This window comes from Pengzhenrongella phosphoraccumulans, from assembly GCF_045689905.1.
GTDB classification, from domain to species: Bacteria; Actinomycetota; Actinomycetes; order Actinomycetales; family Cellulomonadaceae; genus Pengzhenrongella; species Pengzhenrongella phosphoraccumulans.
Genome location: NZ_CP144210.1, coordinates 4,795,306 through 4,907,658, shown reverse-complemented (window position 1 = coordinate 4,907,658; position 112,353 = coordinate 4,795,306). Strand labels below are relative to the sequence as shown.

The window sequence follows — 112,353 nt, the reverse complement described above, 5'->3', positions numbered from 1 at the left end:
TAGAGCGATGCACGTGACACGTCGATGGCGGCTGAGGCCTGGGTCACGGTCGCGCCACTGGATATCAGCGCACGAGCGGCACGGAGCTTGATCGGGGTCATGACCGTCGGGCGGCCACCGACTCGGCCACGTGCGCGGGCGGCCTCGAGGCCGGCTAGCGTGCGCTCTCGAATCAGCTCGCGTTCGAACTCTGCCAGCGAGGCAAAGATGGCCAGCACCAACCGCCCGGATGGGGTGGACGTGTCGATGGCTTCTCGGAGAGAGCGGAAGATGACTCCCCGCGCGTTGAGTTCCGCGACGAGGGCAAGGAGATCGCGAAGGTCGCGGCCGAGCCGGTCGAGGCGCCAGACCGTGAGAACGTCGCCCGGAAGCAGAGTACCCAGCAATAAGTCGAGTTCCGGGCGAGACATGGTGCGTCCTGACGCATGATCGACCCAGATCCGCTCACACCCGGCTTCTGGCAGCGCATCGAGTTGGAGCGCTTCGTCTTGGGTTACGGTCGAGACTCGCGCATACCCAAGGGAGTGGCCGGAACTGCGAGTGCTGGATGTCGCCGTGGGTGCTCCGCCGGGCAGATCCTCCGTCATGCCATGAGCGTCGCACAAACGTGCTAAGTACAGATTCGTGAAGCGAGGTTTCGGACACGGGTTCTGAGACGCCCGCCCCGGGTGTGTCGCCGAGCGGCGGCGACGGTCTCAGAATCGATCGTTTTTCTGTCCTGTCTCGACGGGACGACGCTCGAAGCTCTCAGGGACGTGAGCCCAGTGTTCGGCTCCCGCAGCGGGCTGAGCACCGCGGAGGACTCGATGGCGGACATCGCCGTCAAGATCGCCGAGTTGGTCAGGGTGAAGGACCTCGTCTGCTGACGTTAGAAGGCGCCGCGGGTGGGACGTGGATCACGTTCCAGGGGGCGTGGCCGGCAGCTTCCCGGCCGGCCGGTGACCCGAAGTCGACTACCGATGTCGACGTAGGCGCCGACGCACTCGATGCTGAACGACCGCTGACCTGCCTCGTCGCTCTCGATGTGGCGAACTGTCACCAGTCACCTTCCCGAACACGAGGATCCATCAGGATGGCCCAGGGGCACGACGCGCCTTGAAGCCCTTTCAGTGCGACTGGACTTTTCGCGGGCATCAGGGCCAACGCGTTCACGAAGTTCGTCCGCGAGAGGTTCCGAACCGTTCTGCTTGTCCGAAGGTAGTTTCCAGGGACGGTGTAGGTGAACGGCAGACCCGTGATCGTTCGGAAGTTCTCTCCGGCGTGGCGTTCGATCCGACGCCAGACACGCTCGATGTCGATCATGATTCGATCATTGCGCACGATCAAGCTGTGCATTGCATGCTTGTCGTTGCGTGCCACGCAGCGCTACTCAGCCGGGCGACCCACTGCTTGACGACAGTCAGGGTGCGGATCGTCGAAGACGAGATCGCTGTCGCTGACCCGTGAGCAAAGCCTGCACAGCGCACCTTGCGACGACCGCGGATTCGTCGAGGGCGTGTCGATTCACGGCGCGGTGACGAGCACGAGGATGAGTGCAATCAGGCCGGCCGCGAGGACGAACGATGCGGTGAAAGCGAGCAATCCACCGGACGGGAGTTGCCCCTCCGGGCTCGCGCGGGATGTGAGAGCCGATAGGACGACACCGTGTCGTCGGTGCGCGAGGAAAGTGATCCATACAGCGGCGAGTACGCCGAATCCAGCAGTCATCGCCGCCCAGGTGCCGAAGAACTCTCCCAGCACCCTGACCGCCAACAACGACGCGGTCCCGAGCGCTAGGGAAGTACGGCGCCATGCAAGCGCGGTCCTCTCGGGTTGGAGTCCCGGGTCGAAGAGAGTCTGGTTGGTCAAGGCAGGACCAGTCCGAGGAAGATCAAGACGCCCACCACGACAACAGCGATGCCGATCGGCAGGGCGAACATTGCGGCTGGGAGCGCAGTCCCCAAGCGAAGTGCACGTTCTGTTCGGGACCATCCGATCCATGCTTGAAGTGGTGTGAGCATTCCAGTCAAGATCAGCACCACTGAAGCCGCGAGGCGGAATCCAGGATGCATGCCGAGGGCGAGGGACTCGAGGGCCACCCCTCCGCCCAAGAGTGCGAGAGAAGTGCGGATCCAGGCAAGGAATGTTCGCTCGTTCGCCAGACTGAAGCGGGCATCAGGCTCCGAACCGTGTCGATAAACTCGATCGGGAAATCGCCGCACTAAATCAGTCATGAGTCTCGCTTCGTAAATCAACTCGGAATCGAATGTGCTGTGCTGAGAGTCGGGAGTGCTCGGAAAAGCGAGCGTCCTACGGTAGTGGCCGGGGTGCAACTCTCGTCTGAGAAGTACTCGAGTGCGCGTTACTCAAACGTCCCCACTTCGTAGTTCGTTTTTCTCGGTCGATAGGAGATTGGCGCCCCACGTGACCTCGTGGTGCGTGCCGGGTGCGAGGTGGATCAGATGGTCTCCGGTCCGGAAAGCATTGGCAAGGCAGCTCATCGGCTCAGCCGCCAGCCCGGTGCGACGGGCCCTGACATTGGCGAGGGAGTCCCCGGTGCAGACTTGCCAGGTGTCCATCGTGGCGTCGATCCACACGGCGGCCGCCAAACCGTCCGGTGCGGCGAGCTGCAGCCAGGACAGGCCATCGTCGTCGCGGATAACATCGATGTAGGCGTCGTCGAGAGCGATGCCGTTGAGAAGTTGAGGGGTGCGGAAGTCGAAGTCGCCGGCGGCCTTTTCGGTTCCGGTCGGTAGCAGACGGTCGTCCGTGGTGACGCGGGTGGTCGCGTCCAGGCGCAGGGTGCATTCGTCGAGGGAGGCACCCGCGGGAGACAGCCATGGGTGGAACCCGACACCGTACGGCGCGGTGTTGGCTCCCTCGTTGGTGGCAACCGTGCGGACCTGCAGCCCGTCGTCCGAGAGTCTGTAGGTGATCTGTAGCCGGAGCGTGAACGGGTAGCCGGGCGTCGGGACGAGCGCGAGCTCGAGGGTCACAGCTGCGGCGTCGTGGTTGATCAGGGTCCACCGCTCCCAGCGACCCAGGCCGTGCAGCGCCGTACGGCGCCCGGGCTCAGTAAGCGGGAGCTGGTAGGTGGCGCCGTCATAGGTGTACTGGCCGTCTGCCAGGCGGTTCGGCCACGGGATGAGGACCGCGCCGTGGCAGGCCGGGGCAATCTCGTCCGCTCTGAACGGCGTGATCACGTCCCGCCCCCGACGGAGTACTCACGCAGGCTGGCACCGACCTCGGTGATCGTCGCGCGGTGTTCTCCATGGGCGAGGTGGAATTGGGAACCTGATGGCGCGCGTTCGGTGACGCTGACGAACTCGGCGAGAGGAGCCTGGGCCGCGGCCCTGTTCTCGATCGCGCCAATCGTCGCGTAAGCCGACTGGCTCATTGGATGCTCCTCGCGAGGTGGTGTGGTCCCGCTTGCTGACCAACTTCGCTTTCGCCCGGGCGATGCGCGGCACGTACTTCCGGACGCATGATCTCTGCGGGTGCGCGTCCTTTCCTGACCAACCGGGCCATGGCCACGAGGTCGGGCCGCATGTGGCCGAAGAATGCCTCGTACCCGGCGCAGAGGTAGTTCTGGCCGGGCTGCCCGTCGCGCGATGTGGCGAACCGGTCCTTCGGGCACCCGCCGTGGCAGAAGTTGCGCACGGGGCAGCGCACACACTGGTCGGTGAGCTCGCTGGCCTTCTTGAGGTTGAAATCTAGGTGTCGCGGCGTCTGGGTCAGCTCGGCGAAGTCGTGCTCGGCCAGGTTGCCGAGCAACCAGTCCGGTTCGACCCAGTGATCGCATGAGTACACGTCGCCGTTGTACTCGACGGCGAGCGCGTTGCCGCAGTCCGGGGAGTGCACACAGGTGGGGTACCGGCCGAACATCGCCGAGAGTGCACCGTCCACGTGCTGGATGTAGACCCGCCCGACGTCCCGAGCGATCCACTCGTCGTAGACCTCGATCATGAATTTCCCCCACTGCTCCGGGTCCACGGAGCGCGAGGTCACCAGGTCGCCCTGCTGCCGGTACAGCAGATGCTCGCTGGCGGTGCGCCAACCCTGCTCCAGCGTGGGCAGCTCGGTAATCGTGGCGCGCTCGACGATTGGGATGAACTGCAAGAACGTGGCGCCGAGCTCGTCGGTGAAGTAGCGGTAGACCTCCGCGCCATGGTCCTGGTTGGCTGCGTTCACCGTGCAAAGGAAGTTGGTTGACACGTCGTGCCGCTGCAGGATTCGCCATGCGGCGACGACCTGGTCGTGGGTCCCCCGCCCGGCCCGGTTGGTGCGAAAGGTGTCGTGCATCTGCGCGGGACCGTCCAGGCTGAGGCCGACGAGGAACTTCTCATGTGCGAGGAACGTCGCCCAGCGGTCGTCAATCAAGATCCCGTTGGTCTGGATCGTGTGCACGACCTGTTGCTCGGCACGGGCGTACTCGTGTCCCAGGCGCACCGCGAGCTCGAAGAACTCCAGGCCGCGCATGGTCGGCTCACCACCCTGCCATGCAAGGGTGACCTCGCCGTCGGGCTGGTTGGACAGGAAGGTGCGCACGTAGTCGCGGAGCACCTCCTCGGACATCCGCTGCCGCGCGTCGTCGTACAAGAGCTCTTTCGATAGGAAGAAGCAGTACGAGCAATCGAGATTGCACGCCGCACCGTTGGGCTTGGCCACCACGGAGAACGCCAGTTGGCGCGCGTTTTTCGGTTCGGGGATCATGCGCGTCACCTCTCGTCGTGCCGGCGGACCCCGAATATCGGGGGCCCGCCGGCTTTACCGTGTGGGCAATGTCGTCGGTCAGGTCGTGACCGGGGCGCCCGCGGATGGCTGGTAGGTGGCCTCATCGAGGCCCGACAGGGTCGGGTCGTAGTCGAGTTCGCCGACCGAGTACATCGACGACATCCAGTGGTAGAACTTGTCTCCACGTGCGCGGAGGCGGCGGTAGAGCTCGCCGGTGAGTCGGGCACGCACGTCGAGGAGTGCCGGGTCGTCGTGGCGGTTGTGCAGCTCGGACGGGTCCGACTGCAGGTCGTACAGCTCGTTGACGGACTCGGGGTTGCAGATGAGCTTGTACCGCTCGTCGCGTATCATGCGCTGAGCCACTGGGAAGTGGTGCCCATGGAACTCCGCGAGGATGTACCGGTCCCACGGCACGTCCTCGCCGCGCACCAGCGGCAGCAACGAGCGCGAGTCGACCGCCGGCGCCGGATCGAGCCCGGCCAACTCCATGAACGTCGCGGTGCAGTCGAGCAGCGAGACGAACTCGTCGTTGACCTGGCCCGCCGGCGCGCCGGGTACGACCATGACGCCGCCGGTCCGGTAGATGTCCTCGTACATGGCCGGGCCCTTGTCGTGCAGCCGGTGGGCGCCCGTGAACTCCCCGTGATCGGAGCTGAACACCCGGGCTGTCGAGTCGGTCAGCCCCAGCTCTTCGAGCACGGCGGTGATCCGACCCATCTCGCGGTCGATCATCGTCACGTAACCCCAGTAGATGGCGATGAGCTTGCGCGACTGCTCCGCCGTCATCGTGTCGAATCCCCAGTGCTCGGAGTAGTTGCGCTGCACCGGCGGCTTACCGTCAAACGTCTCGGTGACCGACTCGGGCAGTGTGACGTCGTCGGGGTCGTACATGTCGAAGATCTCGTCCGGCACGACGTACGGCAGGTGCGGACCGAAGAAGCTGACCTCCAGGAAGAATGGGCGCTCGGACGTGCGGAACTCCTCTGCGTACTGGCGCAGGTGCTCGATCGCCTTGTCGGCCAGGTAGTGCTCGAAGGTGGCCTCCACGGGCTGGTGGAGGCGGGCGGCCAGCAGGTTGCCCGGCTCGCCGTTGGGGAACGAACCGCGGATCCTGTCCGAGATCTCGTACGGCGGGTACGCGTTCTGGTCGAGGTACTTCAAGTAGTCCGGGTGGTCGATGGTGTTGTGCCACCCTCGGTAGTCGAGACCGTCGAACCCGAAGGACGCTGCCGTACGGTGCACGCCGGCATGCCACTTGCCGATCAGCCCGACGTTGTACCCGGCCTCGCGCAGCGCCAGCGGGAATGCCCACTGATCGTCCGGAAGGTCTTCGATGTAGCCGACGTTGCGCTCTTCGTTGGCAAGCAGCTTGTGCCGAAACGGCGCCCAGCCCGTGATCAGCGAGGCGCGGGCCGGGGTGCAGATCGCAGTGGGCGTGTACCAGCGGTCGAATCGGGTACCGGCGGCGGCGAGTGCGTCCAAGGTCGGCGTGCGGCATGTCTGGTTTCCGTAGCAACCGAGGCTGTCGGCCCGGTGCTGGTCGGTCATGAGCATGATGATGTTGGTGCGGGTGCTTGGCATCAGAAGGGTTCCTTTCAATTGACCGGGGTAAGCGCGGGGGTCGAGGTCTGCGGGGGTTGGGCCTCGAGGGCGTCCATCTCCTCCAGCTCGCGCCCCTTCGTCTCGGGTACCAGACGCAGGACGAACGGGATGCTGATCAGGGCGAAGACGGCGTACATGGCGTAGGTGGTGCCGATCGACCAGGCAGCTAACACGGGGAATGTCAGCGTGACCGCATAGTTGGCCGTCCATTCCGCGCTGCCCGCAATCGACGTCGCGGCGCCGCGAATCTGATTGGGGAACATCTCGCCAACCAGGACCCACATAATCGGCCCCCACGTGCCTGCGTACGCAAACACGTATGCGCACATGGCAACGAGGGCTAGTACCGCGAGGCCTTTCGAGTCGTGCAGATCAGGGTTCCCGGAAGCGCCGCGCGGCGCGGTCAGCATGATGAACGCTGTGACCACCAGGGCCGCGGACATCAGGATCGAGCCGGTCAGCAGCAGTGGGCGCCGGCCCACCCGATCGACGAGGAGGATGCCGCAAATGATCGCGACGACCTTCACGGCCGTGAGGATGAGCGTCTGCTGCAGTGCCTGTTGCTCGCCGAAACCGAGCGTGGCCCAGATGGTCGTCGAGTAGTAGAAGATCGCGTTGATTCCGACGAGTTGCTGCAGTGCGGCCAGGCCGATGCCCACCCAGACGATTCGTTTGATGTTCGTGCGTCGTGAGTTCAGTACATCGGAGAAGCGAGGCCGGCGTGCGTTCCGGAAGGATGCTGCGATCGCGACGATGCGCTCGTCCGCTGACACCGGGCCAAGTGTCCGAGTCAGCACAGCGCGCGCCTCGTTGATGCGGCCTCTGGACATGAGGTACCGCGGCGACTCGGGGATGAACAAGGCGGAAACCAGGTACAGCACGCCCCCAACGGCGACCGAAGCGAACGCCCACTGCCAGACCTCGAGGTGCACACCGAGAATGGTCAGGACGCCGGTGGATTGCGGAGCGTCGCCGCCGGGGGCCTTCGCTGCGCCGAGTAGGCCATCGCCGATGAGTCCAGCAGCGAATAGGCCCAGGATTAAGGGCTCTTCGAAGTTAGCCGGGCAGCGGGGTTTTCACGGCTGCCGCCCGTCGGTGCTGACGGGTGCATGCCCAGCGTATGCGGCGGCGTTGGTTGACCGGGTTTCTGAACCCGAAAGCGTCTCTTCCCACGTGTTTGGCCAGGCGGTTGTAGCCCTCCGACCGTGAATTCGAGTACCCCGTCTCGAGGCCCGCCAGCACGGCCGGCCACCACCGGTCGACGGTCGCGGCGAGTCGGTGGACCTCGGGTGCGCTCGACGCGGCGGCGTGCTCGTAGAACGTGGTCAGCCGCCGACAGATCACGGCCCGCTCGGGATGGGTCCCGGCCAGAGCGAGCAACGCACGAAGGTCCTCCTTGACGATGTAGGCGCCCAGGATCTCCACGCCCGCCTCGCCGGTGTCGAGCAGCGCGTTCCACATCGTGGCGAACTTCGCCGGACGCAGCCGCTCGTGTGCGGTGAGCAGCTGGCGCCGGACCTGCCAGGCCGGGTCGATCTTGCGGCCCCGACGCCCGGTGGCCTCCCGCACGGTGCGTTGACGGACCGCGGTCGTGGTGTCGTTGGCGAGCTGGACCAGGTGATACCTGTCGGCGACCTGGATGGCGCCCGGCAGGCCGTCGCGGGCACCCTTGGCGAACGACGCGGACAAGTCGATGGTCACGTGCGTGATCGCGGCCCGCCACGACGCCGGCTGAGCGAGCAACCACCCCGACACGCAGGCTGCTGAGCGGCCCTCGACCTGCGCGAGGAGCCCGCCGGTGCCGTCCGCGTCCACGAACCCGGTATGCCACCGGTCGCAGGCCAGCACCCACCGGCCGGTGTCGGGGTCGTGGGCCCAGACCGGTCTGCCACGTCGGGTCTCGTCGATGCCCAGTACCCGCACGAGGGGCAGGGGCTTCGCCAGGACCGGGTCGACGCGGGCGACGAACGCGTCGTGGACCGTGGACCACCCCACCTTGTAGAACTCCGCGGCCTCGGCCACGCACCGGTGCTGGACTGCGACCGCGTCGGCGAGCTCGGCCCGCAACCGCCGCGTCAGGCGCGCCCCGGGCCGCGCGGCGGGGACCTGTTCGGTGAACGAGCCCCGCGCGCACCGCTGGTCCACGCACCGCCACCGCTGCTTGTGCCACACCAGGCGCAGCGGCCTGGTCCCATACGGGATGTCCCGCGGCCTCGTGGTCACATGGCCCTTGAGTGCGGTGGAGAACTCCCCGCACGACGGGCACGCCGACGCCGCCAGGTCCGCCGTGACCACGTGCACGACCCGACCACCGCACCCGTCCGCCGTGATCTCCCGGACCGCCAACCCCTCCAGGTCCAACAACCGCGACACCCCCGAAACCACGACCGGAGGGACCCCCTGCACATGCGTACCCTGAACCAAGCCCGTGACCTCGCTCTATGACCATGTCCTGCTCGATACAGCCATGATCACCGAGGTCACGGGCCCACTACGTCCACGACCCACCCCACCGTTGCCCGGTTAACTTCGTAGAGCCGGATTAAGAAGGCCTGTCTTAGTGACACGAGGCGACCGCGGAGATCTGCTGGGGCGATCTCCGAGATGTACGCCGGGGCGATCGTCATTGACGCGCCCATCGCGATGCCGGACCAGAAGCGCCAGAACAGGAACAGAGGCATGCTCGATCCGACGAACACGGTGCCGACCGAGGCGACGAAGAAGATCACGGCCGAGAGCTGCATGATCAGACGGCGGCCGATGCGGTCAGACAGTCGGCCGGAGGCAAAGGCGCCAACCACGGCGGAGAGCACACCAAACGAGATCGCGAATCCGAGCGCACCATTGCTTGCCTCGGTATGAAAGACCAGCGCCTTCTTCACCACGTTCAGTGACATTGCGTCCCAGCCGAACATCAACCCGGAGATCGACGCGACCGCTGCGGCGCCGATTGCGCGGCGTCGAGCCGCCCGAACGATGGGGCTCATTGCGTGGGTAGGGGTGGACGTCGTCAGCCTTGACGAGTCGGACGGTTTCATGCGGATACCTTTCGGGAGTTCTGCCTGGGGGCGTGCATCACTGCATGGAGACCTCAGGCAGGGCGTAGTCGGACAAGAGGACCGACTGATGAATCACGACGAGGGCGGCGCCGCGGGCACCGTCTTCATCGCCAAGTGCTGCGGGTCGTACCGGGGCGGCCGTGAACCGGTCGCCGAGCAGGCTCGCGTAGGTACGGGCGGCCGCGTCGATGAGACGCGGTGCTGCCGCGACCAGGGGACCGCCGATGACGATCTCGGTTGGGTTGAGCAGGACCGCTGCCTGCGCCAGCACTTGGCCAACGGCCTGGCCGGCGCGGTCAACCACCTCGTCGAGCGGGCCGGGTCCGGTGGCGAGCACGGAAGCCAGGTCCTTGAGGTCTGCCACCTCGACTCCGACGCGTCGTGCCTCAGCCAGGACCGCCGGGACCGACGCGATGGTTTCTAGGCACCCGACCCGGCCGCAATCGCACACGACACCGTTGGGGTCAACGGTGAGGTGGCCGATCTCGGCCGCGAGCCCTTGCGCGCCGCGCAGCAGGCGACCCGAGGTCACCGCGGCACCCCCGACGCCGTCGGAGCAGCGGACGTAGAGGATGTCGTCGATGTGCCGGTCGCTTTGCGTCGCTGCTTCAGCGAGACCCGCATAGCGGGTGTTGTTGTCCACAAAGAGGGGCACCTGCAGTAGTTCGGAGAGCCTCGTCCGGACTACCCTCGCTCGCTCGGGCTCGTCCGGATGGGGGAGGGCCGGATCGGCGTCGAGAGAAATGAGCGGTCCGGGCACGCCAATACCGACCCCGCGGAGGGGACCCAGGTGCCGAGCGTCGAACCCCAGGGATTGGATCAGGCCCACTGCCAGCTCGGCACGGTCGGCCCAGGTGGAGTCCGTTCGATAGACGGCAACCCCGGAATGCACGACTTCTTCGACTGCATTTAGCGCCATCACCCAGACGCGAGCGTGGCCGAAGTCGACCCCCATGGCGTAGACGGCGGTCGGGTCCAAGCCAACGAGTCCGGTCGGTCGCCCACGCCTCAGCTGCGGTGCGCTGGCGATTTGCACAGCGACGCCCCTGGCCGTCAGCGCAGTCACGATCGCCGAAATCGTGCTTCGCCCCAGTTGCAGGGCGATAGACAACTCGGCCCGGGTCATGGGTCCGCGACGACCCAGCACCATCAGGAGGCGCTCCTCATGCAGTTTTTCGATCGAGTTCGTTGACGGCCTTGTCATGCGTATGAGCGTAGATCGGCAACCTTTTTCCGTGTGACCCTGACAATTATGAGTTTCGACGCGTGCAGCGACACTGGCGCAATTCGTGGATGTATCGCCCGGGATGGGCGGTTCACGGTAATCGCCACCGGGGGATCAGATCCGTCTGAACCGGCGTTGATGGGCCGAACCCCGCTCGGAGCGAGGAGCGCCAAGGCCTGCGCGCTTGGCCGCGCCGTGTCCGGGTTACACGTCCGGGCTGCGGGCGCCGTACTCGGCGCCGCAGATCGCGTCGGTCTCGGCACTCATCAACGTGTGACACACGACGGACCGTTCGGTGAGGTCGTGCAGGCGATGGATCCACGGAGCAATTCGGGAGAGGTAGCTCTCGCGCAGGAAGCCGATCGCCATACCTGGAGCCCCCTGGGGAGTCGATGCGGCCCGGCAGACCAGGACCGCATCGGAGGACCTCAAAGGCCCTCAACTGTGACCCGTCCGAGAAGATGACCAAAGATCGGAACTCAACTGGGAAAGTAGGGGAGTGGGCCACGTCGTCGACTCGCCCGAGTGTCGAACCACGGCTTGGATCGCGGTCAGTTCAACACGCTCAGCGCCGGACCGGAAGGATAGACATGCTTGTCGAAACCACCTTCGACTTCCGCACCGATGCGAGGACTGACGACCCAGACCAGAGCAGTCCGACGCTCCGCCGCTACCATCAACTGCTCTGGAGTAAGCCGCTACCGAGCGGCCACGCCTTTGACCTTGACGTCACCACCGCGTGGACCTACCTGCACCACAGCTCCGACATCGGCGAGTACTTCCTGAGCAGCGACTCTGTCATCGCCACATACAGCTACTGGCAGTCGACGGCTGAGTTGATGCACCAACTTCCAAAGAGCGATGTCGAACGGTTCGAAGCCATCGGGTACACGATCGGCGGGATGATGATCTTTCCAAGCAACCGGGTTGATGGGAAGCACACCATCAACATGGCACGCGGGATGAATCGCAGGATCGCCGATCGCATGGACATGACTCTCGAGTGCGTCCGCCGCTACTACTCGGGTGACATCCACACCCCGCTGGGCGCCACTCTGGCGCGTTACGATGACTTCTTCGCACTGTTCAATGACTTCCGCGGCTACGTGGACTTCTTCCTACTGCAGGACTTACTCATCGACGGCCGCGTCAAATTCTTCACTGACTTCGACAACTTCGCGACGGCGGCGGTACCTGGCGATCTCGCGACGTACACACGGTTCCGTGACGCCTCGATCGCGTTTGTCGTCGCTCGCAACGAGCGCATCGAATCGTGGGTGGCCGTCAACCTGAGCAGGTAGAGAAATGAGCTAGCGCCTGGCGCACCGGGTCCGGGGTCGGTCGAACTCGGGAGCGCTGCCAAGGAGCGACGCGGGCGGGAGTTAGGTGCCCTCGCCCTCGTCGGGGTCGTACCGGTTCAGTTGCTTGAGCGGGATCGACTGCATCCGTCCGCACTCCACATGGATTGACCGAGCGGCGACTCGTGCGACCCCGTGCCGGACTTTCACGATTTCCCAGACGTCATGACCCAGCCTGCCGACGACCACGAGATCGCCGATCCCGAGCGCTGGCACTTGAATCACCTCGGGTTGCATCGCGGAGATCATGCTCCGGGTGAACTGACCGCGCCGGTGATTGCATTGCTCATCCACGTAGCCGCCGCGGTTCGCAAGCCGCCCGCGTCAGTGACGACGACCCACATCAACAGCAGGCCGAGGGCCAGTGGCACGAGGTCCCAGAGTTGGCTGCGCATCGATCGGCTGCGCGTCGGCTGGCGGCTCATCAGAGACTCCCTTTCGTTGTCGGCTCGGCCCGTTGCCGCGTCGCTCATTGGGACCGTCGCAGCCGTCACCCACACGCGCCCACCGATCGGGCTAACGCCGTGCCGCACCAGGCGCCATATCCGTGGCCTTGAAGAAGTCCTGGTTTCAATCATTTGCGACCAGTAAGCGGTGAGTTCCCTGGCCATCGGCTGATTGGGGCCTCGGCCGCTGCGCGTAGGCGCCGGGCGGTATTGGCTGTGACGGTACGGGAACTAGAATCGCGCGCATGCGTCTGATTTCGTCTGTTCTCGGCTTCGTGCTGAGGAAGTTGGGTCTGTTTGGGGCGCTGTTGCTGTCCTTGTTTCTCGGCTATCTGCTCACTCAAGCCTTGATCCCAACTCTCCGGGAAGCCGTAGCAGAACGGGATCGACTGCAACAGGTGGCTGAGGAACGAGCAACTCTGGATGAGGACCTGGAGCAACTGAGGAGCACTGCCGCGGAAGGCCAGAGCCAAGCGATCGCGTCGCTGGAGGGCAAGATCGACGCTGAGATCGAGGAGGGGCGCCGCAATGTCACCGAGAAGAAGGCAGAGATCGAGCGTCTGGGTGACAAGGTCTGCGGCCCCGTTCCGGAGTTCATCGGATGGGTGTTCCGCAACGAAGCCTGCAAGTCCGCTGAGATGGCGGTCGAGAAGGCGGACGAAGCGCTGCACACCCTCGAACGAAACCTTGGCCAGGCCGGAGAGGACGCCGCTGTCCTTGGCGACCCCGCCCTGACCAAGCAGCAGAAGCTCGATCAACTCAACCAAGGCGGCGACCGGTCCCTCGTCGAAAGAGAGATCGACAACAAAGAGTCGGAGCTGGGCCAGAAGAAGGCCGAAGAGAAGAGCTTGGAGGAAGCCCAGGCATCCGGGGTGGGATGGGTCGTCAACCAGTGGGCCCAGTCGTGGAAGTGGTTGGCTGCCATCGCGCTGCTCGCACTCGTCCTGCCCGGAGCCCTGCGCATCGTCAGCTACTTCCTGCTGATGCCGATGGTGAGTCGGGCGCACAAGCCGATCCACCTGGCGGCTGGGTCTGAGAACGCGGCTCCCGACCTTCGCTTCACCGCTGCCCTGCGGACGATGACGATCCAGCTGGGCGCCGGTGAGGTGTTGACCGCGCGGTCGGAACACGTACGTCCCGTGCAAGGCAAGATTCGCAGCCGACTTCTCTACGACTGGACGTCGCCGTTCATCAGCTTCGCGGCTGGGCTCCACGGACTGAGTCGGATCACCGGAGATGAGGGCGGCAGCTCGGCGACGCTGGCAACGCCCGATGACCCCAACTCGTACCTGATGCGCATCGACTTCATCGACCACCCGGGCTTGGTTATGCAACCGAAGCACGTTGTGGGCGTCATCGGCATGCCGGAGTTGGAGACACGCTGGCGGTGGGGCATTCAATCCTTCGCGACGTGGCAGGTGCGTTACATCATGTTCGCTGGCAGCGGCAGCCTGATCGTCCAGGGCAGCGGCGATGTCGTGGCGACGAGCCCTCGAGGTACGTCTACGAGAATGGAACAGAACCTGGTGATGGGCTTCGACTCTCGCCTGACCGTGGGTGTCAATCGGACCGAGGTGTTCTGGCCGTACCTGTGGGGCAGAACCCCACTTGTCGACGACGAGTTCACAGGGCTCCATCCGTTCTTCTGGCAGAAATCCAGCCCCGACGGACCCAGCAACCCGATAGCCAAGACCTTCGACGCCATCTTCTCAGCGCTCGGCAAACTGTTCGGCTTCTGAGCTCGCCTGGAGTGCCGTCCGCTTGTTCCAGATGATTCACCACGTCGAGTGCGTGGCGCTTTTGGCGCCCACGCGCCGCTGAGTCAGGCGTCGCGCTGCAGTTCCCACGCGGCGGTCAGGGCACGGGCGTACGTCGTCGTCATCGGCCGCCGGCAGGTGCGCGAGCCCTACCCCGCCTGCGGGAGTCAACCGGGCGTCAGCGTGAGAACGAGAGATCTCCGAACTCCCGAGTGAGTGCCCTAGATGTGCTCCACACTCGACCCGAAGGGTCTATCGCCATGTCAACGATGGTCTTGGTCAGTACACCTGCTCCTCGGAAGCCTCGCTCGGCGGAAGGGGTGTCAGCATGTGCGCTGCCTCGAGGACCTTAATCGCTACGAGTGCCGGATTGTCGCGGTAGGTGGGACTTAGTGCGACTCGGCGAGCTGCCCTCGCCACTTCTTGCAGCCCGAACACCCGAACTGAGCCCGCGCCGATCGCCTGCGCTCCGCACCACGCCCGAATGCGACTCTCGTGCGAACCTGTCTTCTCCCCGGCGAATCTCCCAACGTAGAGGCGGAACTCGATCTGGTCGGGGGAGTAGCCGTATCGCCTCGAAGCGCCCTCAAGAACAGCGTCACGAACCACCGGATTGTTGAGCATCGCATAGCGCTTGCTCGCACGGGGCTCCGCTTCCCCGATCACATGCTCGGCGGCAACACCGCGTGAGCCGAGAAAGGACTTGACCGTGGCCAGCACGAGTCGCTTCGCCGAGGCGGCGACCAGGTCAACCTCGAAACCATGGGTCTGAGTCTCTACGTGCGAAACCTTGGCGGTCTGACGAGTAACGGGAAACTTGACCGCCTCGGACACCACGAGGCCTTCAGCCTCGAGCGCGAGGGTCACAAAAGACTCGAAAGCCTCCAATTCGTACCTCCGTAAGTACTGCGCCGACCAAGTGGGTGCCGATCAGTGTCGCGCTACTCCTTGTCGGGATAGGTCCACAGTGCGGCGTCCAGAACTCGGAGCATTTCGGTATCCAGGACGAGACGCCGGTCGCTCGCGGCATCGTGCGCAGCACTCACGGCGGCGTCACATGCGTGGACGACCTCGGCGTCACCAATCAGCGACCGGAAGACCTGGTAGTCGATCTGCCAGGAACCGCGGCGGAGTAGGCCAAGGTACTCGCACACGACTCGGTCGCGTACCGGGAAGAGCGAGGGGCGCTTGCGCGCGCAGATCTTGGCCGCAGTGACCCACCTGTTCGGGAACTTCGTGTCCGGTGCGGAGAGGTGGGATTTGATGGACTCCTGGAGCGCGCCCATCGCGGCGAGCGCCTCGGGCCCGGCCACCTGCAGGTCAGTGACCGGGACGTGGCGGAGCGCCTTGAGGATTTCGTTGCGTTCCGGGCCGTCGTTGAGCAATCGACGAGTGGCGCGCGGGCCGACGGTCACGCTGAGCAGGCTGACCGCGTGTAGGTCGGTCGCGGTCAAATCATTCGGATCGTTGGGGTACATGCTCGCGAAGGACGCACCGGCGTAGTTCCGGTCCCGGTCGTAGTAGTAGGCAAGCCTCGGGCCGACCGGCCGCGGCCCGCCGGTGTTGAGCGCAGCCATCGTCTGGCGCTTGGCATGCTCAAAGACGCCTGCCGGAACGTCCTTCCAGTCGTCGGGCTTGCTGTCCCACGGCGCTTTGCTCTCGCTCATGGAGGTCATTATGGCAGTCTGCATCTGGCGGTGGGTGGGATTTACTGTCAAGGTCCCGTGCCGCGTTTGCTGCCATTGTCTCGTTCTTCGGGACGAGAGGGAGGGTGATCGGAACCGCCCAATTATTCACCGACGGGGGTGGCGCCCGCGAATGTCCAACGTCGCGATCTGGCGGCTCCGACCCGGGTATCAAGATCGCGAATACTTTGCTGAGGGCAACTGCACCCTGGCCCTTGCCGACCGGGTAGTTCGCCCGTCGGCGCTACGCGACTTGCACCCCGACGCACGAGCTATCGGCCGAGACGGTCGCGTCGTTGCTGAGACTGCCCAGGTCGTTGCCGAGGGGCCTATAGGTGGATATCCGCTGGAGAGGGCGGCTGCGGCAGGTCCCACACGCGAGAGTAGGCATCGGCAAGCCGCGGCCAGACGAGTCGCTGTCCATCCTCGACGGAGCGGACCTCGACGGCGAGCGGCGGCTGTACGACGATGTCGTGGGGGATGACGCGGCCCGCCTCGTCGCAGCGACCGAGGGGGTCAGGGAAGCGCAGCGCCACATGCTTGCCGACGCGTCGGCATACTGTTTGCTGGCCCTCCGTTCCGGCGAACGCATGGTCATAGATCGCGAGTGGGTCGGGGTATCCACCGTCGAGGAGGAACCGGAAACCCCAGGATCGCCCGCGCGTAGCCCAGACGAGGCTCACTTGAGGCTTTTGACGAGGATGTGGTCCCTCACGCCCTGGACGAGTTGTAGCCGGAACTGGGTCAAAGTCGCCGTGAGGAAGTCCCGGTTCTTCCGCGCCTCGGCGTTGATCTCCCTTATCTTTGACTCGCTGAGCTTGACCGCCGCGACCATTGTGGGGAGGGCGAACTTGGCAAGGAACGGGCCGATTCTGGGCACTTTGTTCAATAACACTGCGAAGCGCTGCGCACCGATGAGGGCGGCCGCGATAGCGGCGGCGTTGTCGGCAAAGTAGTCCAGCCCCTTGCGCGGAATCTCGAATCTCTCGGCCCATTGGGCAAGCCGTTCCATGGGGAGTAGGCAAGCCACGGGAAGGAGTAGGTCGACACCGACTCGCTCGGTCACCTCGATCTTGCCCGGCTCGAACTTGGCCGACGAGAGCAGCATGAAATCCTCGCCCATCGACAACGCTTCGGGGATCTGCACCAACCCCTTGAGCACCTCGTGCAGCGATGTGATATCGCCGGCCGCCTTCTCGATGACGAGGTCCTGAAACCCGTGGACGTCGAGTTCCGGGTGAAGGTCCGCTTTCGACAGTGCGATTATCCAGATCCGCGGAAACTCGGCCAGCGGTTTGCCATCGTCGAGGAGGTCATCCTTGAGCCGGAGCAGGCCGTCGCGCAGACCCCAGAGCACTGACTTGAGGTACTGCTCCTCCTGACCCGCGTAGTCGAGGAGCTTCTGGCCATCGATAAGAACGAGGGCTACGTCCGACCGAAGCAACGATCGGAACGTCTTGATGCGACGTTCCGCTTCCTCTGCGCTGCTGGGTTCCTCCTCGAACCACTCGCCCGGGTAGTCGTGCCACACGAGCCGCAGCGCGTCGAAGGGCCTCGCCTTGGCGAATTTGGCGTCGCCCTGGTCCTGAAGCTTGATCGTAAAACCGTAGGGCGTCGCCGCAAAGCGGGTGATCTCGGGCGCCTGCGAGTTGTTCTTCATGCCCAGGTAATTCTGGCGCAGACGGCTCCCTTGGCCGGTGTCGTCGGCGATGATGTTAAACAGGCTCTCCTTGAGGAATGCCTGCTCCTGCGCGGCTCCGTAGAACGACGAGAGCAGCACTGTCTTGCCGCTGCCGCTCCCCCCGAACACGGCGATGTTCTGTTCCCGCACCCGCAGAATCGTTGCCACACCGAGACGCTAGCATCCGCGTTGTGGCAACGTCCTCGATGCTGATGGACGGGGGTCTCATGGGAAGGATCGTTGTGGATGCAATCGCGACGCCGCACTGACGAATCTGGCGGATATCGGTCGGTAACGGGAGAAACTGCAGACTCGTGCAGGGAAGGATTTCCCCGGGGATTGCTCCTGACCGGATCTGCGGATGACGGACACCTTCGCGCGGCTTGCAGTTGCGAACGACCTGGAACTGCGGGTTGGTTACCGCAGGACGGGCTGTTCGGCTGAAACCTGTCCGCTGTTCTATGTACGAGCGTGCAGGCGCAGAGCGCTGGTGCTCCTAGGTGGCTCGCGGGTTCGTTCCACGCGCAGCGAAGATCCCTGTCCCGGGGTGGCCGGACATCTTTGGGGTTGTTGATCTATTCCATGACGGCCAGTGACCAGCACCAGCCGGCGAGCTCGCGGGCGACCGCGACGTTGGCCACGGCGGGCTTCTTGTGTCGTTCGGTGAACACGACCCAGCGGTGGTGCAGGCGGTGGTTGCCCTGGTGGCCGCGGACCCGCGCGGCGGCGGGGGCTTTGTCCCAGCGGGCGCGCATGACCGCGCCGGGGCTGGTGTAGGTCGGGCGGTGGTGCCAGGCCGCCTCCACCAGCAGGCGGCGGACATGACCGTTGCCCGTCTTGGTGATCGACCCCAGCTGCCGGGACGTACCGGAGGAGGACTCGGTCGGGACCAGCCCGACGAAGGACGCGATGCTCGACCCGCTCAGGCGGTGCCAGTCACAGAACTCGACGGCCAGGGCGAACCCGGTCAGGGTGGAGATCCCGCGCAGGCAGCACAACCGGTTGACCACGTCGGTGTACTGGCTGCTGGCGGCCATCGCGTCGATCACGACGTCCAGCCGGTCGCGGCGGTCCTGGGTCAAGATGACCGCCTCGAGTGCGGCGTCGTAGGCGCCCTGACGGCCCGGCAGGTCGAATCGCTGCCGGTGCAGCCACGCCTCGTGCCTCACAGTCCACGCGTGGCCATCGGAGTAGACGATGCCTTGGCGCAGCAGCAGCTTGCTAAGCCGGTGCCGCATCAGGTCCGCGCGGGTCTCCTCTCGTGCCCGCTCGGGCGAGGCCGAACCCGGTCCGGACCGGCAACCCACGTCCACGCGCGTGTGAGGTCCCAGCTCATGCCTTGGCGACGGTGCCGGCGTGCGTCGAGCGACCTCCGGGGCAGGCCCTGGGTCTGTCCCCGCCTTCTGCACTGCGGGGCCGCGGAGGCTCGAGGGTCAAGGGCGGTCGCAGGCCGTCGCGCAGCGACCCTTGAGGCTGGAGATGCGGACCCGCAGCCTGCGCGGCGCACTCCCGGCCAAGGGCCAATCGGGAAGCCAGGTGCCGATGTCCCCACGATCCCTCCGAGGCGGACATGTCCGAAAGGAACTCACGATCCCCTTCCCACATACCCTCTATGTGATGATCCTTAACGTCAGCATGAGGCGCTTGGGTGTGCGCGATCTCATCGTCGCCCCGAGAGCAGGTGCGCTCAGGGGGAGAGCAAGCGACACGTCGGGATCGCCGACACTCGATCCGCGAGAAGCAGCTCTGGCGTGGCGGCCACCAGTCGGTACACTCGGTTAGGAACGAAGGGCGGATCGGCAGTCTGGTCCGCGCGGCGAGAAGGATTCACGGGGCATTTACGGGGCAAAAACCCTCGGTCCCGGCCGGTCTTCTTCAATCTCCGTCGGTTCGCCCGCAAAAACAAAAGCCCAGGTCATCGGCCCATTTCGGACGTACTCGGCCAGGGTTGGACCCATGCGAAATGGGACCGATCACTGCAGGGGGCCGCAGGTTCAAATCCTGTCAGCCCGACAAAAGCCCAGGTCAGAAGCAATTTCTGACCTGGGTCTTTTTGTGTCACGGGGCAAAAATGGGGCATAAACGGGGCGAAAGCTCTCATGCGTTTGCACCGTCGCTGGGACGTTTCCGCAGGTGAGCCGCTCGCGGTAGGACGCCGTGGGGCTCGGTCATCCGGTTATGGCGATAGGAATTCGCACGGTTCAAATCCGTGGTGCATGGGTGAACTGGCAGGTCAGTGCGTCGGGTTGGGCTCGGAAATTTGATCAGGGTGCGTCGTCGATGGGTCTTGTCGGTGTCTGTCGCTGATCAACGAGGTGGGCAGTCTCGTGTGATCACGGCCCTCACGGTTGTGGACGTGAACCGTCGCCCAGTGCCGAAACAATGAACGACGGACTGAACCTCCGTCTCATTGGCCTGGTAGGTGTTGTGGCATGCGAGGACAATCGGAACGCCGGAAGGGGGCCAGCATGCCTGTGACCAGGCGCTCGCACCGCAGAGGTCATGGTCCTCGGTGGCTCTGGGCCATGATCGGCGCAGGACTGGGCGCCGCGATCGGCTCGGCCATCTACCTGTTGGGCGTCCCCGTCTTGGAGAACAGTGCTGGCGTGATCCGGGAACTGCAGGGGTTCCTGTGGAACGCCGTGCCGCTACTCACGGTCGGTGGTGCGATTGCCGGTTGGGCCGGTTGGGCTCGGCTGCACCGCGCTGAGTCGGAGGAGACCGAGTAGCCTCCGTGCGCGCTTCGGAAAGCGCGAGAGCCGGACGAAGGGCTGTGTCGGACTTGTGTGGCGATTCGCTGGCTGAGCCGTAGCTGGTCGCACGGCGTGAGCCGCGGTTGACGGGACCCGCGCTACGGAGGTCGCGGTGGCGACTTGAGTTGGGCCGGCCCGGCGTATTACTGGTTTGGCGTTGGCGACGGGTGGGGGCGGCCTTCGAGATGCACGTGCCCCTGACCGATGAGGCGTAGAAGCGGATTCGTGGCCGACGGAATCCTGACTGCGAGGTCGAACGTGTGGTGCCCGGGCGCGGTACCTCCCGGTAGGACGATCTTCAGTGCCGCGATGGGGTGACGGCGGCGAGAGGGAAGGTGAGGGTGACTGTTGTCCCGTGTCCTTCGAGCGAGGTGAGAGTTGCTTTGCCGTCGTGCGCGAGGCAGATCTGTTCGACTAGGGCCAGGCCGAGTCCGTGTCCGCCTTGGGTGCGTGCTTGGTCGCCGCGCCAGAACCGGTCGAACGCGTGGTTGATCGCGTCGGCGCTCATGCCGGTGCCCGTGTCGGCGACCTGAACGGTGGCGCGGGAGGAGTCCGCCCGGACGCTGACGGTGATCGTCCCGTCGGGTGGGGTGAACTTCAGAGCGTTGTCCAGGACGTTGAGCAGCGCGCGGCTGAGCAGCTCGGGTGATCCCACGATCCGGGCGCCGGCGTAGGCGTCGACGCTGATGGACGGCGCGGGCCCGTCGGGAGTGCGTCGGGCGGCGCAGGTGCGGGCGATCTCGGCGAGGTCGACCTCTTCGAAGGTGTCCGCGAGGTCGGTCGCGGTGCCGCGCGCCAGCAGCAGGAGGGCGTCGGTGAGGCTGGTCAGGCCTTCGACGACGTCGAGGGAGCCGCCCAGGACGCGTTCGTACTGGGCGGGGGTTCGTGGCCGGCTCAGTGCGAGCTCGATCTCGCCTTGCAGGATGGCCAGGGGGGTGCGGAACTCGTGGGAGGCGTCGTCGACGAATCGTTGTTGGGCTTCGTAGCTGATCTTGACCGGGCGCAGGGTCGCGCGGGCCATCAGGTATCCGGTCAGGGGTGCGATGAGCATGAGGGCGCCGTAGCACCACAGGAGTCCGGTGCGCAGGGTGTCGAAGCCGCGTTCGGCGGCGTTGACCGCCGGGGCGCCGCCGTCGGCGATCGCGTCGAAGTCGAAGGTGCGGGTCACGAACGTGTAGATGGCTAGCGCGAACGCTCCGAGGAGCAGCAGTTGGATGAGGGTGTAGGTCAGGGTCAGGCGCCGGGTGGCGTGGGTGAAGATCATTGGTCGGCGGCGATCAGGTAGCCGTGGCCGCGGCGGGTCTGGATGACGTCGGGTAGGCCGGGTTGGGTGAGCTTGGCGCGTAGGTAGCGGATGTAGGTGGGCACGACGTTGGAGTAGCCCTCGAAGTTGGAGTCCCAGGCGTGGTCGATGAGCTGACTGGTGGTGACCACGGTGCCGGCGTTGCGCAGCAGGTACTCCAGCACGGCGTACTCCTTGGCGGTCAGGCCGATCGCGTGGCCGGCGCGTTCGGCGGTGCGGGTTGCCGGGTTCAGGGTGACGCCTTGGGCGTGCAGCAGGGGTGGGTCGGCGTGCGGGGCGCGCCGCAGCAGCGCCCGGACGCGGGCGAGGAGTTCGGTGAGGTGGAACGGTTTGACGAGGTAGTCGTCGGCGCCGGCGTCCAGGCCGTCGACCTTGCGTCGGGGGGAGTCCAGGGCGGTGAGCATCAAGATGGGCACGTTGGTGTTCGTGGCGCGCATGCGTTTGCAGACGTCCATGCCACCTCCGGGCAGGCCGGGCAGGAGCAGGTCGAGGATCACCAGGTCGTAGGTCTCGATGTCGAACGCGTACAGCGCGGCGGTGGTGTCGTGGGCGACGTCGACGGCGTAGCCGGCTTCGGCCAACGAGGCGCGCACCACCTCGGCGATGCGCACCTCGTCCTCGACGACCAGGACTTTCACGTCACAACCTTTGTCGGGGGTCAGGTCTGTGTGCGAGCCGCACGTCGTTCAGTCTGCCTTCTCACCGGTGGCGGAGCCCTTCTTCGCGGTGGCGGTGGCGATCTTCGAGCCGGGGGCGCTGACCTGGATGGTCATATCGACTTCGTTGGCTGAGCTGCGGTACAGGCTGAACGTGTTCTCGGGGTAGTGCCCCGGGCCGGTCTCGTTGTCGAAGTAGATCGTCGACTCGGCCCCCGGCGCGACGCTGAGGCCGTCGAGTGTGGAGTAGTACGCCTCTGTGGCGCCGGTGGTGACGTCGGTCATCTCGTAGTAGATCTCGAACCCGGTTAGCGCGGTCGTGCCGGTGTTCTTCAGCGTCACCTCGAGGCGGTCCTTGATGGCCTTGTTGGTGGCAGGGTCGACGTTGTCCTCGAGTGCGGCGTAGGTGATCTCGAGGGTGGGTGCGGTGGCGGTGTTGGTGATCGGGTTGGTGTTTACGGGAAGCACCGGCCCGGATGTGGTCGTGGTTTGCCCGGTGGGCGCGCTGCCCGCGGTGGTGGTGCTGGCCGCGGACTGGCACCCGGTCAGGGCGATGGTCGCCAGGATGGCGGCGATGGCGGTGGTGGTGATTTTGGTGGGTTTCATGATTGCCTCCTGAGCAAGGTCTTTCGGGTGGTGGAAAGGACGGCGAAGGTCACGGCTGCGAGGGTTCCTGCGGCCAGGGCTAGGGAGTTGTTGAGGGTTTTTGCCCCGACCAGGGCGAGGGGTGCTTGGTTGAAGGCGTCCTTGATGCCTAGGAACGCGAAGGTCGCGCGTTCGAAGTGCTTGGTGATTGAGGACAGCTCGAACAGGTTGCGCACGGTGTCGAAACCGGCGAAGTTCGCCAGGACCGCTTGTTCGTCGGGTTTGGCGATGGCGAGGGTCTTGAAAAGCCCGCCGGGGACCTGGTTGTCGGGGTCCATCGTGTCGCCGATCTGGGGGATGATCAGGACGATGACGAGCCAGGCAACTAGGGCGATGATCAGCCCGGTGCTGAGCTTTTTGCTCATCGAGGCCAGGCCCATCGCGAGCGTGCTCCAGAACAGCACGAACGCCCACGCCAGGGCGGCGCTCATGAGCAGCCGCCCGTAGTCGACGCCGGTCAGGGGTGCGTTGCCGACCAGGAGCAGGGTCGCGGTGGCGGCGGTGAAGATGACGCCGACGGCGATCAGCCAGGTGATCGCCAGGGCGCCGACCTTGCCCGCCGCCAGCGAGTACCGGCCCAGGGGGCGGCTGAACAGCAGTTCGATGGTGGCGCGTTGGCGTTCCTTGGCGACCATGCCGTACCCGGTGATGATGGCGAACAGGGCCCCGATCAGCTCGACGTACTCGATCCCGCTGCGCAGCAGTTGCAAAGGGAACAGCTGGGGTCGGGTGGGGGTGGTGGTGGAGCCGCTGGCTTGCAGGGCTCGGACGTAGGTGTTGTAGGCGTCGAGCTTGACTCGGAAGTCGGTGGAGGCCACCACGACCGACAACGTCACCGCGAGCACGACGAAGCCGAGTAGCAGGAGCAGGAACTTGTTGCGGCGAAGGTCGAGGAGTTCCTTGCGGGCGACGACCAGGGCGCTATTCATCGAGGTCCTTCCTGACTTGGTCGCGCCTGGTGGCCAGGAGCACCGCGATCCCGACGGTGATGGCCGCGAGGATCCACAGCAGGCTCGTGGTGAGGTTGCCGGTGATCTGGTCGTCGCGCAGCAGGATCCCGCTGGCGGTCTTGAACTGCTCGCTGATCGACAGGGGGCCGACGATCGACTGGATCAGCGGGAAGCTGCCGCCCTGGTTCGCGATGGCGGGTACGGGGTTGAGCAGGGAGACGGGGTGCGCGGCGGTGCCCAGCTGGGGCAGGACGAGTGTCACCACCGACCAGACCACGATGGGCACGAGCAGGGCCGTGGTCTCGCGGCGGGCGTACAGGGCGCTGACCATGCCCAGGAGCACGAACGCGACCACGAATGCCCACGCCAGGGCGAGGAACCCGACCAGTCGCGCCGAGTCGGCCCACGCCAGGGGGTGGCGGCCGATGATCGTCAGGCTGATCCAGCTGATCGCCCCGGCCGCGGCCACGACGGCGGCCAGCCAGGTCGCCATCCCGGTCAGGCGGGCCGCGAGGTAGGTGCGGGTGCTGATCGGCCGGCTCAGGATCAGGTCCACGGTGTGCGAGGCGCGCCCGCGCAGCACCGAGCTGACGCCGAGCACGATCGCGAGTAGGGACCCGATCATCACGATGTAGATGACGGTGTTGCGCGCGTAGTACAGCGCGGAGACGTCCGTGAACGGGTTCGGTGCGGTGGTCAGGCCCGCCGCGCGGGTCTTCTCCCACACCTGAGTCACCGTGTGGTTGGTGATCCACCCGATGCCGGCCGAGACGCTCACCATCGCCAGGAACACCACCAGCAGCACCTGGGGCAGCCGTTCGCGGCGCGAGCTGAGAAGTTCGTGGCGCACCGTGGTGACGAAGCCCGTCATCGGGCAGGCTCGGATTCGATCTGCAGGTAGATGTCCTCCAAAGACCCCTCATCGGGGAACGCGGCCAGGGTCGCGGCCAGGGAGTCCTGATACGCGAGCTCACCGCCGCGCAGGACCCCGATGCTGGTGCACGTCTTGGTGACCTCGGACAGCAGGTGGGTGTTCATGAAGATCGTCATGCCCAGGTCCCGGTTCAGGCCCACGATGATCTCGCGCAGCTTGCGCACCCCTTGGGGATCCAGGCCGGACGTCGGCTCGTCCAGGAACAGGATCTCCGGCTCGTGCAAGATCGCCTGCGCGATCCCCACACGCTGCCTCATCCCCTTGCTGAACGTGCCCACCCGCTCGTGGTCGTGCCCGGTGAAGTCGAGGTACGCGAGCACCGCCGCGATGCGCGCGTCCGGCCTGCGCAGCCCAGACAGGCGACCGAAGAACCGCAAGTTCTCGATGGTGGTGAGGTTGTCGTAGAACGCGACGTTCTCCGGCAGGTACCCGATCCGCCGTCGGACCAGGTCCGGGTACGTCGAGCTGTCCAGACCACCGATCAGCATCTGGCCGGTGGTCGGGCGAAGCAGGGTCGTGAGCAGGTTCACCGTCGTGGTCTTCCCGGCACCGTTGTGGCCCAGGAGCCCGAAGATCTCCCCGGTACGCACCGTGAGATTCAGATTCTTCAGCGCGGGCTTGACGCCGTACGTCTTCGACAGATCAGTGGTGTGGATTGCAACATCGTTCATGTCCCACACGCTAAAGACGGGTACGTGGGAACAACGTGAGACCGCAAGAACCTCGCCCAGACGGTCAGGTTTCTGCGGTTACGGCGATGTGGTCAAGGGGTCACTGGGGGCGTCGTTGTCTGCAACCGGTCGCGGCGTCGGTGGGCCGAACAATGGCTTTCGGGCCCGCTCGGGCAGCAGCGGGTCGATCAGGATCACGATTCCGAGGATCGCTACCGCCAGGGTCATCGAGGCGGTGACGTCGGTGAACCAGTGGTAACCCAGATACAGCCGACTCGTCGCGACGGCCACCGTCCCGAATCCGCTCACGACGAGCCCGACCAGGGCGACCGGCAGGGTCGGCCGCCAGGTCCAGCACAGGTAAGCACCCACGAGCAGGAAGACCGCGGCCCCGAGCGTGTGACCGGACGGGAACGCGAAGTTGAGCTCCGGGGGGGAGATCATCTGGCTCACCGGTGGGCGCGGTCGCGCGACGAGCACCTTGATCGTTGTCGACGTGGCCACGGCGAGCACCATGGCCCCGCCTAGGAGCAGGCTGGGACGGACCAGCCGGGTTCGCCACACCAGCACGATCACGATGACCGCGACCACGGTGGCGAGCACGGGCGGGTCAGCGAGCCAGGAGATGCGCGCGAAGACGGCCGTGAGGGTGCCGGTCCGGTGCGCCAGGAGCCAATTGAGCGCGGGGGAATCCCACTCGCTGAGGTCGGACCGTTCGCGGACCCCGTCGAGCAACACCGCGAAAAGCGCAAGACCGGCAAAGCCCAGTCCTGCACCGATGACGGCTGACTGGCGTCTGGGCGGTCGGATGCTCCGCGGGGCGACGATCAGGGCTGCAGCCATCAGAGCATCCTCGGTGACCAACCTGACAGTGACCTGACCGCTCGAGTTCATCCCGCTTGCGCCGTCGACTCCTGCGTGGCGCTCGTGATGATCCATGTAAACGTGTGCGCTCTCAAACGCGATGGAGGCCCGGCGAGGCCGCAACCGGTCCAGTGCTTGCCGCCGTCGGCATGACGCCGAGGGGTCGCTGCTTGATGACGACAGATTGGACGTGGTCTAGCTTCGCGCTAAGGATTGCGTCGGCTCAATGAACGATCTCGTCCGGGCGCGGTTGCACCCTCATGTCTATCGAGCGAGCAGCGCCGCGTTCAAGAGGCCGGGGGGTTCCGCGGGCTGGTCGAGTCGGCCAGGTCGACGTCGGTGGGGGCAGCCAGGAGGCCCCGCAGCAGCGCGGAATCGTGGTCGGACATGTTCTGCACGAAGTGCAGGAACGCCGCCGCTCGGTCCTGGCTTGCCGTCAGCGCCTCGGACATGATCCCGGCGGCGTACTGGCTCCTGGACTGGAGTGGGCGGTAGGCCCAGGTGCGGTCGACGGAGATCCGTTCGACCATCACTTTCTTCACGAGGTTGGTCAGGACCGTGGCGACCGTCGTGTACGCGAGTGTGTGGGACGTCAGATGCTGCAGCACCTCGCGGGTGCACAGCTCATCGGGGCAGTCCCACAGGATGTCCATGACCTCTTGCTCGAGGGGTCCGAGCCGGGGCACGGCGGCGCGTGGTTCAGGCACGGGTCACCGCCGGAGTGGGGGAGCCGACGAGCCTTGCACGGCACAGGACCTGACCGCGCAGGCGCATCAGCAGTGCGCCCGCGGTCGTCGCCAGGGCGGTCGCTGCGAGGTAGGGCTGGGCCGGGGCGAACCAGGTCAGGGCGCCGGAGTACCCGAGCGCGAGCAGGGCGAGCTTGTTGCATACCGGGCAGCCGACGGCGAACCACGTCAGGGCGCCGCCGACCATCCCGAACTTGCTCGGCGCGTCCATGGGCCCCTCGGCCTCCGGGACGTCGTCCGCGACTCGGCTTTGGCGCAGGTAGGTCGTGGCAAGCATCCCAGCGAGGATTGAGGTCGCGATCCAGACCGGGTAGTTCCAGGCGACCACGGGGATCTCCCGGCCGAAGACGGGGTTGGGGATCAGCACGGTCGGGAACCCGATCAGCAGGGCGAAGCCCACGCTGAACCCGGCCGCGGCGACATACTGCCGCCTCGTCCAGCCGCGCAGAGCTAGGGCACTGGCGTCGAGCGTGCGTCGGGGCTCGGTCGAGAAGGCGCGAGGTTGCTGCATGCGGCCACTATGCCGCATAGAGCCTCACTATTTCACCTAGTAGTGGCGGTGGAGTGGTGGCCCGTCCACTCGGGTGAGTGACCGGGCCGATTTGCCTGTGCGGCGCCGGGTGCGTCGGTAGTGTGCGAGGGAAGCTCGAGGGTGAGCCCCATCGATGTCTCGCCGACAGCGGGATCGCGCGGCGACTTGGTGAGACTCCCGGGGGACGTCGACGAGCGTGTTCGTCCGAACGCGCGAACAGTCAGTCTGGGGAGAAGTCATGGCACGAGTTGTCATCCTTGGTGCAGGTGTTTCGGGGCATACGGCGGCGTTGCATCTGCGGCGTCTGCTGGGCCGGGAGCACGAGGTCGTGGTGGTCTCGCCGAAGGCGGACTGGAACTGGATCCCGTCGAACATCTGGGTCGGGGTCGGGCGGATGCCCGTGCGCAAGGTCGTCTTTCCGCTGGCCCCGATCTACCGCCGGCAGCGGATCGACTTCCGGCAGGCCAAGGCCGTGGCGATCCGGCCGGAGGGCGACGGCGCGAGCGACCGGGGCGCCGTCGACATCGTGTACACCGACAGCACCCGGGACGGTCAGACCGAGAAGCTGACCTACGACTACCTGATCAACGCGACGGGGCCGAAGCTCAACTTCGCGGCCACCCCGGGTCTCGGCCCGGACGGCCACTCGTGGTCGGTGTGCACACCGGAGCACGCGGTCGAGGCCGCGCGCGCCTTCGAGGCGGTCAAGGACAAGCTGCGGGCCGGTCAGCGTCAGCGCCTGGTGGTCGGCGTCGGGCACGGGATGTGCACGTGCGAGGGGGCGGCGTTCGAGTACGCGTTCAACGTGGAGCACGAGCTGCGCGAGGCGGGGCTGCGGGACCTGGCCGAGGTGGTGTACCTGACCAACGAGCACGAGCTCGGGGACTTCGGGGTCGGGGGCATGACGTTCACCCAGAACGGCTTCGTGACCTCGAGCCAGCTGTGGACCGAGTCGTTGTTCCGCGAGCGGTCGGTCAAGGCGATCGTCGGGGCGCACGTCGAGCGGGTCGAGGAGGGCAAGCTCTCCTACGAGACGTTGGACGGGGCGCAGGAGACCCTCGAGTTCGACTTCGCGATGCTGCTGCCACCGTTCCGCGGCGCGGACCTGCAGGCGTTCGACCGCGCAGGCGAGGAGATCACGAGCGATCTCTTCGCGCCCAACGGTTTCCTCCGGGTCGACGCCGACTATGCCCCGAAGGCGTACGAGGACTGGCGCGCGGCCGACTGGCCGAGCACCTACCAGAGCCCCCGCTACGCGAACCTGTTCGGTATCGGGATCGCGTTCGCCCCGCCGCACGCCATCTCCCGCCCCCGGACCAGCCCTCGCGGGACCGTGATCGCGCCCGCCCCGCCCCGGACCGGGATGCCGTCCGGCGTCATGGGCCGCGAGGTCGCCTACAGCATCGTCGACATGATCACCCACGGTGCCACCTCGCCGACCCATACGGCCTCGATGAGCTCGATGGGTGCGGCCTGCGTCGCGTCCGCCGGCACGGGTCTACGGACCGGTAGCGCGGCCGCGATGACGATGTACCCGGTCGTGCCGGACTACCTACGGTTTCCCGGCGCCGGGCGCAGCGGACCCGACACCTATGGCGAGATCGGGCTCGCGGGGCACTGGATCAAGCACATGCTGCACTACCTGTTCATCTACAAGGCCAAGGCGCGACCAGGCTGGCGCTTCATCCCGGAGTAGCTCGCCGCGCGCCTTACATCGGCATCGAGCCGCGCACCTATCGCTTGCCCCGACCTGAGGGAGGATGAAATGGACAGCATCGACGAGAGAATTGCTGCGGCCCCGTTGCCGACCGAGCGGACGCTCCGCCAGCGCAAGTCTGTCCTTGCGCAGCTCTGGAGGTTCGCCCTGATCAACGTCCGCATGATTCGCATGGTGCGCAAGGGCCACCACTAGGTCGAGCCTGGAGCCTGTGCTGCCGGGCGTGTCGACGTTTCCGTTGCCGGCGAGCGACCTTTGCTGCGCTCACGGTTCTCCCGTGCGAGGGCGGCAGGACGCGTAGCGTCAAGTGTTGTCCCGGATGCATATTCGCCCCTGCAGGTTGCCGCCGGGACATGACGACGCGCCCGTCCTCTTCATGGGAGAACGGGTGCGTCGTCGTGGTCAAGGCGAGGCAGTTTCGCCGAGCAAAGTCAGCCGCCGAAGGCGGCCAGGTGCCGTTCCGACCCCGCGAGGAGGTTGGCGTACACCTGCTCGACGTCGGGTGCGACCAGGTCGGCTGCGGCTGCCTTGAGGTCGGCGATGTCCGTCTGCTCGATCAGGACCCCGACCTCGTACGCGGCGGCCAGGTCGACTGAACCGGCGGCGAGCTGGGTGTCGTATTGCGCCTGGAATTCCGCGCTTGCGAAGGTCCCGGCCGCGAGCCCGGCCGTCGGGTCCGCGATCTCGTACCGGTCGAGCAGGATCCGCACCTCGGTCAGGTGCTGGGTCTCGGCGGCGGCGATCCGGTCGAACACCCGCACCGAGTACGAGTCCCCCAGCGCCACGTACAGGTCGTGCGCCAGCTTCTCATCCTCGGCAACCGCGGCAAGGGCGGACCTCTGGGCGTCCGTCAGAGTGCCGCTGGCGACGTCGGTGAGGTCGGCGTCCGTGCCGGTCCCCATCCCGGCGCCGCGACCCTGACCGGCGGTGCCTTGACCGGCTGTGCCCTGACCGTTCCGGCCCGAGCCGACGCCCGACCGGGTGCCGAGCCAAGTACCGGATCCATCGCACGTGCCCGCCACCTGGGTGCTCTGCGGGTCAGGGGTGGCCTGGCCTGACGCGGGGCCGCCGCGCTGACCGGCAGCCAGGCTGGGGGAGGCGAGCAGGGCGGTGGCGAGAACGCCGCTGGCGATGACTGTGGCGACACGAGCTCTGGTGCGCATGAGGTGCTCCTTGGTGGGTCTGGATGTGAGTACGACCTCACTGTGGGCTCGGGATCTGTGGTGCTGTTGGGATGGGTGTGGAGGCGGTGTGGATTTTCCCGGCCGAACCCCGCGAGCGGCGGGGCGAGGGGCGCCGGACGTCGTCGGGCACGCGAGGATGGGCCCATGCCCACCGTGCTGGTCGTCGAGGACGAACGTGACATCCGCGAGGTGCTGCGCCGGTACCTGGAGCGCGCGGGCCTGTCGGTGCTGACCACCGGGACGGGGGCCGAGGCCCTTCGGCTGCTCAGCTCAGCGCCGCCCGACCTCGTGGTGCTCGACCTGGGCCTGCCCGACATCGACGGGGCGGACGTGCTGCGGGAGATCCACGCCGCGGGCCACCCCCCGGTCATCGTGCTGACCGCACGCAGCGCGCTGGAGGACCGCATCCACGGCCTCGAGCTGGGCGCCGACGACTACGTGACGAAGCCCTTTAGCCCCGCCGAGGTGGTCCTCCGCGTCCAAGCGGTGCTGCACCGCTCCGGCCAGGGCGCCCAGGGCAGCCCGACGACGTTCGGCGCCGGCCGGTTGCGTATCGACGAGGCACGGCATGAGGCGTGGCTGGACGACCGCGCGCTCGAGCTGACCCCGACGGAGTGGGGCCTGCTGGTGGCACTCGCCGCGGCCCCGGAACGGGTGTTCTCCCGCTACGAGCTGGTCAACCGGGTTCGGGGGTATGAGTACGCCGGTTACGAGCGGACGATCGATTCTCACGTGAAGAACCTGCGGCACAAGCTTGGGGCCGACGGCGCCGACGTGCTCGAGACCGTGCTCGGTGTCGGGTATCGGCTGCGTCTGCGGCGTGACGAGCCGTGATGAGCTCCTCACGCCTGGGGCCGCTCGGGCGGCGGTTGCTGCTCGCGTTCATCCTGGTCGCGATCTCCTCGGTGGTCGTGCTGAGCGTCGCGGCGCTGATCGGCGTCGGGCGGGGCTTCCAGGCAGCCCAGGAGGCGGACCGCCAACGCGCGACGACCGCTTCGGCGGCGGAGGCCGGGCGGGCGTACGAGCGGGCCGACGGCTGGGCCGGCGCCGACCTGGACCGCGCCGGCGCGGTGGCCGAGGACGCTGGTGCCCGGCTGTTCGTCCAGGACGAGTCGGGGGCGCCGGTGGGTGGTGGTGCCGGTGAAGGTATCGCCGGTCAGGGGCAGGGCAACGGTCAGGGTGGTGGCCCGGCCGGCGGAGTGGGGGTGTTCGAGGCCCCGGTCGTGGTGGCCGGGTCAGTAGTCGGGACGACCCGACTGGTGTTCACCGCAGCGGCCAGCACGGGGGCGCGCGACATCGCCTGGTCCTGGATCGCGGCGGCCGCGCTCGTGGCCCTCGTGGTCGCGGTCGGTGCGAGCTGGATCGTCACGCGGCTCCTCACCCGACCGATCGACGCCATGGCGTCCGCGGCGCGGGCCTTCGCCGCGGGTGACCGGCAGGCCCGTGCCGGGGCGCGCGGGCCGGGTGAGCTCGGTGACCTGGCCCGCGCGTTCGACTCCATGGCGGACACGGTCGCGCGCTCCGAGCAGGAGCGACGCAACCTCACGGCCGATGTCGCGCACGAGCTGCGCACCCCACTCGCCGCCCTGCAGGCGGGGCTGGAGGAGTTGCGCGACGGCCTGGTCCCGGCGACGCCGGCCGGACTTGCCGGGCTTCACGACCAGGCGCTGCGGCTCGGCCGGGTCGTGAGCGATCTTGCCGAGCTGTCGGCAGCCGAGGCGGGTGGGCCCGCGGTGCAGCGTTCCGAGGTGGACCTGTGCCAGGTCGCTCGCGTAGAGCTGGTCGCGCACGACTCCCAGTTGCGCGCGGCCGGACTCACAGTGGGTAGCGCCCTCGACGGACCGATTCTGGTGATTGCCGATTCCGACCGGTTGCACCAGGCAGTAGGCAATCTGCTCGCCAACACGGCCAGGTACTGCCGACCGGGGGACGAGGTCACCCTCGCGGTCCGGGTCGACAATGACCGGGCGGTGCTCGAGGTCTCCGACACCGGTCCGGGCATCCCTGCCGACGAGCTGCCGCACATCTTCGACCGGCTTTGGCGAGGCCGCGCCGCGGAACAGGTCGCCGGCTCGGGCATCGGGCTGGCGGTCGCCCGTGAGATCGTCACCGCCCACGGCGGCACCATCGCAGCGACCTCGCCCGCCAATGGGGGCACCACCGTCACGATCCGCCTGCTCGTGAGCTCGAGCGCGCGGCGTCGAATCTGAGCCCGATGTTCGGGCCCAGGGACAGTCCAGCAGCCCGGACCTGACGATGCGGTCCAGGCGGCGGGGCGTTGGCTGTCAGGCCTGGTGGATCGTGAGGTGGAGGCGATCACCGGTGCTGTCGCGGTCCTGCAGGCGGGACCCCGCATTGGCGGACAGTGCGGCGAGTGACGTTAGGTGGTTGCTGGTGCCGACGGGTGCGCCTCGGGCTGCAACCGGCTGGACAGGAGCATGACGGCGGCCGCGAGGGTCAGCAGGGTCACAGCGGCGCGGGGTCCGTCGAGCGGCCCAGCGCCGTCGGGGCGTAGGTGAAGCGCGAGGGTCACCAGGGCGACACCCAGCGCTGTGCCGAGGCTGCGGGTCATGTTCAACAGGCCGCCGCCGGTGCCAGCGGCGCCGGCGGGGATCGCGAGCATGACGACGGTGTTGTTCGCGGGGGTGAAGATCCCCAACGCCACGCCGAGGATTCCCAGCAGCGGGATCAGCCAGGTTGCGGTCAACGGCACCGCGATCAGCGCCCCGAGGCTGGCCAGTGCGAGCGTTGCGCCGAAGCTGGCTCGACGCCGGTTCGACCATCCCGTTGGGAGAAGTCGTGCGCCGGTCGTGGCGGCAAGTGCGAATCCTGCGGGGAGTGCCGTCAGGACGAGACCGGCGTGCAGTTCGGACGAGCCCGCCGCGGTCAGGACGATCGGGACCAGGACCAGTGGCCCGAACAGCACGAGGTAGCTGCTCAGCGCTCCGAGCAGACCTGTGCTGATGGTTCGGTCGCGCACGAGTGTCGGGTCGAGCAGGGGCGCGGCGGCGTAGTTTTCACGCAGGATGAACCCGACCACGCCGGTCGCGCTGAGGAGCAGCAGCACTGCCGGGGCCCAGTCGGGCAGCCCGAGCCCCGACACGGCCGCGATGCCGAGCAACCCCGAGGTGGTGGCGGTGGTGAGCAGGAGGACGCCAGGGAGGTCCCAGCCCTCGAGGGGGATGAGCGACCGGCTTCTGGGCAGGAAGAACACCCCGGCGACAATCGCGAGGATCCCGACGGGGACGTTGATGCCGAAGACCCATCGCCAGCCGAGAGTTGCAACCAGCACCCCTCCCACGGTGGGACCCAGGGCGAGGCCGATGGCTTGGGCTGCGGCCTGGATCCCGAGTGCGGTGCGCACTCGTCCGTGCGGGGCGCTGGTCACGACGAGGGCCACGCTGTTGGCCTGCAGCATGGCCGCGCCGATCCCTTGCACGACCCGGAAGGCGATCAGCATGCCCAGCGATGTGGACAGGCCGCAGGCCGCCGACGCTGCGGTGAACACGACGAACCCATGCAGGTACAGCAGCTTGCGTCCGCGGGCGTCGGCCAGTCGCCCGACCGGGATCAGCAGTGTCGCCAGCGTGAGCAGGTAGGCCAGGGACACCCATTGGACCGCGGCCAAGGAGGAGTTGAACTCGGTGCCCAAGGGTCGGTACGTCAGGGTGACGATGCTCGCGTCGAGTTGGCCCATGAACGCGCCGAGGCACACCGTTGCCACGGCCAACCACCCCGCGCCCGACCAGCGGCGGATCCGGACGGGGCGGGCGCGCTCTTGGGTGAGCAGACGAAGGATCACGGCTGGCTCCGATCAGGACGGCGTGAGCGCTCGCGCGGGAGGGGGTGTCGGGGTCCGGGTGCGAGGCCTGCGGAGCAGCAGGAAGCCCACAGCCGCCGCGAGCACGACGAGGCTGGTCCAGTCGTTGAGCCGCAGCCCGAGGAAGTGGTTGGCGGGGTCGATCCGCAGCGCCTCAATCCACGCACGGCCCACCGTGTAGGCGGCGACGTAGAGCGCGAACAGTCGCCCGTCGCGCAAGGCGAACCGGCGCCCAGCCCACACCAGGAGCACCGCAACACCGATGTCCCACAGCGACTCGTACAGGAAGGTTGGCTGGTACAGCCCGATGCTCGGCGTGGCCAGCGGTCGGTTCGCGGGGTCGATCGCGAGTGCCCACGGCAGTGTGGTCGGGCCGCCGAAGAGCTCCTGGTTGAAGTAGTTGCCCCAGCGGCCAATCCCCTGCGCGAGCACCAGACCAGGGGCGACGGCGTCGGCGAAATCAGCGAACCGGATTCCCGCACGGCGACACCCGATCCATGCGCCCACTGCGCCGAGCGCGACAGCCCCCCCAGATCCCGAGCCCGCCGTCCCAGATGTAGAGCGCTCGAATCGGGTGTTGTCCTGCCGTGAAGTAGAGCTCGGGGTCAGTGATCACGTGATAGATCCGGCCGCCGACGATGCCGAAGGGCACCGCCCAGAACACGACGTCGAGCACATCGTCGGGCGACCCGCCTTCGGCGACCCACCGCCGTTGGGTCCACCAGGTCGCCAAGACAATCCCGGTCAGGATGCACAGTGCATATGCGCGGATGGGAACGGGGCCGAGGTGCCACACCGACTGTGGAGGGCTGGGCAGGTAGGCGAAGATCATCCGTCCCTCATCGGTCGACTATTTGCATCTGAGGCAGACATAGTCGCACACCGATCGAAACTCGTTATGCTGATCACTATGGCGGCTGCAGCACGTGACCTCTTACTCTCACGCAAGGTGGGAGTCGTGGCCATGGAGCTCACCGAGGTCGTGACGCGGCTGCGTCGGGCACTGCGGACCAGCATTCGTACCGACTACTCGTGGGAAGCCCTGCCCATGGCTCGCGTCGAGCTGTTGTTGGCGCTCCAGGAGCATCAGCCCGTCCGCGTCGGTCAGCTCGCCAACCTGCTGCGGCTCGCCCCGAACACCGTCAGCGGCTTGGTGCAGGCCGTCGTCGAGTCGGGACTGGTCACCCGGGCACCCGACCCCGCCGACCGGCGCGTCGCGGTCGTGGAGCTCACCGCCGCCGGCCACCAACAGCTCGCCGACTGGGAACGGGCCCACCAACAGCGGATCGGGGACGCGCTCAGCCGCCTCCCTGCGGCTGACCAGGCGAGCATTCGCGCTGCCCTGCCCGCGCTCGCCCTCCTCGTGGACCACCTCGCAGCCCCCGACCTCAAGGCCGATCCAGAGGGCTCCGCCTAGTTCCCGACGTTCGGGTTCGGCGACAGACCAGCCGCCTGGATCCGACGATGCGGGTCCAGGCGGCAGGGTGTTGACCGTCAGGCCTGGTGGATCCTGAGGTGGAGGTGATCACCGGTGGTGTCGCGGTCCTGCAGGCGGGCTCCGGTTCCGTCGCACGTGCCGACCTGCTGGGACGTCTGCTGCCCCTTGCCGGCCACCGCGCTGGCTGCCTGGCCGCTCGCGGCCAGGCCCGGGGAGGCCATCAGGACGGTGGCGACAACGCCGGTGGCGACGGTGGCGGCGATCCGAGTCTTCGTACGCATGATGTGCTCCCTCACTGGTTGATACATGTGCTCTCAACCTGCGTCGGGGCTCTGCAGACTCTTTGCAAGGCGTGTGGAGGCTGTGTGGAGGTCACCGAAACGCGAGCGGTGGGGTGTCGGAATGCCCGAGGGCGCGTCCCCGTTGTAGGCTGCAAGATACCCCTAGGGGTATCTTGCCCGGTTTGTTGAGACCCCATCGGTCTGCTCGCTCGGACCCGAAAGGCTGTCGCACCATGGCCACCACGATCATTGCCGTTGAGACTCCGTCCCTGGGGGACCGCAGCTATCTCGTCCACGACGGGCAGGTCGCGTTTGTCGTCGATCCCCAGCGGGACACCGACCGGATGCTGGCGGCTGCTGCTGCCGCCGGGGTGCGGATCACGCACGTGTTCGAGACGCACATCCACAATGACTACCTCACGGGCGGGTTCGCCCTGGCCCAGCAGACCGGGGCGCAGTACCTGGTCAATGCCGACGACGACGTGTCCTTCGAGCGGGTGCCGGTGCGCGGCGGCGACGTCGTGGAGGTCAGCCCCGAGCTCCGGGTGCGGGTCGTGCACACCCCGGGTCACACCTTCACGCACCTGTCCTATGTGCTGGAAGGTGAGAACTCCGCGGTGTTCTCGGGCGGATCACTGCTGTTCGGGTCCACCGGTCGTCCCGACCTGCTCGGTCCCGAGCACACTCATGAACTGGCGCACCACCAGTACGCCTCCACGCGTGCACTCGCCGAGGGACTCTCCGATGACACCGCAGTGATGCCGACCCACGGCTTCGGCAGCTTCTGTTCTGCGACCTCCACGACATCCGGCGCGACCGGATCCACCATCGGGCACGAACGGCTGGTCAACCCCGCCTTGCGGGAGGCCGAGGACGACTATGTCGCGCAGATCGTCGCGGGCCTGGATGCGTACCCGGCGTACTACGTCCACATGGGTCCGGCCAACGCCCGCGGGCCCGCCGCGGTGGATCTGGGTGCGCCGCGCCGGGCAGACAAGGCGGAGCTCCGCCGGCGCCTGGAGGCGGGGGAGTGGCTCGTCGACCTGCGCAACCGCACCGCGTTCGCCGCCGGTCATGTCACGGGCACCTTGAACTTCGGGCTCGACGGCCAGTTCGCGACGTACCTCGGCTGGCTCATTCCCTGGGGCACCCCCGTGACGCTGCTCGGAGAGAGCGCCGAGCAGGTCGCCGAGGCCCAGCGCGAGCTGGTAAGGATCGGCATCGATTCCCCGGTCGCGGCAGCCACCGGCTCGCCGCGGGACTGGAGCGACGACCCGCTCGCGCGCTTCGAGCGAGCCACCTTCGCCGACCTCGCCCAGGTCCGCCACCACCGCCCGGTCACGATCCTCGACGTGCGCCGCGAGAGTGAATGGCGGTCCGCTCGCATCGACGGTGCGTTCCATCTCCCGATCCACGACCTGCTCCAGCGACTGGACGAGGTCCCCGATGGCGAGATCTGGATCCACTGCGCGGGTGGCTACCGAGCCTCGATCGCCGCCTCCGTCCTGGTGGCAGCGGGGCGTCACGTGGTCGCCGTCGACGACTCCTTCGACGATCACGCAGCCAGCGCCGGGTTAACGCTGGTGTCGGGGCTTGTGATGACGAGCTGACGCTTGCTCGCAACACTCGCCCCTAGAGGAAGAAGGACACCTAAGTGCTCGCACTCGTCGTTCCCGTCGGCCTGCTGATCGGACTCAGCCTCGGGGCGCTCGGCGGCGGCGGATCGATCCTCGCGGTGCCCGCACTGGTCTACATCTTCGGTCAGGACTCCCGTGCCGCCACGACGGGGTCGCTGCTGATCGTGGGGGTGACCTCACTGATCGGCCTGATCCCGCACCGCCGCGCGGGTCGCGTGAGTCTGGCCAAGGGTCTGGTCTTCGGCGTCCTGGGGGTGGCCGGTTCCTATGCCGGTTCGCGGCTCTCGACGGCGGTGCCCGAGGCAGTCCTGCTGGCGGGCTTCTCCGTGCTCATGCTCATCGTGGCTGTGCTGATGACGCGCAGGCGCCGCAAGCAGGCTCGCTCCGGAGCAGCGGATGGTGCTGTGAGCCTGGCGAGCGACGAACCCGTGCTGAGGTGGCGGCCCACTTTCGCGTGCGACTGCCCCCGCGTGGCGAGGATCGTGCTGACCGCGACGGGCGTCGGCCTGCTCACTGGCTTCTTCGGGGTAGGGGGAGGCTTCGCGGTCGTGCCCGCCCTCGTGCTCGCGCTCGGGCTGTCGATGCCCTTGGCTGTGGGTACGTCGCTGCTCGTCATCGCCATCAACAGCTTCACCGCGCTGTTCTTTCGCGCCGGCCAGGACGTCACGCTGGACTGGTCGGTGATCGGCGGGTTCACGCTGGCCGCTGTCGCCGGCAGCCTCCTGGGGAGCCGCGTCGTGTCCCGGGTCAGCCCCGCCCGCCTGAGTCTGGCCTTCACGGTGCTCCTCGTCGTGGTCGCGCTGTACACCGCGACCCGAAGCTTCCCCCTGGTGCTCTGAAACAGGCACCACCACCGCTCGATGGCGAGCCGCCCGTGCTGGCCAGGCCCGACGAAAGGACCGCCATGACTGAACCAGCACGCCCGCGCGAGAGTGAGGCCCGCCACCGCGCCGACCGAGTTGAGGATGCGGCACGCGGGGAACTGCCCCTGTGGGCGTCGGTTCTGGTGGTCGTCGCCCACCCCGATGACGAGTCGTTCGGGATGGGCGCCGTGATCGCGCACCTGCTGGCCCACGGCGCCGCCGTGAGCGTCCTGTGCCTGACCCGCGGCGAAGCCTCCACGGTGCACGGCGTGCAAGGTGATCTGAGCGACATCCGCGAGGCGGAGCTGCGCCAGGCCGCGCTCGCACTGGGCGGCGCGGTGGCGGAGCTGCGCGCGTATCGGGACGGGGCGCTTCGCGACGTACCGCTCGAGGTCCTGGTGGGTGAGATCGAGGCGGCCGCCGACAGTTGCGCGGCTCAGGCGTTGCTGGTGTTCGACGTCGCGGGCGTGACGGGGCATCCTGACCACGCCGCCGCGTCACGGGCTGCGGTCGCCTTCGCCGCCCACCGCGGCGTTCCGGTCCTGGCCTGGACCCTGCCCCAACCCGTCGCCGACCAGCTCAACGAGGAGTTCGGCGGCGCGTTCACGGGACACGGGCCGGGCGACATCGACGTGGTCCTGCCGGTGGACCGGTCCCGACAGATGACAGCCATCGCGGCGCACGCGAGCCAGGCTGTCCCGTCGAGCGTCCTGTGGCGGCGGCTGGAGCTCCTGGGGGGCGTCGAGCATCTGCGCTGGGCGCTGCCCGATGAGTCGGCGTCGACGTCCTGACCGCCCGCTGGCCGGCTCACTCGCGCGCGAGAAGCTCGGTGATCCGGTCGGCAAGCGCGGTGGGGACGACGGCGTCGGCGTCGCGCAGCTCACCTAGCGCCGCCCGTGCGCCGACTAGGCCGGCGTACAGCGGCGGACACGTGGGGCACGCCTCGAGGTGGCGCTCCACGAGCGCTCTCTCGGGGGCGGGCAGCTCGTCGTCGAGGTAGTCCGAGACGCGGCTGCGCGCATCCCAGCAACGCAGCGGGACGCCCTGCAGCACGGCGCGTCGCTCGCGCCCCTGCGCGAGGGCGCTGACGAGCATCATCCGGCCCCGGCGTAGGCGTTGCTTCGCAGCCGGCAGCCCAATGCCCTGCACCTCGGCGATCTGGGCAGCGGTCATCCCCTCCGCGTCGTGCAGGACGACGGCGGTCCGGTAGATGACCGGGAGCCGGACCAGTGCGTCCTGGAGCTCCTCGCGGGTCTCGGCCCGCTCGACCACCACGGCGGCGTCCACCGTGTAGGCGTCGTCGTGCCACTGAGCCTCCACCTCGCGCTCGACCTCCCCGGTCGTGTCCTCCCGTGATCGCCGCGCCTGGTCGACGGCGAGGTTGTGCAGGATGCGGTGCAGCCAGGTGCTCAGCGACGACTGCCCGCGGAACGAGTCCGCGCGCTCCAGGGCCCGCAGGAGGGTCTCTTGGACGAGGTCGTCGGCCTGCGCGCTGTGCCGCGAGATGGTGCGGGCGTAGCGCAGCAGGCCGGGGACCTCATCCGCGAGCTGGAGGCGAACGTCGACGGCGGGCACAGCCGAGAGGCTATCCATTCAGCGGCGTGCGGCCGGTGCCCGCGTGATCGTGCTCAGCCCGAAAGGCAGGTACAACGGGCAGGTGCGCACGGCGGACGTCGCCAGCATGACCGCGGCCAAGGCGTAGGCGACCCATGCCAGGGCGCCGGTCGGGCCCACGAGCACGCCCGCGATCACCAGGACGGGCGCCAGGACGAAGGCACGCAGCTTGCGGTCGGTCGATCCGATGTTCTTCTTCATGATGATCTCCCAGGCTTGTCGGTATGCCCCATAGACGGCCGTAGCGGCCGCAGGGATACCGGCAGCCGGTGTGACCTGCATCACGTCCTGCCGTCCAATTCGCGCTGGCACGTCGAGTGTGGCTGATCGCCCCTGCTGCCGAGCCGCCGGAATACCGTTGGCCGTCCGAGGTTATACCCCCTAGGGTATATTTGATTGCACAACCCGAGGAGACGCCATGTCCACCATCAACTTGACCGCCAGCACCTTCGAGCCGACCATCCGGGGCAACGACATCGTCCTGGTCGACTTCTGGGCCGCGTGGTGCGGCCCGTGCCGCCAGTTCGCGCCCATTTTCGACAAGGCGTCCGAGGAGCACGCGGACATCGTGTTCGGCAAGGTCGACACCGAGGCCGAGCAGGTCCTGGCCGGCCAGGCCGGCATCACGTCGATCCCGACCCTGATGGTGTTCCGCGAGAACGTGCTCGTGTTCTCCCAGCCCGGTGCACTACCCGCGGCTTCGCTCGAGCAGGTCATCAGCGGGGTCAAGGGCCTGGACATGGACGACGTCCGCGCCCAGATCGCCGCGCAGGACGACGCCCACCAGACCGTGTCGTGAGGTCGTGATGCAACCCGAGGGCGCCCTGCCGTCGGCTGACGTCGACCCCGGCGCGGGGAGCGAAGGCCCAGTGGTCGGAGAACTGGTCAGCCACACCGCGTCCTGGTTCCGCGGTGAATCCGACGGCGCTGCGATGGAGCTGGACCCGGACCAGATGGGCAAGGTCATCAACCGCCTCAAACGCGCCCAGGGCCAGCTCGCCGGGGTGCTGCGGATGCTCGAGGAGGGCCGGGACTGCGAGGACATCGTCACCCAGATCTCCGCGGTCAGCAAAGCCCTGGACCGCGCCGGGTTCGCAATCATCGCCACCGGCATGCGCCAGTGCATGGTGCAGACCGATGGCAAGCAGACCCTGCACGTCGAAAAGCTCGAGAAACTCTTTCTCTCCATCACCTGACACGGCGGCCGCGCTACGCGCAACGCGGCGGTTCGCGGAAACTGGGCGCGATCGACGTCGGCCCGGAACGATGAGTGCATACCCCCTGGGGTATGATCGGAACTCGAGTTGATCCGACGAAGGAGCTACCCATGTGCAGTCCCGCTCGGTGTGCGCGTTGCGGCAAGATCACCTGGTCCGGTTGCGGCATGCACGTCGATGCCGTCATGGCCAGCGTCCAGCCGGCGCAGCGGTGCACCTGCCGCTGATCGGCCGGCGCAGCGAGCCGTTGACGTCGCCGGCGCCGCCCGAAACGGCGACCACCGCCCGGCTCACGCTTCTCGCCGTGCTTCGGGTGCGTGAGGGTGCGGCGCTCGACCAGCTCGGCCGCGCAGCCGGCGACCAGTCGTTGTGCGCCCTGTCCCGATCGGGGATGGCAGCGCCCGCGGCCAAGTACCACGAGGGATCCGCAGCCGCACTGGCCGAGGCTCGACGGGCCGTACAACGCGCAGGGGACAGCCCTGACGGCGCGGGAGCCCTCGCAGAAGTTATTCGTGACATCCGCGGCCGCTGGCTGGCGCAGGTTGGTAGCGCGGGTCGAACGGGTCCCGACTGGTCCGGCTACCTCACCGGTGGGCTGGACGCGCTCGAGCAAATCGACCAGCTGCTCGACGACGAGAACGGTGGAGTGCGTGACCTTCCGAACTGACCCCCGTCCCGACGCGGAGGCACCCCTCGCCGCCGTTCCGGCCAGCAACGACCTGGGTGACGGCGACCACTCACCGCCCACGGACTCCACGGTGGCGCGGGTCGACCGGCGATTCGCCCGGGCTCGGGCGGCCTGGCCCGCACGCCGCGTCGTCGTCCTAGGCGTGCTGGCACCGGCCCTTGCCGCCGCGCTGGCGGCAACGCCCGCGCGAGGGCTGACCGATGGGCCACCGGGGTGGCTCGCGCTGGTCGTCCTAATCGCCGTGGCCTGCTCGGCGACGCTGGCGAGCTATGTGCCTCAGCCCGGCGCGGGTTGGCGCCTCGACGTCGGCTGCACCCCCTGTGCTTCGGTCGCCGCGCTGAGTGTGGGCATCGCCGTGTGGGTCCTGCACTCCAACCCACTGGACGTGCCCACCGCCCTCCTCGCCTTGGCGGTGGCGCTGTTCGGCCTGCGGCAGCGGCTGGCGAACCCGAGCACCTGCGCAGTGTGAGCACCGGCGTTGCTGACCGCAGCGGGTGGGCGCGCCGGATGGCACGCCCACCCGCCGAGGTGGTTCCGGTGCTGGTCAGAGGTTTGGGTGAACAGCCCGCAACGTGAGCCAGCCGCCGGACAGGTTGCGGGCGGCGAAGCCCTCGCACAGCAGCACGCGGGTGGCGAGGTAGGAGCGCACGCCGCTCGCGCAGTGGACGCTGATCTCCCGCCCGGCCGCGACGTCGCGCACCTCGGCCAGCCGCTCGCGCAGCTCAAGGTGCGGGATGTTCAGGGCGCCCTCGAGGTGCCCGTCGGCGTACTCGGCCCGCGAGCGCACGTCCAGGACCAGGGTCGTGGCCAGGGCCTTGTCGAGGTCGAGGGCCTGCCACTGCGGCATGGTCCCGTCCAGGACGTTCTGGGCGACGAAGCCGAGCATGTTGACAGCGTCCTTCGCCGAGCCGTACGGCGGGGCGTAGGCGAGTTCGAGCTCGGCGAGGTCGTCGGCGGTCATGCCCGCGCGAATCGCTGTGGCCAGCACATCGATGCGCTTGTCGATCCCGGCCCGGCCCACACCTTGGGCGCCGAGCAGGGTTCCGTCGGGGGCGAAGCTCGCCACCAGGTGCATGGCCTCGGCTCCCGGGAAGTAGCCCGCGTGGTGGCCGGGGTGCAGGTGGACGACCTCGTGCGCGATGCCGGCGCGCGTCAGCGTGGCCTGGTTCGCCCCCGTGGTCGCAGCGGTCAGGTCGAAGACCCGCACGATCGCGGTGCCCAGGACCGGGGCCTGCGGGGTGGTGGGGCGACCGCAGATGGAGTCCGCGGCGCGCCGGCCCTGCCGGTTGGCGGGGCCTGCCAGCGGCACCGGACTTGTTGCGCCGGTGACAGCGTGGGTGACCTCGACCGCGTCGCCGACCGCCCAGATGTGCGGGTCAGAGGTGTGTTGGTCGCCGTCGACGCGGATCGCGCCGGTGGGGCCCAGATCCAGGCCCGCCTCACGCGCCAGAGCGCTCGCCGGACGCACACCAACGTTGACGATGACCAGATCCGCAGCCAAGACGGTCCCGTCGGACAAGGTGACCGCCACCGCGCCGGTCGAACTGGTCTCGCTCGATTCCACCGCGACACCCGTCGGGGCGATCGGAGTGATGGCCTGCGCCGACACTCCCAGGTGCAGGTCGACGCCGTGCGCGGCGAGCTCGTCGGCGAGCAGCGGCGCGAGCTCGGCGTCGATGGGTGGCAGGACATGGTCGGCGAGCTCGATGAGGTGCACCTGCATGCCCCGGGACACCAGTGCCTCAACCGCCTCGAGACCGATGAAGCCCGCGCCCACCACGACGGCAGCCGGTACGGGCGCGTCGGCCAGGTGCCCGGAGAGCAGGCCGTCGAGGCTGCTGCGCAGGGCGTCGACATCGGGAACGGTGCGCAAGGCGTGCACGGCCGGGTGGTCCAGGCCCGTGATCGGGGGCTTGAACGGCACCGCGCCGGGGGCCAGGATCAGCGCGTCGTATGCCAGGCGGTAGTTGCCCTCGGACGTCTGGACGCTCACCTCTTGGGCGGCGCGGTCGATGCCGGTGACCCTGTTCCCGGTGCGCACGTCCAGGTTCAGCGACGCTGCCAAGGAGGCCGGCGTGTGCAGCAGCAAGGCATCGCGCCGGGCGATCTCCCCGGACAGGTGGTACGGCAACCCGCAGTTCGCGAACGAGACATAGTCGCCCTGCTCCAACACGATGATCTCGGCGTGCTCGTCCAGCCGGCGGGCGCGCGCCGCGGCGCTCATGCCACCGGCGACGCCGCCGACGATCACGAGAGTGAGGCGAGCCGCCACGGTCTTGCCGGGAGTGGGGGAGGTAGTCATTTTGGTGCTCCATTCGTCGACGCGACTATACCCCTGGGGGTATAGGTACGCGACCAGGTTCTCGCGACTGGGCGCGGCGCGGGCGAGACGCTGCTAGCTCTTCACTACTGCGCCGCCGCTGGCCTGCCAGTCGGTGATCCCGCCTTGGAGGTCGTAGATGTGGGTGAATCCCAGCTTGACGAGATGGTCGGTGGCTGTGCCGGACCTGTTGCCGCTGCGGCAGTAGACGAAGTACGCCCCGTCCTTTGGCAGGTCTGCGACCTGTTGGTCGAACGAGTTGCCTTCGATGTCGATGTTGATCGCGCCGTCGAGGTGACCGGAGTCGAACTCGGCCGGGGTCCGTACGTCGATCACCGTCAGGTCTGGCTCGGCGAGGACTTTGACCGCTTCTGATGCGCTGACGTCCGTCACCGCATCAGAAGCAGTTGAGCAGCCGGCGAGTCCGCCGACAAAGACGAGGACAGCGAGAGCAAGGGCAATTGCGCGCGGACGGGTCTGCATACCCCCTAGGGTATCAGCCGGACGATTTTGGATCTCGCCTTTCCGGTCGAACTGCCCCTCAGATCAAGGTGCGCCCACCGGTCGGCGGGCCGCACGGGTACCTATTGCTCGGCACCACTTTTGTGTGCGGCCCGTCGGGCGGGGATCAGAACAGGCCCATGGCCTCCTCGTCGTAGCTCACGAGCAGGTTCTTGGTCTGGCTGTAGTGCTCGAGCATCATCTTGTGGTTCTCTCGGCCGATGCCGGACACCTTGTAGCCGCCGAAGGGTGCGCCGGCGGGGTACTGGTGGTAGCAGTTCGTCCACACGCGCCCGGCCTTGATGGCGCGGCCCATCCGGTATGCGAGGTTGCCGTTGCGGGTCCAGACCCCGGCCCCGAGGCCGTACTGAGTGTCATTGGCGATGCGGAGCGCGTCCGCCTCATCGGTGAAGGTGGTCAGGGCCAGGACAGGGCCGAAGATCTCCTCCTGGAACACCCGCATCGAGTTCTCGCCCTTGAGGATCGTCGGCTGGTAGAAGTAGCCGCCCTCGAACGACTCGACCGTGGCGGGCGCCCCGCCGGTGAGGACCTCGCAGCCCTCCTTGCGGCCGATGTCCACGTAGCCGGAGATCTTTTCCAGCTGGGTCGCCGAGACCTGCGGTCCGACCATTGTGGCGGTGTCCAGGGGGTTGCCCTGCGTGATCTGCGCCATCCGGGCCAGGACCCGCGCGATGAACGCGTCGGCGATGTCCGCCTGCACCAGCGCGCGGGAGGGAGCGGTGCATACCTCGCCCTTGTTGAAGGCGAACAGCGCGAGACCCTCGACCGCCTTGTTGAAGAAGGCGTCGTCGTGATCCATGATGTCGGCGAAGAAGATGTTCGGGCTCTTGCCGCCGAGCTCCAGGGTCACCGGGATGATGTTCTCGGCGGCGTACTGCATCATCAGTCTGCCGGTCGTCGTCTCGCCCGTGAAACCGATCTTCGCGATACGCGGGCTCGTCGCCAGGGCCTTGCCCATGGTGGCTCCGGGGCCGGTGAGCACGTTGATCACACCGGCGGGAACGGCGTCGCCGATGATCTCCATGAGCTTGAGGATCGACCACGGCGTGGGCGAGGCGGGCTTGACGATCGTGCAGTTGCCCGCGGCCAGAGCCGGGGCGATCTTCCACGCGGCCATGAGTAGCGGGAAGTTGAACGGGATGATCTGGGCGACCACGCCGAGCGGCTCGTGGAACTGGTAGGAGACCGTCTTGGCATCGATCTGGGTGTTGGTGCCCTCCATCATCCGGGCCGCGGCGGCGAAGTAGCGGAAGTGGTCGGCGGCCAGCGGGATGTCGGCGGCGAGGGTCTCGCGCACCGGCTTGCCGTTCTCCCAGGTCTCGGCCACGGCGAGCTCTTGGACGTGGGCGTCGATCAGGTCGGCGATCTTGTTCAGGACCGCGGCGCGTTCGGTGGGAGTCGTCTGACCCCACGTCTCGAACGCCAGGTGGGCGGCATCGAGGGCGTCCTCGACGTCGTCGGCGTCCGAGCGGGCGACCTCGCAGAACGCCTTGCCGGTCGCCGGGGCGATGTTGTCCATGTACTGCCCAGCGCGGGGGGCGACCCACTTGCCGCCGATGAAGTTCTCGTACCGGGGTAGGACATCCACGATGCTGTCGGGGGTTCCGGGGGCGGCGTAAACGGTCATCTTCGACCTTCCATGGACGCGCGTCGGTCACTCCGCACGCGTACGCGGGCGGGCCCAGACCGGCGTCACTTCTGGATGAACCAGTTGTTCGACCATACCCCCAGGGGTAGGGCGTCTCATACCCAGGGGGGTAAACCTACACATACCCCGGGGGGTAGGACGTAGGGCCCTTACCTGCGACTCCGGCGAGGTGGAACCTGAGTTTGCAGACGCCCGCGGCGGTCCACTGTCGGATCGCGGCAAGAGGTCCGCGTAGACCCACATTGTGGTGCGTCGCGACGTGCCCTTCCGAGGAGGAATAACCCATGACGGTAGCCATCGAGGAACTCAAGGTACTGACGGCCGCGCAGGTGGTCGACGCGCGGGCCACGTCGTGCCCTGGGCCGATTCTGGCCGCCAAGAAGGCGATCGGCGGGATCCCTGTTGGCGGGGTCATGGAGGTGCTCGCCACCGACACCGGGACGCTCAAAGACATTCCGGCCTGGTCGAAAAAGATGGGTCACGAGTACCTCGGGTCGTTCGACGACGCCGGCTACCTGCACCTGTTCCTGCGGAAGATGAAGTGAGCTGAGCGTGTCCTGTCTGGTCGAGACCGGGTTCATGCCGAGGATCCTCGTCTTCTCGACGAACAACATCTCCGATCCCGGCATCGACCTGGCCGGGAGCAGGCATCTGCACTACTCGGCCGCAGTCTCCACAATGAGCGTTCCGTGCAGCAGCGGGCTCAAACCGGAGTGGATCCTGCACGCGTTCGAGCGGGGGATCGACGGGGTGTTCATCGCCTCCGACGGGGAGGAGTGCGCCCTGTTGCCTGACTGCGCCCAGCGGACCTCCTCGATCCTGACCCGCGCGCAGGTCCTGATGAAGGACAAGGGGTTCGCGCCCCAACGGCTGAAGATGGCGGCGATCTGCTCGGTGTGCGCCGAGCCGTTCGTCAACTACATGCGGGAGTTCTCCCAGATGCTGACGGATCTCGGTCCCGTCTCCACACCCGCGCCATGACCGACGAAACACCAGACGGGGAAGTCGACACGGTGGCCACGACCAACAAGACGATCATTGTTTTCAGCGGGGAGTTCGACAAGGTGGTGGCGGCCTTCATCATCGCCAACGGCGCGGCGGCGATGGACGACGACGTCACGATGTTCTTCACGTTCTGGGGACTGAACGCGCTGCGTCGCCCGCAGAAGGTCGCGACCACCGGCAAGACCCCGCTGCAGAAGGCGTTCTCGATGATGATGCCCCGCGGACCGGGGCGCCTGACCCTGTCGCACATGAACTTCGCCGGCGCCGGTCCAAAGATGATGAAGCGCGTCATGCGGCAGCAGAAGGTCATGCCCCTCGAAGACCTCATCGCCTCGGCGCGGGAGCAGGGCGTGAAGATGGTCGCCTGCACCATGTCGATGGACGTGATGGGGCTGCGGGCCGAGGAGCTCATCGACGGCCTCGAGTACGCCGGGGTCGCGAGCTACCTCACCGACGCGGACGAGGCGACCGTCAACCTGTTCATCTAGGCACTCGCCGGGCCTGCGGGTCGGCGTCGCGGACCAACCAAGAGTGGAGCCACAGATGGACTACGACGTCCTGGTGATAGGTAGCGGGATCGGCGGGATGGAATCGTCGATCAAGTTGGGCGACATGGGCTACAAGGTCCTGCTGGTCGAGAAGGAGGCCAGCGTCGGCGGCCGGATGATCCTGCTCAGCAAGGTCTTCCCGACCCTCGACTGCGCCAGCTGCATCTCCGGACCCAAGATGTCGTCGACGATCAACCACCCGAACATCACCACCAAGACCTACTCCGAGGTCATGGGGGTTCACCGCGACGCCGACGGTGGGTTCCGCGCGACTCTGAACGAGAAGTCCACCTTCGTCGACTGGGCCGCCTGCACCGGATGCAGCGACTGCCAGGACGCGTGCACCGTCGCAGTGCCCGACGAGTTCAACGCCGGACTGGTCGCGCGCCGGGCCGCGTACATCGCGTTCCCGCAGGCGGTGCCGAAGAAAGCCGTCATCCAGCGCGCGGGCACCTCGCCGTGCATCGACGGCTGCCCGGCCGGGATCAAGGCCCACGGCTACGTCTCCCTGATCCGCAGCGGGAAGTACGAGGAAGCCTTCCAGCTGGTCCTGGACGCCACACCGCTGGTCGGCACGCTCGGTCGCGCCTGCTACGCACCATGCGAGTCCGAGTGCACGCGCGGTGACCTCGAGGCGTCCATCCCGATCCGCCGGCTCAAGCGGTTCGTCGCGGACCGCCACTACGCCGAGATGGACGGCCCCGGCATCGAACGCCCCGAGCCGAACGGCAAGCGCGTCGCGGTCGTCGGCTCCGGCCCGGCCGGGCTGACCGCCGCCTGGCAGCTCGCGCGGCTCGGCTACGGGGTGCGGATCCTGGAGGCCGAGGCCCAGGCCGGCGGGTTCCTGCGGCACGCGCTGCCCGCCTACCGCCTTCCACCGGAGGTCGTTGAGCAGGACATCGCCAACGTGACGGCGCTCGGCGTCGAGATCGTCACCTCCTCCTCCGTCGGGGACCTCGAGGCACTCAAGGCCCAGGGGTACGACGCCGTCCTGCTCGCGACCGGCACGCCCCGAGCGAGCCTGTTGGGTGTGCCGGGGGAGGATGCCAACGGTGTCCTGGCAGGTCTGGCGTTCCTGCGCCAGGTCCGCCTCGACCAGGCACCCGACCTGGCCGGCAAGCGCGTCGTCGTCGTCGGTGGCGGGAACGTCGCGATGGACACCGCGCGGACCGCCCGCCGGCTCGGCGCCCTCGAGGTCCGCGTCGCCTACCGGCGCGGACGCGAGGAGATGCCCGCCCACGTCGCCGAGGTCGACGACGCCGCCGCCGAGGGCGTCACGTTCGAGTTCCTGGTCGCGCCGGTGGCCGTCGTGAGCGAGCCCGACGGCGCCGTCACCGGGCTGCGCTGCCAGAAGATGCAGCTCGGCGCGGCCGACGCATCCGGTCGCCGCAGCCCGGAGCCCATCCCCGGCAGCGAGTTCGTGATCCCCTGCGACGTGGTCCTCCCCGCGATCGGGATGGCCCCAGACCCCACACCGTTCGAGCACCTCACCCCGGTCGCCCGCGGGGGACGGATCGAGGTCGACCCGACCACGTTGCAGACCGAGCTCCCGTACCTGTTCGCCGCGGGCGACGTCACCACCGGGGCGACCGACATCACCCGGGCGGTGGGCGCCGGCCGCCGCGCTGCGTACATGATCGACAACTGGGTGCAGGGCCGCGCGCTGACCACCTTCCCCGCCCTGGACGACCTGATCGACGTCGTGGACAAGGCCGAGGTGCTCGCTCGCGAGAAGAACCACACCCGGCGTGAGCCGCTCGTCGCGGACACCGCGTTCAGCGCCGCCCCGGACGACTTCGACGAGCTCGAACCGCCGCTGACGGAGACCGAGGCGCTGGTCGGCTCCGGCGGCTGCCTGGACTGCGGCATCTGCTCGGAGTGCCAGGAGTGCGTCACCGCTTGCCCGGCTGACGCGATCCAGTTCGGCAAGCGCGACGTGACCTCCCAGGTGAGCGTGGGCGCCGTCGTCGTGTCCACCGGTTACAAGCTCTTCGCGGCCGACCTCAAACCCGAGTACGGCTACGGCACCTATGCCAACGTCATCACCGGGATGCAGATGGACCGCCTGCTTGCCCCGACGCGTCCGTTCAACACCGTGCTGCGGCCCGGCGACGGCAAGGTGCCCGAGCGCATCGCGTATGTCTCGTGTACCGGGTCCCGCGACAAGACGTCGGGCAACCCGCTGTGCTCGAAGGTGTGCTGCATGTACTCGATCAAGCAGAACCAGCTCATCATGGGCGCGCTCCCGCTGGCCGACGTGACCATGCACTACATGGACATCCGCGCCGCCGGCAAGCGCTACAACGAGTTCTACGAGCAGGCCAAGGACATGGGCGCGGTCTACATCAAGGGGCGCGTGGCCAAGATCACCGAGAAGGACGACGGCGACCTCATCGTGCGCTACGAGGATGTCGAGAACGGCGGCAAGATCGTCGAGGCCGAGTACGACCTTGTGGTGCTCGCTGTCGGCATCCAGCCCAACCGCGAGGTGGAGAAGCTGTTCACCGGCGAGCGCCTGGGCCTGGACGAGTACTTCTACGTGGCCGAGCCCGACGACGAGCTCCAACCGGGGCGCACCGACATCCCGGGGGTGTTCGTGGCTGGCACCGCCGCAGGCGTCAAGGACATCGTCGACTCGATCCTGCACGCCGGGGCCGCGGTCGCGCAGGTCGCGGCACACCTCGAGCACGCCAAGCAATCCCAGCACACGGCCGAGGTGCTGGCATGAGCGAGCAGCGGCGTATCGGCGTCTACATCTGTCACTGCGGCGGGAACATCTCCGACTACGTCGACGTGGCCAAGGTGCGCGACGCACTCAAGGACGACCCCGACGTGGTCGTGGCCGAGACCACGATGTTCGCGTGCGCCGACGGCACCCAGCACGAGATGATCCGGGATATCCAGGAGAAGAACCTCGACGGGCTGGTCGTGGCGTCCTGCTCGCCCAAGCTGCACCAGATCACCTTCCGCGGCGTGGCCAAGCGGGCCGACCTCAACCCCTACGCCTACACCCAGGTGAACGTGCGCGAGCAGGCCTCGTGGGCGCACACCGATGACAAGACAGGCGCGACCGAGAAGGCCATCGGCCTGGTCAAGGCGGGGATCGCTAAGACCAGGCTGTCGACCCCGCTCGAGCCGCTCGTCGTCAAGACGCTCCCGCGCACGATGGTGATCGGCGGCGGGGTCGCCGGCCTGCGGGCGGCGATCGGGCTGGCCGACATCGGACTCGCCGTCGTCGTCGTCGAGCGGGCGCCGCAGGTCGGTGGCTGGGTCGCCGAGCTGGGCCCGATGTTCCCCAGCGACCGCAGCGGGCGGGACCAGATCGACTTCCTCGTCGCCGAGATCGCCCAGCGGCCGTCGATCACCGTCCTGACCGACGCCGAGCTGGTGAGCAAGTCGGGCAGCTTCGGCAACTACGTCGCGGAGGTCCGCGTCCACGGACGCGACGACCTGGTCACGACCGAGGTCGGGACCATCGTGGTCGCGACAGGCTTCGACACGTACGCACCCGAGATCGGTGAGTTCGGGTACGGCATCGACGGCGTCCTGACGCTGCCGGAGTTCACGGCGCTGGTCGACGGCTCCACGGGTGCCCTGACCCACCGGGGCAAGCCGGTCCGCACGATCGCCTACATCTACTGCGTCGGCAACCGGCAGGCGGGCGGCAACGAGTACTGCTCGAAGTTCTGCTGCGCGGCCACGGTGCACGCTTCCGTCAAGATCTCGAAGCGCGATGCCGGCATCCGTCAGTACCACCTGCACCGCGACATCCGGACGTACGGCAAGTACGAGCTGATGTACACGGAGTCCCGCGAGCGGGGGTCGGTGTATCTGCGGTTCCCGGACGAGAGCCCACCGTCGGTGGCGACGATGCCCGACGGGCGCCTGGCCGTGACCGTCACCGATGCGCTCACCGGCAACGCCGAGCTCACGATCCCGGCGGACCTGGTGGTGCTCGTGACCGGCATGGTTCCGCGCGAGAACGCGGACCTCACGAGCGTGCTGAAGCTGCCGGTCGGCGGGGACGGGTTCTTCAACGAGATCCACCCCAAGCTGCGCCCGGTCGAGACCGTGGTGGCCGGCGTCATGATCGCCGGCGCGTGCCAGGGGCCGAAGACCGCGTCGGAGGCGGTCGCCTCGGGTCTGGCAGCGGTCACACAGAGCGCGGGGATCCTGCTCAAGGGCTTCGCCGAGCTCGATCCGCTGGTGGCCACCGTGGACAACGCGGCCTGCACCGGCTGCAACGTCTGCCAGCCGAGCTGCCCCTACGACGCGATCTCCACGATCCAGTGCGACGGGCGCGACGTCGCCCACATCAGTGCCTCCGTGTGCAAGGGCTGCGGCGGGTGCGTCCCGGTCTGCCCGGCCGGCGCGATCGACCTCCTCGGCTACACCGACGCCCAGATGCTGGCCGCGATCGACAGCCTCGGAAGGGAACCAGTCGCATGAGCACCACGCTGCGAGACCCGAGGGAGATCATCCGCGAGGAACCGTCGATGCACCGCCCCATCCTGTCGGCACTGAACGCCGGACCGCTGACGATCCCCGAGATCGCCGAGCGGATCGGTCACCCCAGCGAGGAGGTCGTGTTCTGGGTGATGGGGATGCGCCGCTACGGCCACGTCATCGAGGTCCCAGACCCCACCGATGAGGGCTACTTCCGCTACGCCAGCGTCCGCCAGGAGGCGACCTCGTGACCTCGCTCGTCGACACCGATCTGCTGTCCGACATCCAGAAATTCGGGGGGGCCGACGTCTCGGCGTGCTTCAGCTGCGGCACCTGCACGGCGATCTGCCCGCTGTCCGACAACGACGCCACCTTCCCTCGCAGCATGATCCGGTACGCGCAGGTGGGGATGCGGACCGAGCTGCTGTCGAGCAAGGAGCTGTGGACCTGCTACCACTGCGGGCTGTGCTCCGACAGCTGCCCGACCGAGGCTGATCCCGGTGAGTTCATGGCCTCCGCCCGGCGATACGCCATCGCGAGCTACGACCCGACCGGGCTCGCCCGGATCCTGTACACCCGACCGGTCATCGGCTCGCTCATCGCCGTCGCCGTCGCTGCCTTCTTCGCCCTGTTCATGTACGCCGCCCACGGCCCGCAGGACACCGCGTCGCTCGCCCTGTTCACCTTCGTCCCCGAGGGCGTCATCCACTGGACCGGCATCGCGGTGATGGTCGCCATGGTGCTGGCCGCAGTGATCGGGATCGTCACCATGGCCCGCGGGGTCGCGCGCCATGAAGGCGTCAGCCTCACAGCGATGTTCGGCGGCCGGGCAGCTTGGGGCACGACGGCGGCTGCGCTCTGGTCGGCGCTCGGGATCGAGTCCGTCGGTCAGCGCAGGTACCGCGACGACTGCAAGGACGACAGCCCCGCCGAACCGCTCTACCGCCGGCGCTGGTTGATCCACGCCCTGTCGATCTGGGGATTCCTCGGGCTGCTCGTCGCGACCGGCCTCGACTGGGGCCTGGCCCTGATCGGGGTCAAGGAGACCGGGACGCCCATCCCGCTGTGGTACCCCTCCCGTCTGATCGGGACCGTCGCAGGGCTGTCGTTGCTGTACGGCGTGAGCATGTTCATGATCAACCGGGTGCGCAAGGTCAACCGGGCCGCGCAGCACTCCACCGCGTCGGACTGGCTCCTCCTCGTGCTCCTCTGGATCACCGGCGCGACCGGGTTCTTCATCGAGGTCGCGCTCTACCTCCCCGACGCCCCCGCCTGGGGCTACTGGATCTTCCTGTTCCATGTCGCGGTTGCCATGGAGCTGATGCTCTTCCTGCCGTTCACCAAGTTCGCCCATGCGATGTACCGCCCGGTCGCGCTCTTCTTCTACGCCCTGGCGGCCGAGAAGTCGACATGATGGAAACGCGGCGTCGAGGCCGCGCGGTGGTGGGTCAACCACCTGGAGGATCGGGGGAAGCGGATGCCGGGATGGCGGCTCAGGGAGTTTCACGGCGACGACCTCGACGGGATCCTGCACCTCTGGGGGACCGTGACCGCAGCCGGCGTCGAACCGGTCTACGGGCTGGCCGAGGTGCTCGCCTCATGCCAGAAGGACCACGCCGTCGTGGCCGTCCACGGAGACGAGGTCGTCGGGGCCGCAGTCGGCCGCGCGGCGCACGCCCAGGGCTGGATCGTGTTCTGCGCGACAGCGGACGGCTGGCACGGGCGGGGGATCGGCGCGGGGATGCTCGCGGCCCTGGAGAAGCGGATGACCCCGCACGGACTGACCAAGCTGTCGGCCCTGATGCCAGACTCCCAGACCCGGGTAGACGCATTCGAGGCCCAGGGGTTCGAGATCAAGAGCCGCCTGCGCTATTTCGAGCGGCGCATCCCCGTGCAGCGCGAGGAACTCGGCGCGCTCAGCGAGCTCGGCGGCCGGGTGCTGCCGCGCGGCCTGTGGAACGCCGTCGGCGGGATGGAGCACGAGAAGGAGCTCCTCGAGCGTCGCCTCGTGCTGCCACTGGCGCAGCCCGAACTTGCCGAGGAGTACGGGATCGTCCCGCCTCGGGCGGTCATGCTGTTCGGTCCGCCCGGGACCGGCAAGACGACCTTCGCCAAGGCGATCGCCTCGCGCCTGGAGTGGTCGTTCGTCGAGGTCTTCCCGTCCCGGCTCGCCGGTGACCCCCTCGGCCTGGCCGGCGCGCTGCGGGCGACGTTCGAGAAGATCGCCGAACTCGAGCACGCCGTGGTGTTCATCGACGAGGTCGAGGAGATCGCCGCCCGGCGCGGGGGAGAGCCGCCGTCGTCCATGCAAGGGGTGACGAACGAGCTGCTCAAGATCATCCCGGTGTTCCGGGAGCAGCCCGACCGCCTCCTGGTCTGCGCGACGAACTTCATCCGGGCGCTGGACCCGGCATTCCTGCGGCATGGGCGCTTTGACTACGTCATCCCGATCGGCCTGCCCGACGACGCCGCGCGCCGAGCCATCTGGGCCCGGTACGTGCCCGCGTCGGTGGCCGGGCAGCTCGATCTCGACCAGCTGGTCACGGCGAGTGACGGCTTCTCGCCCGCGGACATCGAGTACGCCGCACGCCGGGCCTCGCAGAACGCGCTTGAGAAGTCCCTCGACGTCCCGCCGGACGCCGATCGCCCGAACGGACCGTGCACCGACGACTACGTCCAGGCGATCGGCGCCACCAAAGCGACCGTCTCGGCCGACGTGGCAGCCGCGTTCCTCGAAGACATCGCCTCGCTCGCGCGACTGTGACGCGAGGGCAGCGGCTGAGTCACCCGGCCACGGGTTCGGCCAGCCAGGTGCGAAGCGCCGGGATGTCCATCCCGCTGCCGCCCTCCACGAGCGTCTTGAGCTGGGTCGACGTGGGCAGGTCGGGCTCTGCACCGAACTGCGTGAAGACCTGAGCCGCAGTCACCCCGAACGCATCGACTACCTGCTGCACCGTCATCGATCCTTTGATGTCGGCCGCCGCTATCGGCGCCGCAGGCGCGGTGCCATCTCCTCCGCCGCCTTCCTGCCCGCCGCCTTCCTGCCCGCCGGCGGCCTGCGCCGTCGCCGTGGTGCCCGCCATCGCCCACCACCCGGTGCTCATGAACCCGGTGACGACCAGCGCGGGCAGCAGGAGAAGTGCGATGACGTACGGCACGACCGGGAGGGTGCGCGTGCGCAGTCGGGTGTGCGTGGCGATCGCACGCTGGACCCGAGGGAGCGCGAGCTCGGGCGCGGGCGCCGTTGCGGGTTTCGGTCGGCGAAAGCGGCGCGGGAGGCTCATCGCCCGGCCCCGAGCCCCACGGTCACCGGCTGGTCAACGGCGTGTTCCACGCGGTGGGTTCGGAAGGTGGGCAGCGCCATGGTCACGGTTAGGGCGTTCTGGCTCGGGCAAGCAGCCACGCACTCCAGGCAACTCAGACACGCGGAGTCGGTGACGCGGGTGCGGGTGTTCACCGGGATCGCCACCGGGCAGGCCCGGTTGCACAGGTCGCAGCCCAGGCATGCCGCCGCGTCGCGTTGCACGGCGATCGGGCTGAGCTGACCGACCAGTGACTGCACCGCCCCGAGCGGGCACGCGTAGCGGCAGAACGGCCGCTCGACGAACAGGGCGAGCACCCCGGTGGCAAGCAGCACGACGAACGCGAGACTGAACTCGAACTCGGCCACCAGGAGCAGTGCGATCCACGGATCGGCTTCCCGGAACACCATCGTCCCGGTCACCGCGGCGCCGATGAGCGCCCACGCCAGCACCACCCAGCGGCCCCAGCGCAAGACGCGATCGAGGCGGTGCCAGCCCGCCACGCTGGCACCGCGCTCCAGACGGCGACGCAGACGTCGCAGCGGCGGGACCCGATCGGTCACGGCGCGACCGGCGCCGTGAATGAGTCCCTGCAACGTGCCCAGCGGGCACAGCCACCCGCAGAACGATCCCCGGCCCAGAACCGCCAGCACAACCACCGCGGCGGCCAGTGCCAGGTTCGCCGTGTGCACGTGGGCGACGGTGCGCCCGGTGGTCACCCAGGTCCACGCGGTCTCGAACCCGCCGAACGGGCACAATGCCTCCGCGGACGGCGCCCCGGTCAGCACATGCGACAAGGCTTGCCACGCCACCGCGGCCAGCACCGCACCCTGGACGGCCCACCGGGCCCACCGGGCCCGGTGGGCCCAGGACGGAGCACGCGGCGGCACGCGGACGCGCTCGCCTCCGGCAGGAGAAGGGTCGACTGCTCGTTCGCCCACCACGGTCATGTACTTCTTCTCTCCAGACGTGGCGAGCCCGATGCTCAACCGCAACTTGCTGACGAGGTCAGGTTGGTGGTCGCGGCCGCAGGACCGATGGACCTGCCATGGAGAACGTGTGGAGAGCGAACCGAACGGGACGATCGCGCACGACCGGCGCGGTACGACGCCGATTCTGGCGCCGTACCGGGTAGGTCAGGTCCTGGACAGGAACTTCGCGAAGAACCCGGTACGCGTCGAAATCTCCTTCTCGTGCCCCTGGCACCGGTCGGCTTTGGAGATCCCGCGCATGACCTGGTCGACATGCTGACCACAGCCTGCCCATGTCGCCTTCCCGCACTTCCTACACGTCACTGCACGGCACACGTTGGTCCTCCTCGTTGGATGCTGAGAGTGAGCACCATACCCCCCCGGGTATCTTCTTGGGTCGCACCCGACGGGTCGGTTCGACGCACAGGTGCCCGCGGGCTTGTGGCGAGTTCGAGGGGGACCTTCGACGGCGGGCACTGGAGTGGGTCGTCGATAGGGTTGTCTCGTCACGGTGGTGGGGCTCACCTTCAAATGCGGCGTTGTTGCCGCCAACGGTCCCTGGTCTTGCGCGAAGGTGAAGACTGCCGTGACCCCATGACAGTCCTCACGGAACCGAATCGTTTCCGTCACCTCCGCGCGTACTGGCGTCGTCCGGGGTGGGCGACGATCTCGACGAAGGAGTTCTGCCATGAGCACCACGGATTCGTTCACCGTCACGGGCTTGTCTGCGTTGGAGATCTTGGACTCGCGGGGCAACCCGACACTGCAGGTGGACGTTACGCTCGGGTCGGGCGTCACAGCGCGTGCGGGGGTGCCCTCGGGGGCCTCGACCGGCAGTCGCGAGGCCGTCGAGCTGCGCGACGGTGACGAGTCCCGCTACGGCGGCAAGGGCGTGACGCGCGCTGCCGGGAACGTCAACGGTGAGCTGCGCGCTCTGCTCGGGGGTCGCACCTGGACGTCGCTGGCTGAGGTCGACGCCGCGATGATCGACGCGGACGGTACCGAGAACAAGGCTCGCTTGGGTGCCAATGCGACTGTCGGGGTGTCGATGGCGCTGGCGCGCGCGCTGGCCACCGGCGGCGAGCTGTTCGAGTACCTCAACCCGGCCGGGGTCGCGCCGCGGCTGCCGGTGCCGCACTTCAACGTGCTCAACGGCGGGGCGCACGCGCCGAACTCGCTCGACTTCCAGGAGTTCATGATCGCCCCCCTGGGTGCACCGACGATGGCCGAGGCAGTCCGGGCCGGGGCCGCGGTCTACGCCAAGCTGCGCGGGCTGCTGCAGAAGGCGGGGTTCGCCACCGGGCTGGGCGACGAGGGTGGCTTCGCACCGGACATCACGCGCCCTGAGGACGTGCTCGCGCTGCTGGTGCAGGCGATCGAGGGTGCGGGGTACACCGCGGGGCGCGACGGAGTCGCCATCGCGCTGGACCCGGCGGCGAGCGAGTTCTACTCCGACGGCACCTACCACGTGGCCGGGGAGACCCTCACCAGCGACGACATGACCGAGCGGTACGCCGAGATGGTTAAGGCCTACCCGGTCTGGTCGATCGAGGACGGCCTCGCGGAAGGTGACTGGGCCGGGTGGAAGGTTCTGACCGATCGCCTCGGCGGCACGACCCAGATCGTGGGCGACGACCTGTTCGTGACGAACCCCGCGATCATCACCGAGGCCATCGGGCTCAAGGTTGGCAACTCGGCGCTGATCAAGCTCAACCAGATCGGCACCGTCACCGAGACCCTCGAGGCGATGCGCCTGTGCCGCGAGGCCGGGTACACCCAGATGGTCTCCCACCGCTCCGGGGAGACCTCGGACAGCTTCATCGCCGACCTCACCGTGGCGACCGGCTGCGGTCAGCTCAAGTCGGGCGCACCGGCGCGCGGCGAGCGCGTGGCCAAGTACAACCGGCTGCTTGAGATCGCCGCAACCACCAACCTGCCCTACGGGCTTGCCTGAGCAGCGGCGGGCGTCGTGACTGAACCGGCCGCGACGCCCCATCAGTGGTTCCGAGGCTGATTGCGGTGCTCAGTTGGCGGAGCAGCGCGCGTGGTCCTGGCGGCGAAGCGTGTGGCGCCGGGATCGTCGTGACCCGAGCCCGAAAAGTAGCTCCGGCGTGATGGCTCGCAGTCGGTACACTCGATTGGGAAGGCCGGTTCTGGTAGTCGGCCTTGGTCCGCCCGGACCAAACCACGACTCGTCCGGGGAGAGGGATTCACGGGGCATTTACGGGGCAAAAACCCTCGGTCCCGACCGGTCTTCTTCGAGCCCCATCGGCTCACTCGCAAAAGCAAAAGCCCAGGTCATCGGCCGTTTTCGGACATACTCGGCCAGGTTCGGACCCATTCGAAATGGGACTGATCCTTGCAGGGGGTCGCAGGTTCAAATCCTGTCAGCCCGACAAAAGCCTGAGAGGCTCGCGGGCGACGCGGTGAGTTCCGAGACTCTCGTGGAGACGATGGGGATTCGCAGGTTCAAATCCCCGGTCTGGTAGCGAGTAGGCAGGTCAGAGGGACGTTCGGGGTAGGGGACTCGATCAGGTTGCGCCATCCGCAGGTCGCCAGGCACCATCGACGGCGAGGGGCAGCGGTCATCGAGCCTTTGAGTTGTTGTATCCCAGTTCAAAGCCGGTCTTCCTCGTTCGGCGTCGTCGAGCGCCGAATACCGAAGTGGTTCCGGTCGTAGGGCTGAAAGCTCGTCGCTGTGCACGTACCAGTCCATGACCGCGTCGGCGTCGCCGCCGGACCGCAGGACCGCTGCCATCACGCGCATGGGGCGATCGACGTGGCGGAGGAGCCGTCGCCGTCGGCAATCTCGCCGATTCCGCCAGCGAGACTCATTAGCGGTCGGTCAAGGCTCGCTGCGGCGATGCGGCTACACCGGGTCCGGGACCAACCCACCCAAGGAACGCCAGTGGTTCACCAGTACGGGGTCGGCAGTGAGGTCGAGCGCGGCGACGAGATCGGCATCGGAGTCGGCCAGCGTCTTGACCATTTCCTCATCGAGCAAGGCGTCCGACTCGTCCTCGTCAGCGATCGTGCCGGGCATGACAGCCTCGAGTTCGGCCAGCGACTTGCGGTAGTTCGGTCGGGTGGCGACCAGGTCCTCGTAGTCGGACCGAATCTGCTCACCGCGGGACAACGCGACCAGTTCGCCGGCGTCGACGACGATCCCGGTTCGGGTCGCCGTGCCGTGCCGAAGCGCGAGGCGCAGTCGTAGGAGGGTCGTGCCGTCGGTGGTCGCGTCGTCCTCGAGCCAGTCGAGACCGTCGAGGTCGACCCCGCGTTCGCCAGCGGCGGCACGTATGTAGCTCAGCATGTCGATCCAACGGATCCCCTCGTGCGGGCGGAGCAGGTAGAGCATCGGTTTCCTCTGGCTAAGGTCGCTCCCCCTGGAACGACTTGACGGATGGTAGGTGCCGCGACCACTCCAGTGTGAGGGCCGGACCTCGACCAGGGCGGCCTTCAGTGCCCCCGCCAGAGGTCGCGGCACTGCCGCAGCGCCGCGCCGGCCACGGCGGGGCCGACGTCACCGGACCTGGACGGTGAAAGAAGAGCGGAGATGACAACTGCGCTCGCCTCGCCGCGCGTCGGGCATCTTCACGAGAACCTCCTGTGGGGAATCGGGTGTGGTCGCTCCGGGTCAGTCCCCGGCGGGGGACCTCGTGTGTGCGGATGGGTCGGGCCCGCCGTTCGGCAGCGGAACGCAGACTTCGAGTGCGCCGGGCCGCACGTCAACGCTCAGGCTGCGCCCGGGTTCGATGATGTCGCCGTCGAGCTGGCGGGGCTGGTCGAGGTCGCTGGTCACGGTGATGCGGGAGCCGCGAAGGACGTCCCGGTGGTGGACGTGCCGGTCGCGGCGCACCACTCCCCAGGCGAGCGCAACCCAGTGGGCCAGGCTGCGGGGCGCGAGGATCGCCACGTCGAACTGGCAGCTGTCGGGTGACGCGTCCGGCAGGAGGTCGACCCCACCTTGGAGTCGTCCGACGTTGCCGATCACGACCGTGCGCGCCTGACGTTTGCGGGTGGCTTCGGAGTCGATGCGGATCTGCAGGGTCATGGGGCGGTCGCGCAGGTGGCGCAGCGCGGACAGGACGTACGCGGGGGCGCCGATGCGGGCCTTCAGCGCAGAGGAAGCGTCTCCGAGCAGGGCGGCGTCAAAGCCGATCCCCGCCATGACCGCGAATGCGCGCCCCTCCACCTCGCCGATGTCGATGCGGTGGCGGCCACCGGCGGTGGCCAGATGCACAGCCGCTGCGGTATCGCCTGGCACGCCGAGATTGGTCGCCAGCAGGTTTCCTGTCCCGGCGGGCAGGATCGCCAGGGCGATGCCGGTATCGGCGAGCCCCTCGAGGCAGGAGCGCGCGGTCCCGTCGCCGCCGCACGCGAACACGAGCTCGGCACCGTTCTTGATCGCCTGGCGGGCCTGGCCCGCGCCGGGGTCCTGCTCGGTGGTCTCTAGCCACGCAGGGCTCGGCCAGCCGGCGTCGCTGAGAACGGACTCGATGACCTCACGTCGCGCGGGCATGTCCTCCACGCGGACGGGGTTGAAGACCACTGCAGATCGGAGAGGGCCGCGAGGTGAACGCGGGCCGGCGTCGGGAGCGCTCGAGGCTGACGTCACGGTGGATCCTTCGGTAAGAGGGTGGCGGGAGTCGCTCTCGATCGAAGACGCAAGAAGCCGTGTGGACGGCTGGTCGCTAGTTGCCCGGCCATTCTCCGGTCCACCGCTGGAACACCCGCGCTCCGGTGCGGTCGATGACGGTCTTGACCAGCGAATACAGCGCGCCTTGGACAACTGCGGCGAGGAGGATCTGTCGGACGGGGTACTCCGTGGTCAGTGCTGTGGGAGGGGCGGATTGGTCGCCGGGCGCGGCATGCTGCCAGATCTTGCGGAAGATCAACGAGGCGAGGAGTCCACCGACGATCGAGCTGGCCATTCCGACGGGTCGGTACAGGAGCTTCGCGGACTTGCTGGTCTCTTCTTGCGTCGTCATGGGTTGGTTTCTCTCGTGTGGTGATGTCGGGCGGCGCGTGTCGGGACTGTTCCCAGGCTGTTGGCGAGCGTGAGGGAGGCTGCGCGGGGGAGGGGTGAACGGGGGCGCGCTGGCCCGCCAGCGTCGGGGACCGGTCGACTGTGCGATCGGTCCCCGACGCATGGGTGATGCGTGGGTCAGGAGTGCACTCGGCTGCGGGTGCGGGTGCCGGTGTACAGGGCCACGCCGACCGCGGCGAGGACGACCTGGATGGCGACCTCGATCCAATCGATGCCGTCGGTGGCGCCGACATTGAGGGAGTTGGCGATGAATGTGCCGATGAGCGCGGCGATGATGCCGATGATGATGGTGGCCAGGATCGAGATGTTCTGGCGGCCGCGCACGACCAGGCGCCCGAGGGCGCCGATGATCGCGCCGACGATGATCGCGGAGATGATGGTCGAAATCATGGGGGTGGCTCCTTGTATCGGTGCTGTTGGCGTGCCGGATGGGCGCAGGGGCCCGAGGGGTGTGGTCAGTCGGTGAGGGCGTCCTTGACGTTCTCGCCGGCCTTCTTCAGATCGGCCTTGGTCTGGTCGGCGCGACCTTCGGCCTTGAGCCGGTCATTGCCTGTGGCGCTGCCGACGGCTTCTTTCGCGTGACCGGCGAGGTCTTGGGCGGCGTTCTTGGTCTTGTCGGTGGCGCTCATGGTTGCTCCTTGGTGCGGTGGGCAAGCGGCCGCCGGTTGGCGTCCGCGGGAGGAATCCCTCACCCGGATAGGTGGCGATCTCACCGAACGTGCCGGTGTGCAGGCCCACGACCCCCGGCGCGGCGCGAGCCGCATGGGCTACCGCGTCGGCGAGCCGGCCTTGGTCCGCCGTGGCAGGCTGCTCGATGACGGGGCGCTGGACGTCGGCGTGCTTTGCGGCGGCTTCAGCCGGTGCGTTCACTGCACGCGTGGGGCGTCGCTGGTGTCGTCGCCGTCCGCGTCGTCGTCGGGCAGGTAGACGTCCTGGATGACGATGTTCACCTCGGTCACGGCCAGTCCCGTCATCCGCTCGATGGCGAGGATGACGTTGCGGCGGATACCGGCCGACAGGTCCGTGATCGACACCCCGTACTCCGCGACGAGCTCGAGGTCCACGGCCGCCTCCCGTTCGCCGACCTCGACCGAGACTCCCTGGGAGTGGTTGATACGTCCGCCCGGGATCCGCTCGCGCAGTGCGCCCACGGCGCGGGCGGTGCTGCCGCCCAGGGCGTGCACGCCAGAGACCTCCCGGGTCGCGATCCCGGCGATCTTCGCCACGACCGCGTCGGAGATGGTCGTCTTGCCGTGCCCGGTGATGAGCAGATTTGCGGGCGCTACCGCGACGGAACTGGACCGGTTGGCCGTCAGGGAGGTGGCCGGCTTGTTGATCGTGGTGTCACTCACAGGAGTCTCCTGACATCGATGTCGTTCCGTACACACACTTAGACGCCGCTCCACCGAAAACGTCACGGCCCCGTGAGTGTGACCTGGGCCACACTTGCTGATCGGGTAATGTCACCGCGGGCCCGACACCCTGACGGTGCCTGGTGAGTCCTTCGGACAGGTGGAGTCGTTATCGCCCCGACCAATGCTTTTCGTGAACCGCCACGGGGTGAACAGGTGGATGACGCGGTCGATGAGGTGACGGACCTGGTGCTGGCCCGTAGCGCCGGGATGGGGGACCGGGCCGCGTTCGCGACCATCTTCGACCGACACGCTGCGGCGATGTTTCGCTATGCGGTGAACATGCTCGACGGCGACCTGGACGCCGCCGAGGACGCCGTCCAGGACGCCCTGGAGCGAGCGTGGTCGAAGCTGCCGGGCTTTCGCGGTGAGGCCCAGCTGCGGACCTGGTTGTTCCGGATCACGGCCAACGTGGTTCTGTCCGCGCGGCGTCGGCGGCGCCCGATCGCCGTTGACGATGAGCTGCTCACGGCCCTGCCCGCCATGCCTGAAACCGGCCCGGTCCACCACGTCGAGCACGCCGAGCTGCGGGCTGCACTAGAGCTCGCGCTCACCGAGCTGCCCTGGCGCCAGCGGGCAGCGTGGCTACTGCGCGAGATGGAGGGACTGTCCTACGACGAGATCGCCGACGTCCTTCAGACCAGCCCGGCAGTTGTCCGCGGGCAACTGCACCGCGCGCGAGGAACCTTGGCTGTCAGGATGGTGCAGTGGCGATAACCCCCCAGAACGCCCACGAATCGAACGAGGCCGGTACGGCGCTGGTTTCCGATGCCCGCTGGGCGGCCACGATCGCCTCGAGTCGGGCCTACACCGATGCCCGCTGGGTGGAGATCTCTGATCGGATGCGCGCCCGGGTGCTGCGCGTCACCCGCAGATCCCTGCCCATCACCGCCCAAGCGCCCAGCGGCCCCGTCCACGTCAGTGAACAAGTGCTCATCACCTACCTGCGCGACGCTCTGGCGGCCGTGCCGGGCGCACGGGTGGACGACATCATCATCGCCGTCGGGGCCCAGGATGCCTACGCCGGCCTCACCGTGGCCATCAGTGCACGCTACGGCGAGCCACTGCTGCCCATCGCCGACGCAATGCGCGACCTAGCCGCAACGCGGCTGCGTGACCTGCTCGGCGACATCACACCGCCCGTCACCGTGACCACGATGGAGGTCCACATCGACGATGTCCTCGAGGGGTAGTTCGGTTGCGTGGGGCCGAGCGACCGCCTATGTTCGGCGCCGTCAGATCAGAACTGAGAGGGGAACCCCATGGCCCGCGCGACGAATCTGCCGAAGTTCACCGTCCCGTCGATGTCGTTGCAGGACGCGGCCAGGGTGGCGCGAACGCTGCAAGAGCGGCTCAATTCGCTGAACGATCTCGCCCTGACGCTCAAGCACATCCACTGGAACGTCGTGGGGCCGCACTTCATCGCGGTTCACCAGATGCTCGATCCGCAGGTCGACGCGGTCCGCGCGATGGTGGACGCCACAGCTGAGCGCATCGCCACCCTTGGTGCCTCGCCGGTCGGCACCCCGGGCGCCCTGGTAGCCGAGCGCACCTGGGACGACTACTCGATCGGCCGCGCAGGTGCCATCGAGCACCTCGGCGCGCTCGACGAGGTTTACAGCGGCGTGATCAACGCACATCGCGCAGCGGCCGCAGACACGGAGGAGAACGACCCGGTCACCAACGATCTCCTGATCGGGCACCTGCACGAGTTGGAACTCTTCCAGTGGTTCGTGCGCGCGCACCTGGAATCCTCGACCGGCACGCTGAGCACCGAAGGTGCGACGACGGAAAAGGGCGCCGCACGCAAGGCCAGCCCTCGAGAATCGTGAGAGTCCGAACTGTCCCGTTGGCCGGTCCGGAAGAATGGGGGCATGCCCGGTCTAGAACGCCCTCGTTGCGATTGTTTCGTCGAACGTATGGTCCAGGCCTAGGAGGCCCAGCACCTCAGAGACCGCCGGCGGGGGGTTGCGCAGCATCACGCACAGGCCTTCTTCATTGCCGATGGTGCAGCACTGGATCACGAATGCGATTCCGACTGAGTCGACGGAGCGAACATCTGTCAGGTCCAGGATGAGTGGTAGCCCCCGGTCCAGGGCGATCGCTAAGGCTTCGCCAGCCTGAGACCGAAGTTCGCTGTCCACGTCTCCGCGCAGTACTGCGACCGTCGAACCAATCTCCTCGATGACGGAAATTCGACTCTCGCCCACCCCAGCGATGCTATTCATCGCGCCTCCCTTGCCGGATCTGCTGTGCTGGTTCCCCTCGGTTAGACGCCGTCGCTCGCGTTCCGTCACGGTCCACGTCTTGTGACGCATGTCACAGACCGCCGCCGACGATCCTCTCGAGCCCGCACAGGGTGCTCGGTCGACCGAGGAACGCCAGGTCCGGCCTATCCCGGCGCGGCTGCGACCCGGAGGGCAGATATGACCCACGTCACACCCGCGAGACCGTGACGATTCCGTGGGATCCGCGTCTAACTCTGTGTACGGGACGGCTCTTGCGAAGAGGAGATCCACGACGGTGGATCCACGATTCCTAACGTGCCGCCCGCAGTGCAGATCGTCGTCTCGTGGTCGGGCTCGTAACACCTAGACGGACGATCAACTAATTCGCGATTGCTCCTTGTTCGCGCAACTACGCCTACTCGATGGCCGAGCCCGGCCCTCATTTTCTCGCGAGAGGGACTCACGTGACCGTTTCAGGATTCATCACCGCCATTGTCATCGGCGCGATCATCGGAGCGCTCGGGCGCTTGTTCGCACCCGGAAAGCAGAACATCTCCATCCTTGTCACGATCCTCATCGGGATCGTTGCGGCGCTCCTGGGGACGGTCCTGGCGAACGCGGTCTCGTCGGCGGACACCGCCGGGATCGACTGGATCGAGCTGTTGTTCCAGGTCGTGCTCGCGGTCATCGGCGTCACGCTGGCCGCCCGGACGCTCGGCGGTCGTCGTCGCTGAGCTTTTGACGCCGGTGCTCGGCGGCCTCGGCCGCCGAGCACTTGCCGTGAGCGGCACCGTGCGGGACGCGCGCGTGCAGCTTGCACTCAAGGGTGCGTTCGCGGCGGCGGTGGCGTGGTTCGTGGCCGCCCGGCTCGCCGCTGGAATGCGGTGGCTGGGATCTCAGGGGGCGTGGGTCCCGACAGCCGCATTGCTCACGCTCGTGGTCGGCAGCTCCGACCAGCAGAACTACGTGCTCGCGTACTCGGGCCTGACGCTGATGGGCGCGGTTCTCGCTGTCGGGGTGAACCTGATCCTGCCGGCGCTCCCGCTGCAGCGGTCGGCGCGTTCCCTCACGGACTTGCGCGACACCCTTGCGAGTGAGCTCGACGCGCTCGGCGACTTCTACTGCCCGCCAGCAGACTCGACGTCGCGCACCGAACGATCGAGCCATCAGCACCTGGACCGCCTGCTGGGAGAGATGCGCTGCGCCGTGCGTGAGTCCGGCGAGGCGGCCGACGCGAACCGGCGTGCGCGGAACCAGCGCGAGACGCTGCGCGGCCTGCATCGCCAGGCACAGGCCCTGGAGCAGCTCGGGTTCCTCGTCCAGGATCTCGGCCTGCTCCTGGACGACTACGACGCCGTCGGGGGTTCTCTCGGGTCGGCCCCGCAGCTCCGACTACCCGCCGCCCAGGCCTTGCATGCTCTAGCCGACGCGGTGCGTGCGGTGACCGGGGGTAGGTCCGACATGGACCTCACCGCCCGGGCCGTCGACGCCGTCGACCACCTTGCCTCCACCCTCCGGGCCCACCCGCCCGACGCGGTCTCGCATCCCGACCTGTTGGTTACCGGCACCGTGGTGACCACCCTTCGACGGTCGCTCACGGTCATCCGCCGCGGCGACGAGGACGACCAGCACCACGCATGACCCGCCGTTCCTGAACTTCACCAGCGCACGATCGAGAAAGCGGAAAGCACGTGTCGAAAGCGGTAACAGGCACTGTTCTGGGTGGGCGGTATCGCCTGGGTGAGCGGATCGGGCGTGGGGCGATGGGAACCGTCCATCGAGCGCGTGACGAGTCGTTGGGAAGGGAAGTCGCGGTCAAGATATTGGCGACCCCGACCGCGAACGCCAGTGACCTGCGTGCGGGTGACGATGAGGTTCGGCTCCTCACCCACCTGAACCACCACAGTCTCGTGACCCTCCTCGATGCTGGCACAGACCTGTCGGTCCCGGATCGCCCGCTGATCTACCTGGTGATGGAACTGATCGACGGACCCGACTTGCGAAGCAGGCTTGCCAGCGGGGCGATGACTTCCCGCGATGCAGGGCACATCGGCGTCGACCTCGCTGAAGGCCTCGATTACGTCCACGACCACGGCGTGATTCACCGCGACGTCAAACCCGCCAACATCATGCTGTTCGACTACTCCAACGACACCGAACGGGTGCGGGCCAAGCTCACCGACTTCGGTATCGCGATGATGATGGAGTCCCCCCTCCTTGGTGACGGTGATGGGAGTTTCGCCGGCACTGCGGCCTACGTGAGCCCGGAGCAGGCCAAGGGGGAGCCGCTCGGACCACCGAGCGACATCTACTCCCTCGGTCTCGTTCTGCTCGAATGCCTGACGGGAATCGTGGCCTATCCGGGGCCACCCCTGCAGAGCGCGCTTGCGCGACTGATGCACGGCCCCGACCTCCCCCCGGGGCTAGACCCCCAATGGTCCCGGTTGCTCGAAGCGATGACAGCAACCGAGCCCACCGCCCGGCCGACCGCCAGTGAGACAGCCCTGGCGCTGCGCGAGATCAGCACCTCGGGCAAGGGACGGCGCCGAGCGACCCCGTCGATCATCCCGGCGAACGAGGTCGCCAGGATGGCGGCCGTGCACCGCTACGCCATCCTGGACACCCCACCGGACGGTGCCTTCGACCGGATCACCGCGCTTGCAGCCAGGCTCTTTCGCGTGCCGATCGCCATCGTGAGCATCGTCGACCACGACCGGATCTGGTTCAAGTCGCACCCTGGGCTCGAGATCGACCAGGTCGACCGAGACGCGGGCCTATTCGCCTCGGCCATCCTGCACGAAGGCCCGTGGATCATCGAGGACGCTGCGGTCGACCTGCGCGCGCTGTCGAACCCACTGGTGGCGGGCGAGTTTGGCCTCAGGTTCTATGCCGGTGTCCCGCTGCGCACCCACGACGGCTTCAACCTGGGGACCTTGTGCATCCTGGACCACGCGCCGCGCAGCCTCAACGCCCAGGACCTCACGACTCTGGGTGACCTCGCAGCCATCGTCATGAACGACTTGGAGCTCCGGCTCGAGAATCGGCGCGGTGAGCACGACGATTCCGATCAGGCGCACGGACTACCGGTGAAGAACGGTGCATGACGGTGGTGCCGTCGGGCCGACCCCCGCGGCCGGTAGACCGCAGGGTCACCGGATGAAACCGCCACGCGCAAGTGCGCCCGTCAACGACGCCACCGTCCCTTCCGGGGCGGGTTCGGCACACCTCGCCGCGGCCGCGCGTCTCGAGCCGACAGTCAGGGTCGACGACCCCAGCAGGCCAGCTGCTCTGGTCGCCTGGGTCAAGGCCGCGCTGGCGTGGTGGCAGCGAACTCGGGTCGCGCGCGCCAACGCCCGCTTCGGTTCAGCCGGCGGGGGCGTGCTCACCGGGGGGATCGCCTATAGCGTCCTGTTCTCCGTCTTCGCCGGCCTGACGATCGGCTTCACGGTGTTCATGGCGATCCTCGGATCTCACGCCGCGCTGCGCCAGGACGTGCTCAACACCCTGGCGACGTCGCTGCCTGGACTGATCGACACCGGCGATGGCAACGGTCTGCTCAAACCCGACAAGCTCGTGGTCAGCGCGGGACTGAACGTCGCGGGTGTGATCGCCGTCGTCGTCCTGCTGCTCAGCGCGACGGCCGCCCTGGCGGCGCTGCGCACCGCGGTCCGGGCGATGTTTGGTGCGAACGGCGTCGGCGGCAACGCCGTACACGGCAAGCTCACCGAGCTGGCAGGTTTCGCCGGGATGGCCCTGGCCGTGCTCATCTCGGCCGTGCTGAGCCTCGTGGTCACGACGGCGGCCAACTGGTTTCTCGAACTTGTGGGCCTAAGTCAGGCCGCGGGAGCGGTCGTGCGCATTCTGGGGATCGCGGTCGCGTTCGTCGTGGACGCAGGGATCTTTGCTCTGATCGTGGTTGTCCTGGCAGGTATGCGCCCACCCGCGCGTGACCTGCGCCGCGGGGCGGCGATCGCCGCGGTCGGCATCGGCGCAGTGCGCCTTCTCGGGACAAGCGTCGTGGCCGGAAGCGCCGGCAGCAACGCGCTGCTCGCCTCGTTCGCCGTGCTGGTCACGCTATTGATCTGGATCAACCTCATCGCACGGATCGTGCTCCTCTCCGCAGCCTGGACCGCGAACCCTCCACCCAGCACGCCGGCCACCACGCCAGCCTCGACCGCATCCTGAAGCCAGTCACCCGAATCGGGTGGGGCGGTGAGTAGCAGCAGAACGAGATCGGCGACACCCAGGGCACGCCAGGAAGCCGCACCATCCCTGAGCCATTCGGATTGAAGTGGTCGTCCACCACATGTGGACTCCGTTGGAGGTCTCCCGCGAGCGGCTCGAGAACCTTCGGGACACCGGGCCGACGGTCGACAGCCGCCGCTGAACGACATTTCTGCGTCGTTGGCGCTCACCCGTGGTGCCGCGGGTGAGCTGTCGAATGCCCCTGAACTCGTCTTTGAGTCCAGGGGCATTCGCGGTGTCGGAGCGGGAAACGTTGCTCCTGACGGCGAGGCCCCTGCTGACCGCGAGCGGGGACGTCGTCAATGCAGACCGTTGGCCTAGACGCCCGAACCCTTGAGCCCCGCCTCGATCTCAGCGTCGGTGCTGTCAGCCGCCGTGTGCGGGGCGTCGTGCGTGGTCGCATCTGGATTCGGTACACCAACCACCGCGGACCCCTCAAGAGCCTCGCGTTCGCTCTCCTCAAGATCCTCGAGTTTGCCCGTCTCACTCATATTTCCTACTTTCCGCCGTGTCTCACCTCGTTGTGACATGCGCAGTTACGGTACCCCGATCACCGCGCTCGACAGGCAAAGCCAAACTCGCACATCATGCTCGCCGGTTGAGGTACTTCGGCTCACTCGTCGTGAGAGCCGAAGGCTGATGGTGCCGGGCCTGGCCGGTGCCGGCGCATTCTCGTTGCGAGCGCCCAGACGAGGCCAGACCACGTGACTGCGTACAGCCAGCCGCCGACGACGTCGGTGGGCCAGTGAACCCCGAGCCACATCCGCGTCCAGCCGACGGCGAACGCGTACGCGCCCGCCGTGGTCCAGAGCGCTACGCGAGGCCATCCCGGTCGGATCCGACTGCTCGAGGCCCACGCGCACGAGAGCGCGAAGAGTGTGGCGGCCGTCGTGTGACCCGACGGGAACGCAGGACCGCCGGCGACGCCGGCCCAGTCAGCGAAGGGCGGACGAACACGGCCGATCCACGAGTTGAGGGCGAGCCCGACCCAGACGCCGACGCTGGCGTATCCGGCGAGGAGGACGCCCGCCCCGATTCGCCTGCCCCTCGCTCGTGGTCCGCGCGCAGGCGAAGCGAGCGCGCCGACTACGACGAGTGTCGGGAGCGTCACAGCGGTGGCGCCACCGATCGTGATCACACCCGCGATCGAGGTGTCGAGCCCACCGCGGTGGGCGATCACCCAGGCGTGCAGGTTGTCGTCGAATGCTTGGACCGGTGCGCCATGGCGCGCGATGACGCCACTGAGCAGCACAAACAGGGTGCCTGTGGCGAGGGCGATCGACACGATCGCCGTGCCCTTGCGGACGGTCGGATGCACGCGCTGAACGGCATCGGTGACCACGGTCTTCGGTGTCCGCACCGGATCGGCCGCAGTTGGGTGCGGCGCCGCAGTGACAGCCGCGGACGCCGGGTGTCTGAGGAACCTCATGGAGAGTCGGCGGTCACACCGATAGCCGACTCACGTCGGTGCCCGGAAGGGAGCAGGGTGACCAGCACGATCGCGAGCCACACGCCGCCGCCGATGGCTCCGAAGACGACGTCCACGGGGTGGTGCATGCCGCGGTAGATGCGCGCGCCCCCGACGACGACGGGCACGAGGAACAGGAGCGTGGCAACGCTTCGTGCGAGCCACCGCGGATGCAGCTGGCGCAGCATGATGATGGCGAGGCACCCGTAGAAGGCGACGGCGGCGCCCGTATGCCCGGACGGGAAGCTGGAGGTAGGCGGAGCGGCGTCGAGGTGGGGGACAGTGGGTCGGGGCCGGTTGACGAGCGCAGTGACGATCAGGAAGACGAGCAGTTCGCCGACGATGGCGGCGACCAGCGTCCACGACTCTCTCCAGCGGCCAAGCCACACCCGCAGCACCACCACCATTACGATGAGCAGCGCGATGCACGTCACGGTTTCAGCCATATAGCTGCCGATGTGGCTCAGTGCGTCCATCCGCGGGGTGCGGTGGGCGTAGAACCACTGATTGACCTGATCTTCCCAGGTGGTCATCGCCGACGGGGAAGCGAGATTCACGATCGCCCACCCCACAAGGCAAAGCGATAGCGCGAGGGATAGCCCACCTCCGACGAGGGCAACAGCAACGCGACCGCGCCGTAGTGGTGGGTACACATCGATGTTCGCGGCCGCGGTCATGACTGGTCCGAGTCACATACGCGGCGCCACTCAGCCTCAGGCAGGCCGTACACACCGAACAGGACGACGACGCCCGCGCCCAGAATCACCACGAGCACCGTTCCGCTCGGCTGTTGCAGGAGAGTCCGGAGGGCCTGATCGACGCCGCCGGCCTTCGCGTGGTCAGCGGTCCATTCGGCCACGACGACGAGCAACCCGGTGATCGCGAACACTACGCCGCGCGACATCTTGCCTACGCGCCCGAGCCAGACGACGCCCCGGCCTCCGCTGTGCTGCATGACCGTGCCAAGAATGACGTAGACGAGCCCGCGGGCGGTCAGCCCCGTCCGCGCGAACCAACCCATGTGCCTGCTGTTGGCTGCCGTCTCGGCAGCCCCCCGTGCGTCGACACTCCTGAACTTCATCGGCTTCGATCCTCATCGTTGCGGCAATCTGAATGGAACGAAGAGCACCAGCACCGGCCCGGTTCGTCATCCCAAGCCGGCCAGTACGCCCGAGACGGTGCGGATACGAGAGCTGACCCGTCCGTCACGCTAGCCGGTCCACGACCTCGATCAGTCGCCCTCCTCGTGGAGTCGTTGGGCTCACACGGTTGTCGAAGTCTCGGCCGCGGCGGACGAGCCCTGCGGCGGCGGCGACGGCGGCCTGATCGGCGCCTATGACGAACCCGACAATACCTGCGCAATCGCCCACAGATGCCTCCGCCTCGGCATCCAGGCGATAGTCGCCCTCAGCGAACTTCCCCTCGGCGCACTCGTCCCCATCACGGACTCGCACCGGGCTCCTGTTGCCCGCCACGGCGCTGTGGGCTGTCATCGTGGCCGTCGGGCTCCTGCTTGTCGGCCCGCTCGGATCCCTGCCGGGTGAGGTCGGTATCAATCGTGCTCTGGAGACCGTGCGAACCCCGGTCTGGAATACCGTGACGTCGGTGTCGTCGCACGTCGGCGACACCCAGCTGGTCGTGGTGGCCGCGCTGATCGTCGTGGCGCTGCGCCGGTGGCGGACCAAGAAGTGGTGGTTCGCCGTCGTGCCGGTCATCGCCATCTCCGTGCCGTCGGCGGTGTTCGTCACCGCGGCCGCGGTGGTGGCGCGCGAGCGGCCGGAGGTCACCCAGCTCGACGACGCCCCGCCGACGTCGAGCTTCCCGAGCGGTCACGTCGGCGCGTCGACCGCGCTGTACGTCACGCTGGCCGTGGCGTCTCAATGGATCGCTCACCCCGTCTTGCGCGCGGTGGCCACCGGGCTCTGCCTGCTCGTGCCGTTGCTGGTGGGGTATGCCCAGCTGTACCGCGGCAGGCATCCTCTCTTCGACGTGGTCGTTGGCCTGGCCAACGGCATGGCGTGCGCATGGCTGGCCGGGCGCTACCTGCCCCGCCGGGTTGTCGTCCGCCCGTGGACCTGATTCAGACGCTGCGGTAGCGGGCCTCGAACAGCCCGTAGACCCCGAACACGATCAGTCCCGTGGCCACCACGGCGAGCAGCGGCGCGCCGAAGGGTTGGTCGCGCAACGTCTGTAGGGCGCCATCGAGTCCGCCGGCCTTCGCCGCGTCGTAGGTCCAGGCCGCGGCGGCCACCAGGACGCCCGTGAGGGTGAAGACCAGTCCTCGCGCGATCGTGCCGACCCGGCCGAGGTGGCGGACGGTTCGCCGTGTGCGGGGCGGCAGGCTCCCGGCAGGGAAGTAGCGCATGAAGGTCAGCTTGACCCCTTGAGCCACCATCACCACACCCACGACGGTGATCGCGATCCCGACCAGGCCCACGACCCAGCGCCCGAACGGCTGCGCCATGAGCTGGGCGGCGTACCCCTGCTGCTGGCTGCTCTGATCAGCGCCCGCGCCTTGGATCAACCTCACGGCCGTGTACGCCAGTAAGCCGTACGCGAGTGCCCGGGCCAGGGACACCAGGCGCGGACCGACCGCGCGCCCCTCGCCCGTGACGCCGAAGGCCACCTCCGTCAGCCGCCAGGCGGCGTACCCGACGAAGCCGGCGGCGAGCAGGGCGACCATCACCGGTCCGAACGGCTGGGCCAGCACCTGCGCCAGAGCGCCCTTCTGGTCCATCTTCGCCCCGCTGCCGCTCGCCACGGCCAGGGCCAGGGAACCGATCAGGAGGTAGACCACCGCGCGGGCCGTCAGGCCGGCCCGCGCCGCCCACCCCATCTGTCGGCTGTCGGCGGCCTGCCGGGTCGTGGCGGACACCTGTGCCGCGGCGTCGTTTGCGGGTGTGTCAGCCATCGGGGAGTGCCTCTCGGGAAGCCATGAAAAGTGCGACCTAACTAACTACAGGCACCCAGCAGACCGGGCAATTGCGGTGATGGCTGTCCCGGTTGAAGCGTGGCACGCGAATCGACCCGAGCGTGAATCGAGGTCCACGAGGGTGCCCGCCGCGTCGGGTGGACAATCTGGGAATGCGCCCAGCAGCTGCCGACGGTGACCAGGATCCGCTCGAACAGGATGCGCCCGAGCACGAGGCGACCGACCCGGCGATCCGAGCTGGTGGTGCCGCGCATCCCGGGCATAGACGCCCGCGCCGGGTCGGGTCAGGCCATGGTGTTCGACACGTGGGGTTTCCACCCACCGCCGCCGGCACGCCGTCATCGAGAACGTCCACGCCGACCTGAAGAACTCCGCCTTGGCGCACCTGCCCTCTGGAGTCTTCACCGCGAACGCCGCCTGGCTGCTCTCGGGACCTCCACAGAAAGTGCTGCGGCGCCGCGGGCGCCGCTCTTCTCGCGCCTCACGCCAACGGCTATCGTGTCGACTATGACAACAACCAAGATCACAATGCATCCGGGTGCCGAACGAGAGGTCGCCGCAATCGTCCTGGAGAAGGCAAACGAGGCGGCCGACGCGGTCGGCGAATCCGGCGGACGCTCCCAGGAAGAGATAGCGGAGAAATTGAACGACGAGCTGAAACTGCGCGGGATGGACCTGTCGCGCGAGGTGTTGATGAAGGCAGCCGCCGAAATCGCCGCGGGCAATCGGATCGAGTTCAGCGGCGGGCTCTGACCCGCAGGGTGCAAAGCGCCGCGACTGCTTGGTGTCTCGCCCCTGCTCCGACTCGGCGCGAACACGGGCGCCTGGCTAGCTCTCAGGCGAGTCCCCCTACCTGCAAGCGGTACCGGCCCAACGCGAACCTAAGAGCGCCGACCGTTACAGGGCCCAGGCACTCACGTACGGCCACTTTTGGCCAGACGATCGGCGGCGTGGTCTCGACCAGCGTGCACGGCTGCGACATCGACCGCGGCCCGAACCCGCACGCCGTGCGGGCGATCGAGTTCGTGGGCCTAGGCGGTGTTCAGCACTGGATCGAGCCCGACCAATGGCGGATCACGAAGGAAGCTGCGCGCAACGCTCGGACCAGACGCGCAGATCCACTACGACCACGACTGGCTCGACGCCGAATTCGTTTCGATGGGCTCGATGGGAATCATCACCTCGCTCGTCTACGAGGCGACCGACCAGTGCTAGCTCGAGAAGAAATGCGAGGAGATGCGCTGGCCGGCGCTCGAAGAACAGCTGCTCGCCGGGACGGACTTCGCCGGCGAGCACCACTGGTCGAGTCGGGCGGAGACGCGGCGGCTGATCGAAGAAGGGCGAACCCGCGGGCGGGTGCGCGGGCCACGGTGTGGCCGTGCGCTCGAACCCTCGTCCGGATCGGGCCCGCCCGACGGAGAAGTCCAGGTCGTCGGCTCTTGCTGACTCGGCGTCGAGAGTGCGGATCGCACGCGTTCGAGCGGAAGCTGATCGACGGGTTCAACTTCCTGGGCCCATCACGACCCCGAGGGGCTCCCCCTTCCCAAGACAGGAAATCGGGAGCAATCTGGCAGGAGCGCCACTTTCGGGTGACGCGACGCGGTGCGATCCAACGGCGGACCGAGCCGTGGCGGCCACGGCGATCTGTCGCCGACGACTGCGGGGGTGCCAGTGCGCGAGCTCAGGGTTTTGCTGATGGGTTCGTTCACCCTGGTGGACGACCAGCCTGTGGTGCCTGCGGCCGCCCTCCTGCGCAAAGCGCAGGACCTCCTGGCACTCGTCCTGCTGGCGCCGCAGAACAGTCTTCTACGGGAGACCGCCGCCGACGCACTGTGGCCCGAAGCCGAGGGAGAGGCGTCCAAGAAGGCCATGCGGCAGACGCTCTGGCAGATCCACCACGCGGTCGATGCCGGGGCCGACGAGAGCGCTCGCCTGCTGGTGACCGAGGGGGAGACCCTGCACCTCAACCCCGACCGACGGGTCTGGGTGGACACCGCCGAGCTGACCGAGGCGGCGCGGACAGCCCAGGCGCTTGGCGCCGACACGCTCGCGGACCCGCAGGTCACCCGGTTGGCTCAGACCGCCGAGCTCTACCGAGGGCCCCTGCTGGCCCGGTGCTATGACGAGTGGTGCCTCGCGCCTCGCGCTCGGCTCGAGGATCGTGCGCTCACGCTGATGGACACGCTCAGCCGAGCCTATGACCGGCGCGGCGACCTCCGGTCGGCGATCGGCTGGGCGGAGCGGTTGCTCGACGTCGAGCCGGCGCACGAACGCAGCCACCGTCGGCTCATGCGTCTGTACTACCGCTCGGGCGACCGGACGCGCGCACTGCGGCAGCTGCGCCAGTGCCGCTGGGTGCTTGAGAACGAGCTCGGGGTGCGGCCGTCGGCGCAGACCGAGCAGCTGGGCGCCGCAATCGTGGCGGACCGAGTGGCGGGCCCCGACGAGCGGCGCGAGGGCAATCTCGAGGGCAGGCAGCGTGAGCGCGTGGTGCTCGGGACGCACGCCGCGTCCGCCGGCCAGGAGGTGGCGGGGGTGCCGACCCGAGCCATCAGCCCTTCGTCTATCTCCGTGCGCACGAGCGAGGAGGGCCCCCGCACGGGGTCGTTCGTCCCGCGACCGCTCGCCTTGCCGGCTGTCGCGGCCGTGACCGCGTCGCCCGACCCGGCGCCCGGTCCGCTCGACGCGGTCGCGATCGCGACCCTGCAGTCCGAGCTCGCGGCTCTGCGCTCGAGCATCGACACGATCACTGAGCGCCTGGGTCAGCACCACTTCTGACCTTCAGGCTCGTCGACCCCAGGACTGTGAGCTGAGGTTCTGTGTGTCCGGGCGTGTGGCGCGGGCCTCGAAGACGCTCCCGAGACGGCCGCGAGACGGCCGCGAGACAACGCCCCCCGAGGGTTGCCCCGTACAGGCAGACGACCACGGAGGGGGCACTCGTGACATGGCGGACACCGCTCTCGACGACGACCGCTCCGACAGGTTGGTCGCGCGCTCGTTCGTGGTCCGGGCCGTTCTCGAGGGTGACGACACCCCACGGCACACGCTCTGGCACGGCTATGTCGCCGACGCCGAGACCGGTGAGCGGCGCGTGTGGGACCGGCCGTCCGACGTCGCGTCGTTCATCCAGGACCAGCTTGTCTCTGCGCGCGTCGTCGGTGTCCGCGTGGCGGGGCTGAGCATGGCCGCCCCCGCGATCACCGGCGTGGTCACCGACATGCTCACGTTGCTCGGCCTCCGGCTGCCCGACTCGGTGGCGCCCCTGCCGCCGAACAACGTGACCCTCGAGCGCATCAAGGACAAGCTCGTCGGGCTGGGCAACCACCGGGGCAGCGAGTCGTCAGGACCGCTGGGGGACCGGACTCTGCGCGGCGGGCGGCTCGACGCCGGGGTGCGGTTCCAGGTGTGGGCGTCGACCGTGCAGGGCGTCGATGCCGCGATGCTCGACCTACAGACTGCGATCCTCGACGACGCCACCGAGCTGCGCCAGGAAGGCTTCCTGCGCCTGGCCGCGACCGGTACCACGCTCGGCGAGCGCATCGACGCGGTCCCGGGCTGGCGCAAGACGAGCACCTTCGACGTGCTCTACGAGTACCACTACGTCGACACGGACGACGCCCAGAGCCTCATCGCCCGCATCCCGGTGACGGCCGACCTCAACGCCGTCGGCGAGGCACGCGAGCTGGAGGCGATCACCGACAGCATGGCCCGCTGGGACGACGAGCTGGCACCGGCGCTCGCCGTTCGAGGTCCTGCGGCGGTCAACCGGCTGGCCGCCCTCGCGTTCGTCCCGGTGCCCCTGGGCGGCATGGTGACCCTGTCGCGCACGTCCGGGTCTGGCGCCCCGGTCACGCACCTGCCCGACCTCGACGCGTTCTTCGCGGCGACGTCCGGGGCCACACCTACCGACGCCGACGCCGACGTGACGCTCGCCCCTGCGGCTGCGTTCGCCGCCCTCGGAACCCCCACGCCCGGCTTTGAGATGGGCGACTGGGACACGAACTTGACGGTCGACGTGTATACGGCGTTCGACCGTCGGCTCGACGAACCGGTCCTGCTGCCGACCGCGGCCGACCGCTTCACGGTGAGTTACACCCCGCCGCCGGGTCCCAGTACGGGGCTCGACCAGACCGCAGTCGTCTATCTGCGGGTCAACCCGCGCTAGCCACAACTGGTGACGGGCCTCGCTGTGCACGACCCGTCGGAGGAGAGGAAGAAATGACCGAATCAGTCCTTCCGGGCGTACTCATCGAGGTGCGGCCAGAGGCGCTCATCATCCCCGGCGCCATCACCGTGGGGAACGTGGGGGTCGTCGGCACCGCAGGCAAGGGTCCCGTCGGCACCCCACAGCTGCTCGGCTCCTACTCGGAGGCGCTCGGGAGGTTCGGCGCGTACGACCGCTGGGTCGACGGTGCCTCGGGCGAGCTGACCCTCACGCGCGCGCTCGAGCAGGCATACAAGTACGGCGCGACGACCGTCTGGGCCGTGCGCGTGGCGGACAACAACGCGGTCCCCGCAACGGTCGACCTCGCGTCGGCGGGCGGTCCGAACCTCACGGTGAAGGCCAAGTCGCCCGGCACGTGGGGCAACGAGCTCACCGTCGCCGTGACGACGGCGGACACGAACGCGGTCGTCTCGGGCGAGGAGGTCGACACCGGCTCGCTCACGCTCGCGCACGGTCCGATCGTCGTCAGTGCCGTGAACCGGATCCTCGTGCGGCCGTCCGCGGGCGGCGCCGACAAGGTGCCCGGGATCGTCTACGACGCCGCGCCCGGTCCGACGCAGGTCGGCGTCACCACCGCGACCGGCGTCCTGGCGTTCGGAACCGCGCCCGGCGCTACCGACGTGGTCCTGGCCACCTACACGGTCGCCAAATCCGCGGCCGTCAAGGTCACGGTGAAGCTCGGAGTGACCGCGGTGGAGGAGTACAGCGTCGTCTCCGGCGACGACCTGATCGCGGACCTGTCGGGCTCGCAACTGGTGACGGCGACTGCCCTTGCCAGCTCGACCGAGGTACTCACTCCCGTGGCCGCCACGCCCCTGGGCGGCGGTGCGAACGGTGCGGCCGGCGCCGACTACCAAGTAGGGCTCGACGCGCTGCTGGAGGTCGACGCCCACATCGTCGTGGCCGCCGGGCAGGACCAGTCGTTCGGCGACGACCTCGCCGCGCACGCGGCCGTGGCGTCCGGCGACGAGATCAAGCGCGAGCGGATCGCGATCGTCGGAACGGCCCTGCAGGCCGACCGCACGACGTTCGTGCAGAACGCGTCGGCGCACACGCTGAACAGCGACCGGCTCGTGCTTGTCGGGCCCGGTATCAAGGCCGCCGACCGCTCGCAGCAGCCGCCCGCCACGGTCACGCTGCCCGGTGCGTACGCCGCGGCGGCCGTCGCCGGGCTGCTCTCCGCGCAGCCCGCCCACATCAGCCTGACCAACAAGGTCCTCTCGGTGGACGGGCTCGAGCATGACCTGACGAACGCCGAGCTCAAGCAGCTGGTGCTCAGCCGGCTGCTGGCCATCGAGAACCGGCAGGGCTTCCGCCTGGTCAAGGGCATCACGACGTCGACCAACACCGCGTGGGTGCAGATCACGACCCGCCGGATCGTCGACTACGCCAAGTTCGGCGTCCGCAGCGCGGCGACGCCCTACATCGGGTTGCTCAACAACGAGCGGGTGCGCGGTGCTCTGCGCGCGACCATCAACAACTTCCTGGCCGGGATGGTCCTCGACGAGATGCTCATCAGCTACGACCTGACGGTCTACGCCTCTCGCGACGACGAGATCCGCGGCTTCGCCCGGGTCGACCTCGTCATCCGACCCACGTTCAGCATCGACTTCATCAAGGTGACGATGTTCCTCGAGTAAAGGACCCACCATGGCTCTGACAGATGTTTACACGGGCGCCTACGGGACGCTCGGCCTCGCAGCCGTCGACACCCCCGAGGGAGCCGATGCCAAGGCGGTGCTCGACGGGTACGCCATCCAGAGCGTTGGTCGGCTGACCGACGTTCAGGTCTCGGTGACCACCGCGCTCAAGGAGTTCTACGAGGTCGGTCGTCGCCACCCGGTCTCGCTGTCGCCGGGCGACATCGCGATCCACGGCAGCATCGGGCGGGCCTACATCAACGGCGCGCTGCTCTTCCTGCTGCTGGGCCGGGGGGCGTCCTCGACCGCGGTGGCCGAGCCGTACGTGCAGCCGACGTTCGCGATCACCCTGTTCTTGGGTGACCCCGCGCGTCCAGAGGAGGCGCTCAGCCTCGAGATCAGCGGCGTGAAGTTCGAAAACTGGAACTTCGCGCTGCCCGAGGACGAGTTCGTCATGGAAAACCTCTGCTTCCGGGGGCTGACGATCGGCGTGCTCGACGTCGGCGCGGACAACGCCGGCACGGTCACGTTCCCCGCAGCCACGTAGGGCGACGGCCATGGCACTGACCGCCGAGGACCTGCTGGCCGGGAGCTCCGTCACGCACGAGGTGGCTGTCCCCGGGCTGGACAGCGGCACTGTGACCGTCCGGCCGCTCACGGTGCGCGACGTCCAGCTCATCGCGCACGCCGCGAAGGACGACCGCGAGCTCGCAGCCGGCCTGATGATCGCGCGCGCGCTCGTCGAACCGGCGCTCACCCCGGACCAGGCAAGCCGCCTGCCCGCCGGGACCGCCCGGTTCCTGGTGGACACGATCAACGAGCTCAGCGGCATCGACACCCCGCGCGACAGGTTGGCCGAGCTCGTCCAGGCGCCGCTGGCCAAAGCGTGCTTCGTGCTGGCGGACGAGTTCGGCTGGACGGCGGAGGACGTCACGGGCATGACGATCGGCCAGATCCTCATGTACCTGGAGATGGCCGGACGGGCGTCGGAGGTCGCATGAGCCGGGGCCGTGAACGGAGGACCGGCGCGCTGCACTCGGGCGCCGGGCCCGCGTCGTGGTGCCGGGACGTGGTGGCTGCGACGCGGTCGGTCCACCACGTCACGGACGCGGTCCGTTCGACCTGCGCGACGGCCCGCCCGACGCCGACGCTCACCACCTCCCCGCTCTTCGGGACGGTGCTGGCCGACGTGCTCGACCGGCCCGCGCCGACGTCTGGGCCCGCCTCCGCCGCCGAGACGGGTCGGGTTCGCCGTCGGACCTCGCTGGCGGCGCCGGCACCCGCGCCGACCGCGGAGATCTGCCCGTCCGGGCAGCAGGTGCGCCGCAGCCGGACCCTGGCCCCGCTGCCCTCGGTCGAGCGGACGGTGCCGCCGGGCGCCGCCGACTGCCCGCCCGACGAGGTACCGGGATCGTCGGCGCGGGCCGAGCGCCTGACCGAGCAGCAGGCGTCGTGCCGGGTGCCCGTCGGACGGCTCCTGACGCTCGCAGGCCCGAGGAGTACGCCGTCGTCTTCGTCGCCCACTTCGCCCAATTCGCCCACTTCGCCCACTTCGCCCACTTCGCCCACGTCGTCGGCGTCGTCGGCGTCACCAGCGCCGCCAGCAGCGCCTGCGCGGCGCCGACCGGTTCCGGCACCCCCCGTCGTCCGCCAGCCGCGCCCGACCGTCCCGGCGGCGTCGTTCGCCCCCGCGTTGGCCGATCGGGTCGCGCGCCGGCTCGGCACGAACCTCCTGGGAGAGCGGTTCGCGCGGACCGGGCCGTGGCCGCTCGACCCGACGGTCGGCCCCACCAAGGCGCGGCTGCTCGAGCTCGCGCTTCCCGCGCGGGTGGTGGGCGCGCCAGCGAAGCCCGACGCGGCCGCACCGGCCCCGACGCGTCGTCGTCGCGACTCAAGGACGCCGGAGCGCACCCGGCCGCGCGCCAGGAGTGCGGAGGCGACCACCCAGCCGGCGACGCCCACGAGCGTCCCGGCCGCACACCCGACGCCGCGCACCGACCAGTCCGGCCAGCGCGAGCTCGGCACGTTCGCCGAGCAGCCGACCGAGCCCGCCCGGCTGGCCTCCGATGATCGGTCCGACGAGTCTGCGACCGGTCTCGGCGGCGCGTTCCAGGGGGCAGGGCGGCGCGAGATGCCGGCCGCCCCCGGGGTCACGCCTGGCACGGTCGCAGGGTTGGCCGAGCCGGACCTCGAACGCCTCATGACGCGCGTGCTCGATGACGCGGCCCGCCGGCACGGGATCGAGGTGTGACCGTGCGACCCATGCTCGCCGGCACCGAGCTGCCGCAGGTGCAGGACCTCACCACCCTCGACCTGCGCGCTGTCGCCGAGCACAAGGCGCCCGGCAAGGACGGCAGCATGCTGCAGAACCTGGGCCGTGCACCCACCGGGGTCACGGTGCGAGGCATCGCGACCGATCCGCACGCGCTCGAGCTGCTCGACACGCTCAAGAGCGACCTGCGCACCGGGCAGCCCGTCACCTTCGTCGCTGACATCACCACCGACACCACGATCGAGCGGGTCCTCATCGACGACCTCCAGATCCGTCAGCTCGCCGGCCTGCCGGACCGGTTCGCCTACGCGCTCACGCTGCGCGAGTTCATCGAGCCGGTCGAGCCGGACTCCACCGACGCGCTCGACGCCGACATCCTCGGCGACGCCGGCGACCTGGTCGGGGACCTGCTCGACGGCCTCGACATCGCGGTCCCGTTCGCGACCGGGCTGGAGAACTTCGTCACCCCGCTGTCGGACCTGCTCGCCCGCCTTGCCGCGTTCCGCGACGCGATCAGCAGACCCTGACCACCGCCCGACAGGAGAGACCGATGGCTGACCAGAACCTGTTCGACCAGCTGAAGTCCGTGCTGGCCGAGTTCAAGACGTTCCTCGACGCGAACGTCCCCACGATCAAGCCCGCCATCCAGGCGATCGCCTCGCTGGTCCCGCAGATCACCGAGCTCCTCGACGAGCTGATCGGCCTGCTGGCCAAGCTGAAGACCGAGATCAACAACCTCGACGTCGGGGCGATCCCGGGCCTCGGCGAGGTCGCGACCTTCACGGGGATGATCCCCGCGCTGCTCGACGCGGCCAAGAAGCTGCTCCCCAACGAGACCTCCTCGATCGACGCCATCGCGTCGGTCGCCGACGTCGTGACCGGCCTGCCGTCCGTGGATGCCGTCAAGCAGGAGCTGGTGGACCTCATCACGGCGATCACGGCGCACCTGACGAGCCTCAAGCCGGCCTGATCCACGAGCACGACGAGCGACGCAGAGGAGGGGAGCAGACGTGGTGCGTCCGATGCTGGGTGACCTCGAGCTGGAGCAGGTGCAGCTCGTCGAGACCGACGAGGACCAGGTCGTCGTGCGCCACCCCGTCCCCGCACTCGAGGGTGACTTCCTGCAGGACCTGGGCCGCCGCGGCGCCCGGCTCAGCCTGACCGGGGTGCTCACGAAGCCCGACGTCCAGGACAACCTCAAGGACCTGCGGGCCGCGTTCCATGCGGGGGACCCGGTCGCGTTCGTGTCCGACATCTCGTCGGCGACCCTGGTCGACCAGGTGCTCATCGAGCGGATGGATGTGCGCGAGCTGGCGGGTCGCGACAGCGCGTACGAGTACCACCTGACGCTGCGCGAGCTCACCGAGGCCGAGCCGATCCGTGACGAGCCGATCATCATCCCGCCGCCGCCTCCCGTCGAGGTCGAGGACGGCAAGCTCGCGGTCACCGTGGTGGTCGAAGGGGACCCGGCGTTCGACATGGACCGCGTGCGGGTCTCGGTGGACGGCACGCAGGACGACGGGCCGGTGATGCGCGACCGCGTGCTGACCAACCGCGTGCGCCCCGACACCTGGTTCGAGGACCCGTTCCCGGCAGGGAACTTCACCGCGACCGCGCTGGTCGACGACAATGCGACGCCGACGGGCCAGCACGAGGTGCTCACGGGGACGGCGGGCGTCGTCGTGCGGGAGGGCGAGACCGCGTCCGCCACGATCGTCCTGCGTCGCGGCTCGAAGATCGGCACAGTCTTCGTCATCACGTTCCACTTCGACGCGGCGTTCGTCGAGCCGTGCGAGCGGCACGTGCTGCAGCAGGTCCGCGAGTACGCGACCGCGCACCCGGACGAGAAGATGCTCATCGTCGGGAACACGGACCTGGTGGGTTCCGATGAGTACAACCAGGCGCTGTCCGAGCGTCGCGGCCGCGCGACGTACGCGATGATGACGTTCGGCAGCGAGCCGGAGAAGTCGGTGGCCGAGTGGAACGAGCTCCGCAAGGCACGCCCGAGCGGCACGATCACCACCGTCCGGGACACGTGGGGCACGCGCGAGATCCAACACATGCTGCAGGACCTCGGGCGGTTCACGGGAAACGTCGGCAAGGACGCCTCGCTCACCGATGAGGCGATCCGCCAGTTCCAGACCGACCACGGGCTCACCCCCGACGGCGTGGTGGGTGACGACACCTGGCCCGTGCTGATCCGGGAGTACCTGGCGCACGAGGCGATCGACTTCCCCACCGCGCAGCTCATGGCAGACAAGAACGCCGCCGGTTGCGACAACGGTCCGCTGCGGTGGATCGGCGTCGGCGAGCAGGACCCGGTGAAGAACATCCCGACCGCCTGGCGCCCCAACCGCCGCACGGAGCTGATGTTCGTCAAGGAAGACTCGTTCCCCTGCCAGGTGCCCGAGCCGGTGACGCTCGCGCTCGTCCCCGAGGGCGCGGGCGGCGGAGGCTGGTGCCTGAACGACGGCACCGCGACGAGCCGCGACTGCTTCGTCACCCCGTACGGCCAGCCGTGCCCGTCGAACGCGCCCGGCACCACCGGTCCCGCGCCGGCCGACCGTACCTGGTGCCGGACGCCCGCCGAACCCGGCTCGTTCCCGGTCGCGGGCCGGATCACCTTCGACGACGGCACCCCGTTCGCGCAGGGCTCGTACGTGCTCATGTCGCCCGACGGGGAGTACCTGAACGGGGAGATCCCCACCACGGGCGTCGAGCACGCGGGCACGCCGATCCAGGGCCGGACTGCCGCCGATGGCAGCTTCACCTTCCCGCCGCCGGGCGCACCCCAGAAGGGTCGCGGCACCTACGTCGTCTCGGTCGACGGACCGTTCCTGGCGCGGTCGCGGAGCCAGCCGCTCGCGGACGTGCGCGGCAACGCGACCTGCTTCCGCCTGGACGGGTCGGCTGCCGCAGACATCGTGATCGTCGACCGCGCGGTCGGGTCGATCGTCCCGCAGATCACTGGTGAGCTCGACGCGCCGGTGGTGCCGCCGGCGGTGGCCCTGCCGCCAGTCGGCCCGGCGGTCGTCGTCGTGAAGAAGGTGCACACGAACCCGGCGCGCAAGGCGGTGGTCCTGCGCTCGTCCGCGCTGTTCACAGGGACGGGCGAGTTCACGCGGTCGAGTGACCGGGTGCGGTTCTTCGACGCGGCCGCGGGCGGCGCTGAGGTGCTGTTCACCGGCGTCGACAACGTGTTCGGCTCCGCGCGGCTGGTGCTCGGCGTGACCCTGTTCGCGGAGGGTCGCGCGGCCAGCGCGGCGGTGGGCGACGTGGTCCTGACGCTTGCCCTCACTGTGGGAGGAACCCGGGGTTTGGCCGCGACGCACGCGATGACGGCCGTCGAGGTGTTCCTGGACCTGCACCAGAGCCGCACCGCGGTCGGGGCGGCCCCGGTGCCGCTGACGGAAGCCGCCAAGATCACCCCCGGCCGGTTCATCCAGGTGCAGGACGCCGGCAACCACGCCGGGCGCGCGATGGTCACCGTCCGCAAGGCCGTCCCCGCGGGCTTCCCGGGCGCGCTCGTGCTCACCTCGCTGTCGCCCCGCACGCGCTTCTTCGGTGCCGTCGACGAGGTCGCGGCCGGTGGTCAGACCGTCCTGCCCTCACCGGTCCGCCTGCCGAACGCCGCCATCGCGGCGACGGGCACCCAGATCTGGGTCGAGGGCACGGGAGTCAGCGGGGCGCTGCGCGACGCGTCCCTGCAGCTCGGCGTCGAAACGGTCGAGCCCGACGGCGATCGCGCCGTGCTCACGGTGGTGCAGCTGAGCAACCTGAGGGCGACGGTCCCCGGCACGCCGGCGCGGACCAACCGGCTGGCCAACTCGCCGGTCGCGGCGCATGTCGTGGTCGTCGGGGCGGTGCCCGCCCCGGCGGACTTCGAACAGGACCCGACCGTGAACCTGCCGCTGCCTCTGGTCGAGAACTCGATCCTGCCCGGAACGCCGATCACGCTGGCGGTGACCGTCGCGCCCGTGGGGGTCCCCGTGCTCTGGGGTGCTCAGCGCGCCCGCGGGCTCACGGCGGCGGCCGGCGGCGACGACGCCGCGGGGATCGTTGCGCTCGGTGGCCCGCGGCTCGCACCCACCGTGACGCGCACGGGTGCTCTGACCGCCACGATGCTCACCGACAACGTGGGCACGTTCCACGTGCGCCCGTTCGTCGACGGCAACGGCAACGGCCGGTTCGACCACGGGATCGACCGCGAGCCCAATCTCGTGCTCAACGTGGTGCTGGGCCGCGCGACCCTGTTCCTCGACAGCTCCGTGGCGGTCGCGACCAACTTCGCCGTGAACCCGGTCGCCGGCGGAGGCATCCGGGTGCGTTCGGGCGTGTTCAACATCGGTGCCCCCGGCACCGCGGCCATCCACATGAACGCCCAGATCGACGTGGTCACCGGTGGCACGAACGGGCGGCGCGCGATCGACCAGTTCTTCGGCGGCTGGGCCAACAACATCCAGGGTCCGACCACCTTCTCGCCCACCTACACGGACCCGACGACCGCGCCGCCGACCGCGCATCCCGCGCCGGACGTGTTCGTCTCGAACCGAGCCGCCGCCACCGGGCCCAACGGGGCGTTCGTCCCGGCGGACCCGGCGCCCGCGATCGTTGCGCCCCCGATCCTGGACACCGGGCGGGGCGCGCCCGGTTCGGGCGGCGACTCGCTTGCGCTCGGGCAGAGCCGCATCCGGACGCCCCGGACGAACCGGCCGCTCGGCGAGCGGTGGATCGTCGAGGCCGTGGACAGCCCTGGATCGGGGGCGGACGGCACGCACCCGGTGGTCGCGGCCGCCCGGCTGACCTCGTTCCAGATCCGGATCCGGTTCGACTGCACGCTCATGGTCTGGACCAACCGGGCTCGCAGCAGTGCGCCCACCGGCGCCCCGGCCGACCGCCTGTACGCCGCGGACGAGCGCCTGGTGTGGCAGCTCGACGGCACCTGGGGCGTCACACCCGCAACCGGCGCGATCGCCGTGGTCGCCGCGCCGGCCACCGTCATCAGCGCGCGGGTCCCGTCGTCGCCCGCGATCTCCGCGGTCACGTCGGGGGTCGAGGTCCGACCGCCCTCGGCCGTTCCCCTCCTGGCCCAGGATGCGCGCGCATGAACGGGACCGAGGACGTGAGCGTGAGCCCCGTGGCCTCCGAGGTGCTCGGTGCCGCGGTCGTCGTGGCGTTCGACGTCCGTGCCGTCGAAGCGTCCGGCGCCGGTCGCGCTGTCGACCTTGAGGTGCTCGAGGTGCTCAAGGGGCGCGTGGCCTCGGCGCCGGGGGACCGGGTCGTCGTCGAGGTCGAGGTGCACTCGAACGCCGACCTGTGGGGGACGGTGACCGTGGGCGACCGGTATGTCGCGTACTGCGACGCCTCCTCGACGGACCTGCGGGTGCTGCTCCAGCCGGCACACTGCGCGCAGCTCGCGATCGACCGTGCGGCGGGTGTGCTCGAGGACGTCCGCCTGGTGCGATCGGTGCAGAACCGTCACCTCGTGGCGGACCAGCTGCTCGGTACCGCGGAGGCGCGTCGTGCGACGGCGGGACCGGTGTTCGCGCGCTACCTGTGGGTCGCTGCGCGCGAGGCGCTGCGCACCAGCTCGGAGCGGTTCGCGCGGCTCATGGCCGTCGCGCAGGACGCGGCCACCCGCGTCGACGCGCAGGAGGCCTACCTCGTCTCGGCGTACGAGGACATCACATTCAGCGAGGCGTTTCCCGAGCAGGACCGGGTGCTGCTCGTCCGCACGATGCTGGCCAGTGCGCTGGACCCGCGGCTCGGGGCACTGCGAGAGCGGCTGCTGGGCACCTATGTGCCCAACCTGGTGCGCCTCCCGTTGCCGCGACCGCTCACCCCGGGCGAGGTCTTCTCGGCCGAGGACGACCTGCGCGACGCGCTGCGTGCCGAGCTGGCGGACGACCGCGATCCCGCCACGACGAGTCCGGCGCTCGCGGACTGGCTGGGGGTGTCGTGATGTTGCGTCCTGGGTACCGCCTGACCATCGGCGACCACGTGGTGGACACGAGTGCCGAAGCGCGCGCGAGCACGGCGATCGAGGTCGTCGTGCGCCTCGACATGGACACGCCCGCGGACGAGCTGACGCTCGTGCAGGGCCAGGTGGGCGGCTTGCGCGCGGTGCCTGGCGACGACGTGTCGGTGGACCTGGGCTACACCGACGAGGACGACGGGCTGCTGCGCGTGCTGACCGGGACGGTGGTCGCGGTCGAGCCAGGCCTGCGCACGGTGCGGATCATCGGCCACTCGAGGGCCGACGCGCTGCTGCGCACCCGGATGGACCGCACCTTCGAGGACGGGTCCGCGGGCGACATCGTGCGCGCGCTGGCCGACGAGGCCGGGGTCGACGTCGAGCGCGTCGAGGAGGGTCCGGCGCTCTCGGCGTACGTCGTCGACGGTCGTCGCGACGCCTCCCGGCACATCCGCGACCTGGCCGCGCTGGCCGGGTTCGACACCTACCTGACGCCCGAGGGCGCGCTCGTGTTCGAGCCGCTGACCGGGAGCCGCACCGTGCACGTCCTCAAGTACGGCGAGCACGTGCTGGCCGCCGAGCAGACCCGCCGCCGGCCCCGCGCCGGCACGGTCGAGGTCTGGGGCGAGTCGCCCGGGTCCTCGCGCGGCGACGAGTCGTGGGCGTGGCTGACCAGCGACCCGTCGGCGCGACGCGGCACCGCGGGCACGGGCAGCCCGACGTTGGTGGTCGAGCGACCGGCCATGCGCACCGCAAAGATCGCCGGCGCCGCGGCGCAGGGGATCGCCGACGTGATCACGGCGTCCGCGCTGCAGGTGTGGGTCCGTATCCAGGGCCGGCCACAGATGAAGCTGGGTGACCTCGCGCGGCTCGAGCGCTTCCCGGAGCGGGCGGGCGTCGACCAGCTCGACGGCACGTACCAGGTGCGCGGGGTGACCCATCGGCTGACCAAGGCGGACGGGCTGCTCACCGACCTCACGCTGCGCAGCCTGGTCGGCGCGGCCGCGGGGGGTGTCTCGTGACCCTCGTCGACACCATCGCCGCGATCGTCCGCCACGAGCTCGCCGCGGTCCGCGTGACCGAGCTCGGCGTCGTGGCCGCTGTCTACCCGCACAGCGACGGCCAGGACGACGAGAACTACGGCGTCGACGTCACGCTGAAGAACAGCGGGCTCCCGCTCAAGCGCGTCCCGGTGGCCACCGGTCACATCGGCTCGGTCGCGATCCCCCACGTGGGTGACCTGGTGGTGGTCGCGTTCGATCACGGCGACGTCAACAGCCCGCTGGTTATGGCCCGGGCCTACGACGACGTGCACCGGCCCCCGCTGTCGACGTCGGACGAGATGGTCCTGCGCCTGCCGCTGGCCGCGGACGACGACGCGAGCGTGCTGTACGCGCTGCGCAACCACCAGGACCAGGACCCGAAGCGCGAGCTGGTCTTCGAGATGCCGCCCAAGATCACGGTGCGCATCGTCGACGGGGTGGTCACCGCTACCGCCGGCAAGACCGAGCTGGTGCTCGACCAGTCGGGCTCTAGCGGCGGGACGGTCACGGTGCGGTCGGGGTCCTCGACGGTCGTGCTCGACCAGGACGGCGACGTCACGCTCGAGTCCGCGGGCGACGTGACGCTCAAGGCGTCCGGCGACCTGACCCTGCAGGCGGGCGGCGCCGTCTCGATCAAGGCGGGCTCGGACCTCACCGCCCAGGCCGGGTCGAGCGCCACCGTGAAGGGCGGCCTGACCGCCTCGCTCGAGGGGTCCGCGGGCGCCACCGTGCAGGGTGCGTCGATCTCCATCAAGGGCATGACGTCGTTCTCACCATGAGCACCGGTCGGAGGTTCTGAGATGCCAGGGATGCCCGTCACCATCGGGTGCTCGGTCATGGTCACGCCCGGCGCGACCGGCGCACCCGACACCGGCACGGTGCTCGTGATCCTGCCGCCGCTCGTGATGGCGGGGGGCATGCCGCTGGCGACCACGGGATCCATCTGCCTGATGGTCAACTCCCTGACCGGCGTGCCGTACCCGCTGACCATCGGCCCGCTGGGCAGCTCGGGAGTGACCGTCGGCGGGGCTGGGCTCGTGCGGATGGGGGACATGATCCCGTCGCCCCCCGGGGTGCTGACCATCATCGGACCGCCTGCCGCCACCTTCGTGAACGACTCGTGGCCGCCATGAACGACCTGTGCCGCCACCTCACCCCGAACTCACCCCGAGGAAGGACGCAGCGATGAGCACGCCGACGCACGAGGCGCTGTTCGGTGCGGACCTGCGCCTGCTGGGCGGTCTCGAGTACGCCGAGCAGCGCGAGCGCGGCGACGACCTGTATGTCGCCATCCGCCCGCAGCTGCTCGACCCGGACGACGCCGAGCGGTCGCCGCACGACCTGCAGAGGCTGGCGGGGGTGCAGAACCTGCAGCAGGGGTTGATCCTGCGGTTCCTCACCCAGCAGGGCGAGCTCGCCCACCTCGGCCATCCCACCTACGGCAGCCGGCTGCACGAGCTCGTCGGGGAGCCCAACACCGAGACCACCCGCAACCGGGCCAAGCTCTATGCCCTGCAAGCGCTCAACGACGAGCCCCGCGTGGCCTCGGTCCGGTCGATCACTGTGACGACGCGCGCCGGTCAGCCCACCTGGGTCGACATCCGTGCCGCCGTCGTGGCGATCGACCAGATCAGTGAGCTGAACCTCGTGTTTCCCGTGCCGCTCGACGGAGGTGTCTCGTGAACATCGACACCGTCTCCCTGGTGTACCGACCGTTTGCCGACCTGGTGGACGACATCCTCACCTCGGTGGTCGGTGGCGTGGTCAACGAGCCGATCCGGTTCGACGTGAAGGTGCTCACCTACGCGCTCGCGGAGCCGTCCGCCGGCGTCCGCGGGATCACCGGCACCGCCGCCGGGCTTCCGCGCACGTTCCTGGTCCGGATCGACTTCGAGTTCAGCCCCGTCACCAACGTGGTGGTCTGGCTCGACGACGGCACGCTTCCGGACGACGACACGACCTTCTACGTCGACTACTTCCGGGTCGACTCCCGCTCGCCGCTGTCCGACATCAACGTCGGCAGCGTGACCCGCACGCTCACAGAGGCGGTCGGCCGCGAGATCGCCACCGTCTATGAGCAGATCAACCTCGCCTACCTTTCGGCGTTCGTCGACACGGCCACGGGCAAGTCGCTCGACTACGTCGTGGCGATCCTCGACATCACCCGCAAGACGGCCGAGTTCGCCGAGGGGCTGGTCACGTTCTTCCGCAGCACCACGGTCGACGGCAACATCACGATCCCCGCCGGGACCCGCCTGACCACCACGAGCGGCGCGGTCGTGTTCGTCACCACCCAGGTGCGCACCCTCCAGCGCGGTCAGGTGCGCATCGACGTGCCCGTGCGCGCTGACGCCGGGTTCGCTGGCGACCCGGGCCTGGTCGCCGCCGGGACGATCACCGAGCAGTCGCAGCCGGTGGGCGGGATTGAGCGGGTCAGCAACCTCGACGCGACGTTGCGGGCTGCCGCCGACGAGACCGACGACGAGCTGCGCACCCGCGCCAAGGCCGTTCTGCGGGGGCTGGGCAAGGCGACACTGGCCGCGCTCGACCGGGCGATCCGCGAGGGTCGCGGCACGCCCGTCGAGTTCTTCGACCCGAACGGCCCCGTGGCTCACCGTTCCGAGCCCGGCACGGTGACCGTGGTGGTCGACGCCGAGCCTGAACGCCTCCCGAGCCTGGTTGATGCGGTCCACGTCACGCGGGCCGCGGGTGTCCTGTCCACGCTGGTTGCGCGCTACGTGTTCATCACCCCCCGTATCCGCGCCACGATCACCGCCGGGTTGTCGAACCCGGGCAAGGAACAGGTGCGTACCGAGATCGTCGCCGCCCTGCAGTCCTACGTCGACCGGCTCACGCGCGGCGATGCGGCGGACGGCACCGCGATGCTCACCGCGGTGCAGGGGGTGGCCGACGTGACCGAGGCGGTGATCGCCGACGTGGTCGTGGCCCGCGCCGACCTGGCCGGCCCGGACGGCGAGGACGCGCTGGTCGATGCGCTCGTCCAGGCCGCGTTGCTGGCGGCGCCCGGCGACAACGTCGCGCTCCGCGAGGCGCTCGCGGCGGCCCTCGACGCGACCGGTAGCCGGGCGCCGAGCGGGGGTTCGGTGGCGGACCGCTCGCTCCTGGTGGGTGCGGCCGGACCGGCCACCGACGCCGAGATCGAGGCGGGCACGTTCCAGGTGTCCGCGACCGTCGGCGGCGACCCGTGGTGGATCGCGCTGCAGATGGAGCCCGCTGACGTCGGGACGGAGGACGCCGGTGCCTAAGGCCGACCGCATCCTGGCCAACCTGCCGCCCACGTTCAGGCTGCGGGGTGACCCGTCCGCGCTGCGCGCCCTGGTGGATGGCTACGGCGGCGAGCTCCAGTCCGCCGAGAACTCGCTCGTCGCCGTCATGCGCGCGCACTGGGTCGCGTTCGCGGACGCGGGCGAGAAGAAGATCCTGGATCTGAAGAACTTCGGTGCGCTGTACGGGCTCGCGCCCCGGGACGACGAGAGCGTCGAGGAGTTCCGCGAGCACCTGCGCCGGTACGTCCGCACGCAGCTCGACAGCACGGTGACGGTCGAGGGGATCCTGCGCACCGCCGCCGAGACGCTGGGGCTGCACCTCGAGGACGACGCGCTCGACGCGTGGTGGACCCGGCCCGACCCGGTGCTGCTGACCTCGCTGCCGGTCGGCGCCGATGCGGCGACGGCCGTGCTCGGGGTACCCGCGGTGTCGTCGGAGGGGTTCGCGGCGGCCCCCGCCGTGCTCACCGGCGATGTGCGGATCGACGCCGGCGTCGACCTGAGCCGGCGCTCGACCCTGCGGATCGCGATCGACGGCGCCGGCGCGACCGCGGTCCACCTCGCGGCCGGTGCCGCGGACCCCGCGTCGGTGACGGCCGACGAGATCCTGACGGCGATCAATGCGGCCCTCGACGGCGTCGCGACCCTGGTCGACGGGTACCTCGTGCTGACGTCACCGTCGACCGGTCCGACCGCCGAGATCTCGGTGGCCGACGATGACGACGACGCCGCCGACCTCGTGCTGGGGCTGCGTCCGCGGACCTACCTGGGCATCGCCGCGACCCGCGCGCGAATCGTCGGGTCGGTCGACCTGTCGACGGCGCTCGATCTGACCAGCGCGCGCTACCTGCGGCTCGCGGTGGACGCGACGCGCCTGGCGGAGGTCGACTGCGCGGCTCTTGCGCCCGACGCCTCGGCGGCGGGCCTGGGCGACGTGACCGACGCGATCAACGCAGCCCTGGGCATCACCGTGGCCTCCGACGACGGCCGGTTCCTCACCCTGACGTCGCCGACGCTCGGCGCGGCGGGCTCGATCATCGTGCTCGAGCCGGCCGCCCAGCCTGCCAACGAGCGGTTGCTGGGCCAGGCGCCGCGCAGCGCGACCGGGTCGGCGGCCCGGCGGGCCACCGTGCGGTCCGACCGGCGCATCGGTCTGGGCGTCGACCTGCGCGCCTCGTCGGTCCTGCGGCTGCAGGTGGACGCCGAGCCGCCCGTCTCGGTCGACATCGCGGGCCTGGACCCGGAGACCACCACCCCCGCGGAGATCGTCGCGTCGGTGAACGAGGGTCTCGGAGCGACCGTGGCGTCCCAGGACGGCGACCGGCTGACGCTGGTCTCGCCGACCGCGGGTGAGAGTGGCCAACTGGTGGTGCAGGACGTGGACAGTGATGCGGCCGACGCGGTCCTGGGCCTGCGCTCACGGTCTGCGCGCGGAGCGCCGCCCGTGACCGCGGCCGTCACCGGGACCACCAATCTTGCGGGCGCCGTGGACCTGTCGGCCACGGACCGGCTGCTCCTGGTGCTCGACGACGGCGCACCGGTCGAGGTCGACCTCGCTGCCCACGCGGCGGACCGCACCCGGGTGACGCTCGAGGAGATCGCCGCCGCGATCAACCACGCGCTCGCCCGCCCCGACGACGACCCCGTAGCCTCCGACGACGGCGCGCACCTGGTGCTGGTCTCCCCGACCGAGGGTGCGGGGGGCCGGCTCGTCGTGCGGCCCCTGACCCGAGCGTCGCGACGCCGGTTCGTCACGCGGGCCCGCGTCACCGACGACGCCTCGACCAGGCTGCTCGGGTTCACGTCCCGCACCGCGACCGCCACCACCGCACGGGTCGCCCGGCTCGAGGGCACGCCGGACCTGTCGGCCGGCATCGACCTGACGACCGACAGGTGGTTGCGGCTCGCGATCGGGCAGGCCCCGGCCGTCGACATCGCTCTGGCCGGCCCACGTCCGCGTGCCACGACGCCTGCCGAGGTGGTTGCCGCGGTCAATGCCGCGTTCCCGGGCGCCGCGGCCACGGACGGCCACACGGTCGTGCTGACCGACCCCGTCCCTGGTGCCGGTTCGCGCGTGGTGATCGAGCCGCCGCAGGCGCTCGACGCGCTCGACGTGGTGCTGGGTGACGTCCCGTCCCACGTCCGGGGCCGCGGCGCGGCGGGCGTGCGGTTCGTCGGCACGGTCGACCTCACCGACGGCGTCTCGCTGCCCGCCGACGCGGCCCTGCGGCTGGGTGTCGACGGCGCCGCTCCGGTCGACGTGCCGGTGGGCGACGGGGTCGCTACGACGGTCCGACCGCTGAGCCAGCTGGTCGCGCAGATCAATCTGGCAGTCGGTGCGTCGCTGGGCGCGCACGATGGCAAGCACCTCCTCCTCACGTGCCCGGACCGCCTGACGATCGAGGCGCCGACCACCGGCACGGACGTGACGGCCGCCGTGCTCGGCGTCATCGGGCCGCGGACCTATCTGGGCCTGCCGGCCTCTCCTGCCCGGATCGTCGGCGTCCACGACCTCACCGCCGGTGTCGACCTGACCCGGCGGCACCTGCTGCGACTCGCGGTCGACCGCGACGACCCGGTGACCGTCGACCTCACGTTCGCCGCGGACTCCCCGGAGCACGTGCCTGCCGGCCTGCTCGCGGCAGCCATCAATGCGGCGACCAGCGCGAACGCGACGACGGTGGCCATCCCAGGCGGCGTTGCGCTGCAGATCACCTCGCCGAGCAGCGGTCCGAACAGCCACCTCGTGCTCAGCCTGACCGGCGCCGGCGACGCCGGGCCGATCGTGCTGGGCAGCGCACCACGGACCGCCACCGGGGTCGCGCCCGGGCCCGCGACCGTGGACGGCGACGTCGACCTGCTCGGCCCGGTGGACCTCTCGGACCGCTCGGTCCTGCGGCTGGCGCTCGATGGTGGCGAACCGGTCGACGTCGACGTCGCGGGCGTGGTGCCCTCGGCCACGATGCTCAGCGAGGTCCTCGTCGCCATCGACTCGGTGCTCCCGGGGGTAGCGCGGCGCACGGCGGGGGACAGGTTGCGACTCGTCTCGTCGAGCGACGGGCCCGAGAGTCGCGTCGAGGTCGTCCCGGTTCGGTTCCTCGACCTGCAGGAGTACCCGCCGACCACGGACAGCGCCACGTCGGCGGTCCGGCACGGGGCGACCGTTCGGTTCGCCAACACCGGCGCGGCAGCGGTGCCCGGCCGCGTGGTGCTCGACACCGTCGCCGGGGTCGCGGGCCCACGGCTGGCCGACCCGGCGGCGGGCTGGTCGGTGCAGCTCGACGGCGTGGTCGTCGCGGGGGGCAGGCTGGTGCTCGAGGTCGCGGCCGGCGGCGAGGTCGTCGGGACGATCACGCAGGACGGGCACCCGCGAGCGGCGTCGCTGCTGGTCACCGGCGACGACCCGCTGACCGTGCGCCGCGGGCGTAACACCTGGAGCTACACCGAGTGCCGCGCGGCGCGGTTCGACTCGGCGGTGTTCGACGACGACGAGTTCGCCGGCGGCGCGCGCTCGGAGGAGGCGATCTTCGATCTGAGCCGGTTCGGTCCGTCGGACGTGCTCGCCGTCTTCGCCGGCAGCGGCCCGCACCCGGCGACCGCCCAGGTCGAGGCCACGTGGGACACGCACCAGGCGGGGGCCTTCGTCGTCAACCTGCCGTCCGAGCTCGACGTGCGGTTCGGAGAGCCGTTCGGCGTCGCCCGCTTCGGCGCGCGGTCGAGCGAACAGGTGCGCGGCGTCGTCACCGAGCCCTTGACGGATCCCGACTTCCTCGTCGACCGTCTTCATGAGACGTCGCGGCTGGTCAAGGCCGCGGACCCGATGTTCGTCGCCCAGGTCCCGATCGGCTGGGCACCCGTGACCATGCCGTTCCGCGAGCCGGCGCACCTCTCTCTCGGTCGCTCCGGACAGGCCGCGCGACTCTACGTGGCCGACCCGGGCTTCGGTTCGCGGTTCCTGGTGCTCGAGGCAGCGCACGAGGGCGCGTGGGGCAACCGGATCTCGATGAGCGCTCGCGGGGCCGGACCGGCGATCTTCGACCTCGACGTCTACTTCACCGGCAGCCGGTTCGAGAACGCGCGCAGCACCGCGTTCGGCCGGGACCTGCCTACCCTCGCCGCCGACCTGCTCGCGCCGCGCCCCCAGGGCGTCGGGACCGCGAAGGCCGCCGGGATCCGTGCACGCGTCACCAGGGACCGGGTGGCAGAGGGCCAACCCAGACCGGATGAGGAAGGAACATCATGAGCGAGACGACCACCGACGCGCCGTACGTGAAGCGCGAGCCCGGCGACCTGCTGACCGCCGAGGACTGGAACACCCTGCAGCACAAGGTCTACGACGACATCCGCTCGACGTCGCAAGCGGCCGCCGACGCGGTGACGCACGTGGCCAGCGCGGACGACGCGGACCGGCTGGAGGGCAAGGACCTCGACGCCCTCACCGACGAGATCACCAAGCGTGTGCTCGACGAGGTGCGGGGCCGCAGCGGCTACCAGCAGCTGTTCAAGATCCTGCGCGCCGGCGAGATCACGGTCCTCGAGCACGGCCTGGGCACGGCGCCGCTCGTCGACCTGTACAAGCTCGAGTACTTCGCCGTCGTCGACCGCGAGGACGACGAGACCCGGTTGGCGTACGCGACCTTCTACCTGCACAACTCCGAGGAGAAGCGCGTGCGGGTCACCGACGAATCCGGCAAGCGGATCTCGGTCAACATCCAGGCCGCCGACGGCCCGGAGCGCGGGATCCCGTTCGCGGACATGCTGGCCCGCTACAACGTGCCGTACACGGAGTCGACCACGCTGGACGACCTGGAGACCGAGTTCTGGAAGGCGTTCTACAAGGATCCCAACGACCAGTTCGGCGACGACCAGTACAGCCACTCGCCGTGGTTCGAGCGGTGCTGCAAGGAGCAGCAGACCGTCAAGCAGCTCAAGGCGAACGGCGACTGGAACGACATCGTCTTCCAGTTCCGCCCGCACCGGACGGAGAACTTCGCGGGCGTCTCGGACGCGAACCAGGGCGGAACCGTCGCGTTCCCCAAGCCGGCCAACGTGCATGTCTCGCACCTGGACAACAACCGCACGGCCCTCTGGTTCACCGGCAAGGCGGTGCACGACGTGCCACCCAAGGAGGGCCTCGGTTTCGACGAGGGCGGCAACGACGACGAGTCCGCCGCGCGCGACTACATCGGTGCCCAGGAGTTCGACGGCGAGCTCAAGCTCATGATCCTGCTCAAGGTCTGAGCCGGCCCGACGAAGGAGGAGTGACGGATGCGCGTGGTTGCGGGGCACGCCGGTCGGCAGCTGCCGTTCGAGCGGGACCGTCGGTTGGTCCTGCGCCGGCTGCCGGTCGGTGCCGTCGTCACGCGCGCGGTCCTGTCGGTGACGCCCGTCAGCACCGACACCGGCAGGCGGTTCCTCGAGACGCTGAGCTTTTCGGGCGGCGTCGGCGACTGGGGAGCCAACAAGGTCACGACGAACGGAGCGGTCGAGATCGACCTGCACGCGCGTCGCAAGCTCGCCTCACTGACGGGATCCGGTCTGGGCGGCGGGACTGTGCTGGTCGACCTGGGTGGCGGGTTCCTGCCGGTGAACGACCAGGGCGGCCTCGGTCCAGGCACCGCTGCGTGGCCCTCGTCCAATGCGACGCCGCTCCCGGGCCTGACGGTCACGGGCCTGCGCATCCCGGTCGCCGGCTCGCCCGACATCAGCCAGCTGCGCGTCTCGTCGCCCCCGAGCAACCTCACGCTCGCGGTCGAGGGCGGGCCGGTGTTCTTCACGCACCTCGGCGACCTGGTGGACCCTGCCACCACCGGCGACTTCTCCGACTTGCTCAACGCGATGCTGCCCAAGCTCGACGTGGAGAACGGGTGCCACGTGGTGCCTTTCCTGCTGCACTCCGCCACGATCTCGCGCCTCGACCTGGCCCTGGAGATCGACTACACGATCGCGGTCAGTGGGTCGCCCGACGGCGTTCGCACGGTCGCGGCGCCGTACAGGTACGACGGGACGCCGGTGGCCGGGCAGGGCACGCTCTCGGTGACGGTCCCGCCGGGGTTGGTCGCGGTCGTGGGCGGGACGGCCGGGCGCGTCCAGGGGTCGTTCGCCCAGACGCGTGTGGTCTACGGGCCGGTCACCGGCGCGTCCGCCACCGAGCTCGTCTCGGTCCAGGCCGGGCAGTCTCTCGCGCAACCGTTCGTCCTGCCCGGCACCCAGGTGGCCACGTCGCTCGACCTGATGCTCACCTCGGTCACCTCGAAGGTCACGCTCGCGATCGACCTGGTGAACGACCTGGACGGCAAACCGGGACGCACCTCGATGCTCAGCCGGCCAGCGGAGGTCACGCTCACGCGAGATCTGGCCGGGAGCCCCACCTGGATCAACGTCCCGCTGCCCGCCGAGGTCGAACTGGTGGCGGGTCAGCGGCGTTGGATGGTCGTGCAGGTCCGTGAGGGAACGGCCGCCTGGAGTGCGGGGGCGGACGCGGGCGCCGGGATCGCGGCGTCCAGCACCCAGCCCGCGGTCCTGCAGCTCACCCGGGACGGGGGCCTGTCGTGGCGGACGGCGGTCGGCGACGCCACGCCGGCGGCCACCGGCCTGCAGGCCCACCTGCGGCTGCGGCACATCACGGAGGGGTTCCAGCTGCCGCTCGAGCTGCGCGTCGGTGCGGGGTCGAGCGAGGTGGCCGTCGACCTGCAACGGTTCGCGTCGTCGGGGGCAGTCGACTTCGGGCTCGACTTCGCGGACGTCGCGCACGCCGTCAACACGGCGCTCGCGTCAGCCGGCGCCGGTGCGACCGCGGGCGGCGGCGAACGCGTGGCCAACGGCGACTTCGTCGACTGGTACCGCGTGGGCACCGCGCTGCGCGAGGGCCCTACGCTGCCGCTGCGACGACCGGGCGAGTTTTCGCAGGTCGTCGCCTTCGGCCCGGACAGCGCGACGGTCCACCTGGGTACGGCCGAGCAGTCCGCCGACGGGTCCATGGTCGCCCGGTACGTCCGGTCCGACGTCTTCACGCGCCGGCCGGGGGCGGACGAGGCGATCGGGCCCGGCACCCCAGCCGCGATCGTCGTCGACCCGTCCGGGCGCACGGCCCTCGTCTCTCTCAACGTGCTCCGCGTGGTCGGTGGGGCGCTCAACAATGCGGCACGAGGCCTCCTGGTCCTGGTCGACACCGAGACCGGCCGGGCCATCGGTGCGCCGGTCCCGGTGCCGGAGGGCATCGGCCGACTGGCGGGCGCACCCGACGGGCTCGGCGTGTACCTGCTCGGCGCGACGAGCAACCAGGGCGGTATCGCGACCGCGGTCCGGCACGTGGGCTGGGCCGACCTGCGCGCCGCCGCGGCCGGGTCGACCGTGCCGTGGGCGACGCTCCCGAACGGTGTCGCGGGCGGGCGACCGGTCGACCTAGCGGTCGGGTCCGGCGGTCGCGTCGTCGCCCTCGTCCAGGAGACGAACGCCGACGGGTCCGAGGGGGATACCTCGATCGTCTCCTACGCCAACCGGGCGGCGGTCGACAGCGGCACTTTCGACCAGGTGAAGGTCCTTGCGGCCGCGCGTGCCGTCACCGTGGCGCCCGGCGGCGATGAGATCGTCGTGCTCGGCCCGTCCGACGTGCGCTATCTGCGGGCCACCGACCTCAGCACCGTGGTCGACGTCTCGCTCGAGGTGGACCAGACCGCGCAGGCGCTGGCGATCGACCCGACCGGCCTGATCGGCGTGGTGGTCGCGGGGCGCGCCGGTATCGCGCTGGACGTGCCCGGTCGACGGCTGGTGCCCGACACCGTCGTCAGCCTGCCGAACCTCGACAACGCCCAGGTCGTGATCAACTCCGCGGGCACGCACGCCGTGGTCGTGGGCATCGGCGCCGGTGCGGCCCGCGTGCTGACGCTCGGCGACGCCCTGCCAGCCGAGTGGGAGCTCACCGCTGGAGGCGTCCGACCGGTGGCGCTTCCCACCTCGGGCGAGGTGCTGGCGCTGCTCGCTGCTGCATCTGACAGGGGCGAGTCGCGCCGCACCACCCTCGATGAGGCGTCCTCGATCTCCCAGGTGGTGCCGGCCGTCGGTGGAGCCCGGTATCGCTTCTCGTTCGACGGGCTCGCGTTCGTGGAGGGGGCCGTCGCGCAGGTCCGCTGGAACGGCGACTCGTGCTCGCGTGAGCGCGTCGACCGGGTGCCCGTCACGGCCGTCGACCTGGAGAAGGACCCGTCGGTGGACAGCATCCCGCACCACGAGGCCGTGCTCGTCGCGCCCGCCGCGGCCACCCAGGCCGAGATCCGGTTCTACGTCCCCGAGCTGGCGATGGCGATCGACAAGGTGAGCCTCGTGGGGTCGGCCGATGCGGCGTCGGCGACCTGGACGCCGTCGTCCCCGACGACCACGACGACGGCCCCGGCCACCGGCGGCGTGACGTTCGCGAACGGTGGCGCCATCGCGGACACGGTCACGCAGCACGTGGCGGCGACACCGGGGGACGCGTTCGACCTGCAGCTGGAGGCCACGGTCAGCGGAGGGTCGGGCGCGGCGGTCGAGCTCACGTTCGCGGACGATGCCGGCGCGACGATCGGCGCGGTGGTGCGGTTGCCGCTCGACGAGCTCGACTTCGACCGCCGCTCGGCCGGCGGCACCGTACCCGCCGGGGCGGTCGAGGCCACGCTCGGCATCGTCGTACCGCCGGGCGCCATCGTCGTGCTCGGGGACCTGGCTCTGACCATGGGGGCGCCGACGCAGGTCGGTCTCTACTTCGCGTCCCAGACCCCGGGCGACCTGCGGATGACGGACGTCGCAGTGGCGCTCGACCGAGGCGCGCCGGCCACCGTCCCGTTCCCGCCCGGCGGCCTGTGCCCGGCAACGCCCACGGGCGACGGGGTCGACGGCGAGTCCTGCTACTGCCAGAGCTGCGGGTCCCACGGTCCGGCCACCAAGGTGACGGCCGCCGCGTCGCCAGCCGGTCGCCCTGTCGCCGTGACCCCGTGCCCGACCTGCGGTGCCGACCGGGTCCGCGTGGGCGGCCGCGTCGTCCTGCGCGCCGAAGAGGTCCGCCTGCCACGGTTCCGCGTGGTCGACCGGGCGGTCGCCGTCCAGGCCGTGTCGCAGGTCGCCGTCGTGGCGGCCACGGCCGGATCCACCGGCCCGGCCGTCGTCAGCCGCATCCGGGTGGACGCCCCGCTGACCGCGATCGCCGGCGTCGCCGAGCACCGCGCCGCAGCCCTGGAGGCCTCCGGCATCACCGATGTCGTCGCGCTGTCGCGCGCGGACCTGCGCACCGTGGCTGCCCTGCGCGGAGTCTCGGACAAACAGGCGGCGGCGATGATCACCGAGGCTCGCACCCTGGTCCGCGACCAGGGCCGGCGCGTGGTGTTCGAGTAGGGCTGAACCAAACGCGTTTGTGCAGGTGAGACGCTCGCGACACGACCTGCTGCGCGCCGAAGGTCCCCTTTGAGGGGATGGGTACTCGTAGGTTCACATCCTCGGCGAAACGGTGAAGTGCCAGGTCAGAGCGTGGTAGGTGCCGGGACGCGATCGGGGCGGGCCTTCTACGGCTCGCGCGCGTCGGAGTGCCTGCGCATCGTCAGCGAGCAAGAAGACGTTGGCGTGACCGGCTTCGAGGTGCGACCGGGTACAACGGTGGATGCGCGGCGCCGCCGTGGCGTGATGCGCGGGCACGCGGGTGCACCATCACTCCATGGCCCCCATGAGAAACCTGACCGTCGACTCTCTGACGAGAGCGATGCGCACCCACCTTTATCCCGTCACGGCTGAACGCGCCCGCGAAATCTGGGATGACGAGTTCGACGGCAAAGCTCCGAGGACGGACGACGACGTCCAGGCCTTCATCGACGTCCTGGTCGCCGGATTTGACGAGAGCGTGAACGAGACGATCGACACGGAGGCGGTGCTCGTCCGTGTGCGTGGGCTGCTCGGAGAGTTCATGGCCCCGGCGGAGGCCGACGCCGCGATCGCGTCCTTCAGGGAAGGCTTTGTGTCCCATGCCGACGAGGTGCGGCGGGTGCGGCGGGAGTGGAACGCAAAGAACGCTCGACGGGCACGAACGATCCGGGTGGTCTGGCGCACGTACTGGGCCGCGGCCGTTGTGGTCACAGCCGTCGTCGTCGGACTGGCGATCGCCTCGGGGAACAGCGAAGACGTGATTGCGGCCGCAATTCTTGTGCCGGGGCTCCTCGCCATTGTCGCGGGCATCATGGCGGCTGTCTTTAGCGCCGTTCGCGGCGAGCCGTCCTCCCCGGAGCCCACCTATCTGTGAACCCCCATATAGGACGGAGATGCAGGAACCGCCTGGCCACCTCAGCGCCAGGATCCTTGCTTCCGGACCAGGGCACCAACGGATCAGCCGAGCGGGGCGACGCAACGAACGGGCCAAGGAAGACCGGGGCCTCCGTTTGGGCTAGGGGCCGGGGGTGAGTGGCGCTGCGCCTGCGAAGTCGCTCGCAATCGTCGAGCGGATCTCGTCAACCACTCCAGGATCCTTCGTGATGACCCCGACGTTGGACGTTGGATGGGCATCACCCCGTGGATGAGCTGGATCTGGACTACGGGCTCCTCCTTCGGGCGTCACGTGTGGTCCTTCTACACCGTGAGCCAAAGAGGCCGACGCCCTCTACCTCGACGAGATCCAGGCGGCCGCAGCCGCGCACCCCACCCTGCATCCACAGCTCGGTGGGTCTACATGTGCGGCCCACCGGTGGCAGTCAGCGGGGACCTGCTCACCTTTTGCGGGCCGTCTCGTCGGACCCTAGGCTTCCTGAGGGCTGGCGGTCGGGTTGGCGTTGACACGACGCCCGCAGTCGATGCGTTGTTGAAACAGATCGGGGTGGGCGGGTTGCGTCAAATCAGGTGGGCAGCATTGTTGGTAGCCACAGCATCCGCGTTTGCGTTTGTCGTCGTCCAGTTGCGGAACAAGCACCAGCAGGTGTCCTCGGTCGTGGATGACATCGAGGGCCGGGTGGCAGCGCTGGATCCGGTTACGCGTGCGGCCGTCCTGGCCCGTCTGGGGGCCGACTCGGCCAAGGTGATCCGCGAACGGGCCCACGACTGACTCGGTTCCATCCCGAATGCCCGTCCGATTCCGTGAACGCTCGGGGCTGGCAGCCCGCTATCGATGCGAGTTGAGATCACCATGAGTCAAGGCATTGCTGGCATGCTCCTGCGACACCGGGACCGGATCGCGGAGATCGTGGACGTCCTTGCTCGGCATGGCTTCGCGGGCCCGCGGGTGCGCGACGAGCACCTGCGGCTCGTGCTGGACTGCTGCCATCCGGCGTTGGACGTCAACGCCCAGGTCGCGCTCACGTCGCCCGTCGGCGCCGGGTGAGCACGCCCGAGACCGCGTCGGCGTTCCTGCGTGTCGTGCGGGCAGCGACGGTGCTGATCGTGGCCGTCGTCCTCGTCATTGCGTCACCCTGGATGGCAGCGACCGGCGTCGCGCAGGATGTTCTGGCAGCACCTGGCGCGACCGAGGCGGTCCCCGACCCCTCGACGCCACCGGCCGCGGAGCCTGGCACGCCGGAACCAACCGGTGACGCCAGCGCCGATGCCACCCCGTCCCCGACAGAGACAGCCGCGACGTCGGAGACCGCGACGGCCGATCCGACCACCCCACCGGTCCCAGCCCCCGAGGCCCCGGCCGACTCGGTTCCCGTCGAGAGTCGACCAGTCGTCCCCCCGGTGACGGCACCGGCGCTGCAGGACTCGCCGGTCACGCTGCAATCGGCGGTGACCGCCCTGGTCGTCCTGGTCGCCGCCCTGGTCCTCTTGCTCCGGGCTGCGCGCCGTCGCCCCGCCGAAGAGGTCTCGGGGTCGAACACCGAGGCGGACCCACGGGCGCCGTCGTCGTCGCGCGCCGAGACCACCGGGTTCCTGGTGGCGCTGGGAGAAGCGATGATCGATGCCGGCGCCCCGGTGACCGACGTCGCCACGACGCTCGAGCGGGTCGCTCAGCGCAGCGGCATCCCGGATGTCGAAGTCGTCGCGTTCGCCACCGCCCTGATCGTGTCGCTGCCCGGCACCGGCCCGGTCAGCACAGCGGTGGCCTCCGCCGGAGCACGCGGGCTGCGGCTGGACCAGATCGACGACGTGTTCGACGTCGTCGACGACGCCCTGACGACCGACCTCGAGCCCGGCGCCGCAGTGGGCCGACTGCAGTCGATCCGGCGAGCGCCACCACCGTGGGGCATCGCCGCGCGGGTCACGGGCTACGTCGTGATGAGTGTCGGTCTCTCGCTCATCCTTGGCGCGAGCCTGCCCGAGATCGCCGTCGCAGCCCTGCTCGGCGCAGTCGTGGGAGCGTTGCAGCTCACCGGAGACGGGCCCACCTCCACCTACCGCACCGTGCTCCCTCTGGTCTGCGCGTTCGGTGTGTCCACCACAGTGTTCCTGCTGGCTCGCACCAGCTGGGACATCGGCGTCTTCGCTCCCCTCATCGCCCCGCTCGTCGCGTTCCTGCCTGGGGCGCTGCTCACCACCGCCGTCCTGGAGCTCGCCACCGGTCAGATGGTCTCCGGGGCCGGCCGCCTGGCCGCCGGCACGATGCGTCTCGTCCTGCTCGCCGTCGGGATCGTCGCCGCGGCCCAGCTCGTCGGAGTCCCTACCCGCAGCGTCACCGACGTCGCCATCCAATCCCTCGGCCCCTGGGCGCCCTGGATCGGCGTCGCCGCATTCGGCGTCGGCGTCGTGCTCCACCAGTGCGCCCGCCCGCAGGCCACCGCGTGGATCCTGCTCGTCCTGTACGTCGCCTACGCAGGACAGGTCATCGGCGGACTGTTCCTCGGTGGCGTGCTCTCTGCCTTCACCGGCGCCGTCCTGATGACACCCGTCGCCATGCTCGTCGCGCGACATCGAAGTGGACCCACCACCCTGGTCAGCTTCCTGCCCGCCTTCTGGCTCCTCGTGCCCGGTGCCCTCGGTCTGGTCGGGGTTGCGAAGTACATCGGCGACGACCGCGTCTACGGCGCGGCTTCGCTGGTCACCGCCGGCGAGACCATGGTCGCCATCGCGCTCGGGGTGCTCATCGGTACCTCGCTCGGCGCCGCCATCACCACATCACGGACCAGTGCGCAGCGCGGCCGAGACCGCCCACGGCCCATCGACTCCGCCGATGAGTAATCGGCCGCGACACCGGGCAGATGACCTGCCGACTCCCCGGCCACGGAAATCAAGGATGTGAACGTGTGAGCTTTCATCCAGACCTCGGTTCTCCTTCAGGCGACCGGCCACTCCATGACTAGCGCGCCAGTTCCTGGACCGCCCGACGACGCCCGACTGGTGTCGACCGGCCACCTGCCGGCCGCCGAGACCGTGCACGAATTGCTCGATCACAGTCACGAGAGATTTCGTGACGTCGAGCGGGGTTCGGTGTCCACCGTCTATCCGGCCCTGTCCGAAGCCGACCCGAGACTGTTCGGTATCTCGATCGTCGGCGTCGACGGGCAGGCGTTCTGCGCGGGAGACAGCCAGACCGAGTTCACCCTCATGAGCTGTGCGAAACCGTTCGTGTTCGCCCTGGCCTGTCAGTCCTACGGTGTCGACGAAGTGTGTGATCGGGTGGGCGTCAATGCCACCGGGTTGCCGTTCAACTCCATCGCCGCGGTTGAACGTGACTCGCGCGGCCGTACCAACCCGATGGTGAACTCCGGCGCCCTGGCGACCACCGGGCTGCTGGTCCGGGGTGACCCGGGCAGCGATTGGGCGTGCCTGCTCGAAGGGTTGTCTAGTTTCGCCGGCCGACCTCTTCGCCTTGACCAGGACACGTATGCGTCCGCCTCCGGCAGCAACCAGCGCAACCAGGCCATCGCGCTCGTTCTGGGTACACGCGGCGCGCTCAGCGCTGCGCCGTCGGTGGTCACCGACCTCTACACCCGGCAGAGTTGCGTACAGGTCACTACCCAGGATCTCGCCACGATGGGGGCCACCCTCGCCGATGGTGGTGTCAACCCTGTGACCGGGGAACGGGTCATCGAGCCCGACGTCGCCCGCGCCACGCTCGCGATGATGACGATCGCGGGCCTGTACGAGACGTCAGGAGACTGGCTGCTGCGGGTCGGCCTGCCCGCCAAGAGCGGGATCAGCGGTGCCCTCGTCACCGTGTCGCCGGGCAAGGGCGGACTTGCCACCTACTCACCGCCCTTGGACGAGATCGGCAACAGCGTCCGCGGGCAACTGGTCGCGGCCGATCTGGCCCGCCAGCTCGGACTGGACATCCTTGCCTCCGGCGTTGCCGAACGCGACCCGCTTCGGGGGACCTGATGCTGTCACTCGGTCAGGCGCGACGCGCCTTCCGGCGGCGCCGGCGTCGCATCACACCAAGTCCGAACCACACCATGGCACCGAACACCGCCACGACGATCGTGTAGAGCCACACGGGCCAGGTGAAGTCCCAGACGAGGAATTGAAGGGTGACGGGCTGCCGGTTCTGGAGGATGAAGACAAGCAGCACGCCCAGCCCGCTGCACGTGCCGACGACGCCTGCCCCCAAACCGCTCTTTGATTGCGTGGCGTCCGTGTCGGGACTCATGGCATTCCCCTTTCTCTTGAGGGCTCGGCCCTGGTGGGGAGCCCAGTGGGCCGTCGTCAGATGCCGCCTCAGCACCAACGCGAACGGAACTTGTGCAAAGCCTGCCAGCACATCAGGTACGGCGCCGGGTGCTGGGTCAGCTCATCGGCTGCACCAGTCCTCATCGAGCAATCCGGTGGCCGCAACTGGATCCGTCAGTCGGAACGGTCCGGGGCCGCGTCGCCTCGCGCCCTTGCCGCCCTCCCCCTAGCATCTCGAATGAGCGGGCCAAGGCGACTTCGGCAACCTGCGCCTTGGATCGAGCTCCGACGAGTAGGGGGCCTGTCATGCAGTCGTCAACATCGGTCTTGAGGCAACGGGTTCGTGAGCTCATGCCCCAGCTGACCCAGGACCTACGAGACCTCGTGGCGATCCCTTCCGTGTCCGCAGCGGGCTATCCGGAGGCGACGCACCGCGACCTCGCGGCGGCTCAGGAGGCGGTCGCCGAGCTGCTTCGCGGCGCCGGGACGGAGGTGGAGTGGATCGAGCTTCCGGCCACCGCTCCCGTGGTGTTCGGGACCATCGCGCCACCGACCGGAGCGCCCACGGTGCTGCTCTACAGCCACTACGACGTCGTGCCCGCGGGTGACGAGAGCCAGTGGGAGACGCCGCCGTTCGAACCGGCCGATCGCGACGGTGCCCTTCATGGCCGCGGTGCCGCGGACACCAAGTCGAACATCGTGGCACTGGTCGGTGCGCTCCGTGCCTGGAACGGCCGTCCGCCGGTCGGGGTGAAGATCGTCATTGAGGGGCAAGAGGAGGTCGGCGGCGGCGCGTTCACGGCGTACCCACCGACGGATCCAGCCCGATTCGCGGCCGACGTCATGCTCATCGCCGACATGGGCAACGTGCGGCCGGGCACGCCGACCCTGACCGCCGCACTGCGCGGGATGGCCACCATCATCGTCGAGGTGCGCACGCTCGCCTCAGCCAAGCACAGTGGGCAGTACGGCGGTGCAGCGCCCGACGCCCTGCTGGCCCTGATCCGCGGGCTCGCCTCGCTGCACGACGCCGAAGGCAACGCCGCCGTGGACGGCCTTCGACGCGAGGAGTGGGCTGGCGGCAGCCCCAGCGAGGCCGAGTTCCGCGAGCTCGCTGAGGTCGTCGACGGCATGCCGTTGGTGGGCACCGGCTCCCTGGGGTCGCGGGTGTACTCCGGGCCGGCGATCACCGTGATCGGTATCGATGTCCCCTCGGTCGACACCGCGTTGAACGCTGTCGCCCCGTACGCCCGCGCCAAGCTCAACGTCCGGGTTCACCCCGAGCAGGACCCCGTCGAGGCGCAGGCGGCCGTCATCCGGCACCTCACAGACGCCATGCCGTTCGGCGTGCGACTCCAGGCCGAAGGCCTCGAGACCGGGCACGGCTACGCCGCGCACACCTCCAGCCCCGCGTATGAGCTCGCCAGGGAAGCATGGTCGCAGGCCTGGGGAGCTGACACGGTGCTGATCGGTGCTGGCGGCTCCATCCCTCTGGTCAGCTCGCTCCATGAGGCGGTCCCCGGCGCGGAGATCCTCCTGGTCGGGGCGACGGACGGCTACGCCAACATCCACGGCCCCAACGAGCGCGTCCTCCTCGACGAGGTGGAGAAGGTGACGCTGGCCATCGCCGACCTGTTCGGGCGTCTGGCCGACGCGCACCTGGCGCGAGGCGCACAGTGAGCGCGGACGCGGTCCCCGCCGTCTCCGCGCCCAGACGGAGTTTCGTCGAGCGCACGCTCACCGTCATCGAGCGAGCGGGGAACAAGGTGCCGCACCCGGCACTGCTCTTCCTCGGGTTGTGCATCGGGGTGATCCTGTTGTCGCAGGTGCTGGCCTGGGCTGGTGTTTCAGCGACCTACGACGTGGTCAAGCCTCCCTCCCAGAGCGTCGAGGTCGGCGACGTGGGCGGTTCGATGCTTCCGGGGCAGGCGTTGCCGGCTGAGCCGCCGGACGCCTCGGAGTACAAGGTTGTCCGCGAGACCGTGCACATCGAGGGGCTGCTCACCGCGGATGGCGTGCGCTTCCTCTTCACCTCGTTCGTCAGCAACTTCATGGGCTTCACGGCGATGGGCATCATCCTCATCGTCATGATCGGTGTCGGCGTCGCCGAGATCTCGGGGCTCGTCGCGGCCCTGATCCGAAAACTCGTGGCCTCGGCCCCGAGGGCGACCCTGACCTACATCATCGTGTTCCTCGGCATCATCTCGAGCATCGCCTCCGACGCCGGTTACCTGGTGCTCATCCCGCTGGGAGCCGCGGCGTTCCACAGCGTGGGACGTCACCCGCTGGCCGGCATGGCCGCAGCCTTCGCCGGCGTGGCCGGGGGGTTCGGGGTCAACCTGCTCATCACCCCGACCGACGCGGTCCTCACCGAGATCACCAACGAGTCGATCGCCCTCGTCGACCGGTCGCAGTCGATCGACCTGACGGCGAACCTCTGGTACGGCATCGGGTCGACGATCCTTCTCACCGTCCTTCTCGGCTTCGTGACCTCCCGGGTGGTCGAGCGACGCCTCGGTACCTACGACCCCGCCGTCGCGCCACTGCCGGGGAGCAGCCAGATCCAAGCGGCCGACGACGCCCCTGCCGTCGACCAGGACGCGGAGCAGCGCGGGCTGCGGCTCGCCGGGCTCTATCTCCTCGTCGCGCTCGCCGGCATCCTGTTGCTCACACTGCCCCCCGGCGCTCCTCTGCGGGACCCCGACACGGGCAGCGTCATCGGGACGTCGCCGTTCATGGACAGCCTGGTCGTCATCATCGCTCTGCTGTTCCTCGCCGCCGGTCTGGGCTTCGGCCGAGGAGCAGGGACGCTGCGCACGAGCACCGACGTCATCGACGCCATCACCAAGTCATGGGCTGGCCTGGCCGGGCTGCTGCTGCTCTTCCTGCTCATCGCGCAGTTCATCGCCTACTTCAACTACTCCAACATGCCCCAGGTCGCGGCGGTCAAGCTGGGCGACCTCATCGAGAACCTCGACGTCGGCGCGGGCTGGCTGCTCCTGTTCGCCATGCTCATCACCCTCGCGGTGGGGATCATCATCCCGCAGGCGATCGCCAAATGGGCTCTGCTCGCCCCGATCTTCATCCCGCTGTTCATGCGCCTGGGAGTGGATCCGGCAGCCGTGCTGGCCGCGTACCGGACCTCGGACTCGCCGATGAACATCGTCACGCCGATCATGGCGTACTTCCCACTCATCGTCGTCTTCGCAGCACGGTACGACCGCCGGTCCGGTATCGGCACGGTCATCGCCCTGATGCTGCCCTACTTCCTCGCCCTGGCCACCGTCTGGACCGCGTTCTTCATGGTGTGGTACCTCGTCGGGCTGCCCTGGGGGTTCTGAGTGCCGCGCGGACACTTCCTGCGGGGATTGGTCCTCGCGACCTGCCCGGTCGAGAAGTCGGTGACCGCCGCCGTTGGCGTGCGGTGGCCCGTAGGTCGCGACCGCCCGTGTGGTGAGTTGCGTGTTTTGGGTGCTTTGCGCCACGTTCGACCCGGAGCCGATTCGGCTCCCCAACGTCGGGTTAATGCCCGCAACCTTTGAAAGGACCGCCATGTCGTTCTGGGATGTCATGTGGTTTATATTTGTTGCATATCTCTTCATTGCCTATCTGATGGTGCTGTTCTCAGTGATCGCGGATATCTTCCGGAATCGGGACTCGGGTGGATTCATCAAGGCGCTGTGGGTCATCGCGTTGATCTTCGTGCCGTTCATCACCGTGTTCATCTACGTGATCGCGAACAGCGGCGGTATGGCCGAGCGCGAAAGTCGCGCCCGCCGCGACGTCCGACAGGCTCAAGAGGAGTACATCCAGCAGGTAGCTGGCGGCACCTCGGCTGTTGACCAGTTGACCAAGGCGAAGCGGCTCGTCGATGCGGGGGCGATCTCGGCGGCCGAGTATGAGTCCCTCAAGGCGCGCGTTCTCGCCTGAGGAATCCGCCGGGCCCGACGGGATCCGCGCCGGCCACCCAAGTCGCCAAGGCCCAGATCTTCGCCCCATGGTGGCTGACACTGGTCCGGCGACGCGTGGGTGCCGACAACGCGCACCGATGCTTCGTGCGACGCCCGGGGGAGCGGTGCTGTGTGCATGCTCCACGGAGCCGCGCTCACCTGACTGCGCATGCCCCGGTTGGTACCGCTTCGGTCCGCTGGCTCGCCGCGTTGACGGCCGCGGCGACCTCGCTCCAGACCAGCGCGTAGCCCACCTGGTCCTGCGTGACGGACTTCGCGAACACCACGCCGGCGACCGTCCCGTCGGCCGTGAGGAGCGGGCCGCCCGAGCTGCCGTGCTCGATGTTCGCTGCGAGTGCGTAGATGGACCGGCTCACGGACCCCTGGCCGTAGATGTTCTGGCCGACCGCCGTCGTGCGTTCCAGGACGACGGAGTCGTCCGCGCGCAGCGGCCCACCGCCGGGGTAGCCCAGGACCGCCCCGGTGGCACCGGGAGGCAGGTCGGTGGAATCTGTGGCCAGCGCGGCGGCCTGCAGGGTGGGGGCGGTCAGCACGGCCAGGTCCTCGTCCGGGTCGAACAGCACGGTGGTCGCGGCGTGCCGCCCTGCGTCGTCGGTGAGCGTGAGCTCGCCGACCCCGGCCACGACGTGCGCGTTGGTCACCACCACGCCCGGCGAAACCACGAACCCGGACCCCTCCACGAGGCCGCCGCAGCCCACGCCGATGACCTGCACGACCGAGCCCGAAGCGGACGCGATCACGGCCGGATCGACGGACTGCCCCGGGGTGATCACCGCGGACCTGGGCTCGCCCGCGAGGAAGACGTTCGGGAAGCCGTTCGGACTGATGATCGCGCGCAGTCGCGACACGATGTCTGGCGGCGCAGGCAGGACCTCGTTGAGCGCACGGATCACGGGGGAGGTTTGCACCTGCCGACCCAGCCCGAACGCGTCGACGCTCGACGCTCCCGAGGCGAGCAGCCACGCGAGCACCAGGACGATGGCCGCCTGCAGGCCCGCCCCAAGAGTCCGGTTCGCCCACCCCAGGTGCAGCCGGTCGCTTGCCTTGTCGAACCGGCGTGCCACGAAGCGTCCCAGCCCAGCGCCCAGCGAGATGAGGACGATCGTCACGACGACGGCGGTGGCGAACTTCGCGACCGGGTGCTCCACGAAGCCCATCGCCAGCGGAGCCAGCCGCACCCCGAGGAGGAACCCCACCACGAACCCGGCCGAGGGCAGGACCACCCAACCGAGCCCCAGTCGGTAGCCGTGGACGACGC

Annotated in this window: 113 protein-coding genes and 1 tRNA gene (2 of these 114 cut by a window edge); 60 read left to right on the top strand and 54 right to left on the bottom strand. The window is 68.9% G+C overall.

Translation table 11 applies throughout. The features are described from left to right. The 13 genes from VTA80_RS22845 to VTA80_RS22785 all read right to left on the bottom strand — a co-directional run. Positions 1-587, bottom strand: partial view of a recombinase family protein gene (locus VTA80_RS22845; protein WP_407343357.1) — the 5' portion only. It extends 34 nt beyond the left edge of the window; the window shows 587 of its 621 coding nt (coding positions 1-587); its start codon is at positions 585-587; its stop codon lies off the left edge, out of view. Between the two features lie 448 nt (positions 588-1,035). Beyond that, positions 1,036-1,302 (bottom strand): hypothetical protein, encoded by a 267-nt coding sequence (locus VTA80_RS22840; RefSeq protein ID WP_407343356.1) that lies wholly within the window; start codon positions 1,300-1,302, stop codon positions 1,036-1,038. A 201-nt stretch (positions 1,303-1,503) separates the two neighbouring features. Then, entirely contained in the window at positions 1,504-1,848 is a 345-nt protein-coding gene (locus tag VTA80_RS22835; RefSeq protein ID WP_407343355.1) for a DUF202 domain-containing protein, read from the bottom strand. After that, positions 1,845-2,213 carry a YidH family protein gene (locus VTA80_RS22830; protein ID WP_407345841.1) on the bottom strand — a complete coding sequence of 123 codons (369 nt, stop codon included), beginning with the start codon at positions 2,211-2,213 and terminating at the stop codon, positions 1,845-1,847. Before VTA80_RS22830 ends, VTA80_RS22835 begins: the two co-directional genes overlap by 4 nt. 132 nt (positions 2,214-2,345) lie before the next feature. After that, on the bottom strand, positions 2,346-3,182 hold the full coding sequence (locus tag VTA80_RS22825) for an aldose 1-epimerase family protein (protein WP_407343354.1): 837 nt from the start codon (positions 3,180-3,182) through the stop codon (positions 2,346-2,348). Then, complete coding sequence (locus VTA80_RS22820; RefSeq protein ID WP_407343353.1) at positions 3,179-3,376, bottom strand: hypothetical protein; 198 nt, start codon at positions 3,374-3,376, stop codon at positions 3,179-3,181. The genes VTA80_RS22825 and VTA80_RS22820 overlap by 4 nt, the downstream gene beginning before the upstream one ends. Continuing rightward, a complete protein-coding gene (locus VTA80_RS22815) occupies positions 3,373-4,692 on the bottom strand; it encodes an anaerobic sulfatase maturase (RefSeq protein WP_407343352.1) in 1,320 nt (439 codons plus the stop codon). The genes VTA80_RS22820 and VTA80_RS22815 overlap by 4 nt, the downstream gene beginning before the upstream one ends. A gap of 78 nt (positions 4,693-4,770) precedes the next feature. Continuing rightward, positions 4,771-6,294, bottom strand: a complete 1,524-nt coding sequence (locus tag VTA80_RS22810; protein WP_407343351.1) for a sulfatase-like hydrolase/transferase — start codon at positions 6,292-6,294, stop codon at positions 4,771-4,773. Positions 6,295-6,308: 14 nt separating this feature from the next. Further along, entirely contained in the window at positions 6,309-7,247 is a 939-nt protein-coding gene (locus VTA80_RS22805) for a sugar porter family MFS transporter (RefSeq protein ID WP_407343350.1), read from the bottom strand. A gap of 124 nt (positions 7,248-7,371) precedes the next feature. After that, positions 7,372-8,739 carry an ISL3 family transposase gene (locus VTA80_RS22800; RefSeq protein ID WP_407341623.1) on the bottom strand — a complete coding sequence of 456 codons (1,368 nt, stop codon included), beginning with the start codon at positions 8,737-8,739 and terminating at the stop codon, positions 7,372-7,374. Between the two features lie 56 nt (positions 8,740-8,795). Beyond that, entirely contained in the window at positions 8,796-9,302 is a 507-nt protein-coding gene (locus tag VTA80_RS22795) for an MFS transporter (protein ID WP_407343348.1), read from the bottom strand. An 88-nt stretch (positions 9,303-9,390) separates the two neighbouring features. After that, positions 9,391-10,578 carry an ROK family transcriptional regulator gene (locus VTA80_RS22790; RefSeq protein WP_407343347.1) on the bottom strand — a complete coding sequence of 396 codons (1,188 nt, stop codon included), beginning with the start codon at positions 10,576-10,578 and terminating at the stop codon, positions 9,391-9,393. Between the two features lie 225 nt (positions 10,579-10,803). Further along, positions 10,804-10,968, bottom strand: a complete 165-nt coding sequence (locus VTA80_RS22785) for a hypothetical protein (protein ID WP_407343346.1) — start codon at positions 10,966-10,968, stop codon at positions 10,804-10,806. Positions 10,969-11,189: 221 nt separating this feature from the next. Between VTA80_RS22785 and VTA80_RS22780 the strand changes: the two genes are divergently transcribed. After that, positions 11,190-11,900 carry a DUF6994 family protein gene (locus VTA80_RS22780; protein ID WP_407343345.1) on the top strand — a complete coding sequence of 237 codons (711 nt, stop codon included), beginning with the start codon at positions 11,190-11,192 and terminating at the stop codon, positions 11,898-11,900. Between the two features lie 81 nt (positions 11,901-11,981). Here VTA80_RS22780 and VTA80_RS22775 read toward each other — a convergent pair whose 3' ends face one another. Both VTA80_RS22775 and VTA80_RS22770 read right to left on the bottom strand, forming a co-directional pair. Continuing rightward, the gene (locus tag VTA80_RS22775; protein ID WP_407343344.1) at positions 11,982-12,206 is read right to left on the bottom strand and encodes a hypothetical protein; all 225 of its coding nucleotides are present in this window, start codon (positions 12,204-12,206) and stop codon (positions 11,982-11,984) included. After that, entirely contained in the window at positions 12,203-12,382 is a 180-nt protein-coding gene (locus VTA80_RS22770) for a hypothetical protein (RefSeq protein ID WP_407343343.1), read from the bottom strand. The genes VTA80_RS22775 and VTA80_RS22770 overlap by 4 nt, the downstream gene beginning before the upstream one ends. A 266-nt stretch (positions 12,383-12,648) precedes the next feature. Between VTA80_RS22770 and VTA80_RS22765 the strand changes: the two genes are divergently transcribed. Then, entirely contained in the window at positions 12,649-14,142 is a 1,494-nt protein-coding gene (locus VTA80_RS22765) for a hypothetical protein (protein WP_407343342.1), read from the top strand. 297 nt (positions 14,143-14,439) lie between these two features. On the opposite strand, the gene VTA80_RS22760 is transcribed toward VTA80_RS22765, so the two are convergent. The 4 genes from VTA80_RS22760 to VTA80_RS22745 all read right to left on the bottom strand — a co-directional run bounded on the left by VTA80_RS22760 (position 14,440) and on the right by VTA80_RS22745 (position 18,764). After that, on the bottom strand, positions 14,440-15,048 hold the full coding sequence (locus tag VTA80_RS22760; protein WP_407343341.1) for a hypothetical protein: 609 nt from the start codon (positions 15,046-15,048) through the stop codon (positions 14,440-14,442). Between the two features lie 53 nt (positions 15,049-15,101). Further along, positions 15,102-15,827: a DUF6308 family protein gene (locus VTA80_RS22755; protein ID WP_407343340.1), complete on the bottom strand. Its 726-nt coding sequence runs from the start codon at positions 15,825-15,827 to the stop codon at positions 15,102-15,104. A 697-nt stretch (positions 15,828-16,524) separates the two neighbouring features. Beyond that, positions 16,525-17,694, bottom strand: a complete 1,170-nt coding sequence (locus VTA80_RS22750; protein WP_407343339.1) for a TRAFAC clade GTPase domain-containing protein — start codon at positions 17,692-17,694, stop codon at positions 16,525-16,527. Between the two features lie 407 nt (positions 17,695-18,101). Further along, complete coding sequence (locus tag VTA80_RS22745) at positions 18,102-18,764, bottom strand: transposase (RefSeq protein ID WP_407343338.1); 663 nt, start codon at positions 18,762-18,764, stop codon at positions 18,102-18,104. 1,287 nt (positions 18,765-20,051) lie between these two features. Between VTA80_RS22745 and VTA80_RS22740 the strand changes: the two genes are divergently transcribed. After that, positions 20,052-20,255, top strand: coding sequence for a hypothetical protein (locus VTA80_RS22740; protein WP_407343337.1), 204 nt, complete (start codon positions 20,052-20,054; stop codon positions 20,253-20,255). A 322-nt stretch (positions 20,256-20,577) separates the two neighbouring features. Here VTA80_RS22740 and VTA80_RS22735 read toward each other — a convergent pair whose 3' ends face one another. The 9 genes from VTA80_RS22735 to VTA80_RS22695 all read right to left on the bottom strand — a co-directional run bounded on the left by VTA80_RS22735 (position 20,578) and on the right by VTA80_RS22695 (position 27,559). Next, on the bottom strand, positions 20,578-21,543 hold the full coding sequence (locus VTA80_RS22735) for a sensor histidine kinase (protein ID WP_407343336.1): 966 nt from the start codon (positions 21,541-21,543) through the stop codon (positions 20,578-20,580). Next, positions 21,540-22,220, bottom strand: a complete 681-nt coding sequence (locus tag VTA80_RS22730) for a response regulator transcription factor (RefSeq protein WP_407343335.1) — start codon at positions 22,218-22,220, stop codon at positions 21,540-21,542. The genes VTA80_RS22735 and VTA80_RS22730 overlap by 4 nt, the downstream gene beginning before the upstream one ends. A 48-nt stretch (positions 22,221-22,268) precedes the next feature. Then, complete coding sequence (locus VTA80_RS22725; protein ID WP_407343334.1) at positions 22,269-22,844, bottom strand: hypothetical protein; 576 nt, start codon at positions 22,842-22,844, stop codon at positions 22,269-22,271. Further along, positions 22,841-23,812, bottom strand: coding sequence for an ABC transporter permease (locus VTA80_RS22720; protein WP_407343333.1), 972 nt, complete (start codon positions 23,810-23,812; stop codon positions 22,841-22,843). Before VTA80_RS22720 ends, VTA80_RS22725 begins: the two co-directional genes overlap by 4 nt. Continuing rightward, on the bottom strand, positions 23,805-24,704 hold the full coding sequence (locus tag VTA80_RS22715) for an ABC transporter permease (protein WP_407343332.1): 900 nt from the start codon (positions 24,702-24,704) through the stop codon (positions 23,805-23,807). The genes VTA80_RS22720 and VTA80_RS22715 overlap by 8 nt, the downstream gene beginning before the upstream one ends. Further along, the gene (locus tag VTA80_RS22710) at positions 24,701-25,438 is read right to left on the bottom strand and encodes an ABC transporter ATP-binding protein (RefSeq protein ID WP_407343331.1); all 738 of its coding nucleotides are present in this window, start codon (positions 25,436-25,438) and stop codon (positions 24,701-24,703) included. The genes VTA80_RS22715 and VTA80_RS22710 overlap by 4 nt, the downstream gene beginning before the upstream one ends. A 78-nt stretch (positions 25,439-25,516) precedes the next feature. After that, positions 25,517-26,281 carry a phosphatase PAP2 family protein gene (locus tag VTA80_RS22705; RefSeq protein WP_407343330.1) on the bottom strand — a complete coding sequence of 255 codons (765 nt, stop codon included), beginning with the start codon at positions 26,279-26,281 and terminating at the stop codon, positions 25,517-25,519. A 308-nt stretch (positions 26,282-26,589) separates the two neighbouring features. Beyond that, positions 26,590-27,009, bottom strand: a complete 420-nt coding sequence (locus VTA80_RS22700) for a BlaI/MecI/CopY family transcriptional regulator (RefSeq protein ID WP_407343329.1) — start codon at positions 27,007-27,009, stop codon at positions 26,590-26,592. Further along, on the bottom strand, positions 27,002-27,559 hold the full coding sequence (locus VTA80_RS22695; protein ID WP_407343328.1) for a hypothetical protein: 558 nt from the start codon (positions 27,557-27,559) through the stop codon (positions 27,002-27,004). Before VTA80_RS22695 ends, VTA80_RS22700 begins: the two co-directional genes overlap by 8 nt. Positions 27,560-27,818: 259 nt before the next feature. Here VTA80_RS22695 and VTA80_RS22690 point away from each other — a divergent pair, with 259 nt between their 5' ends. Together VTA80_RS22690 and VTA80_RS22685 are read left to right on the top strand one after the other, a co-directional pair. After that, a complete protein-coding gene (locus VTA80_RS22690) occupies positions 27,819-29,276 on the top strand; it encodes an NAD(P)/FAD-dependent oxidoreductase (protein WP_407343327.1) in 1,458 nt (485 codons plus the stop codon). Between the two features lie 69 nt (positions 29,277-29,345). After that, the gene (locus tag VTA80_RS22685) at positions 29,346-29,492 is read left to right on the top strand and encodes a hypothetical protein (RefSeq protein ID WP_407343326.1); all 147 of its coding nucleotides are present in this window, start codon (positions 29,346-29,348) and stop codon (positions 29,490-29,492) included. Positions 29,493-29,728: 236 nt separating this feature from the next. Here the strand turns inward: VTA80_RS22685 and VTA80_RS22680 are convergent, their stop codons facing one another. Next, positions 29,729-30,460, bottom strand: coding sequence for a DUF2202 domain-containing protein (locus tag VTA80_RS22680; protein WP_407343325.1), 732 nt, complete (start codon positions 30,458-30,460; stop codon positions 29,729-29,731). 165 nt (positions 30,461-30,625) lie between these two features. Here VTA80_RS22680 and VTA80_RS22675 point away from each other — a divergent pair, with 165 nt between their 5' ends. Together VTA80_RS22675 and VTA80_RS22670 are read left to right on the top strand one after the other, a co-directional pair. Then, positions 30,626-31,315: a response regulator transcription factor gene (locus tag VTA80_RS22675; protein ID WP_407343324.1), complete on the top strand. Its 690-nt coding sequence runs from the start codon at positions 30,626-30,628 to the stop codon at positions 31,313-31,315. Then, positions 31,315-32,691: an ATP-binding protein gene (locus VTA80_RS22670; protein ID WP_407343323.1), complete on the top strand. Its 1,377-nt coding sequence runs from the start codon at positions 31,315-31,317 to the stop codon at positions 32,689-32,691. The genes VTA80_RS22675 and VTA80_RS22670 overlap by 1 nt, the downstream gene beginning before the upstream one ends. 170 nt (positions 32,692-32,861) lie before the next feature. Here VTA80_RS22670 and VTA80_RS22665 read toward each other — a convergent pair whose 3' ends face one another. Genes VTA80_RS22665 through VTA80_RS22655 form a run of 3 tightly spaced genes read right to left on the bottom strand, consistent with a single transcriptional unit; the run spans position 32,862 to position 35,133 of the window. Next, complete coding sequence (locus VTA80_RS22665) at positions 32,862-34,283, bottom strand: MFS transporter (RefSeq protein WP_407343322.1); 1,422 nt, start codon at positions 34,281-34,283, stop codon at positions 32,862-32,864. A 12-nt stretch (positions 34,284-34,295) separates the two neighbouring features. Next, positions 34,296-34,808, bottom strand: a complete 513-nt coding sequence (locus VTA80_RS22660) for a prolipoprotein diacylglyceryl transferase family protein (RefSeq protein ID WP_407343321.1) — start codon at positions 34,806-34,808, stop codon at positions 34,296-34,298. Beyond that, on the bottom strand, positions 34,762-35,133 hold the full coding sequence (locus tag VTA80_RS22655) for a prolipoprotein diacylglyceryl transferase family protein (protein ID WP_407343320.1): 372 nt from the start codon (positions 35,131-35,133) through the stop codon (positions 34,762-34,764). Before VTA80_RS22655 ends, VTA80_RS22660 begins: the two co-directional genes overlap by 47 nt. Before the next feature lie 132 nt (positions 35,134-35,265). Between VTA80_RS22655 and VTA80_RS22650 the strand changes: the two genes are divergently transcribed. Next, positions 35,266-35,718, top strand: a complete 453-nt coding sequence (locus tag VTA80_RS22650; protein ID WP_407345840.1) for a MarR family winged helix-turn-helix transcriptional regulator — start codon at positions 35,266-35,268, stop codon at positions 35,716-35,718. A gap of 77 nt (positions 35,719-35,795) precedes the next feature. Here the strand turns inward: VTA80_RS22650 and VTA80_RS22645 are convergent, their stop codons facing one another. After that, positions 35,796-36,020 carry a hypothetical protein gene (locus tag VTA80_RS22645; protein WP_407343319.1) on the bottom strand — a complete coding sequence of 75 codons (225 nt, stop codon included), beginning with the start codon at positions 36,018-36,020 and terminating at the stop codon, positions 35,796-35,798. A 233-nt stretch (positions 36,021-36,253) separates the two neighbouring features. On the opposite strand from VTA80_RS22645, the gene VTA80_RS22640 reads away from it, so the two are divergent. From VTA80_RS22640 to VTA80_RS22630, 3 genes are all read left to right on the top strand, one after another. Then, a complete protein-coding gene (locus VTA80_RS22640) occupies positions 36,254-37,630 on the top strand; it encodes a rhodanese-like domain-containing protein (protein WP_407343318.1) in 1,377 nt (458 codons plus the stop codon). Between the two features lie 44 nt (positions 37,631-37,674). Beyond that, positions 37,675-38,496, top strand: a complete 822-nt coding sequence (locus tag VTA80_RS22635; RefSeq protein WP_407343317.1) for a sulfite exporter TauE/SafE family protein — start codon at positions 37,675-37,677, stop codon at positions 38,494-38,496. Between the two features lie 65 nt (positions 38,497-38,561). Next, positions 38,562-39,311 (top strand): PIG-L deacetylase family protein, encoded by a 750-nt coding sequence (locus tag VTA80_RS22630; protein ID WP_407343316.1) that lies wholly within the window; start codon positions 38,562-38,564, stop codon positions 39,309-39,311. A gap of 16 nt (positions 39,312-39,327) precedes the next feature. Here VTA80_RS22630 and VTA80_RS22625 read toward each other — a convergent pair whose 3' ends face one another. Together VTA80_RS22625 and VTA80_RS22620 are read right to left on the bottom strand one after the other, a co-directional pair. Next, entirely contained in the window at positions 39,328-40,095 is a 768-nt protein-coding gene (locus VTA80_RS22625; RefSeq protein WP_407343315.1) for a sigma-70 family RNA polymerase sigma factor, read from the bottom strand. 18 nt (positions 40,096-40,113) lie between these two features. Next, a complete protein-coding gene (locus VTA80_RS22620) occupies positions 40,114-40,335 on the bottom strand; it encodes a DUF2892 domain-containing protein (protein ID WP_407343314.1) in 222 nt (73 codons plus the stop codon). A 217-nt stretch (positions 40,336-40,552) separates the two neighbouring features. On the opposite strand from VTA80_RS22620, the gene trxA reads away from it, so the two are divergent. The 4 genes from trxA to VTA80_RS22600 all read left to right on the top strand — a co-directional run bounded on the left by trxA (position 40,553) and on the right by VTA80_RS22600 (position 42,508). Continuing rightward, positions 40,553-40,933 carry a thioredoxin gene (gene trxA, locus VTA80_RS22615; protein WP_407343313.1) on the top strand — a complete coding sequence of 127 codons (381 nt, stop codon included), beginning with the start codon at positions 40,553-40,555 and terminating at the stop codon, positions 40,931-40,933. 133 nt (positions 40,934-41,066) lie between these two features. Further along, positions 41,067-41,330 (top strand): metal-sensitive transcriptional regulator, encoded by a 264-nt coding sequence (locus VTA80_RS22610; RefSeq protein WP_407345839.1) that lies wholly within the window; start codon positions 41,067-41,069, stop codon positions 41,328-41,330. Positions 41,331-41,562: 232 nt separating this feature from the next. Next, entirely contained in the window at positions 41,563-42,018 is a 456-nt protein-coding gene (locus tag VTA80_RS22605) for a hypothetical protein (protein ID WP_407343312.1), read from the top strand. Continuing rightward, positions 42,002-42,508, top strand: coding sequence for a hypothetical protein (locus tag VTA80_RS22600; RefSeq protein ID WP_407343311.1), 507 nt, complete (start codon positions 42,002-42,004; stop codon positions 42,506-42,508). Before VTA80_RS22605 ends, VTA80_RS22600 begins: the two co-directional genes overlap by 17 nt. Positions 42,509-42,583: 75 nt before the next feature. Here VTA80_RS22600 and VTA80_RS22595 read toward each other — a convergent pair whose 3' ends face one another. The 3 genes from VTA80_RS22595 to VTA80_RS22585 form a co-directional block, all read right to left on the bottom strand. Beyond that, complete coding sequence (locus VTA80_RS22595) at positions 42,584-44,341, bottom strand: FAD-dependent oxidoreductase (RefSeq protein WP_407343310.1); 1,758 nt, start codon at positions 44,339-44,341, stop codon at positions 42,584-42,586. A gap of 93 nt (positions 44,342-44,434) precedes the next feature. Beyond that, positions 44,435-44,842 (bottom strand): rhodanese-like domain-containing protein, encoded by a 408-nt coding sequence (locus VTA80_RS22590; protein WP_407343309.1) that lies wholly within the window; start codon positions 44,840-44,842, stop codon positions 44,435-44,437. Positions 44,843-44,987: 145 nt separating this feature from the next. Then, entirely contained in the window at positions 44,988-46,508 is a 1,521-nt protein-coding gene (locus VTA80_RS22585) for an aldehyde dehydrogenase family protein (protein WP_407343308.1), read from the bottom strand. Between the two features lie 305 nt (positions 46,509-46,813). On the opposite strand from VTA80_RS22585, the gene VTA80_RS22580 reads away from it, so the two are divergent. From VTA80_RS22580 to VTA80_RS22545, 8 genes are all read left to right on the top strand, one after another. Beyond that, positions 46,814-47,074 (top strand): sulfurtransferase TusA family protein, encoded by a 261-nt coding sequence (locus VTA80_RS22580; protein ID WP_407343307.1) that lies wholly within the window; start codon positions 46,814-46,816, stop codon positions 47,072-47,074. Positions 47,075-47,081: 7 nt separating this feature from the next. After that, positions 47,082-47,510 (top strand): hydrogenase iron-sulfur subunit, encoded by a 429-nt coding sequence (locus tag VTA80_RS22575; RefSeq protein WP_407343306.1) that lies wholly within the window; start codon positions 47,082-47,084, stop codon positions 47,508-47,510. Next, complete coding sequence (locus tag VTA80_RS22570) at positions 47,507-48,022, top strand: DsrE/DsrF/DrsH-like family protein (RefSeq protein WP_407343305.1); 516 nt, start codon at positions 47,507-47,509, stop codon at positions 48,020-48,022. The genes VTA80_RS22575 and VTA80_RS22570 overlap by 4 nt, the downstream gene beginning before the upstream one ends. Before the next feature lie 55 nt (positions 48,023-48,077). Further along, complete coding sequence (locus VTA80_RS22565) at positions 48,078-50,810, top strand: FAD-dependent oxidoreductase (protein ID WP_407343304.1); 2,733 nt, start codon at positions 48,078-48,080, stop codon at positions 50,808-50,810. After that, on the top strand, positions 50,807-52,531 hold the full coding sequence (locus VTA80_RS22560) for a CoB--CoM heterodisulfide reductase iron-sulfur subunit A family protein (RefSeq protein ID WP_407343303.1): 1,725 nt from the start codon (positions 50,807-50,809) through the stop codon (positions 52,529-52,531). Before VTA80_RS22565 ends, VTA80_RS22560 begins: the two co-directional genes overlap by 4 nt. Next, entirely contained in the window at positions 52,528-52,779 is a 252-nt protein-coding gene (locus VTA80_RS22555; protein ID WP_407343302.1) for a hypothetical protein, read from the top strand. Before VTA80_RS22560 ends, VTA80_RS22555 begins: the two co-directional genes overlap by 4 nt. Next, positions 52,776-53,942 carry a 4Fe-4S dicluster domain-containing protein gene (locus VTA80_RS22550; protein ID WP_407343301.1) on the top strand — a complete coding sequence of 389 codons (1,167 nt, stop codon included), beginning with the start codon at positions 52,776-52,778 and terminating at the stop codon, positions 53,940-53,942. Before VTA80_RS22555 ends, VTA80_RS22550 begins: the two co-directional genes overlap by 4 nt. Positions 53,943-54,005: 63 nt before the next feature. Then, positions 54,006-55,292 (top strand): ATP-binding protein, encoded by a 1,287-nt coding sequence (locus tag VTA80_RS22545; protein ID WP_407343300.1) that lies wholly within the window; start codon positions 54,006-54,008, stop codon positions 55,290-55,292. A gap of 19 nt (positions 55,293-55,311) precedes the next feature. Here the strand turns inward: VTA80_RS22545 and VTA80_RS22540 are convergent, their stop codons facing one another. Together VTA80_RS22540 and VTA80_RS22535 are read right to left on the bottom strand one after the other, a co-directional pair. Beyond that, on the bottom strand, positions 55,312-55,812 hold the full coding sequence (locus tag VTA80_RS22540) for a hypothetical protein (protein ID WP_407343299.1): 501 nt from the start codon (positions 55,810-55,812) through the stop codon (positions 55,312-55,314). Beyond that, complete coding sequence (locus VTA80_RS22535; protein ID WP_407343298.1) at positions 55,809-56,819, bottom strand: 4Fe-4S binding protein; 1,011 nt, start codon at positions 56,817-56,819, stop codon at positions 55,809-55,811. The genes VTA80_RS22540 and VTA80_RS22535 overlap by 4 nt, the downstream gene beginning before the upstream one ends. A 670-nt stretch (positions 56,820-57,489) precedes the next feature. Here VTA80_RS22535 and eno point away from each other — a divergent pair. Together eno and VTA80_RS22525 are read left to right on the top strand one after the other, a co-directional pair. Further along, the gene (gene eno / locus VTA80_RS22530; protein WP_407343297.1) at positions 57,490-58,755 is read left to right on the top strand and encodes a phosphopyruvate hydratase; all 1,266 of its coding nucleotides are present in this window, start codon (positions 57,490-57,492) and stop codon (positions 58,753-58,755) included. A gap of 358 nt (positions 58,756-59,113) precedes the next feature. Then, a tRNA-Ser gene (locus VTA80_RS22525) sits at positions 59,114-59,197 on the top strand. A 473-nt stretch (positions 59,198-59,670) separates the two neighbouring features. Here VTA80_RS22525 and VTA80_RS22520 read toward each other — a convergent pair. From VTA80_RS22520 to VTA80_RS22495, 6 genes are all read right to left on the bottom strand, one after another. Further along, the gene (locus VTA80_RS22520; protein WP_407343296.1) at positions 59,671-60,159 is read right to left on the bottom strand and encodes a hypothetical protein; all 489 of its coding nucleotides are present in this window, start codon (positions 60,157-60,159) and stop codon (positions 59,671-59,673) included. 279 nt (positions 60,160-60,438) lie between these two features. Next, complete coding sequence (locus tag VTA80_RS22515; RefSeq protein WP_407343295.1) at positions 60,439-61,323, bottom strand: diacylglycerol/lipid kinase family protein; 885 nt, start codon at positions 61,321-61,323, stop codon at positions 60,439-60,441. A 172-nt stretch (positions 61,324-61,495) separates the two neighbouring features. Continuing rightward, positions 61,496-61,792, bottom strand: a complete 297-nt coding sequence (locus VTA80_RS22510) for a DUF4235 domain-containing protein (protein WP_407343294.1) — start codon at positions 61,790-61,792, stop codon at positions 61,496-61,498. A 176-nt stretch (positions 61,793-61,968) separates the two neighbouring features. Further along, positions 61,969-62,241, bottom strand: a complete 273-nt coding sequence (locus VTA80_RS22505) for a GlsB/YeaQ/YmgE family stress response membrane protein (protein ID WP_407343293.1) — start codon at positions 62,239-62,241, stop codon at positions 61,969-61,971. 65 nt (positions 62,242-62,306) lie between these two features. Then, on the bottom strand, positions 62,307-62,480 hold the full coding sequence (locus VTA80_RS22500) for a CsbD family protein (RefSeq protein WP_407343292.1): 174 nt from the start codon (positions 62,478-62,480) through the stop codon (positions 62,307-62,309). Positions 62,481-62,717: 237 nt separating this feature from the next. Then, positions 62,718-63,203 carry an Asp23/Gls24 family envelope stress response protein gene (locus tag VTA80_RS22495; protein ID WP_407343291.1) on the bottom strand — a complete coding sequence of 162 codons (486 nt, stop codon included), beginning with the start codon at positions 63,201-63,203 and terminating at the stop codon, positions 62,718-62,720. 216 nt (positions 63,204-63,419) lie between these two features. Here VTA80_RS22495 and VTA80_RS22490 point away from each other — a divergent pair, with 216 nt between their 5' ends. The 3 genes from VTA80_RS22490 (at position 63,420) to VTA80_RS22480 (ending at position 65,095) form a co-directional block, all read left to right on the top strand. Beyond that, on the top strand, positions 63,420-63,980 hold the full coding sequence (locus tag VTA80_RS22490) for an RNA polymerase sigma factor (RefSeq protein WP_407343290.1): 561 nt from the start codon (positions 63,420-63,422) through the stop codon (positions 63,978-63,980). Then, positions 63,971-64,456, top strand: coding sequence for a hypothetical protein (locus VTA80_RS22485; protein WP_407343289.1), 486 nt, complete (start codon positions 63,971-63,973; stop codon positions 64,454-64,456). Before VTA80_RS22490 ends, VTA80_RS22485 begins: the two co-directional genes overlap by 10 nt. A gap of 69 nt (positions 64,457-64,525) precedes the next feature. After that, a complete protein-coding gene (locus tag VTA80_RS22480; protein WP_407343288.1) occupies positions 64,526-65,095 on the top strand; it encodes a Dps family protein in 570 nt (189 codons plus the stop codon). Positions 65,096-65,146: 51 nt separating this feature from the next. Here the strand turns inward: VTA80_RS22480 and VTA80_RS22475 are convergent, their stop codons facing one another. After that, complete coding sequence (locus VTA80_RS22475) at positions 65,147-65,491, bottom strand: STAS domain-containing protein (protein WP_407343287.1); 345 nt, start codon at positions 65,489-65,491, stop codon at positions 65,147-65,149. A gap of 464 nt (positions 65,492-65,955) precedes the next feature. Between VTA80_RS22475 and VTA80_RS22470 the strand changes: the two genes are divergently transcribed. The 4 genes from VTA80_RS22470 to VTA80_RS22455 all read left to right on the top strand — a co-directional run bounded on the left by VTA80_RS22470 (position 65,956) and on the right by VTA80_RS22455 (position 69,676). Further along, positions 65,956-66,225 carry a GlsB/YeaQ/YmgE family stress response membrane protein gene (locus tag VTA80_RS22470; protein WP_130104308.1) on the top strand — a complete coding sequence of 90 codons (270 nt, stop codon included), beginning with the start codon at positions 65,956-65,958 and terminating at the stop codon, positions 66,223-66,225. Between the two features lie 46 nt (positions 66,226-66,271). Continuing rightward, positions 66,272-67,132: a hypothetical protein gene (locus VTA80_RS22465; RefSeq protein ID WP_407343286.1), complete on the top strand. Its 861-nt coding sequence runs from the start codon at positions 66,272-66,274 to the stop codon at positions 67,130-67,132. Between the two features lie 122 nt (positions 67,133-67,254). Then, on the top strand, positions 67,255-68,595 hold the full coding sequence (locus VTA80_RS22460) for a GAF domain-containing serine/threonine-protein kinase (protein ID WP_407343285.1): 1,341 nt from the start codon (positions 67,255-67,257) through the stop codon (positions 68,593-68,595). Positions 68,596-68,647: 52 nt separating this feature from the next. After that, a complete protein-coding gene (locus tag VTA80_RS22455; protein WP_407343284.1) occupies positions 68,648-69,676 on the top strand; it encodes a YihY/virulence factor BrkB family protein in 1,029 nt (342 codons plus the stop codon). Between the two features lie 377 nt (positions 69,677-70,053). On the opposite strand, the gene VTA80_RS22450 is transcribed toward VTA80_RS22455, so the two are convergent. From VTA80_RS22450 to VTA80_RS22435, 4 genes are all read right to left on the bottom strand, one after another. Continuing rightward, complete coding sequence (locus VTA80_RS22450; protein ID WP_407343283.1) at positions 70,054-70,227, bottom strand: hypothetical protein; 174 nt, start codon at positions 70,225-70,227, stop codon at positions 70,054-70,056. A gap of 122 nt (positions 70,228-70,349) precedes the next feature. Next, positions 70,350-71,054: a phosphatase PAP2 family protein gene (locus VTA80_RS22445; protein ID WP_407343282.1), complete on the bottom strand. Its 705-nt coding sequence runs from the start codon at positions 71,052-71,054 to the stop codon at positions 70,350-70,352. 107 nt (positions 71,055-71,161) lie between these two features. Further along, entirely contained in the window at positions 71,162-71,761 is a 600-nt protein-coding gene (locus VTA80_RS22440) for a phosphatase PAP2 family protein (RefSeq protein ID WP_407343281.1), read from the bottom strand. Between the two features lie 116 nt (positions 71,762-71,877). Further along, positions 71,878-72,285 carry a DUF1206 domain-containing protein gene (locus VTA80_RS22435; protein WP_407343280.1) on the bottom strand — a complete coding sequence of 136 codons (408 nt, stop codon included), beginning with the start codon at positions 72,283-72,285 and terminating at the stop codon, positions 71,878-71,880. Between the two features lie 383 nt (positions 72,286-72,668). Between VTA80_RS22435 and VTA80_RS22430 the strand changes: the two genes are divergently transcribed. Then, a complete protein-coding gene (locus tag VTA80_RS22430) occupies positions 72,669-73,283 on the top strand; it encodes a phosphatase PAP2 family protein (protein WP_407343279.1) in 615 nt (204 codons plus the stop codon). 1 nt (position 73,284) lies between these two features. Here VTA80_RS22430 and VTA80_RS22425 read toward each other — a convergent pair whose 3' ends face one another. Further along, on the bottom strand, positions 73,285-74,115 hold the full coding sequence (locus VTA80_RS22425) for a DUF1206 domain-containing protein (RefSeq protein ID WP_407343278.1): 831 nt from the start codon (positions 74,113-74,115) through the stop codon (positions 73,285-73,287). A gap of 528 nt (positions 74,116-74,643) precedes the next feature. On the opposite strand from VTA80_RS22425, the gene VTA80_RS22420 reads away from it, so the two are divergent. The 24 genes from VTA80_RS22420 (at position 74,644) to glsA (ending at position 106,836) form a co-directional block, all read left to right on the top strand. After that, entirely contained in the window at positions 74,644-74,889 is a 246-nt protein-coding gene (locus VTA80_RS22420; protein ID WP_407343277.1) for a hypothetical protein, read from the top strand. Between the two features lie 285 nt (positions 74,890-75,174). Then, entirely contained in the window at positions 75,175-75,351 is a 177-nt protein-coding gene (locus VTA80_RS22415) for a hypothetical protein (RefSeq protein ID WP_407343276.1), read from the top strand. 480 nt (positions 75,352-75,831) lie between these two features. Further along, positions 75,832-76,914, top strand: a complete 1,083-nt coding sequence (locus VTA80_RS22410) for a BTAD domain-containing putative transcriptional regulator (RefSeq protein ID WP_407343275.1) — start codon at positions 75,832-75,834, stop codon at positions 76,912-76,914. Positions 76,915-77,080: 166 nt separating this feature from the next. Beyond that, a complete protein-coding gene (locus tag VTA80_RS22405) occupies positions 77,081-78,301 on the top strand; it encodes a hypothetical protein (RefSeq protein ID WP_407343274.1) in 1,221 nt (406 codons plus the stop codon). A gap of 53 nt (positions 78,302-78,354) precedes the next feature. Then, the gene (locus VTA80_RS22400; RefSeq protein ID WP_407343273.1) at positions 78,355-80,001 is read left to right on the top strand and encodes a phage tail sheath subtilisin-like domain-containing protein; all 1,647 of its coding nucleotides are present in this window, start codon (positions 78,355-78,357) and stop codon (positions 79,999-80,001) included. A 10-nt stretch (positions 80,002-80,011) separates the two neighbouring features. Further along, positions 80,012-80,548 carry a hypothetical protein gene (locus tag VTA80_RS22395; protein ID WP_407343272.1) on the top strand — a complete coding sequence of 179 codons (537 nt, stop codon included), beginning with the start codon at positions 80,012-80,014 and terminating at the stop codon, positions 80,546-80,548. Between the two features lie 10 nt (positions 80,549-80,558). Next, entirely contained in the window at positions 80,559-81,002 is a 444-nt protein-coding gene (locus tag VTA80_RS22390) for a hypothetical protein (protein ID WP_407343271.1), read from the top strand. Continuing rightward, complete coding sequence (locus VTA80_RS22385) at positions 80,999-82,252, top strand: hypothetical protein (RefSeq protein WP_407343269.1); 1,254 nt, start codon at positions 80,999-81,001, stop codon at positions 82,250-82,252. Before VTA80_RS22390 ends, VTA80_RS22385 begins: the two co-directional genes overlap by 4 nt. Continuing rightward, positions 82,249-82,800 carry a hypothetical protein gene (locus VTA80_RS22380; protein WP_407343268.1) on the top strand — a complete coding sequence of 184 codons (552 nt, stop codon included), beginning with the start codon at positions 82,249-82,251 and terminating at the stop codon, positions 82,798-82,800. The genes VTA80_RS22385 and VTA80_RS22380 overlap by 4 nt, the downstream gene beginning before the upstream one ends. Positions 82,801-82,823: 23 nt before the next feature. Next, the gene (locus tag VTA80_RS22375; protein ID WP_407343267.1) at positions 82,824-83,243 is read left to right on the top strand and encodes a hypothetical protein; all 420 of its coding nucleotides are present in this window, start codon (positions 82,824-82,826) and stop codon (positions 83,241-83,243) included. 40 nt (positions 83,244-83,283) lie between these two features. Then, positions 83,284-87,381 carry a peptidoglycan-binding protein gene (locus VTA80_RS22370; protein WP_407343266.1) on the top strand — a complete coding sequence of 1,366 codons (4,098 nt, stop codon included), beginning with the start codon at positions 83,284-83,286 and terminating at the stop codon, positions 87,379-87,381. Continuing rightward, positions 87,378-88,235: a hypothetical protein gene (locus VTA80_RS22365; RefSeq protein WP_407343265.1), complete on the top strand. Its 858-nt coding sequence runs from the start codon at positions 87,378-87,380 to the stop codon at positions 88,233-88,235. The genes VTA80_RS22370 and VTA80_RS22365 overlap by 4 nt, the downstream gene beginning before the upstream one ends. Continuing rightward, on the top strand, positions 88,235-89,269 hold the full coding sequence (locus VTA80_RS22360; protein WP_407343264.1) for a hypothetical protein: 1,035 nt from the start codon (positions 88,235-88,237) through the stop codon (positions 89,267-89,269). Before VTA80_RS22365 ends, VTA80_RS22360 begins: the two co-directional genes overlap by 1 nt. Next, positions 89,266-90,069 (top strand): phage baseplate assembly protein V, encoded by an 804-nt coding sequence (locus tag VTA80_RS22355; protein ID WP_407343263.1) that lies wholly within the window; start codon positions 89,266-89,268, stop codon positions 90,067-90,069. The genes VTA80_RS22360 and VTA80_RS22355 overlap by 4 nt, the downstream gene beginning before the upstream one ends. 30 nt (positions 90,070-90,099) lie before the next feature. Then, positions 90,100-90,423 (top strand): hypothetical protein, encoded by a 324-nt coding sequence (locus tag VTA80_RS22350; RefSeq protein ID WP_407343262.1) that lies wholly within the window; start codon positions 90,100-90,102, stop codon positions 90,421-90,423. A gap of 52 nt (positions 90,424-90,475) precedes the next feature. Then, entirely contained in the window at positions 90,476-90,973 is a 498-nt protein-coding gene (locus tag VTA80_RS22345; RefSeq protein WP_407343261.1) for a GPW/gp25 family protein, read from the top strand. Next, on the top strand, positions 90,970-92,556 hold the full coding sequence (locus VTA80_RS22340; protein WP_407343260.1) for a baseplate J/gp47 family protein: 1,587 nt from the start codon (positions 90,970-90,972) through the stop codon (positions 92,554-92,556). Before VTA80_RS22345 ends, VTA80_RS22340 begins: the two co-directional genes overlap by 4 nt. Next, the gene (locus VTA80_RS22335; RefSeq protein ID WP_407343259.1) at positions 92,549-96,820 is read left to right on the top strand and encodes a hypothetical protein; all 4,272 of its coding nucleotides are present in this window, start codon (positions 92,549-92,551) and stop codon (positions 96,818-96,820) included. The genes VTA80_RS22340 and VTA80_RS22335 overlap by 8 nt, the downstream gene beginning before the upstream one ends. Beyond that, positions 96,817-97,818, top strand: a complete 1,002-nt coding sequence (locus VTA80_RS22330; protein WP_407343258.1) for a hypothetical protein — start codon at positions 96,817-96,819, stop codon at positions 97,816-97,818. The genes VTA80_RS22335 and VTA80_RS22330 overlap by 4 nt, the downstream gene beginning before the upstream one ends. Before the next feature lie 27 nt (positions 97,819-97,845). Beyond that, positions 97,846-101,943, top strand: a complete 4,098-nt coding sequence (locus VTA80_RS22325) for a helix-hairpin-helix domain-containing protein (RefSeq protein ID WP_407343257.1) — start codon at positions 97,846-97,848, stop codon at positions 101,941-101,943. Between the two features lie 325 nt (positions 101,944-102,268). Further along, positions 102,269-102,838, top strand: coding sequence for a hypothetical protein (locus VTA80_RS22320; protein WP_407343256.1), 570 nt, complete (start codon positions 102,269-102,271; stop codon positions 102,836-102,838). 873 nt (positions 102,839-103,711) lie between these two features. After that, the gene (locus VTA80_RS22315; RefSeq protein ID WP_407343255.1) at positions 103,712-103,906 is read left to right on the top strand and encodes a hypothetical protein; all 195 of its coding nucleotides are present in this window, start codon (positions 103,712-103,714) and stop codon (positions 103,904-103,906) included. Further along, complete coding sequence (locus tag VTA80_RS22310; RefSeq protein WP_407343254.1) at positions 103,903-105,696, top strand: threonine/serine exporter ThrE family protein; 1,794 nt, start codon at positions 103,903-103,905, stop codon at positions 105,694-105,696. Before VTA80_RS22315 ends, VTA80_RS22310 begins: the two co-directional genes overlap by 4 nt. 159 nt (positions 105,697-105,855) lie before the next feature. Continuing rightward, positions 105,856-106,836, top strand: coding sequence for a glutaminase A (gene glsA, locus VTA80_RS22305; RefSeq protein WP_407343253.1), 981 nt, complete (start codon positions 105,856-105,858; stop codon positions 106,834-106,836). A gap of 13 nt (positions 106,837-106,849) precedes the next feature. On the opposite strand, the gene VTA80_RS22300 is transcribed toward glsA, so the two are convergent. After that, complete coding sequence (locus tag VTA80_RS22300; RefSeq protein ID WP_407343252.1) at positions 106,850-107,104, bottom strand: lipopolysaccharide assembly protein LapA domain-containing protein; 255 nt, start codon at positions 107,102-107,104, stop codon at positions 106,850-106,852. 371 nt (positions 107,105-107,475) lie between these two features. Here VTA80_RS22300 and VTA80_RS22295 point away from each other — a divergent pair, with 371 nt between their 5' ends. The 3 genes from VTA80_RS22295 (at position 107,476) to VTA80_RS22285 (ending at position 111,054) form a co-directional block, all read left to right on the top strand. Next, a complete protein-coding gene (locus tag VTA80_RS22295; RefSeq protein WP_407343251.1) occupies positions 107,476-108,804 on the top strand; it encodes a M20/M25/M40 family metallo-hydrolase in 1,329 nt (442 codons plus the stop codon). After that, positions 108,801-110,465 carry an AbgT family transporter gene (locus VTA80_RS22290; RefSeq protein ID WP_407343250.1) on the top strand — a complete coding sequence of 555 codons (1,665 nt, stop codon included), beginning with the start codon at positions 108,801-108,803 and terminating at the stop codon, positions 110,463-110,465. Before VTA80_RS22295 ends, VTA80_RS22290 begins: the two co-directional genes overlap by 4 nt. Before the next feature lie 121 nt (positions 110,466-110,586). Further along, a complete protein-coding gene (locus tag VTA80_RS22285) occupies positions 110,587-111,054 on the top strand; it encodes an SHOCT domain-containing protein (protein WP_407343249.1) in 468 nt (155 codons plus the stop codon). 175 nt (positions 111,055-111,229) lie between these two features. Here VTA80_RS22285 and VTA80_RS22280 read toward each other — a convergent pair whose 3' ends face one another. After that, positions 111,230-112,353: the 3' portion of a MarP family serine protease gene (locus VTA80_RS22280; RefSeq protein ID WP_407343248.1), read on the bottom strand. The gene runs 43 nt beyond the window's last position; the window shows 1,124 of its 1,167 coding nt (coding positions 44-1,167); its start codon lies off the right edge, out of view; its stop codon occupies positions 111,230-111,232.

Excerpts from the sequence above, each read along its gene's own strand:
- VTA80_RS22840 (WP_407343356.1), bottom strand. The coding sequence starts at position 1,302 with ATGATCGACATCGAGCGTGTCTGGCGTCGGATCGAACGCCACGCCGGA.
- VTA80_RS22830 (WP_407345841.1), bottom strand. The coding sequence starts at position 2,213 with ATGACTGATTTAGTGCGGCGATTTCCCGATCGAGTTTATCGACACGGT.
- VTA80_RS22820 (WP_407343353.1), bottom strand. The coding sequence starts at position 3,376 with ATGAGCCAGTCGGCTTACGCGACGATTGGCGCGATCGAGAACAGGGCC.
- VTA80_RS22815 (WP_407343352.1), bottom strand. The coding sequence starts at position 4,692 with ATGATCCCCGAACCGAAAAACGCGCGCCAACTGGCGTTCTCCGTGGTG.
- VTA80_RS22810 (WP_407343351.1), bottom strand. The coding sequence starts at position 6,294 with ATGCCAAGCACCCGCACCAACATCATCATGCTCATGACCGACCAGCAC.
- VTA80_RS22795 (WP_407343348.1), bottom strand. The coding sequence starts at position 9,302 with ATGAGCCCCATCGTTCGGGCGGCTCGACGCCGCGCAATCGGCGCCGCA.
- VTA80_RS22790 (WP_407343347.1), bottom strand. The coding sequence starts at position 10,578 with ATGACAAGGCCGTCAACGAACTCGATCGAAAAACTGCATGAGGAGCGC.
- VTA80_RS22785 (WP_407343346.1), bottom strand. The coding sequence starts at position 10,968 with ATGGCGATCGGCTTCCTGCGCGAGAGCTACCTCTCCCGAATTGCTCCG.
- VTA80_RS22780 (WP_407343345.1), top strand. The coding sequence starts at position 11,190 with ATGCTTGTCGAAACCACCTTCGACTTCCGCACCGATGCGAGGACTGAC.
- VTA80_RS22775 (WP_407343344.1), bottom strand. The coding sequence starts at position 12,206 with ATGATCTCCGCGATGCAACCCGAGGTGATTCAAGTGCCAGCGCTCGGG.
- VTA80_RS22770 (WP_407343343.1), bottom strand. The coding sequence starts at position 12,382 with ATGAGCCGCCAGCCGACGCGCAGCCGATCGATGCGCAGCCAACTCTGG.
- VTA80_RS22765 (WP_407343342.1), top strand. The coding sequence starts at position 12,649 with ATGCGTCTGATTTCGTCTGTTCTCGGCTTCGTGCTGAGGAAGTTGGGT.
- VTA80_RS22755 (WP_407343340.1), bottom strand. The coding sequence starts at position 15,827 with ATGAGCGAGAGCAAAGCGCCGTGGGACAGCAAGCCCGACGACTGGAAG.
- VTA80_RS22745 (WP_407343338.1), bottom strand. The coding sequence starts at position 18,764 with ATGCGGCACCGGCTTAGCAAGCTGCTGCTGCGCCAAGGCATCGTCTAC.
- VTA80_RS22740 (WP_407343337.1), top strand. The coding sequence starts at position 20,052 with ATGATCGGCGCAGGACTGGGCGCCGCGATCGGCTCGGCCATCTACCTG.
- VTA80_RS22735 (WP_407343336.1), bottom strand. The coding sequence starts at position 21,543 with ATGATCTTCACCCACGCCACCCGGCGCCTGACCCTGACCTACACCCTC.
- VTA80_RS22725 (WP_407343334.1), bottom strand. The coding sequence starts at position 22,844 with ATGAAACCCACCAAAATCACCACCACCGCCATCGCCGCCATCCTGGCG.
- VTA80_RS22720 (WP_407343333.1), bottom strand. The coding sequence starts at position 23,812 with ATGAATAGCGCCCTGGTCGTCGCCCGCAAGGAACTCCTCGACCTTCGC.
- VTA80_RS22715 (WP_407343332.1), bottom strand. The coding sequence starts at position 24,704 with ATGACGGGCTTCGTCACCACGGTGCGCCACGAACTTCTCAGCTCGCGC.
- VTA80_RS22710 (WP_407343331.1), bottom strand. The coding sequence starts at position 25,438 with ATGAACGATGTTGCAATCCACACCACTGATCTGTCGAAGACGTACGGC.
- VTA80_RS22705 (WP_407343330.1), bottom strand. The coding sequence starts at position 26,281 with ATGGCTGCAGCCCTGATCGTCGCCCCGCGGAGCATCCGACCGCCCAGA.
- VTA80_RS22695 (WP_407343328.1), bottom strand. The coding sequence starts at position 27,559 with ATGCAGCAACCTCGCGCCTTCTCGACCGAGCCCCGACGCACGCTCGAC.
- VTA80_RS22690 (WP_407343327.1), top strand. The coding sequence starts at position 27,819 with ATGGCACGAGTTGTCATCCTTGGTGCAGGTGTTTCGGGGCATACGGCG.
- VTA80_RS22685 (WP_407343326.1), top strand. The coding sequence starts at position 29,346 with ATGGACAGCATCGACGAGAGAATTGCTGCGGCCCCGTTGCCGACCGAG.
- VTA80_RS22680 (WP_407343325.1), bottom strand. The coding sequence starts at position 30,460 with ATGCGCACCAGAGCTCGTGTCGCCACAGTCATCGCCAGCGGCGTTCTC.
- VTA80_RS22675 (WP_407343324.1), top strand. The coding sequence starts at position 30,626 with ATGCCCACCGTGCTGGTCGTCGAGGACGAACGTGACATCCGCGAGGTG.
- VTA80_RS22670 (WP_407343323.1), top strand. The coding sequence starts at position 31,315 with ATGAGCTCCTCACGCCTGGGGCCGCTCGGGCGGCGGTTGCTGCTCGCG.
- VTA80_RS22655 (WP_407343320.1), bottom strand. The coding sequence starts at position 35,133 with ATGATCTTCGCCTACCTGCCCAGCCCTCCACAGTCGGTGTGGCACCTC.
- VTA80_RS22650 (WP_407345840.1), top strand. The coding sequence starts at position 35,266 with ATGGAGCTCACCGAGGTCGTGACGCGGCTGCGTCGGGCACTGCGGACC.
- VTA80_RS22645 (WP_407343319.1), bottom strand. The coding sequence starts at position 36,020 with ATGCGTACGAAGACTCGGATCGCCGCCACCGTCGCCACCGGCGTTGTC.
- VTA80_RS22640 (WP_407343318.1), top strand. The coding sequence starts at position 36,254 with ATGGCCACCACGATCATTGCCGTTGAGACTCCGTCCCTGGGGGACCGC.
- VTA80_RS22630 (WP_407343316.1), top strand. The coding sequence starts at position 38,562 with ATGACTGAACCAGCACGCCCGCGCGAGAGTGAGGCCCGCCACCGCGCC.
- VTA80_RS22620 (WP_407343314.1), bottom strand. The coding sequence starts at position 40,335 with ATGAAGAAGAACATCGGATCGACCGACCGCAAGCTGCGTGCCTTCGTC.
- trxA (WP_407343313.1), top strand. The coding sequence starts at position 40,553 with ATGTCCACCATCAACTTGACCGCCAGCACCTTCGAGCCGACCATCCGG.
- VTA80_RS22610 (WP_407345839.1), top strand. The coding sequence starts at position 41,067 with ATGGAGCTGGACCCGGACCAGATGGGCAAGGTCATCAACCGCCTCAAA.
- VTA80_RS22595 (WP_407343310.1), bottom strand. The coding sequence starts at position 44,341 with ATGACTACCTCCCCCACTCCCGGCAAGACCGTGGCGGCTCGCCTCACT.
- VTA80_RS22590 (WP_407343309.1), bottom strand. The coding sequence starts at position 44,842 with ATGCAGACCCGTCCGCGCGCAATTGCCCTTGCTCTCGCTGTCCTCGTC.
- VTA80_RS22585 (WP_407343308.1), bottom strand. The coding sequence starts at position 46,508 with ATGACCGTTTACGCCGCCCCCGGAACCCCCGACAGCATCGTGGATGTC.
- VTA80_RS22580 (WP_407343307.1), top strand. The coding sequence starts at position 46,814 with ATGACGGTAGCCATCGAGGAACTCAAGGTACTGACGGCCGCGCAGGTG.
- VTA80_RS22570 (WP_407343305.1), top strand. The coding sequence starts at position 47,507 with ATGACCGACGAAACACCAGACGGGGAAGTCGACACGGTGGCCACGACC.
- VTA80_RS22565 (WP_407343304.1), top strand. The coding sequence starts at position 48,078 with ATGGACTACGACGTCCTGGTGATAGGTAGCGGGATCGGCGGGATGGAA.
- VTA80_RS22560 (WP_407343303.1), top strand. The coding sequence starts at position 50,807 with ATGAGCGAGCAGCGGCGTATCGGCGTCTACATCTGTCACTGCGGCGGG.
- VTA80_RS22555 (WP_407343302.1), top strand. The coding sequence starts at position 52,528 with ATGAGCACCACGCTGCGAGACCCGAGGGAGATCATCCGCGAGGAACCG.
- VTA80_RS22545 (WP_407343300.1), top strand. The coding sequence starts at position 54,006 with ATGCCGGGATGGCGGCTCAGGGAGTTTCACGGCGACGACCTCGACGGG.
- VTA80_RS22540 (WP_407343299.1), bottom strand. The coding sequence starts at position 55,812 with ATGAGCCTCCCGCGCCGCTTTCGCCGACCGAAACCCGCAACGGCGCCC.
- eno (WP_407343297.1), top strand. The coding sequence starts at position 57,490 with ATGAGCACCACGGATTCGTTCACCGTCACGGGCTTGTCTGCGTTGGAG.
- VTA80_RS22520 (WP_407343296.1), bottom strand. The coding sequence starts at position 60,159 with ATGCTCTACCTGCTCCGCCCGCACGAGGGGATCCGTTGGATCGACATG.
- VTA80_RS22515 (WP_407343295.1), bottom strand. The coding sequence starts at position 61,323 with ATGCCCGCGCGACGTGAGGTCATCGAGTCCGTTCTCAGCGACGCCGGC.
- VTA80_RS22510 (WP_407343294.1), bottom strand. The coding sequence starts at position 61,792 with ATGACGACGCAAGAAGAGACCAGCAAGTCCGCGAAGCTCCTGTACCGA.
- VTA80_RS22505 (WP_407343293.1), bottom strand. The coding sequence starts at position 62,241 with ATGATTTCGACCATCATCTCCGCGATCATCGTCGGCGCGATCATCGGC.
- VTA80_RS22500 (WP_407343292.1), bottom strand. The coding sequence starts at position 62,480 with ATGAGCGCCACCGACAAGACCAAGAACGCCGCCCAAGACCTCGCCGGT.
- VTA80_RS22480 (WP_407343288.1), top strand. The coding sequence starts at position 64,526 with ATGGCCCGCGCGACGAATCTGCCGAAGTTCACCGTCCCGTCGATGTCG.
- VTA80_RS22475 (WP_407343287.1), bottom strand. The coding sequence starts at position 65,491 with ATGAATAGCATCGCTGGGGTGGGCGAGAGTCGAATTTCCGTCATCGAG.
- VTA80_RS22460 (WP_407343285.1), top strand. The coding sequence starts at position 67,255 with ATGGGAACCGTCCATCGAGCGCGTGACGAGTCGTTGGGAAGGGAAGTC.
- VTA80_RS22455 (WP_407343284.1), top strand. The coding sequence starts at position 68,648 with ATGAAACCGCCACGCGCAAGTGCGCCCGTCAACGACGCCACCGTCCCT.
- VTA80_RS22450 (WP_407343283.1), bottom strand. The coding sequence starts at position 70,227 with ATGAGTGAGACGGGCAAACTCGAGGATCTTGAGGAGAGCGAACGCGAG.
- VTA80_RS22435 (WP_407343280.1), bottom strand. The coding sequence starts at position 72,285 with ATGAAGTTCAGGAGTGTCGACGCACGGGGGGCTGCCGAGACGGCAGCC.
- VTA80_RS22425 (WP_407343278.1), bottom strand. The coding sequence starts at position 74,115 with ATGGCTGACACACCCGCAAACGACGCCGCGGCACAGGTGTCCGCCACG.
- VTA80_RS22420 (WP_407343277.1), top strand. The coding sequence starts at position 74,644 with ATGACAACAACCAAGATCACAATGCATCCGGGTGCCGAACGAGAGGTC.
- VTA80_RS22410 (WP_407343275.1), top strand. The coding sequence starts at position 75,832 with ATGGGTTCGTTCACCCTGGTGGACGACCAGCCTGTGGTGCCTGCGGCC.
- VTA80_RS22405 (WP_407343274.1), top strand. The coding sequence starts at position 77,081 with ATGGCGGACACCGCTCTCGACGACGACCGCTCCGACAGGTTGGTCGCG.
- VTA80_RS22400 (WP_407343273.1), top strand. The coding sequence starts at position 78,355 with ATGACCGAATCAGTCCTTCCGGGCGTACTCATCGAGGTGCGGCCAGAG.
- VTA80_RS22395 (WP_407343272.1), top strand. The coding sequence starts at position 80,012 with ATGGCTCTGACAGATGTTTACACGGGCGCCTACGGGACGCTCGGCCTC.
- VTA80_RS22390 (WP_407343271.1), top strand. The coding sequence starts at position 80,559 with ATGGCACTGACCGCCGAGGACCTGCTGGCCGGGAGCTCCGTCACGCAC.
- VTA80_RS22385 (WP_407343269.1), top strand. The coding sequence starts at position 80,999 with ATGAGCCGGGGCCGTGAACGGAGGACCGGCGCGCTGCACTCGGGCGCC.
- VTA80_RS22375 (WP_407343267.1), top strand. The coding sequence starts at position 82,824 with ATGGCTGACCAGAACCTGTTCGACCAGCTGAAGTCCGTGCTGGCCGAG.
- VTA80_RS22365 (WP_407343265.1), top strand. The coding sequence starts at position 87,378 with ATGAACGGGACCGAGGACGTGAGCGTGAGCCCCGTGGCCTCCGAGGTG.
- VTA80_RS22360 (WP_407343264.1), top strand. The coding sequence starts at position 88,235 with ATGTTGCGTCCTGGGTACCGCCTGACCATCGGCGACCACGTGGTGGAC.
- VTA80_RS22350 (WP_407343262.1), top strand. The coding sequence starts at position 90,100 with ATGCCCGTCACCATCGGGTGCTCGGTCATGGTCACGCCCGGCGCGACC.
- VTA80_RS22345 (WP_407343261.1), top strand. The coding sequence starts at position 90,476 with ATGAGCACGCCGACGCACGAGGCGCTGTTCGGTGCGGACCTGCGCCTG.
- VTA80_RS22330 (WP_407343258.1), top strand. The coding sequence starts at position 96,817 with ATGAGCGAGACGACCACCGACGCGCCGTACGTGAAGCGCGAGCCCGGC.
- VTA80_RS22325 (WP_407343257.1), top strand. The coding sequence starts at position 97,846 with ATGCGCGTGGTTGCGGGGCACGCCGGTCGGCAGCTGCCGTTCGAGCGG.
- VTA80_RS22320 (WP_407343256.1), top strand. The coding sequence starts at position 102,269 with ATGAGAAACCTGACCGTCGACTCTCTGACGAGAGCGATGCGCACCCAC.
- VTA80_RS22315 (WP_407343255.1), top strand. The coding sequence starts at position 103,712 with ATGAGTCAAGGCATTGCTGGCATGCTCCTGCGACACCGGGACCGGATC.
- VTA80_RS22300 (WP_407343252.1), bottom strand. The coding sequence starts at position 107,104 with ATGAGTCCCGACACGGACGCCACGCAATCAAAGAGCGGTTTGGGGGCA.
- VTA80_RS22295 (WP_407343251.1), top strand. The coding sequence starts at position 107,476 with ATGCCCCAGCTGACCCAGGACCTACGAGACCTCGTGGCGATCCCTTCC.